The sequence below is a fragment of the Chryseobacterium sp. Y16C genome (genome assembly GCF_022488405.1).
GTDB classification, from domain to species: Bacteria; Bacteroidota; Bacteroidia; order Flavobacteriales; family Weeksellaceae; genus Chryseobacterium; species Chryseobacterium geocarposphaerae.
Genome location: NZ_CP092711.1, coordinates 4,439,620 through 4,554,962, shown reverse-complemented (window position 1 = coordinate 4,554,962; position 115,343 = coordinate 4,439,620). Strand labels below are relative to the sequence as shown.

120 protein-coding genes and 1 tRNA gene (2 of these 121 only partly in view) are annotated in these 115,343 nt (G+C 34.8%); 29 read left to right on the top strand and 92 right to left on the bottom strand.

Annotation, left to right across the window (positions count from 1 at the left end):
- Positions 1–203 carry the final stretch of a Dps family protein gene (locus tag MKS83_RS20780; RefSeq protein ID WP_240581167.1) on the top strand. The gene continues 211 nt to the left of window position 1, outside the view, so the window shows 203 of its 414 coding nt (coding positions 212–414); the start codon falls outside the window, past its left edge; it ends in the stop codon at positions 201–203.
- Positions 204–255: 52 nt separating this feature from the next.
- On the opposite strand, the gene MKS83_RS20775 is transcribed toward MKS83_RS20780, so the two are convergent.
- Positions 256–1,188: a 1-phosphofructokinase family hexose kinase gene (locus MKS83_RS20775; RefSeq protein ID WP_240581166.1), complete on the bottom strand. Its 933-nt coding sequence runs from the start codon at positions 1,186–1,188 to the stop codon at positions 256–258.
- A gap of 165 nt (positions 1,189–1,353) precedes the next feature.
- On the opposite strand from MKS83_RS20775, the gene MKS83_RS20770 reads away from it, so the two are divergent.
- The 4 genes from MKS83_RS20770 to MKS83_RS20755 all read left to right on the top strand — a co-directional run bounded on the left by MKS83_RS20770 (position 1,354) and on the right by MKS83_RS20755 (position 4,748).
- The gene (locus MKS83_RS20770) at positions 1,354–2,016 is read left to right on the top strand and encodes a BON domain-containing protein (RefSeq protein ID WP_240581165.1); all 663 of its coding nucleotides are present in this window, start codon (positions 1,354–1,356) and stop codon (positions 2,014–2,016) included.
- 118 nt (positions 2,017–2,134) lie between these two features.
- Positions 2,135–2,899 (top strand): MlaE family ABC transporter permease, encoded by a 765-nt coding sequence (locus tag MKS83_RS20765; RefSeq protein WP_240581164.1) that lies wholly within the window; start codon positions 2,135–2,137, stop codon positions 2,897–2,899.
- Positions 2,899–3,678, top strand: coding sequence for an ABC transporter ATP-binding protein (locus MKS83_RS20760; protein WP_240583210.1), 780 nt, complete (start codon positions 2,899–2,901; stop codon positions 3,676–3,678). Before MKS83_RS20765 ends, MKS83_RS20760 begins: the two co-directional genes overlap by 1 nt.
- A gap of 11 nt (positions 3,679–3,689) precedes the next feature.
- Positions 3,690–4,748, top strand: coding sequence for an MlaD family protein (locus tag MKS83_RS20755; protein ID WP_240581163.1), 1,059 nt, complete (start codon positions 3,690–3,692; stop codon positions 4,746–4,748).
- A 32-nt stretch (positions 4,749–4,780) separates the two neighbouring features.
- Here MKS83_RS20755 and MKS83_RS20750 read toward each other — a convergent pair whose 3' ends face one another.
- Positions 4,781–5,347 carry an inorganic diphosphatase gene (locus MKS83_RS20750; RefSeq protein ID WP_240581162.1) on the bottom strand — a complete coding sequence of 189 codons (567 nt, stop codon included), beginning with the start codon at positions 5,345–5,347 and terminating at the stop codon, positions 4,781–4,783.
- A 190-nt stretch (positions 5,348–5,537) separates the two neighbouring features.
- The gene (locus MKS83_RS20745) at positions 5,538–5,942 is read right to left on the bottom strand and encodes a VOC family protein (RefSeq protein WP_240581161.1); all 405 of its coding nucleotides are present in this window, start codon (positions 5,940–5,942) and stop codon (positions 5,538–5,540) included.
- A 212-nt stretch (positions 5,943–6,154) separates the two neighbouring features.
- On the opposite strand from MKS83_RS20745, the gene MKS83_RS20740 reads away from it, so the two are divergent.
- The 5 genes from MKS83_RS20740 to MKS83_RS20720 all read left to right on the top strand — a co-directional run bounded on the left by MKS83_RS20740 (position 6,155) and on the right by MKS83_RS20720 (position 10,963).
- Complete coding sequence (locus MKS83_RS20740) at positions 6,155–7,174, top strand: sensor histidine kinase (protein WP_240581160.1); 1,020 nt, start codon at positions 6,155–6,157, stop codon at positions 7,172–7,174.
- On the top strand, positions 7,171–7,950 hold the full coding sequence (locus MKS83_RS20735; RefSeq protein WP_240581159.1) for a LytR/AlgR family response regulator transcription factor: 780 nt from the start codon (positions 7,171–7,173) through the stop codon (positions 7,948–7,950). Before MKS83_RS20740 ends, MKS83_RS20735 begins: the two co-directional genes overlap by 4 nt.
- Positions 7,951–8,100: 150 nt before the next feature.
- On the top strand, positions 8,101–8,433 hold the full coding sequence (locus tag MKS83_RS20730) for a hypothetical protein (protein WP_240581158.1): 333 nt from the start codon (positions 8,101–8,103) through the stop codon (positions 8,431–8,433).
- A complete protein-coding gene (locus MKS83_RS20725) occupies positions 8,430–9,509 on the top strand; it encodes an alpha/beta hydrolase (RefSeq protein WP_240581157.1) in 1,080 nt (359 codons plus the stop codon). The genes MKS83_RS20730 and MKS83_RS20725 overlap by 4 nt, the downstream gene beginning before the upstream one ends.
- A 158-nt stretch (positions 9,510–9,667) precedes the next feature.
- Positions 9,668–10,963, top strand: a complete 1,296-nt coding sequence (locus MKS83_RS20720; protein WP_240581156.1) for an NRAMP family divalent metal transporter — start codon at positions 9,668–9,670, stop codon at positions 10,961–10,963.
- A gap of 222 nt (positions 10,964–11,185) precedes the next feature.
- Here the strand turns inward: MKS83_RS20720 and MKS83_RS20715 are convergent, their stop codons facing one another.
- The 3 genes from MKS83_RS20715 to MKS83_RS20705 form a co-directional block, all read right to left on the bottom strand.
- Positions 11,186–11,461 carry a hypothetical protein gene (locus MKS83_RS20715; protein WP_240581155.1) on the bottom strand — a complete coding sequence of 92 codons (276 nt, stop codon included), beginning with the start codon at positions 11,459–11,461 and terminating at the stop codon, positions 11,186–11,188.
- An 80-nt stretch (positions 11,462–11,541) separates the two neighbouring features.
- Positions 11,542–11,736 carry a hypothetical protein gene (locus MKS83_RS20710; RefSeq protein WP_240581154.1) on the bottom strand — a complete coding sequence of 65 codons (195 nt, stop codon included), beginning with the start codon at positions 11,734–11,736 and terminating at the stop codon, positions 11,542–11,544.
- A gap of 160 nt (positions 11,737–11,896) precedes the next feature.
- Entirely contained in the window at positions 11,897–12,127 is a 231-nt protein-coding gene (locus MKS83_RS20705) for a hypothetical protein (RefSeq protein ID WP_100377963.1), read from the bottom strand.
- 152 nt (positions 12,128–12,279) lie between these two features.
- Between MKS83_RS20705 and MKS83_RS20700 the strand changes: the two genes are divergently transcribed.
- Entirely contained in the window at positions 12,280–12,579 is a 300-nt protein-coding gene (locus MKS83_RS20700; RefSeq protein ID WP_100377964.1) for a helix-turn-helix domain-containing protein, read from the top strand.
- Between the two features lie 58 nt (positions 12,580–12,637).
- On the opposite strand, the gene MKS83_RS20695 is transcribed toward MKS83_RS20700, so the two are convergent.
- Both MKS83_RS20695 and queG read right to left on the bottom strand, forming a co-directional pair.
- A complete protein-coding gene (locus MKS83_RS20695; protein WP_240581153.1) occupies positions 12,638–13,306 on the bottom strand; it encodes a TIGR02117 family protein in 669 nt (222 codons plus the stop codon).
- 361 nt (positions 13,307–13,667) lie between these two features.
- On the bottom strand, positions 13,668–14,612 hold the full coding sequence (queG, locus tag MKS83_RS20690; RefSeq protein ID WP_240581152.1) for a tRNA epoxyqueuosine(34) reductase QueG: 945 nt from the start codon (positions 14,610–14,612) through the stop codon (positions 13,668–13,670).
- A gap of 122 nt (positions 14,613–14,734) precedes the next feature.
- Here queG and MKS83_RS20685 point away from each other — a divergent pair, with 122 nt between their 5' ends.
- Together MKS83_RS20685 and MKS83_RS20680 are read left to right on the top strand one after the other, a co-directional pair.
- On the top strand, positions 14,735–15,034 hold the full coding sequence (locus MKS83_RS20685; protein ID WP_100377967.1) for a rhodanese-like domain-containing protein: 300 nt from the start codon (positions 14,735–14,737) through the stop codon (positions 15,032–15,034).
- 29 nt (positions 15,035–15,063) lie between these two features.
- Positions 15,064–15,681 carry a hypothetical protein gene (locus MKS83_RS20680; RefSeq protein WP_240581151.1) on the top strand — a complete coding sequence of 206 codons (618 nt, stop codon included), beginning with the start codon at positions 15,064–15,066 and terminating at the stop codon, positions 15,679–15,681.
- An 83-nt stretch (positions 15,682–15,764) separates the two neighbouring features.
- On the opposite strand, the gene MKS83_RS20675 is transcribed toward MKS83_RS20680, so the two are convergent.
- The 10 genes from MKS83_RS20675 to MKS83_RS20630 all read right to left on the bottom strand — a co-directional run bounded on the left by MKS83_RS20675 (position 15,765) and on the right by MKS83_RS20630 (position 26,588).
- Entirely contained in the window at positions 15,765–16,544 is a 780-nt protein-coding gene (locus MKS83_RS20675) for an alpha/beta fold hydrolase (RefSeq protein ID WP_240581150.1), read from the bottom strand.
- Between the two features lie 15 nt (positions 16,545–16,559).
- Complete coding sequence (locus MKS83_RS20670) at positions 16,560–17,549, bottom strand: NAD(P)H-dependent flavin oxidoreductase (RefSeq protein WP_240581149.1); 990 nt, start codon at positions 17,547–17,549, stop codon at positions 16,560–16,562.
- Positions 17,550–17,641: 92 nt separating this feature from the next.
- A complete protein-coding gene (locus MKS83_RS20665) occupies positions 17,642–19,006 on the bottom strand; it encodes a peptidylprolyl isomerase (RefSeq protein ID WP_240581148.1) in 1,365 nt (454 codons plus the stop codon).
- Positions 19,007–19,093: 87 nt separating this feature from the next.
- Positions 19,094–20,017, bottom strand: coding sequence for a PfkB family carbohydrate kinase (locus tag MKS83_RS20660; RefSeq protein WP_240581147.1), 924 nt, complete (start codon positions 20,015–20,017; stop codon positions 19,094–19,096).
- Between the two features lie 28 nt (positions 20,018–20,045).
- The gene (gene gldD / locus MKS83_RS20655) at positions 20,046–20,603 is read right to left on the bottom strand and encodes a gliding motility lipoprotein GldD (protein WP_100377971.1); all 558 of its coding nucleotides are present in this window, start codon (positions 20,601–20,603) and stop codon (positions 20,046–20,048) included.
- Positions 20,604–20,777: 174 nt separating this feature from the next.
- Positions 20,778–21,824 (bottom strand): A/G-specific adenine glycosylase, encoded by a 1,047-nt coding sequence (mutY, locus tag MKS83_RS20650; RefSeq protein WP_240581146.1) that lies wholly within the window; start codon positions 21,822–21,824, stop codon positions 20,778–20,780.
- A 34-nt stretch (positions 21,825–21,858) separates the two neighbouring features.
- Positions 21,859–22,374, bottom strand: coding sequence for a hypothetical protein (locus MKS83_RS20645; RefSeq protein ID WP_240581145.1), 516 nt, complete (start codon positions 22,372–22,374; stop codon positions 21,859–21,861).
- 24 nt (positions 22,375–22,398) lie between these two features.
- Complete coding sequence (locus MKS83_RS20640) at positions 22,399–23,760, bottom strand: DUF5458 family protein (RefSeq protein WP_100377974.1); 1,362 nt, start codon at positions 23,758–23,760, stop codon at positions 22,399–22,401.
- Between the two features lie 23 nt (positions 23,761–23,783).
- Positions 23,784–24,230: a type VI secretion system contractile sheath small subunit gene (locus tag MKS83_RS20635; protein WP_169925777.1), complete on the bottom strand. Its 447-nt coding sequence runs from the start codon at positions 24,228–24,230 to the stop codon at positions 23,784–23,786.
- Positions 24,231–24,488: 258 nt separating this feature from the next.
- On the bottom strand, positions 24,489–26,588 hold the full coding sequence (locus MKS83_RS20630) for a M13 family metallopeptidase (RefSeq protein ID WP_240581144.1): 2,100 nt from the start codon (positions 26,586–26,588) through the stop codon (positions 24,489–24,491).
- Positions 26,589–26,740: 152 nt separating this feature from the next.
- On the opposite strand from MKS83_RS20630, the gene MKS83_RS20625 reads away from it, so the two are divergent.
- A complete protein-coding gene (locus tag MKS83_RS20625; protein ID WP_240581143.1) occupies positions 26,741–27,979 on the top strand; it encodes an erythromycin esterase family protein in 1,239 nt (412 codons plus the stop codon).
- A 54-nt stretch (positions 27,980–28,033) separates the two neighbouring features.
- On the opposite strand, the gene MKS83_RS20620 is transcribed toward MKS83_RS20625, so the two are convergent.
- The 3 genes from MKS83_RS20620 to MKS83_RS20610 all read right to left on the bottom strand — a co-directional run bounded on the left by MKS83_RS20620 (position 28,034) and on the right by MKS83_RS20610 (position 34,875).
- A complete protein-coding gene (locus tag MKS83_RS20620) occupies positions 28,034–30,061 on the bottom strand; it encodes a M13 family metallopeptidase (protein WP_240581142.1) in 2,028 nt (675 codons plus the stop codon).
- Between the two features lie 77 nt (positions 30,062–30,138).
- Positions 30,139–33,537 (bottom strand): polysaccharide deacetylase family protein, encoded by a 3,399-nt coding sequence (locus MKS83_RS20615; RefSeq protein ID WP_240581141.1) that lies wholly within the window; start codon positions 33,535–33,537, stop codon positions 30,139–30,141.
- A gap of 87 nt (positions 33,538–33,624) precedes the next feature.
- Positions 33,625–34,875, bottom strand: coding sequence for a CinA family nicotinamide mononucleotide deamidase-related protein (locus MKS83_RS20610; RefSeq protein WP_240583209.1), 1,251 nt, complete (start codon positions 34,873–34,875; stop codon positions 33,625–33,627).
- A gap of 111 nt (positions 34,876–34,986) precedes the next feature.
- Between MKS83_RS20610 and MKS83_RS20605 the strand changes: the two genes are divergently transcribed.
- Entirely contained in the window at positions 34,987–35,463 is a 477-nt protein-coding gene (locus tag MKS83_RS20605) for a hypothetical protein (RefSeq protein WP_240581140.1), read from the top strand.
- Positions 35,464–35,567: 104 nt separating this feature from the next.
- Here the strand turns inward: MKS83_RS20605 and MKS83_RS20600 are convergent, their stop codons facing one another.
- Entirely contained in the window at positions 35,568–36,107 is a 540-nt protein-coding gene (locus MKS83_RS20600; RefSeq protein ID WP_240581139.1) for a lipocalin family protein, read from the bottom strand.
- Between the two features lie 173 nt (positions 36,108–36,280).
- Positions 36,281–37,486 (bottom strand): NAD(P)/FAD-dependent oxidoreductase, encoded by a 1,206-nt coding sequence (locus MKS83_RS20595; protein WP_240581138.1) that lies wholly within the window; start codon positions 37,484–37,486, stop codon positions 36,281–36,283.
- Between the two features lie 118 nt (positions 37,487–37,604).
- Here MKS83_RS20595 and MKS83_RS20590 point away from each other — a divergent pair, with 118 nt between their 5' ends.
- Positions 37,605–37,985 carry an STAS/SEC14 domain-containing protein gene (locus MKS83_RS20590; RefSeq protein ID WP_240581137.1) on the top strand — a complete coding sequence of 127 codons (381 nt, stop codon included), beginning with the start codon at positions 37,605–37,607 and terminating at the stop codon, positions 37,983–37,985.
- Positions 37,986–38,025: 40 nt separating this feature from the next.
- On the opposite strand, the gene MKS83_RS20585 is transcribed toward MKS83_RS20590, so the two are convergent.
- On the bottom strand, positions 38,026–39,228 hold the full coding sequence (locus tag MKS83_RS20585) for an MFS transporter (protein ID WP_240581136.1): 1,203 nt from the start codon (positions 39,226–39,228) through the stop codon (positions 38,026–38,028).
- A 175-nt stretch (positions 39,229–39,403) separates the two neighbouring features.
- On the opposite strand from MKS83_RS20585, the gene MKS83_RS20580 reads away from it, so the two are divergent.
- Complete coding sequence (locus MKS83_RS20580; protein WP_240581135.1) at positions 39,404–40,264, top strand: AraC family transcriptional regulator; 861 nt, start codon at positions 39,404–39,406, stop codon at positions 40,262–40,264.
- A 144-nt stretch (positions 40,265–40,408) separates the two neighbouring features.
- Here the strand turns inward: MKS83_RS20580 and lipA are convergent, their stop codons facing one another.
- A complete protein-coding gene (gene lipA, locus MKS83_RS20575) occupies positions 40,409–41,275 on the bottom strand; it encodes a lipoyl synthase (protein ID WP_100377989.1) in 867 nt (288 codons plus the stop codon).
- A 126-nt stretch (positions 41,276–41,401) separates the two neighbouring features.
- A complete protein-coding gene (locus tag MKS83_RS20570) occupies positions 41,402–41,962 on the bottom strand; it encodes an RNA polymerase sigma factor (protein WP_240581134.1) in 561 nt (186 codons plus the stop codon).
- A gap of 200 nt (positions 41,963–42,162) precedes the next feature.
- Between MKS83_RS20570 and tyrS the strand changes: the two genes are divergently transcribed.
- Complete coding sequence (gene tyrS, locus MKS83_RS20565; protein ID WP_240581133.1) at positions 42,163–43,458, top strand: tyrosine--tRNA ligase; 1,296 nt, start codon at positions 42,163–42,165, stop codon at positions 43,456–43,458.
- Positions 43,459–43,537: 79 nt separating this feature from the next.
- On the opposite strand, the gene MKS83_RS20560 is transcribed toward tyrS, so the two are convergent.
- A complete protein-coding gene (locus tag MKS83_RS20560; protein WP_240581132.1) occupies positions 43,538–43,954 on the bottom strand; it encodes a hypothetical protein in 417 nt (138 codons plus the stop codon).
- A gap of 208 nt (positions 43,955–44,162) precedes the next feature.
- On the opposite strand from MKS83_RS20560, the gene MKS83_RS20555 reads away from it, so the two are divergent.
- Together MKS83_RS20555 and MKS83_RS20550 are read left to right on the top strand one after the other, a co-directional pair.
- The gene (locus MKS83_RS20555; protein ID WP_240581131.1) at positions 44,163–46,157 is read left to right on the top strand and encodes an ATP-binding protein; all 1,995 of its coding nucleotides are present in this window, start codon (positions 44,163–44,165) and stop codon (positions 46,155–46,157) included.
- Positions 46,147–46,785, top strand: a complete 639-nt coding sequence (locus MKS83_RS20550) for a response regulator transcription factor (RefSeq protein WP_240581130.1) — start codon at positions 46,147–46,149, stop codon at positions 46,783–46,785. The genes MKS83_RS20555 and MKS83_RS20550 overlap by 11 nt, the downstream gene beginning before the upstream one ends.
- Positions 46,786–46,833: 48 nt before the next feature.
- Here MKS83_RS20550 and MKS83_RS20545 read toward each other — a convergent pair whose 3' ends face one another.
- Complete coding sequence (locus MKS83_RS20545; protein ID WP_240581129.1) at positions 46,834–47,307, bottom strand: hypothetical protein; 474 nt, start codon at positions 47,305–47,307, stop codon at positions 46,834–46,836.
- 202 nt (positions 47,308–47,509) lie between these two features.
- On the opposite strand from MKS83_RS20545, the gene MKS83_RS20540 reads away from it, so the two are divergent.
- From MKS83_RS20540 to MKS83_RS20530, 3 genes are all read left to right on the top strand, one after another.
- Positions 47,510–48,148: an alpha/beta hydrolase gene (locus MKS83_RS20540; RefSeq protein WP_240581128.1), complete on the top strand. Its 639-nt coding sequence runs from the start codon at positions 47,510–47,512 to the stop codon at positions 48,146–48,148.
- A gap of 130 nt (positions 48,149–48,278) precedes the next feature.
- Positions 48,279–49,583: a PDZ domain-containing protein gene (locus MKS83_RS20535; protein ID WP_240581127.1), complete on the top strand. Its 1,305-nt coding sequence runs from the start codon at positions 48,279–48,281 to the stop codon at positions 49,581–49,583.
- A 1-nt stretch (position 49,584) separates the two neighbouring features.
- Entirely contained in the window at positions 49,585–50,109 is a 525-nt protein-coding gene (locus tag MKS83_RS20530; RefSeq protein ID WP_240581126.1) for a hypothetical protein, read from the top strand.
- Here the strand turns inward: MKS83_RS20530 and MKS83_RS20525 are convergent, their stop codons facing one another.
- Positions 50,110–51,147 carry a L,D-transpeptidase gene (locus tag MKS83_RS20525; RefSeq protein ID WP_240581125.1) on the bottom strand — a complete coding sequence of 346 codons (1,038 nt, stop codon included), beginning with the start codon at positions 51,145–51,147 and terminating at the stop codon, positions 50,110–50,112.
- Between the two features lie 402 nt (positions 51,148–51,549).
- Between MKS83_RS20525 and MKS83_RS20520 the strand changes: the two genes are divergently transcribed.
- The 3 genes from MKS83_RS20520 to MKS83_RS20510 all read left to right on the top strand — a co-directional run bounded on the left by MKS83_RS20520 (position 51,550) and on the right by MKS83_RS20510 (position 53,702).
- Positions 51,550–52,248 (top strand): DUF1826 domain-containing protein, encoded by a 699-nt coding sequence (locus MKS83_RS20520; RefSeq protein ID WP_240581124.1) that lies wholly within the window; start codon positions 51,550–51,552, stop codon positions 52,246–52,248.
- A gap of 120 nt (positions 52,249–52,368) precedes the next feature.
- On the top strand, positions 52,369–52,824 hold the full coding sequence (locus tag MKS83_RS20515; protein WP_240581123.1) for a MarR family winged helix-turn-helix transcriptional regulator: 456 nt from the start codon (positions 52,369–52,371) through the stop codon (positions 52,822–52,824).
- Positions 52,825–52,853: 29 nt separating this feature from the next.
- On the top strand, positions 52,854–53,702 hold the full coding sequence (locus tag MKS83_RS20510) for a universal stress protein (RefSeq protein WP_240581122.1): 849 nt from the start codon (positions 52,854–52,856) through the stop codon (positions 53,700–53,702).
- A gap of 52 nt (positions 53,703–53,754) precedes the next feature.
- Here MKS83_RS20510 and MKS83_RS20505 read toward each other — a convergent pair.
- The 29 genes from MKS83_RS20505 to MKS83_RS20375 all read right to left on the bottom strand — a co-directional run bounded on the left by MKS83_RS20505 (position 53,755) and on the right by MKS83_RS20375 (position 77,263).
- Positions 53,755–53,828 (bottom strand) — tRNA-Asp (locus MKS83_RS20505).
- 201 nt (positions 53,829–54,029) lie between these two features.
- Entirely contained in the window at positions 54,030–54,785 is a 756-nt protein-coding gene (locus tag MKS83_RS20500; RefSeq protein WP_240581121.1) for an SDR family oxidoreductase, read from the bottom strand.
- Between the two features lie 766 nt (positions 54,786–55,551).
- Entirely contained in the window at positions 55,552–55,800 is a 249-nt protein-coding gene (locus tag MKS83_RS22255) for a hypothetical protein (protein WP_312089642.1), read from the bottom strand.
- A gap of 62 nt (positions 55,801–55,862) precedes the next feature.
- The gene (locus MKS83_RS22250; RefSeq protein WP_262916681.1) at positions 55,863–55,967 is read right to left on the bottom strand and encodes a hypothetical protein; all 105 of its coding nucleotides are present in this window, start codon (positions 55,965–55,967) and stop codon (positions 55,863–55,865) included.
- Positions 55,968–56,026: 59 nt separating this feature from the next.
- A complete protein-coding gene (locus MKS83_RS22245; protein ID WP_262916680.1) occupies positions 56,027–56,098 on the bottom strand; it encodes a hypothetical protein in 72 nt (23 codons plus the stop codon).
- Positions 56,099–56,356 (bottom strand): hypothetical protein, encoded by a 258-nt coding sequence (locus MKS83_RS20490; protein WP_240581120.1) that lies wholly within the window; start codon positions 56,354–56,356, stop codon positions 56,099–56,101.
- 346 nt (positions 56,357–56,702) lie between these two features.
- Entirely contained in the window at positions 56,703–57,569 is an 867-nt protein-coding gene (locus tag MKS83_RS20485) for a CPBP family intramembrane glutamic endopeptidase (RefSeq protein ID WP_240581119.1), read from the bottom strand.
- A 314-nt stretch (positions 57,570–57,883) separates the two neighbouring features.
- A complete protein-coding gene (locus MKS83_RS20480) occupies positions 57,884–58,381 on the bottom strand; it encodes a hypothetical protein (protein ID WP_240581118.1) in 498 nt (165 codons plus the stop codon).
- 22 nt (positions 58,382–58,403) lie between these two features.
- Positions 58,404–59,450 carry a hypothetical protein gene (locus MKS83_RS20475; RefSeq protein ID WP_240581117.1) on the bottom strand — a complete coding sequence of 349 codons (1,047 nt, stop codon included), beginning with the start codon at positions 59,448–59,450 and terminating at the stop codon, positions 58,404–58,406.
- A gap of 181 nt (positions 59,451–59,631) precedes the next feature.
- Positions 59,632–59,787, bottom strand: a complete 156-nt coding sequence (locus MKS83_RS20470) for a hypothetical protein (RefSeq protein WP_240581116.1) — start codon at positions 59,785–59,787, stop codon at positions 59,632–59,634.
- A 289-nt stretch (positions 59,788–60,076) separates the two neighbouring features.
- Positions 60,077–60,742 (bottom strand): hypothetical protein, encoded by a 666-nt coding sequence (locus tag MKS83_RS20465; protein ID WP_240581115.1) that lies wholly within the window; start codon positions 60,740–60,742, stop codon positions 60,077–60,079.
- 18 nt (positions 60,743–60,760) lie between these two features.
- On the bottom strand, positions 60,761–61,771 hold the full coding sequence (locus MKS83_RS20460) for an alpha/beta fold hydrolase (protein ID WP_240581114.1): 1,011 nt from the start codon (positions 61,769–61,771) through the stop codon (positions 60,761–60,763).
- A gap of 129 nt (positions 61,772–61,900) precedes the next feature.
- Positions 61,901–62,749 (bottom strand): helix-turn-helix domain-containing protein, encoded by an 849-nt coding sequence (locus tag MKS83_RS20455; RefSeq protein ID WP_240581113.1) that lies wholly within the window; start codon positions 62,747–62,749, stop codon positions 61,901–61,903.
- 351 nt (positions 62,750–63,100) lie between these two features.
- A complete protein-coding gene (locus tag MKS83_RS20450) occupies positions 63,101–63,697 on the bottom strand; it encodes a hypothetical protein (protein WP_240581112.1) in 597 nt (198 codons plus the stop codon).
- Positions 63,694–64,131 (bottom strand): hypothetical protein, encoded by a 438-nt coding sequence (locus tag MKS83_RS20445; RefSeq protein WP_240581111.1) that lies wholly within the window; start codon positions 64,129–64,131, stop codon positions 63,694–63,696. The genes MKS83_RS20450 and MKS83_RS20445 overlap by 4 nt, the downstream gene beginning before the upstream one ends.
- A 21-nt stretch (positions 64,132–64,152) precedes the next feature.
- Positions 64,153–65,400: a hypothetical protein gene (locus MKS83_RS20440; protein WP_240581110.1), complete on the bottom strand. Its 1,248-nt coding sequence runs from the start codon at positions 65,398–65,400 to the stop codon at positions 64,153–64,155.
- Positions 65,401–65,430: 30 nt separating this feature from the next.
- Complete coding sequence (locus MKS83_RS20435) at positions 65,431–65,826, bottom strand: hypothetical protein (protein ID WP_240581109.1); 396 nt, start codon at positions 65,824–65,826, stop codon at positions 65,431–65,433.
- Between the two features lie 134 nt (positions 65,827–65,960).
- On the bottom strand, positions 65,961–66,383 hold the full coding sequence (locus MKS83_RS20430) for a DUF6326 family protein (RefSeq protein WP_240581108.1): 423 nt from the start codon (positions 66,381–66,383) through the stop codon (positions 65,961–65,963).
- On the bottom strand, positions 66,373–67,074 hold the full coding sequence (locus MKS83_RS20425; protein ID WP_240581107.1) for a DUF4386 domain-containing protein: 702 nt from the start codon (positions 67,072–67,074) through the stop codon (positions 66,373–66,375). The genes MKS83_RS20430 and MKS83_RS20425 overlap by 11 nt, the downstream gene beginning before the upstream one ends.
- Positions 67,074–67,712, bottom strand: coding sequence for a DUF4395 domain-containing protein (locus MKS83_RS20420; RefSeq protein ID WP_240581106.1), 639 nt, complete (start codon positions 67,710–67,712; stop codon positions 67,074–67,076). Before MKS83_RS20420 ends, MKS83_RS20425 begins: the two co-directional genes overlap by 1 nt.
- A gap of 13 nt (positions 67,713–67,725) precedes the next feature.
- The gene (locus tag MKS83_RS20415) at positions 67,726–68,577 is read right to left on the bottom strand and encodes an alpha/beta fold hydrolase (RefSeq protein ID WP_240581105.1); all 852 of its coding nucleotides are present in this window, start codon (positions 68,575–68,577) and stop codon (positions 67,726–67,728) included.
- 90 nt (positions 68,578–68,667) lie between these two features.
- Positions 68,668–69,261 carry a Crp/Fnr family transcriptional regulator gene (locus MKS83_RS20410; RefSeq protein ID WP_240581104.1) on the bottom strand — a complete coding sequence of 198 codons (594 nt, stop codon included), beginning with the start codon at positions 69,259–69,261 and terminating at the stop codon, positions 68,668–68,670.
- 170 nt (positions 69,262–69,431) lie between these two features.
- A complete protein-coding gene (locus MKS83_RS20405) occupies positions 69,432–70,868 on the bottom strand; it encodes a SusD/RagB family nutrient-binding outer membrane lipoprotein (protein ID WP_240581103.1) in 1,437 nt (478 codons plus the stop codon).
- 10 nt (positions 70,869–70,878) lie between these two features.
- Positions 70,879–73,092, bottom strand: coding sequence for a TonB-dependent receptor (locus MKS83_RS20400; RefSeq protein ID WP_240581102.1), 2,214 nt, complete (start codon positions 73,090–73,092; stop codon positions 70,879–70,881).
- Between the two features lie 171 nt (positions 73,093–73,263).
- Positions 73,264–73,899, bottom strand: coding sequence for a TonB-dependent receptor plug domain-containing protein (locus MKS83_RS20395; RefSeq protein ID WP_240581101.1), 636 nt, complete (start codon positions 73,897–73,899; stop codon positions 73,264–73,266).
- Positions 73,900–74,028: 129 nt separating this feature from the next.
- Positions 74,029–74,721: a LytR/AlgR family response regulator transcription factor gene (locus tag MKS83_RS20390; RefSeq protein ID WP_240581100.1), complete on the bottom strand. Its 693-nt coding sequence runs from the start codon at positions 74,719–74,721 to the stop codon at positions 74,029–74,031.
- The gene (locus MKS83_RS20385) at positions 74,714–75,766 is read right to left on the bottom strand and encodes a sensor histidine kinase (protein WP_240581099.1); all 1,053 of its coding nucleotides are present in this window, start codon (positions 75,764–75,766) and stop codon (positions 74,714–74,716) included. The genes MKS83_RS20390 and MKS83_RS20385 overlap by 8 nt, the downstream gene beginning before the upstream one ends.
- 208 nt (positions 75,767–75,974) lie before the next feature.
- Positions 75,975–76,352 (bottom strand): DoxX family protein, encoded by a 378-nt coding sequence (locus tag MKS83_RS20380; RefSeq protein WP_240581098.1) that lies wholly within the window; start codon positions 76,350–76,352, stop codon positions 75,975–75,977.
- Positions 76,353–76,549: 197 nt separating this feature from the next.
- Positions 76,550–77,263 (bottom strand): hypothetical protein, encoded by a 714-nt coding sequence (locus tag MKS83_RS20375; RefSeq protein WP_240581097.1) that lies wholly within the window; start codon positions 77,261–77,263, stop codon positions 76,550–76,552.
- Positions 77,264–77,593: 330 nt separating this feature from the next.
- On the opposite strand from MKS83_RS20375, the gene MKS83_RS20370 reads away from it, so the two are divergent.
- Positions 77,594–78,361: a LuxR C-terminal-related transcriptional regulator gene (locus tag MKS83_RS20370; protein ID WP_240581096.1), complete on the top strand. Its 768-nt coding sequence runs from the start codon at positions 77,594–77,596 to the stop codon at positions 78,359–78,361.
- Positions 78,362–78,432: 71 nt separating this feature from the next.
- Positions 78,433–80,751 carry a TonB-dependent receptor gene (locus MKS83_RS20365; protein ID WP_240581095.1) on the top strand — a complete coding sequence of 773 codons (2,319 nt, stop codon included), beginning with the start codon at positions 78,433–78,435 and terminating at the stop codon, positions 80,749–80,751.
- A gap of 139 nt (positions 80,752–80,890) precedes the next feature.
- Here MKS83_RS20365 and MKS83_RS20360 read toward each other — a convergent pair whose 3' ends face one another.
- From MKS83_RS20360 to MKS83_RS20345, 4 genes are all read right to left on the bottom strand, one after another.
- Complete coding sequence (locus MKS83_RS20360) at positions 80,891–81,349, bottom strand: MarR family winged helix-turn-helix transcriptional regulator (RefSeq protein ID WP_240581094.1); 459 nt, start codon at positions 81,347–81,349, stop codon at positions 80,891–80,893.
- On the bottom strand, positions 81,342–81,779 hold the full coding sequence (locus MKS83_RS20355) for an EVE domain-containing protein (protein ID WP_240583208.1): 438 nt from the start codon (positions 81,777–81,779) through the stop codon (positions 81,342–81,344). Before MKS83_RS20355 ends, MKS83_RS20360 begins: the two co-directional genes overlap by 8 nt.
- 131 nt (positions 81,780–81,910) lie before the next feature.
- Positions 81,911–82,801 (bottom strand): SDR family oxidoreductase, encoded by an 891-nt coding sequence (locus MKS83_RS20350; protein WP_240581093.1) that lies wholly within the window; start codon positions 82,799–82,801, stop codon positions 81,911–81,913.
- 29 nt (positions 82,802–82,830) lie between these two features.
- Entirely contained in the window at positions 82,831–83,190 is a 360-nt protein-coding gene (locus tag MKS83_RS20345; RefSeq protein WP_240581092.1) for a VOC family protein, read from the bottom strand.
- A 455-nt stretch (positions 83,191–83,645) separates the two neighbouring features.
- Here MKS83_RS20345 and MKS83_RS20340 point away from each other — a divergent pair, with 455 nt between their 5' ends.
- Entirely contained in the window at positions 83,646–84,686 is a 1,041-nt protein-coding gene (locus MKS83_RS20340) for a zinc-dependent alcohol dehydrogenase family protein (protein ID WP_240581091.1), read from the top strand.
- 53 nt (positions 84,687–84,739) lie between these two features.
- Here MKS83_RS20340 and MKS83_RS20335 read toward each other — a convergent pair whose 3' ends face one another.
- The 30 genes from MKS83_RS20335 to MKS83_RS20190 all read right to left on the bottom strand — a co-directional run.
- Positions 84,740–85,672 (bottom strand): AraC family transcriptional regulator, encoded by a 933-nt coding sequence (locus tag MKS83_RS20335; RefSeq protein ID WP_240581090.1) that lies wholly within the window; start codon positions 85,670–85,672, stop codon positions 84,740–84,742.
- 158 nt (positions 85,673–85,830) lie between these two features.
- On the bottom strand, positions 85,831–86,565 hold the full coding sequence (locus tag MKS83_RS20330) for an SDR family oxidoreductase (protein WP_240581089.1): 735 nt from the start codon (positions 86,563–86,565) through the stop codon (positions 85,831–85,833).
- 5 nt (positions 86,566–86,570) lie between these two features.
- Positions 86,571–87,290: a type 1 glutamine amidotransferase domain-containing protein gene (locus MKS83_RS20325; RefSeq protein ID WP_240581088.1), complete on the bottom strand. Its 720-nt coding sequence runs from the start codon at positions 87,288–87,290 to the stop codon at positions 86,571–86,573.
- A 155-nt stretch (positions 87,291–87,445) separates the two neighbouring features.
- A complete protein-coding gene (locus MKS83_RS20320) occupies positions 87,446–88,021 on the bottom strand; it encodes a Crp/Fnr family transcriptional regulator (RefSeq protein ID WP_240581087.1) in 576 nt (191 codons plus the stop codon).
- A 91-nt stretch (positions 88,022–88,112) separates the two neighbouring features.
- Complete coding sequence (gene trxA / locus MKS83_RS20315) at positions 88,113–88,409, bottom strand: thioredoxin (RefSeq protein ID WP_240581086.1); 297 nt, start codon at positions 88,407–88,409, stop codon at positions 88,113–88,115.
- Positions 88,410–88,421: 12 nt separating this feature from the next.
- On the bottom strand, positions 88,422–88,658 hold the full coding sequence (locus MKS83_RS20310; protein ID WP_240581085.1) for a hypothetical protein: 237 nt from the start codon (positions 88,656–88,658) through the stop codon (positions 88,422–88,424).
- Positions 88,659–88,664: 6 nt separating this feature from the next.
- On the bottom strand, positions 88,665–90,053 hold the full coding sequence (locus MKS83_RS20305) for an MBL fold metallo-hydrolase (protein WP_240581084.1): 1,389 nt from the start codon (positions 90,051–90,053) through the stop codon (positions 88,665–88,667).
- Positions 90,054–90,134: 81 nt separating this feature from the next.
- Positions 90,135–90,752, bottom strand: coding sequence for a class I SAM-dependent methyltransferase (locus tag MKS83_RS20300; protein WP_240581083.1), 618 nt, complete (start codon positions 90,750–90,752; stop codon positions 90,135–90,137).
- Positions 90,753–90,769: 17 nt separating this feature from the next.
- Positions 90,770–91,618, bottom strand: coding sequence for a sulfite exporter TauE/SafE family protein (locus MKS83_RS20295; protein WP_240581082.1), 849 nt, complete (start codon positions 91,616–91,618; stop codon positions 90,770–90,772).
- A 144-nt stretch (positions 91,619–91,762) separates the two neighbouring features.
- Complete coding sequence (locus tag MKS83_RS20290; RefSeq protein ID WP_240581081.1) at positions 91,763–91,915, bottom strand: hypothetical protein; 153 nt, start codon at positions 91,913–91,915, stop codon at positions 91,763–91,765.
- Between the two features lie 26 nt (positions 91,916–91,941).
- Positions 91,942–93,402: an NAD(P)/FAD-dependent oxidoreductase gene (locus MKS83_RS20285; protein ID WP_240581080.1), complete on the bottom strand. Its 1,461-nt coding sequence runs from the start codon at positions 93,400–93,402 to the stop codon at positions 91,942–91,944.
- 69 nt (positions 93,403–93,471) lie between these two features.
- Positions 93,472–93,819 (bottom strand): NifB/NifX family molybdenum-iron cluster-binding protein, encoded by a 348-nt coding sequence (locus tag MKS83_RS20280; protein WP_240581079.1) that lies wholly within the window; start codon positions 93,817–93,819, stop codon positions 93,472–93,474.
- 138 nt (positions 93,820–93,957) lie between these two features.
- Complete coding sequence (cydB, locus tag MKS83_RS20275) at positions 93,958–95,142, bottom strand: cytochrome d ubiquinol oxidase subunit II (protein ID WP_240581078.1); 1,185 nt, start codon at positions 95,140–95,142, stop codon at positions 93,958–93,960.
- An 18-nt stretch (positions 95,143–95,160) separates the two neighbouring features.
- A complete protein-coding gene (locus MKS83_RS20270) occupies positions 95,161–96,696 on the bottom strand; it encodes a cytochrome ubiquinol oxidase subunit I (protein ID WP_240581077.1) in 1,536 nt (511 codons plus the stop codon).
- Between the two features lie 15 nt (positions 96,697–96,711).
- Positions 96,712–96,966: a DUF4492 domain-containing protein gene (locus tag MKS83_RS20265; RefSeq protein WP_240581076.1), complete on the bottom strand. Its 255-nt coding sequence runs from the start codon at positions 96,964–96,966 to the stop codon at positions 96,712–96,714.
- A gap of 79 nt (positions 96,967–97,045) precedes the next feature.
- The gene (locus MKS83_RS20260) at positions 97,046–97,921 is read right to left on the bottom strand and encodes an AraC family transcriptional regulator (protein ID WP_240581075.1); all 876 of its coding nucleotides are present in this window, start codon (positions 97,919–97,921) and stop codon (positions 97,046–97,048) included.
- 66 nt (positions 97,922–97,987) lie between these two features.
- Positions 97,988–98,194: a DUF2892 domain-containing protein gene (locus MKS83_RS20255; RefSeq protein ID WP_240581074.1), complete on the bottom strand. Its 207-nt coding sequence runs from the start codon at positions 98,192–98,194 to the stop codon at positions 97,988–97,990.
- 29 nt (positions 98,195–98,223) lie between these two features.
- Positions 98,224–98,424 carry a DUF6132 family protein gene (locus tag MKS83_RS20250; RefSeq protein WP_240581073.1) on the bottom strand — a complete coding sequence of 67 codons (201 nt, stop codon included), beginning with the start codon at positions 98,422–98,424 and terminating at the stop codon, positions 98,224–98,226.
- Positions 98,408–98,713 (bottom strand): hypothetical protein, encoded by a 306-nt coding sequence (locus MKS83_RS20245; protein WP_240581072.1) that lies wholly within the window; start codon positions 98,711–98,713, stop codon positions 98,408–98,410. The genes MKS83_RS20250 and MKS83_RS20245 overlap by 17 nt, the downstream gene beginning before the upstream one ends.
- 21 nt (positions 98,714–98,734) lie before the next feature.
- Positions 98,735–101,962 (bottom strand): efflux RND transporter permease subunit, encoded by a 3,228-nt coding sequence (locus tag MKS83_RS20240; protein ID WP_240581071.1) that lies wholly within the window; start codon positions 101,960–101,962, stop codon positions 98,735–98,737.
- Between the two features lie 92 nt (positions 101,963–102,054).
- Positions 102,055–103,143, bottom strand: coding sequence for an efflux RND transporter periplasmic adaptor subunit (locus MKS83_RS20235; RefSeq protein ID WP_240581070.1), 1,089 nt, complete (start codon positions 103,141–103,143; stop codon positions 102,055–102,057).
- Between the two features lie 118 nt (positions 103,144–103,261).
- Positions 103,262–104,569, bottom strand: a complete 1,308-nt coding sequence (locus MKS83_RS20230; protein WP_240581069.1) for a TolC family protein — start codon at positions 104,567–104,569, stop codon at positions 103,262–103,264.
- Positions 104,570–104,707: 138 nt separating this feature from the next.
- Positions 104,708–105,142 carry an OsmC family protein gene (locus MKS83_RS20225; RefSeq protein WP_240581068.1) on the bottom strand — a complete coding sequence of 145 codons (435 nt, stop codon included), beginning with the start codon at positions 105,140–105,142 and terminating at the stop codon, positions 104,708–104,710.
- 5 nt (positions 105,143–105,147) lie between these two features.
- On the bottom strand, positions 105,148–105,459 hold the full coding sequence (locus tag MKS83_RS20220) for a rhodanese-like domain-containing protein (RefSeq protein ID WP_240581067.1): 312 nt from the start codon (positions 105,457–105,459) through the stop codon (positions 105,148–105,150).
- A 65-nt stretch (positions 105,460–105,524) separates the two neighbouring features.
- On the bottom strand, positions 105,525–106,133 hold the full coding sequence (locus MKS83_RS20215) for a Crp/Fnr family transcriptional regulator (RefSeq protein ID WP_240581066.1): 609 nt from the start codon (positions 106,131–106,133) through the stop codon (positions 105,525–105,527).
- A gap of 222 nt (positions 106,134–106,355) precedes the next feature.
- Positions 106,356–108,863, bottom strand: coding sequence for a cation-translocating P-type ATPase (locus MKS83_RS20210; RefSeq protein ID WP_240581065.1), 2,508 nt, complete (start codon positions 108,861–108,863; stop codon positions 106,356–106,358).
- A gap of 71 nt (positions 108,864–108,934) precedes the next feature.
- A complete protein-coding gene (locus MKS83_RS20205) occupies positions 108,935–109,399 on the bottom strand; it encodes a heme-binding domain-containing protein (protein ID WP_240581064.1) in 465 nt (154 codons plus the stop codon).
- Between the two features lie 44 nt (positions 109,400–109,443).
- Entirely contained in the window at positions 109,444–110,583 is a 1,140-nt protein-coding gene (locus MKS83_RS20200; RefSeq protein ID WP_240581063.1) for an efflux RND transporter periplasmic adaptor subunit, read from the bottom strand.
- A 3-nt stretch (positions 110,584–110,586) separates the two neighbouring features.
- Entirely contained in the window at positions 110,587–114,930 is a 4,344-nt protein-coding gene (locus MKS83_RS20195) for a CusA/CzcA family heavy metal efflux RND transporter (protein WP_240581062.1), read from the bottom strand.
- 140 nt (positions 114,931–115,070) lie between these two features.
- Positions 115,071–115,343, bottom strand: partial view of a hypothetical protein gene (locus MKS83_RS20190; RefSeq protein WP_240581061.1) — the 3' portion only. 114 nt of this gene lie beyond the right edge of the window; only the last 273 of its 387 coding nucleotides appear in the window; its start codon lies off the right edge, out of view; its stop codon occupies positions 115,071–115,073.

The following is a 115,343-nucleotide window of genomic DNA, read 5'->3' as shown; positions in this document are numbered from 1 at the left end:
AACAAAATGGGGAGAGACATAACAGCCAGGCTTTTACTACAGAATTGTTACAAGATCATGAAAGTCTTATTCTTAGACTTTGTGAATATACCATGAACTGTAAGGATGACTTACACGACATAAGAACAAGTCATTTTATAACTCGCCTCTTAGAAATACATCAGAAAATGGCTTGGCTTTTACGTTCATATATCATAGAATAAATTTGCAGACAAAAATTAAAGCCAACTCTAATATATAGTTCTTAGTTAAGAGTTATTTCCAAATTTGATCAAATAAGTGCTTTGCATTTTCAATTGTAAAAAGTCCTGTTCCTTCGGTCATTGTAGTGGCAGATCCACAAGCGATTCCCATGGAAAGGACTTTTTTGTAATCTCCTCCTTTTACCAAAACCGAAACCATTCCCGCAACCATACTGTCTCCGGCACCAACAGTGCTTTTCACTTCTACAGGTGGTGCCTCAATCCTAATTTTTTCGCTTGCTGAAAATAAAACAGCTCCCAGAGAACCCAATGACACTACTACAACCTCAGCTTTACCCTGCGAAATGATAAGCTGGGCAGCTTGATCTACATCAGTTTCTTCCAACTTTTCTTTTCCCACTAAATAGGCAAGTTCCCCAATATTCGGTTTTAATAAAAACACACCCTCTTCTACAGATGTTTTCAAAGCTTCTCCTGATGTATCGATAATTATCTTACTTCCCTTTGACTTATACATATTAATAAGTTTTCTTATAAAATTCGGATTTGTTTCTGTTGGTAAACTACCGCTGATGACGACAAAATCCGGACAGAGACTTACCATAGGCAAACTGCTTAGAATATCCTTTTCTTCTTCCTTCGTCAGCTCTTCTCCGGGAAACCCAAACCTGTACTGCTTATTGTTGGAGATATCCAAAACAATGAAATTCTCCCGGGTTTCTGAAGTAACATCGAAAGGGAATATATTTAGCTCTTCGGCTTTAAGCAATTTTTCAAGCAATCCACCGGTTCTTCCTCCTGAAGTAAAAAAAATATCTGAGGCTATCCCCAATCTTTTCAGGGCTCTGGATACATTAATTCCTCCTCCTCCCGGTTCATATTTAGGAGAATCACAACGTAATTTTTTTTCAGGAATGATATTTTGAACACTGCTGCTTTTATCTACCGACGGGTTCAACGTTATTGTTAAAATAGTTTTGTCCATTTTACTAATTTTTTAAGCTAAGCACTTACATAGCTATCCAAATTTCAATAATAAAATACACATCACCAAATATTTACCCTGATTAACATCATGATTCACTGTGATGTTGATCATCTTATATTTTACGAAGTTGCTGGAACTTTGAAATATAAAATTGTATGAAAAATGAAGACAAACGCAGAATTACAAAAAGATGTTCAGAATGCCATTCTATGGGAACCTTTGCTTCATTCAGCAGAAATTGGTGTTACTGTAAATAACGGAATTGTTTGCCTTACAGGGAATGTAGACAGTTATGCAAAAAAACTGCAGGCTGAGCATGCCGCAAAAAATGTTTTTGGGGTAAAAGTCTTGGTAGAAGATATCGAAGTAAAAATACCAGATCCCAGGACAAAAACCGATGTCGAAATCGCCAGTGAAATTATAGCTGCATTTAATGCAAATTCATTTATTCCACAAGAAAAAATAACCGTAAAAGTAGAAGACGGTTGGGTAGATCTGGATGGTGAAGTATCTTGGGAGTACTTAAGGGAAATTACAGAAAACGCCGTCAAGTATCTTCCCGGTGTCAAAGGTATTTACAATAATATTACCATTAACCCCGAAATCCGGGATACTGTTGAAAAGAATGATATTGAAAAGGCTCTTGACAGAAGTTCGATCGATAATAGTGAAATCAGTGTATCCGTATCCGGAACAACTGCCACATTAACGGGCACGGTACATACCTGGCATCAAAAAGAGGAAGCTGGTCGTATTGCCTGGAAAACACCTGGTATACAGGATGTAAAAAACAAGTTAGAAGTAGATTATGAGTATGATTTGTAAGTAATAGGCTTGTCACTCATTTCTAAAAATTACAAACCGTCGGTTTTATCAATCGGCTTAAGACTTTTTTCATATAGCTCATCAATACAGTGCACTGGAATATTTTAAATGCAACATCGTGAAAACCTATTTTAAAAATAACCTTAGCATTGCAGGCAATATAGCTTTATTCTCGGGGCGCTTTTTTAAAGAAATTTTCAAACCGGGATTTGAGTTTAAGGAGTTTACACAACAGTGTTTTGTTGTTGGTTACCAGTCATTGCCTCTGGTAACGATAACAGCTTTTATCATGGGATTGGTACTCACTATACAGTCACGGCCGGCTATGGCAAGGTTCGGTGCAGAGTCTATGATACCCGGTATGGTTTCACTGTCATTAATAAGGGAGATTGCTCCGGTTATTACAGCTTTGATTTGTGCAGGAAGAGTTTCATCAGGAATTGGGGCAGAATTAGGTTCTATGAAAGTAACGGAACAAATTGATGCCATGGAGGTTTCAGCAATCAACCCCTATCGGTATCTGGTGGTAACCAGAACCCTTGCTACGACATTAATGCTTCCTGTTTTAGTATTATATGCCGATCTGATTGGGATTATGGGTGGATTTATAGGCATCAATATGCACGGCGAAAGCAATATCGAACATTATTTCTCCCATGTATTTCAATCGTTAGAATATGAAGATATTTTACCGGCTATCATTAAAACCTTCTTTTTCGGATTTTTTATTGGGATTATTGGTTGCTATGAAGGATTTAATGCTTCAGGAGGTACTAAAAGTGTGGGAAAAGCGGCTAACTTAGCCGTAGTTTCAGCATCACTGATCATTTTTATCATTGATCTTATAGCCGTACAGATAACCGACTTATTTTTTAAATTATGATGGAAAATAGGGAAATATTTACAGCCGGGTATAATGGTTTACAAAACTGCGAAACATTGATAGAATTTAAAAATGTTTACAAATCATATGGCAGTAATAAGGTGCTGAATGGCATAAGCTTTACCGTTAAAAGAGGAGAAAATCTGGTCATTTTAGGAAAATCGGGCTCGGGAAAATCTGTTACTGTTAAATGCCTTGTAGGTCTCACAAAAGTTGATAAAGGAGAAATATTCATATCAGGAAAGGATATAACAAAATTGAATGAGGAAGAGCTCAACAGGATTCGAATGAAAATTGGTTTTTTATTCCAAAATGGAGCCCTATATGATTCAATGACGGTTAGAGAGAATTTAGTCTTTACATTGCAGCACAATAATAAAATGCTTACCGAGCAGGAAATAGAAATGGCTGTTAAAGAAGCATTACAAAATGTAGGACTGGAGGAAGCGATTGACCTATTGCCGGCAGAACTCTCCGGAGGAATGAGAAAGAGAATCGGGCTGGCCAGAGCATTAATCATTAAACCTGAAATTATCATTTATGATGAGCCAACCGGAGGTTTAGATACCATCACAGCCCGTGAAATTATAGAGGTCATTCGAAATATCAAATTAAAGTACAATACCTCATCCATTATCATCACACACGATTTAACCTGTGCAAAATATACCGGTGACAGAATCATCGTCCTGAAGGACGGTCTCATTAAAGCTGAAGGCAGCTATAAAGACATAGAGCATAATGCCGATGATTGGGTAAGATCTTTTTTTGAGAAATAAATAAATCAGTTATGAACAAGGAGTCATCAAACAACTGGAAATTGGGAATTTTTGTCACCGCTGGCATCCTTCTTTTCATAATAGCCATCTACTTTATTGGTGTCAACAGGAATTTATTTGGCTCTAATTTCGTTCTTCGCTCAGAATTTAAAAATGTCAGCGGATTAAAACAGGGCAGTAATGTACGCCTTTCCGGTATTAATATAGGAACTGTAAGCAAAATAGATTTTATCTCAGATTCATTGGTTTCGGTAAAATTAGTGATCAGAAAGGATGTGCAAAAATATATTAAAACTGACGCTGTTGCCAGCATAGCATCAGACGGGTTAATGGGTGATAAAATTCTTATTATTTCTCCCGGAACCACTTCTAACACCATTGTAAAGGATAATGACATCATTACTTCTTATAAAACCATTGAGATAGATGATATACTCTCAAGTGTAAAACAAAGTACCGACAATGCCAAAGCAATTACCTACGAGCTCGTTAAGTTCAGCGGTAAAATGAACAACAAGAATAGCTTATTGACAAAAATAATGACCGATAAAGATTTTGCTTCCAGAATTGACAGAACCTTAGAAAATCTACAATTAAGTTCCAAAGAATTGGCAAAATTTACCTACATTCTGAATAATAAAAATGGAACTGCATCAAAAATTTTTACTGATAAGAAATGGGCAGATCATATTGAAAACAGTATTTCTAATCTACGGAACAGCTCCCAAGAAATTAGTATGTTCACAAAAAAGCTAAATGATAAAAACAATGTATTTTCTCAATTATCTTCCAATGATTCTTTAGCTATTTCAATAAAAAATACACTCCGCAATCTTGAAAAAAGCTCTGATGATCTTATTCAGTTTACGTCGAAAATAAATAATGATGAGAATGTCCTATCAAAGCTTACTAACAATCCTAAACTTGGCAAGTCTGTGGATTCTACCATCATTAATATTGGAAAAGGTGTCGGCGAATTAAGAGAGATAGAAGCTGCAGCTAAGAATAATTTTTTGCTGAGAGGTTATTTTAATAAAAAGAAAAAAGAATCCGAAAAGCAAAAAAGATAATTTACTGTTAATCCATTCAAAAGCAGATCCTATTATTCCAATCTATTACTATTCATTGTAGGCCTGATTTCTTTAACATACATCATCAAACTCTCTTCAATACAGTCGAAAGCTTCTTCCTTACTTTTAAAACCAAACACCTGTACGGCTTTTCCTTCCAGTTTTTTATATTCTTCAAAGAAATTCTGAATCCCGTCGATCGTGTAAATTGGCAGATCTTTAATATCACGAACATGTGTCAGAGAAGGATCATTTTCAACCACCGCTATTATTTTATGATCTTTTTTATCCTCATCAGTCATTTCGAGTATTCCTATCACTCTTGCCTTAACCAAGGTTAGGGGAACAAGGCTTTCCCAACATAAAACCAAAATATCCAGTGGATCTCCATCACTGTAATAAGTCTGTGGTATGATCCCATAATTGGCAGGATAATACATAGAAGATAAAAGAATTCTATCCAGTCTTATCAGTCCTGATAATTTGTCGATTTCGTATTTTGTATGGCTGCCACTAGGTATTTCAATAACAGCTGTAACTATTTGTGGCAGATGCTCTCCTGGAGAAACGTCATGCCACGGGTGTTGATTTCCTATCATTGTCTCAGGATATTGATTTTAGCTAAAAGAAGAGCACTCCTGAATGAGTACCCTTCTGTTTATGAGTTTTAAACTTCATGTTGAACTAGTCTTCATGGTTCCTAATTTGCTTCTGTAAAATTCATCAAATTACTAATGTTAAGAAATGACATCAGTCACTAAAAAAAATGATATTACCAGATGAAGCTTTCTAGGCAAACTTCTTTTTCACATCATCACTTACAGGTGTGAAAAAATTAATAAGATTTCCGTCCGGATCACGGAATAACAATGACCTGTTTCCCCAAGGCATCGTAGTCGGTTCCTGGACAATTTCGGTGGTTATATCTTTTATCCTTTGATAATCTTCATCTACATTTTCTACGAGAAATTCTATAATTACACTTTTGTTAGCAGCAGCTTCTGCTGTTCCTTCTCCAAAAAAAGCCAAGGTCCTGGTGCTGCCAATTGCCAGAGTAAAAGACTTTAAAACTATTTCTGCGAAGTCATCAGTTGCCCACTTAGCCTTCGCCTTTGCCACCTGCTCATAAAACTTTACCAATCTTGTAATGTCGGAAGTAATTATTCGTAATGATACTAAATTTGTGTTACTCATCTTGTTCTGTTTATATTAGTTACACAAAAGTAAAATGGAATGATGACAACAGTATGTCAGTTGATTTTTTTTATGTGGACGGATTCTAACTGAACAGAGTAAAAAAGTAGTTTTTTCTAATGAGTCATTAATTGTATTATTTCACCACCAACTTTTACCGCTTCACCCATTTATTATATCATTGGTTTTAATATTTTGCTTTCTTTGTAGTAATGAATAAGAATGAGAGAAAAATATATTTTTACAGTGCCTTCCTGATCACACTAATGGTCAATTCTGCAAAGTTGATGGCCCTAAACAGTGATGGGATTATCGCCCGTTACTGGCAGTTCAATATTGGGGAATATGGCTACCAGTTTTTGTATAATATGGCATTCTGCCTTTTGTTACTATATCTTAACCTGTCCCAGGGTAAGTTTCTGAGTATTTTTAGAGAAAATAAACTATATTGGAGACTCTATACATTCAATATCTTGGTGTTGGTGGCAGCTATTATACTGGGAAGTATGGTCCATTCTTTACTTTTTGGAACTCCCCAACTTACGGGAGGAAGAATCAGAGGATATTTTGCCCGGTTTTTGCTCAGCAGTATCATGATTGCTGTCGTTATCCGACTTATTCTTCTGATGCGTGAAAGCAGAAATAAGGATCTTATCAACGAGCAGCTTAATTCAGCTTATCTGAAAGCACAGCTGCAATTGCTCCAGGAACAGCTTAACCCGCATTTTCTATTTAATACATTGAGCAGCCTTTCTGCTATAGTAAGGGAAAATCCAAATCTGGCTCAAAACTATATTCTCCATCTTTCCAAAATCTTCAGATATACGCTGGCTCGTTCAGGTAACAATATGGTAAGTCTCGAAAAAGAGCTTGAGCACCTGAAATCTTATATCCAACTGGTAAAAATGAGGCTGGAAAATGCTTTTCAGATTCATATCAATATCAGCGAAGATTGTATAAACAAACAAATTCTTCATTTATCACTGCAACCTTTGGTGGAAAATGCTGTTAAACATAACAAAGCTACCCTTTCAAATCCTTTAACTGTAGAGATTTATGAAGAAGACAAATGGCTTATTATCCGAAATAATCTCCAGCCCTCCATCAGTGAGGCAGAAGGCACCGGGCTTGGTCTTACCAACCTGAATGAGAGATACAAACTTCAATTCCGTAAAGAAATAGAGATTTTCCAGACGAAAAAATATTTCATCGTAAAGCTTCCCTTATTATGAAAAAAAATTTACATATCGTCATTATCGAAGATGAAGCGGCTACCGCAAGAAATCTTGAGTATATTCTGAAAGAAATCAACCCGGGAATCCAAATTGTGAAGACTTTACCAAGTATAGCAGAAGCAATGGATTGGTTCAGATTAAACGACAGTGATTATAACCTTATATTTTCGGACATAAAGCTTTCTGATGGATTATCATTTGAAATCTTTAAGCAGATCAATATAGGAAAGCCCGTTATTTTTGTTACGGCATATAATGATTATGCGATCGAGGCATTCCGTAACAACGGTATTGATTATGTTTTAAAACCTTTTGACACAGAAGAAATACAGCGGACTTTACTTAAATATAATACCCTTATTGCTGATGATTCAAAAAATGGACAGGACAAAACAGAATCTCTGCTACATGAGCTACAGTATACAAAAAAGCAATATAAAAAATCCTTCCTTATTCATTACTGCGGCAGGCTTATCCCTGTTGACGCAGCTAAAATCAATTGCTTCCATACCGCAAATGAAATAGTATACGCACATATGGCCGATGGCAGACAATATGTAGTGGAATTCACCCTGGAACAGCTGGAACATGAGCTAGATCCTACTCTCTTTTTCAGGGCTAACCGCCAATTCATTATCAACAAGAATGCTGTAGATGCTGTAGAATATTTCTTTAATGGCAGACTGCTGGTCAAAATACATCCGCTACCTCAGGAACAGATCCTTGTCAGTAAAGCAAAAGCAATGCATTTCAGAAAGTGGCTGGATCAATAATGAATTCACCCCGGAATTTAGCAGCTTCATCCTTTTTTATTTTAAAGGAAATAATCGTTCTTGTTACATTTGTTTCATTAAAAATTAAAATTTTCCAAGATGCTTTTAAAACAAAAACTTTTGCCAATTCTTATAATAGCATTTCTATGTATGACATTTACAAATGTATCGGCACAGACAAAAAAATTAAAGGACAGTACTCCCGAACAGCGTGCAAAGATGATGACGGAGTGGATGACAAGTAAATTAGCATTAAATACAAAGCAGGTTGAGCAGGTCTCTGCGCTTAACCTTCAGTATGCCCAAAAGAATGATCCGATTCTGCAAAGTAACGAAGGTAAACTCGCTAAATTCAAAAAACTGAAAGCTTTACAGAAAGAAAAGTCCAATGCCCTGAGCCAAATTCTGGATGCAGGACAATACAAAAAATATGAGGAAATTAAAGATCAGATGGTTCAACATATTAAAGACAAAAGAAAATGAAAAAGCTATTCTATCCATGGGTAATGATTTTGTTCATTACCACTTCTGCATGCTCTCAAAGCACTAACGACACTGACGAAACTACTCCTATTCAGCCAAAGCTTGGCGCCAACTTTCAGGGACCTATCCAGAAACCGGCATCAGGATATGGCGCAGACGGAAATTATGAAGTGGCTGAAATTGATTTTAATAACCCCCAGTACGCTGGAACACAGGTTTCTATTTTCTATCCTAAAGGAATTACTTCTCCAAGACCTACTATATTCTTTTCACATCCGTTTGGTGGTGAGGATAAAGAATATAACATAGAACTATATAACTTCATTGCCAAGAAAGGTTATGTGGTAGTATTTGTGCCTTATCGCACCATTGATATCAGTGTTGATCACCGTTACCAAACCCTGTGGGAAGGCTTTATAAAAGCTGCCGCAGATTATCCCAATATTATTGATACTCAGAAAGTAGGCTTCATGGGACATTCTTTTGGTGGTGGAGCAAGTATTGATCTTGCCTATAAAGCATTTACAGAAAAAGGTTGGGGACAGAACGGGCGTTTTCTTTTCACTATGGCTCCATGGTATTCTTTTAACTGGAACAGTACATTAACAACCCAACAGCAATTACAGAGCTTCCCTTCTAATACCAAAATGATTACGCAAGTCTATGACGAGGATGATGTCAACGATCACAGAATGGCAATCGATATCTTTAAAAACATCAATATTTCTAATGCTGAAAAAGATTTCGTTTATATTAAATCATCCACTGTTAACGGATACAATTATGTAACAGACCACGCAATGCCAAGTTCCCGAAAAGTATTTGATGCATTGGACTATTATGGTGTGTACCGTCTTTTGGATGCCATGATGGATTACAGTTTCAACGGAAACAGCAATGCCAAAAATGTGGCTTTAGGTAATGGTTCTACGGCTCAGGTTACCATGCCTTCTTATAACGGACAATCGATGACTCCGCTTGAAGTTACAGATAATCCCACACCGAAATATCCACAAGGAAAATATCAGTTTCAATGCGGAGACAGCACTAATCCTCGAATTTCTTACTGCAACTAATATGAAAAACAGTCTTTCTTGAATAAAAACACATTAAAATAATAAATAAAAAGACTTTCCCACTATGTGGAAGGTCTTTTTAATGATGAAAAACTATTTACTTTAGCAGATCAAAAAATGATCAATTAATAGTATATTGTATTCAAAAACAATTAACAATGTCTGTCAAACATCAGGTCGAAAATCAAACAAAAAAATTCAAAAAATTCTTCGGTCTTTTAGGTCCCGGACTGACAACGGGAGCTGCTGATGATGATCCTTCAGGCATTGCTACCTATTCTCAGACAGGAGCTCAGTTTGGCTATGGTCAATTATGGACAGCCCTCTATATGCTTCCGTTTATGACTGCCGTGCAGGAGGCCTGTGCAAGAATAGGAATGGTTACCGGTAAAGGACTTACCGGAGTTATCAAAGAGCATTACAGCAAAAAAATACTCTATAGCTCTGTCGGATTGGTTGTCATTGCCAATACGATCAATATCGGAGCGGATATTGGAGCAATGGCAGCCGCCGCACAATTAATTATTCCTGCCAATATTGTTATACTAATGCTATTTTTTACGGTTAGTATACTTACATTAGAAGTCTTCACCAGTTATCGGGTATATTCAAAAGTTCTTAAATGGTTGGCATTATCACTTCTTGCCTACCCACTTACAGCTTTTATTATTGACCAGCCATGGAAAGAAATACTAAAAGCCTCTATTGTTCCTCATTTTGAATTTTCTTTCAATTTTCTTTTTATAATCACCGGAGTATTTGGGACAACGATTACACCTTATATGTTCTTTTGGCAGGCTTCCCAGGAAGTGGAAGAAGAAAATGAGAGAGGTCTGATTCAAGATGGAAAGCCCAACATCGGATGGCGCCATATTCATGCCATGAGAAAAGATAATAGTATAGGAATGGTCATCTCTGAATTTACAACATGGTGTATTATATTAGTCGGAGGAACGGTTCTGCATAGCGCTCATATAACAGATATTAATACTGCGGCTGATGCAGCAAAAGCTTTAGAACCTCTGGTGCAATCATTTCCAAATTCGGGGTTGATATCAAAAATCATATTTGCTACAGGAATCATTGGGTTGGGATTACTTGCCGTACCCGTTCTTTCAGGATCGGCATCATATGCGGTTTCCGAAGCCCTCAACTGGAATGCAAGTTTAAACCTGAAATTTGCAAGAGCAAAAGGATTTTATATGGTTATTATTATCTCTACACTTATTGGTCTGTGTATGAATTTTATTGGGATTAATCCTGTGAAGGCTCTTGTTTACACAGCTGTTCTCAATGGCGTAGCTGCTGTGCCTCTCTTGTTTCTGATTATCCGGATATCTGCAAGCGAACGCATTATGGGGGAATTCAAAAGCAGGTGGCTTTCAAAAAGCCTGTTATGGGCAACTTTTATGTTTATGGCTGCAGCATCTATTGCAATGTTTTTTACTATTTAAAAACTTCGACTGGTATGGGCCAATTAAGCATCACGAGAATAACTTCGGAGTATATTTAGCGCATTATTATTTTAATATTACTGACTTTTAGATTAGAAAAAGGCTGTTTCAAATTGAAACAGCCTTTGATCATTCAAAAAACCTGTATTTAACGGATTTGGTATTAGTTAAAAAATAAAGATTTTTACCATTTTTTCATTTCACTTAAGTCAGCTTCTTATTTTACTGAATTTTTTCAAAAATTTTATACTGATTACTTGAGTCAGATAAACTGAATATGTAAGGAAGTACAGCTTTATCATTTTCCAAAACATCAATTTTCTCTACTTTTTCCTGTCCGTCAAATTTTACTGATAAGGTTACTCCTTTCGTAAACCATGTCCGATTGAGGGTATAATACAAACCGTTATCCGAGTATACATAACTATCTCCGAATTTTGAAATAATTTCCCTCTTTGTTTTTCCTACCAAATGGTCAAATTTTTTTACAATTTTCATTAACTTTCTATTTTTTTCATATTAAAATTATATTTAAGAACAACTAATTCGTGATTTTATTGTATAAAAGTTAGACTTGTTTACTTGTCATCCTTATTTTTTGCCGGATAAAGCTTGGGAACAATAAACGAACTCAAATAAGTAATTGTTGTACGTTCACCTTTTTCATTTACTTTCATCATGATCGATTTGCAGCATGGTGATATGGTAAAATGATTTTCGTAACGTGTTCCGCATTTGAAACATTCTGTGATGATAACATTATTTTTTTTCATAATTCATATTGTGCCTAAATTAAAACTGAATATATATGTATTGTATGGTTACAATTATAGCCATACAACGAAGGGTCTTAGTTGTTAGGATTTTGACTATCAATAAATAAAGTGGTTTTGTGAAATCAGTATTACTGATAAGACGCAGACTGTATAAATCTTAGGTTTCTATTTGTAGTTTATTGAGCAGTGCCACTTTGTATAGTGCATCAAGAATTTTTTGGTCAGAGATCCTTTCTTTTTTCACCTTCCTTATATATGCAGGTTTTCTTACATCTTCCTTTAAAATAATATTCACTGAAGTTGTATAACGTGCCGGTAACCATCGTTCAATGAAATCATACTTCTCATCAATCATCTTCTGATTAAGATTGGTCTCCAATTTGCTCATGAATGAAATAATTTTGTTTAACCTTTTTTCGTAATTTTGTGTCTCACCGCAAATTAATTTGCAAGACAAATATACAATTATATATCAAAATAAACAATAAATCATTGTTTTTACAACATATAGTTGCTTTGATTAAAAAAAACTTACTTAATATGAAAATATACCAGAAGATACGGGAATACAGCAAAGAAAAGGGAGAAACCATGAAGGAAATCGCCACTGCTTATGGCGTTACCCCACAATCTATTCAACTTTATTTCTCTGGAAAAAATGCAATGCCTCTTAATTTTTTAGCATGGTATATTGAAACCCATCCGGATTTGGACTTGTATGCCCTGTTTGATAAAAAACAACAAAATATTGTTGCAGAACCTAAGCCTACCTATCAAAAAAAAGTAAACAAACAGGACGTTATTGATAAGATCGTAGCCATCCTTGAAAAGGAATTGTAAAAAAGAAAATCAATGTTCTAATATAAAAAATGCTTCCATCTCTGGAAGCATTTTATTTTTACTTATAATGTAAAAATATTCCGTAATCCGAAGGGGTCCAGAAAGCAGCTTTTTGTTCAGCAGCTTTCAGAGCATCATTTGCCCAGGTATTGCAGGTATACAGAAAACTATACGTGCCTTTAGCATCATAAAAGGCATCATTATCGCCATACACAGCATTGGTAGGAATCAAAATAAATTTCCCGTTCTGATCCTGATCAAACTTATTTTCAATAAACTGGACTAACTTCTGATACTGGTTTCTGCTGATCATGATTTTTTTACAATCTTCTCCTTCTCTCATTTCCCTGTAGTATGTACAATGCATCGCGGACTCACTTAACCAGAATGCGGCTTTGAAAGCGGTAGAAAACTTTAGATCAGCCCAGGTAGGAGTATCAAGATAAAAGCCTTTATCTCCCCATCCTATTCCAATATAATTATAATCCGTTTTCTTGGATCTGATATTATTAAATGGAAGCTTCAGACTCCAATCCTGCAGATCGTTCTTTACCGGCATTACAATATCTGTGTGAACTCCATTGGTATAGATATAAACCGGAATCTCTTTCTTTTGCCGGTCATCTTTCCCGGACACTTCAATGAAAGGAAGAAGATAGCCCAAAACAACATAGAGAATAACAACTCCCAGAACAATACCTATGATCTTTAATAGCAGGATTAGCATTTTTTTTACATTCATGTTTTATATTAATGAAATTTAACAATCAAGTTTAATGAAAATATTTGTTTTTAAATCGAATTTTTATTAAATTTAAGTAACAAAATATCACAAATATGCACAAAACTTCCAAATCCCAAAAGAGATTTAAAATCAGAGTAAAAGTTGCCCCTAAAAGAATACAAAAAAGACGTTGATTTTTGGTGAGATATGATCTCCCGGAAGTCAATTTTTTCTTTATTGGAAGCACTTTTTCTTCAATAAACCTCTTCCTCCTTAAAGGCTGAAATTTTAAGGTATGGCCGATTTTCTCTCCTTGCTTTGGAACTCCATAATTCCAGGTGAGGATTTGTCACCAAAAAACAGTCTATTTTTTCTCTTCAGATTGGTCCAAAAACTCAATATTTCTTTTCAAACCCGCAAATTTTGTTCTCTTTACAGGAGATTTTCTGAAGATTTCGGAGAATAGCTCCTGAGTAAGTTCTTTCCATTCTCCTTTTTTAAAGTTTTTTAAAGCTTCATTCGGTTTGAATTTTGTCTGCTGATGAGGTGCCGAAAACCGATTCCATGGGCATATATCCTGACAAACGTCACAACCAAACATCCAATCATCCATCTTATCTTTAAAATAGTCCGGAATTTCATTTTTTAATTCTATGGTTGCATATGAGATGCACTTGCTTCCGTCAATTATTTTTTCAGAAATAATGGCATTGGTAGGACAGGCATCAATACATTTTCTACAACTTCCGCAATGATCGGTCACAGGATGATCCGGAATAAGCTCCAAATCGCAGATGATTTCAGCCAAAAAGTAAAAAGAACCGCTTTGCTTGGTAATCAGATTGGCGTTCTTTCCTACCCATCCTATTCCTGATTTCCTGGCCCAGCTTCTTTCCAGCACCGGAGCAGAGTCTACAAAAACTCGAAATCCGAACTCCCCAATTTCCTCCTGCAGTTCAGTCACCATCTCACGGAGAATTTCTTTAATCACTTCATGATAGTCTTCTGCATAGGCATATTTTGAGATCTTAAAGTTCTCTAATTCCGAAATTTTTTCTTCTGGAAAGTAATTATAAGAAAGTGAAATCACAGATTTTGAACCTTCCACCAATAATCTGGGATCCAGCCTTTTGTCGAAATGATTTTCCATGTATTTCATCTCGCCGTGGAAATTATTTTTCAGCCATTTTTCAAGATTGGGAGCATCTTCCTCCAGGAAATCTGCCTTTGAAATTCCACAGTTTTGAAACCCAAAACTTTTGGCTTTGGTTTTTATGAGCTGTGAATATTTTTCGGCAGTTGAATTCATAATTTCGCATTGCAAAACTAAGATTATTTTATAAATTTGTTTAGGCTTTGGATTCTTATGCAAAGGTAGATATCTTTCAAGGAATCCATTGTAATTTTTTTAACTCTAAAATATTAGTAATTATGTCTTTAGCAGAAGTAATAAAATCAGGAAATTATGAATTGATCGACGTTCGTGAGCCTATGGAACTGGAAATGGACGGGAATATAGACGGCGCAAAAAACATCCCTTTAGGTGAAGTGGAAGACAGACAGGATGAAATTCTTTCTATCGAAAAGCCGGTTATCCTATTCTGCAGAAGCGGAAACAGAAGCGGAAAAGCATTAGAATACTTAAATGCTCAAGGTTTGAGAGACGGCTACAATGGTGGCGGTTGGGCAGACCTGAAAGCAACAATCGAAGCAAATCAAGGAACTTTTTAAAGTTCCTTTTTTTATTAAAAAGCATAAATATGAATTTGAAGGAAAGATTTTCAGCACTTTCTCTAGCTTTTAGTCCAGATCAGGAGCTTATTGAAAAGCTTTGGTCTGAAATCGAAAAAAATTATTCTCAAAAAAGCAGGCATTATCATAATCTCGCCCATTTAGAAAGTATGTTTTCTGAGCTTGACGCAGTAAACGTTAGGATTTCAAATTATCTAAATATTTCGTTCAGCGTCTTTTATCACGACATTATTTATGATTCTTCATCAAAGTCCAATGAGGAGAAAAGTGCTGATTTTGCAAAAGAAAGACTTCAACAGCTCAATCTCAATGAAACTGATATTTCTGAAATCTACCATCAGATTTTAGCTACCAAAGCTCATCAAAATTCTGATAATAAAGACTTAAATTATCTACTGGACGCTGATCTTTCTATTCTTGGAAAGGATTTAGAAATATATATTGATTACACCCGAAAGATCAGAAAGGAATATTCCATTTACCCAGATTTACTTTATAAACCCGGAAGGAAGAGGGTTTTAAAACACTTTCTGGAAATGGAAAACATTTTCAAAACAGATTATTTCAGAGAGAAATACGAGAAACAGGCGAGAAAGAATATTGAGTGGGAAATTGATAATTTATAATTTTAATATTAAACTACCCCGTCAAAAATTCTACAAATTTTCGTCACCCCTTCAAAGAAGGGGAATTTTTATCGTTGAAAAGCTTATTGATGATTGATTATCTTATTAATAAATTCAGCTGCCTTGTTCAAAACATGTTCCGGGCATTCTTTATGCGGAGTATGCCCGATATTTGGAATGATAAATTTTTCCGCACTTCCGCTTACCTGAGAGATTGTTTTTTCCACCTGATTGAGCGTTCCATATTCGTCAGCTTCTCCCTGGATAAACAGTAAAGGACATTGAATATCTTTCAGGAGATATTCTATATTCCAGCTTCTGAATCTTTCGCTCAGCCAGATTTCTGCCCATGCTCTTACCATCACCGGAACTTTTTCGCCATGGTATTTTTGTAAACGTTCTGGAAGGTTGGTTGTCTGATAAGCTTCCAAAGCGTCTTTCACACCTTTTAAAGTTACATCTTCCACAAAAATATGTCCGGCTTCACAAATGGTCGCTCTTATTTTCTCAGGGTATTTTGAGGCTGTAATCAATGCAATTGTAGCTCCGTCACTATGCCCGAAAAGAATGACATCATTGATATTGAACGTATTCAAAATATCATTCAGAATATCCGCTTCGGTTTCCATGTAATTGTTTTCTCTTTCGTGAGTAGGCATCGGAAAAGATTTTCCATATCCCAAACGATCATAGACAAGAAGATTGCATTGAGAGGCTTCAGATAATTTCGAAGGAAAATCCCTCCAAAGTTGTGCAGAACCTAAAGAATCATGCAAAAAGACAATGGTAGGTTTATTTTCAAATGAATTCTGATATTCTATATAAAGTTTTTTACCGTTTACATCACTTATTTTCCCTTGCATCAATTTCAACTTTATTTATAAACTTGGATTATGTGTTTCTTCAAATTCTTTTAATAAATTTCTGAAAACAGCATCTACCGGAAGAATATCATCAATTAAAGCGGAAACCTGCCCAATTTCCAGCTCTCCGTCTTCCATGTCTCCTTCAAACATCCCTTTCTTAGCTCTTGCACGGCCTAAAGAAGCAATTAAAGATTCTTTATTTCTGCCTACATTATAAATCTCTTCCAATTCATTAAAAAACTTATTTTTAACCATTCTTACAGGCGCCAGTTCTTTTAATGTTAAATGGGTATCTCCTTCCTGAAGCTCCGTAATTTTTCGTTTCCAGTTTTCGTGCGCACTTGCTTCTACAGTGGCAGCAAAACGGGAACCGATCTGAACTCCGTCTGCACCAAGAATCATGGCAGCTTTCATCTGAGAACCTAATGCAATTCCTCCTGCAGCAATTAATGGCTTTGAAATATGTTTTCTTACGTTGGGAATTAAACAAAATGTTGTGGTCTCATCTCTTCCGTTGTGACCTCCTGCTTCAAAACCTTCAGCAACTACGGCATCTACTCCTGCATCTTCACACTTCATCGCAAATTTGGTAGACGAAACTACGTGAGCAACTTTTAAACCTTCTTTCTGAAGGGTTTCGGTATAGGTTTTAGGGTTTCCTGCGGAAGTAAAAACAATCTTCACTCCTTCTTCCAAAATAATCTGAATTACTTCATCCAGATTCGGGTACAGCATAGGCACATTCACCCCGAAAGGTTTATCCGTAGCCTGCTTACATTTTTGGATGTTTTCTCTTAAAATGTCCGGATACATACTCCCCGCTCCGATTAATCCTAAACCACCACAATTAGAAACTGCGGAAGCCAATCTCCATCCGGAATGCCAAATCATTCCTGCCTGAATAATAGGATACTGTATATTAAATAGTTGCGTAATTCTATTTTGACTTTGCTGCATTTCTTTAAGCTTTCTTGCTGAATTAAAATCTATAAAATTGCTCATAGTGTAAAAATACTAAAAACAGGCTTTCTGCAAAGTGTTTCAAAATATTTTTGCAGAAAAAAACCTTCAGAAAATTCTGAAGGTTTTTGTATTTATTTTTTAAGAGATTCTTTTTTCCAGTTTCCTTTGAAACTACAAGAATCGTATCGGCCATCGATTGAAATAAAAGTGGTCGGCAATTTTGAATTTACAAACTTTTCGATCATTTCATTTCTCTTTTTATTGAGAGCCAGCTGCTTTATTCTGTCGTAATCTGTTTCCAGGGTAATCTTGTGAGAAGGAATTTCATCTTCAATCTTAATGATTTTCACTACTTTTCTTTTGTTCTCCGCATCTTCAAACGCTGTAGTAATATCTCCTTTTTTAAGACCTGCCAATTCGTAAGTAATTACTCCCGGAATACTTTCTCTTTCTATTTTACTTGAACCGTCCGCTCCCGGAACTAATCCTCCGTTGAATTTAGTTTTCTTGTCATCTGAGAATTTGAATGCGGCATCTTTAAAGCTGATCTTCCCATCCATAATAAGGGTTCTGATACTGTCCAGCTTCTTTTTAGCTGTACTGATTTCCTCATCTGTAGGAGTAGCCATCAACAAGATGTGTCTTGCATCATACATTTTCCCTGTCTTTTTTACCAGTTGGATAATGTGATATCCGAATTCAGATTCTATAGGATCTGAGATCTCTCCTTCCTGTAGGTTTAATGCTGCCGCTTCGAAAGGCTTTACCATCTGTCCTTTGTAGATGTTTTTTATCAAACCTCCGTTTACTGCAGAACCTTCATCTTCAGAGTAAATTCTGGCCTGACTTTCAAAGCTTTCTCCTCCAAGAATATCCTGTTTTACTTTTTTAAGCCTGTTGATTAGTTCTTGCTTATGAGCTTCCGTTAATTTAGGATACATCATGATTTGCCCTAAAGACACTTCGTCTTTAATTTCCGGTAGCTGTGATTTATACAAATTGTAAAAATCAGTCACTTCATTGGGTGTAACGTCAGCTTTTTCCGTAATTCTTTGGTACTTAGCCTGTCCGTAATACTGATCGGTATCAATTTTCTCGATCGTATTCTTCATTTCATAAGCATTTCTAAACTTATAGGCTGCCAACATTGTTTTCTCGTCCGGGAACTGAGAAAGTAACTGCTGATATTTTGCATTTGCACCTTCTTTGATAGCTGCAGAACGGTTATCAATTAATGTATCTCTTTTAGCTTCATATACTAAAAGTTTATTATTAATTAAGTTTTCCAAAAACTCACATTTATCTACACTGGAAATTCCCTGCTGTTTTCCATAATTCATTTGCTCTTCTACATCAGATTCCAGAACGATTTCATCTCCAATTACCGCTGCAATACCGTCTACCAACTGCCCCTTCTTAAGCTGAGCGTTTACGTTGGCAGAGAAAATCAGCATGAAAATCCCAAAAAGAAAAGTGATTTTTAGTTTATTTATCATTTTACTATTTTAAACAAGTTGCAAATTTAGAATTCTTAATGAATTAGACTAAATTTTTTATTATAAATATTTCTTAAAAAGCTTTATTTATTGTAGCTCAACATCAAAAGTTGTCAATTCTTTGAATTGTCTTAATCTGCTGAACATATCCGCTTCTTTTACTTCCTGAATTCTTTCTGTCCCGAATTTTTCAACGGTAAAGGATGCCATTGCAGATCCTACGATTAATGCAGATTTCATGGTTTCGAAATCAATTTTACCTTTTTTAGCAAGATAAGCGGCAAAACCTCCCGCAAAAGTATCCCCAGCTCCTGTCGGATCGAAAACTTCTTCTAACGGTAATGCCGGAATTGCAAAAACATTATTGTCATGGAAAAGCAAAGCTCCGTGCTCTCCTTTTTTGATGATCACATATTTCGGTCCCATGGTATGGATTTTTTTAGCGGCTTTCACCAAAGAATATTCTCCTGAAAGCTGTCTTGCTTCTTCATCATTAATAGTAATGACATCAGTTTTAGCAATCATATCCATCAAAAAATCCCAAGCTGTATCCATCCAGAAATTCATCGTGTCAAGAATAACAAGTTGCGGGCGCTTATTCATTTTTTCGAGAACGGACAACTGAACTCCCGGGTGAAGGTTTCCTAATAATAAAATCTCAGCATCCTGCATAGAATCCGGGATTTTAGGATCGAAGTTTTCTAAAACGTTTACTTCAGTAGCTAATGTATCTCTTGTATTCAGATCATTATGATATTTCCCTGCCCAGAAGAATGTTTTTCCTTCTTTTACGATTTCAATTCCTTCAATATTTACATCTCTGTCTGTAAACATATCAAGATATTCCTGCGGAAAATCTCCTCCTACTACAGAAACGATTCCGGATTTCACTCCCAAAATAGATGATGTGATTCCGATATAAGTGGCTGCACCTCCTAAGATTTTATCTGTTTTACCAAATGGTGTTTCAATTGCATCAAATGCAACACTTCCTACAACTAAAAGTTTCATATATGTTTTAATGTAAATTTTAAGAATTTTAATTTTTCCATTCAAAGGTATCCAGCAAATGCTTCATATCCTGTTTGATATAGTTGACAGCCGGAGCCAATGAATCTGGTTTTGGTCTTGTATTAAAGTAAAGATATCCCGTTACAAAGTGCTTTGTACTATCCGTAACATAAAACTGAAGATTGGAAGCACTCTGTCCTTTCAGCTCATAAAAATTACCAAAGACTTTTTTCTCAGGATATTCAAATGATTTTGTATCGATTGAGCTGGCTTTTACCGTATGTTCATATACCATTTTCTCGGCTTCTTTCAAATGATCTACGAAATCATTCTTGATCGGAAAATAGGTAATAAATACTTTTGCCTTCATTTTAGGATAATTCAGATAATACCAGCAAGGTCTTTTGGCATCTGTAATTTTAGCAAAGTCCGAATATTCGAAAGTGTATGCACAGTTGTTCTCAAATTTCTGATATTTAGGAGCAGGATACTCCAGACGAAGTTCTCCATAAGGTTTGGGAACAGAATCTTTACCGCAAGACACTAAAACTAAGGCTAAAAAAATAAAAATGACGTTTTTAATCATTTTGCAAAAGTACAAATTAGATTTCAGATTTTAAAAGACAAATTTCAGCATTTCAATACGTTTTGAAACTGAGATTGAGCTTTGTTATTCTGAACGGAACGAAGTGGAGTGAAGAATCTCTCCCAATTATATTAATAGATTCTTCCTTCGTCAGAATGACAGACAGACGTTTAATTATGGAATTTTATACGCTGTATCATAACTTTGGATATAATTCTCCAAAGGTTTCGGGAAAGATCTTTCGTGAGCCCCCTCAACATCGGTTACAATGAAATCATTTTCAGCAGTAAAATTTTTCCAGACTTCCTCCGAATCTACCTCAACATTAAAAATTTCTATGCTTAAATTCTTGTGCGTCAGTTTATGATTGACTGTTTTTACACTTTTAATAAATTGCATTAATTCATCGGAAATTACAGGCGAAAACTCAAACAGCTTTTTCCAGATGAAATCATCTTTTCTTTGCTGAATTAAAAACTGACCGTTTCTGTGAACAAAATAATAAGTCAGTTGAAGATCTTCAGCTTTTACTTTTTTGGTTTTAACAGGAAAATAAGACGTTTTCTGCAAAGAAAAAGCTAAACAATTTTCTTGGAGAGGACATTCTCCACAAAGAGGATTTTTAGGTTTGCAGATTTCGGAGCCCAAATCCATCATGGCCTGATTAAAATCTCCAACGTTTTCTGGCATAATGAGAGTTGCCAATTCTGAGAAATAACTAAAGGCTTTTGAATTGGAAATATCGAAATCGTCTGCAAAAAAACGACTCAGAACTCGGTAAAAATTGCCGTCAACAGCGGGCATTTTTCCATCAAAACAGATACTTGAAATTGCCGCTGCAGTATATTTCCCAACACCTTTCAGTTTCAGAATCTCTTCATACTCGGAAGGAAAGCTACCATGATAATCTGTCATGATCTGTTTTGCAGCCTTATGAATATTGAGAGCTCTTGAATAATATCCCAAGCCTTTCCAATGTAACAAAACTTCATCTTCATTAGCTTCTGCCAAGGTCTTTACATCCGGAAATCTTCTGATAAAATTATTATAATGATTAAGCCCCTGATTAATTCTGGTCTGCTGAAAAACGATCTCACAGATCCAGATTTTATAAGGATCTTTTGTTTGTCTGAAAGGCAGGTCTCTCGCATTGTTTTTATACCAGTGAAGAAGTGTGTTGCCTATATGTTTAAAGCCTGAACCGCTGTTATTCTTTTCCAAAAATCCGTCTCATTTTTATGGGAACAAAGATACTTTATTTTTTCACTTCAAAAACGGAAGCTCCTTTCACCCACTGATATTTAATCTGTTTTTCTTCTGCAATAAAGCGAAAACCTTCAAGTTTTTTTAAATAAACGTATATTGAAGAATCCTTTTTTAATGATAATTTCTGATTCGCCAGAAACTGCATAGGAAAGCTAATTAACGAATCTCTGGTTGTTTTTAATACATTTCCGGAATCTACCCTGTAAATAAACACAGGTTTTCCACGACCGGAAAAACTGTCCGTAAGCTTTATTTTTGAACTTGAAATCACTACTTCACTGGCGTCAAAACATTCGTCTGCATTCATTACATAAGCTTTGCCTTCTTGTCTTTCGTCCGCAAAAAGATCAATTTTATGTTCTATTTGAGGTCGTTTTTCTTCACAGCTTATCACAAATATTATGAAAAACAGGGATTGAAAAATCATTGTTTTCACTTTCATATTCATTTCGATTGGTGGTTTGATATAGAAAAACCGATGTTTGAACTGCATCGGTTTTTTCATTAATTATTAAGAAGTGTTGTTGTGTTATTCCTGAGTGTATTCAGCATCCCATTCATTTCCGTCATCTCCCTTGTGTCCGTCTAGTTTAATAACAAAACTTTTTGTAGGGAAATAAGGCGTCAAACGAATATCCAGCCAAACTCTGTCTTTATTTACTTTATCCTGTTCGAAACGAACAATTTTGAATTTCTCAATCAGCTTGTCCGGTCCTTTAATTCCGTCAAGGAAGCTTACAATTTGTCTTCTCAAGTCGTCTTCGTTTCTAGCATTCCAGTTTTCGAAAGCTCTTCTGTTTAAGAAATCTAACAAAACTTTGGTTACATAATCGAATACACGAACTACCGAATAAGTCTGAAGCCCGATATTGTCTCCTGTAAATAATGTTTTTGCTGAAAAAGCCATGATTTTTCCATATTCATTAACCATAGGAACTAATCCCATTTTTTCCAGCTGAGAAATTTCGCTTTTTTTCAATTCGAATTTTACAGCATCTACTTCATTGATGTTACCATGCTTTTTACCTGCTGCAACCTGCGACATGAGTGTTTTATGAATTTTTCCGGCTAATGAGGTGGAAGGTGGAAGTTCTACATTCTCCTCTTCCCCCACTTCTTCTGCTTTACCACGGCCGACAAGCCAGTTACACGTCATAATCACATTACTTCTGTGCAATTCTCCTCCTGTAAGATTCGCGGAATGGAATAAGTCTACTACATCATCCGGTTTATCAAGATTAGCAAAATCCGTAACCATCATTACTTTGTTTTCGTTACAGATTTTCGCCCATTTTTCAATCACTTTATTGGATCCTAAGTAACCCGGGATGGCCAAAATTGAGTAGTTATCTCTTAGATCTAAACGGTCGTAATAGTTTTTGAATTCCTCAGCAATAGCATCGATAAACAAAGGATTATCCAAATCAGAAACCTGGTCTAAGCTTGCATTTACAATACTCACATTATCTACTTTGTCAAGCTCCGTATTTTTGTAGAACTGAGCTACTGTCCTGTAATTGGTTTCTAATAAGCGGACAGCATCCAATGTGTTTTTCAGATTGGTTTTTAAGTTCTGATCTGCCTGTTGTGCTTTGTTTTTGCAAGTTTCTGCCATTTTATCAGCAGATTCATTTCCTTCTAAAAGATTGATCCAAAGGTTGATTTTCTGCAGGAGTTCTTTTCTTTCTTCTCCTTTATTGCTATCGTTAAGGAAGATTTCTTTCCTAGCCTTTCTTGTAGGGTTCATATTGGCGATACCATCCACAACAGATTCAACAAAACCGAAACCTCCTATTTTATTCAGTTCGGCAAGGGGATTTCCTTTCGGTTGTCCTGCGTGTTGCTGTTGCCCTTGTTGTTGGCTTTCAGCTGCCTGTAATTTACTATCCATGATGTAATGTAACTTCTTTAAGATTATTTTTCAAGTTCTTGTGCCACTTCTTTCAACACTTCCACAAAAGCAGCTCTTGTCTGCTCATTTTCTAACATATTACGCAGAATCTTATTCGTCTTTAGCTGACGAACAATTTTATTATATTGCTCCTGCTCCATACTTAGCTGCTGCAAATAATCTGATTTCTGAATAAGATTTTTGGGGGTGAAATCCGCAAGATTTTGAAAACGGAATTCCTCTTCCACCACATTGCCTTCTTCCGTTTCATGTTGTACATTTACAGAAGGTTGGAAATGTTTGAAGACGTCTTCCACTGTTTTTAATCCTGTTACAATTTCAGGTGTATAAGATTCTTCTGTTGTAAGCTGGCTTACTATCAGAGACTTATTTTCTTGTATTTCCTGAATAGCTTCATTAGCGTCTACTTTTACCTCGTTGCCGCCAACACCATAATTAAACATTGCCATATTATTAATATTTTGAGATTTCTTGTTTTGGTGTGAATTGGTTTTGTCTGAATCAAACAAATGTCCAATCCAATGTTTAAATTTAAAAAAAAACTGTAACATACAAAATTTTGTTAAGATTTTTTATTGAAATATTTAATAACGTTTACAAATAAGTACCTTATTATTATCTGTTTACAAGATCACTAAACTATGAAAAATAAACAAAAAAACGCATCATTTCTGATGCGTTTTTCTTTCTAACAATTCTTGGTGATGTTACCAAATTTTTATTCTGTCCTGAGGAGCCTTATACATTTTATCTCCCGGTTTTATATCAAATGCCTTAATAAATGCATCCTGATTTACCAATGGACCAAATGCCCTGAAAACTCCCGGCGAGTGTGGATCTGTTTTTACCTGGTTTATCATGTACTGATCTGTTGCCTTCGTTCTCCAAACCGTTGCCCAGCTCATGAAAAATCTCTGATCCTGCGTGAAACCGCTGATTAATCCTGGGTTTCCTTTGTCTTTAAGATACATTTGTAATGCATCATACGCAACAGCAACACCTCCTAAGTCTCCGATATTTTCTCCACTTGTAAATTTACCGTTTACAAAGCTTCCTTTTACCGGTTCATAACCGCTGTACTGCGCTGCCAACTGACCTACTTTGGCGTCAAAATTCTTACGATCCGCTTCGGTCCACCAGTTATTTAAGTTACCGTCTCCATCGAATCTTGAACCGCTGTCGTCAAATCCGTGAGAAATTTCGTGACCGATAACTGCTCCGATTCCACCGAAATTAACGGCTGCATCTGCTTTAGGATTATAGAAAGGCGGCTGAAGAATGGCAGCAGGGAAAACAATTTCGTTATTTGATCCGCTGTAATATGCATTCACCGTTTGAGGTGTCATTCCCCATTCTGTTTTGTCAACAGGTTTTCCTACTTTATCCAGACTTCTCTGATATTGCCAAGCGGAAACATTCTGAAGATTGGAATATAAAGTTGCTCCTGCTTTTGGAGATTCTACTTTTAACTGGGTATAATCTTTCCATTTGTCCGGATAAGCAATTTTCACGGTGAATTTTGACAGCTTTTCCTGAGCTTTAACTTTAGTTTCCGGAGACATCCAGTCTATATCATTGATATGCTGTTTGAATGACTTCAAAATATAGTCAATATAGGTTTCCATCTGAGCTTTTGCTTCAGGTGTAAAGTATTTTTCAACGTATAATTTCCCGAAAGCTTCACCAAGAACACTGTTTACGAGAGAAAGTCCTCTTTTATTCATCGGGCGCTGCTCTTTCTGTCCCTGAAGATATTTGGAATAAAAATCGAATCTGATCTGTTCCAAATTTTCATCCAGATTACTCGCATTACCATTGATTAAGTGATATTTTAAATAATCTTTCAGCAACGGAAGGTTCTTCTGTGTGAGGAACGAATCCATATTTTGGTAATACTTAAGTTCGCCAATGATTACTCTGTCTGTATTTACACCGGCTTCTTTCAAATATTTCGGAAGGTTTACATTTTTTACCAAAGCAGGTAATTCTGATACATTTTTCGGATTGTATCTTAAATTGGCATCTCTGTTTTGCTCAAGCGTCAGTAAATAATTGGCCAACTGTTTTTCAAAATCAACAACATTTTTCGCAGCCGATTCAGAATTTTTATATCCTAATACTCCGAACAGTTTTCCAACGTAAGACTGATATTCTGCCAAAGTTTTCGTGTTGGCTTCATTAACTTTCTGATAGTAATCTCTCCCCAATCCCAAATCCGGACCGCCAAGATACACCGCATTCAGGTTAGAATTCTTCATATCGGCACCGACTCTCCATCCATAAAAAGAATTATCTCCTAATTTTGTCGCTTCTAAAAGATATTTCTGAAGATCATTAAGGTTTTTGATGGCATCAATTTTTGCCAGATCTCCTTTGATAGGCGCTAATCCTTCTGCATTTCTCTTACTTGTATCCATAAACGAAGCATACAGGTTCTGGATTTTCTGCCCTTCGGAGCCCGCAGGATAAGTTTCTGATAAAATTTTGTTTAAAATATCTAAAGAAGCATCATCCACATTTTCTCTCAATGCATTGAAAGATCCCCAACTTGCCTTGTCTGAAGGAATCTGAGTCGTTTTCACCCAGTTTCCGTTCACATAGCTAAAAAAATCATCTTGCGGACGCACCGTTTTATCCATATAAGATAAATTGAGTCCTTCTTCTTTTACTTCCTCTTTTTTCACCTGTTCTACAACAACGTCTTTCATCGTTTCTGGTTTTTGAGTTTCAGCAGTCTTTGTCGTTCCACACGAATTTAAAAATACCAAACCCGAAAAGGCAAGTATTCCAATATTTAGCTTTTTCATTAAAGATAATTTTTGATTGTACACAAACTTACCAAATATACGAATTAATGATAATAGTAGTTAATCAATCATAAAATCGGTTAAAATAAAAGTCATTTTTATCCTTATAGAAAGAAAAAAATTAATTTTAGCAAAAAGCTATAAATTAACTAATGAAAAAGTATTTCTCCAGACAATCGATTCTGTTTATTTTATTTTTTATCTCAAAACTGATTTATTCTCAAAATACTGAAGAGAAAACTTATCTCCGAAAATTTATTTATCCTTTACAATCGTATGAACCCGAAATTGGTTTCAAAGAAGACTCTTTGATTTTCAATAAATTCTTTTCTGATGCAAAAATTCTTGGATTGGGAGAGGCTTCTCATGGCTCAAGTGAAATTTTTAAGATAAAAGATAAATTAACACGGTATATTTTACAGAAAAATCAAGGCGGAATTTTTTCAATAGAAGCATCTATGCCGGATTCCTTTTTAATCAATGAATACATTATTAAAGGAAACAAAACCGGAAAAGAATATTTAATGAATATCAAATCGTGGATTTATCAGACAGATGAAATACTAAAAATGATAGAATGGATGAAAAAATATAACGATAAGAATACTAATAAAATACAGTTCACCGGATTTGATATGACAACCTACACAGGGTCGATCGTTCAACTAAAGATATTGATGGGTAAATATGACATTCCATTTGAAGATTTATTTGAATTAACAAAAAACCTTCATGAATTCAGTAAATTGGAACGAAAGCAAATATCTGAAAAAAAGCAAAAAAGTGCAGAAATCTTAATCAAATTAAACAACATAAAATTGTTTTCCTCTAAAATATCAAAACAGGAAGACAGAATATGGTTTGCACAGAATATAGCTCTTATTGAGCAATATTTAAACTTAACTTATTGGGAGAGAAACAAATACATGGCTGACAATATTTTCTGGCTCAAAACTCATTATCCGGAATCGGCTTTTGTTTTATGGGCACACAATGAACATATTAAGAAAACCGGAGAAGAAACTGGAAAATTTTTAAAAGAAAAATTCAAAGATAATTACATTAATTGCGGAACGTTTTTTTATGATGGCTATCATTCTATTATTGATATGAATGAAAAGGATGTTAAACCTATTTATCTGAAGAAAAATTCTAAAGATTCATTAGAAGAATTACTCAATTCTTTTGATCTTCCCTTATTCATATTAGATCTTAAAGCAATCAAAAAAGAGAATAATAAATTGGCAAAATCTATTTTAAGCAAAATAAACTACCGAACCGTCGGAGCAGCACCTGTTAAAAGAGATTTCAAATCCGGAAATATATCCGAAGATTTTGATTATCTTATTTTTATAAAGAATTCTACTGCATCAAAATTATTATCCGACTAATTTTAAACAAAAAAACCGCTCATTTCTGAACGGTTTTGCTATAGTTTGGTAAGATTACCAGATTTTAATTCTGTCTGCAGGAGCTTTGTATAGCTTGTCTCCCTGCTTCACGTCGAATGCTTTGTAGAAAGCATCAACATTGATGATAGGCCCGAAGCTTCTGAAATATCCAGGAGAATGCGGATCTGTTTTTACCTGGTTCACCATGTATTTTTCACTTGATAATGTTCTCCATACGGTTGCCCAGCTTAGGAAGAATCTCTGATCCTGTGTATAACCACTGATCATTCCAGGGTTTCCTTTATCTTTCAAGTACATCTGAAGAGCGTCGTAAGCGATATTCACACCTCCTAAATCTGCAATGTTTTCACCGTTTGTGAATGTTCCGTTTACGAAAGTTCCTTTTACAGGCTCATATTTGTCATACTGAGCCGCAAGGGCTTTTGTCGCTTTTTCGAAGTTGGCTTTATCTTCCGGAGTCCACCAGTCTACCAAGTTACCGTCTGCGTCGAACTGCGCCCCTGAATCATCAAATCCGTGGCTCATTTCGTGACCAATAACTGCACCAATTCCTCCGAAATTCACTGCAGCATCTGCCTTAGGATTGAAGAAAGGCGGCTGAAGAATTGCAGCAGGGAACACGATTTCGTTGTTTACCGGGTTGTAGTAAGCATTTACCGTTTGTGGAGTCATTCCCCATTCTGTTTTATCAACCGGTTTTCCGATTTTTGCCAAATCTTTATTGTACTGCCACTCTGTAATGTTCTGAAGGTTTGAATATAAATTTCCACCTTTAGCTTCAGAAGTGATATTTAATTTAGAATAATCTTTCCATTTGTCAGGATAAGCAACTTTTACGGTGAACTTGTTCAACTTTTCCATTGCTTTTTGCTTTGTAGTTGAAGACATCCAAGTTAAGCCATTGATGTGAACGGCAAAGCTTTTCTTTAAGTAATCAATTAGTTCAACCATCTGAGCCTTAGCTTCAGCAGGGAAATACTTATCAACGTATAATTTTCCGAAAGCTTCACCCAGAGTTCCGTTGATCAATTCATACCCTCTCTTGTTTAAGGCTCTCTGCTCTTGCTGGCCTCTCAAATATTTACCATAGAAAGCAAACTTCATATCTCCCAGTTTTTCACTTAGATAAGATGCACTTCCGTGAATCATATGAAATTTCAGGTAATCCTTAATTACAGGAAGATTCTGAGCATTGATAAATTTATCTAAATTCTTATAGTATCCTAATTCCCCGATGATTACTTTATCTGTATTCACTCCAACAGCTTTAAGATAAGCAGGAAGGTTTACATTTTTCACTAAGGCTGTAAGCTCAGTCATTGTTTTAGGGTTGTACTGAAGTGTATTGTCACGACTTTGCTCGTTCGTTAAATAAGTCTGAGCAATGCTTTTTTCATAATCAACAATACTTTTTGCCGCAGCATCAGCATTTTTATATCCTAATTCTTTCAACATAGAAGCTACATATTTTGTATATTCTGCAAGAGCTTCCGTGTTTTTTTCGTTTACTTTCTGGTAATAGTCTCTACCTAATCCTAAAGATGCATTTCCTAAATAAACTGCATTCATTTTAGAGTCCTTAAGGTCTGCATCTACCCCCCATCCGTAAAAATTGTTTTCACCTTCTTTCGTTACAGAAATCAAATAGTTCTGAAGATCGCTAACATTTTTTATCGCATCAATCTTTTTCAGGTTTGCCTGAATAGGTTTGATCCCGTCTGCATTTCTCTTCGTCATGTTCATGTATGTAGCGTACAGATCCTGGATTTTTTTACCCTCTGTTCCGTCAGCAAATTTATCTTTCAGAAGAGAGTTTAAGATCGTCATTGAATTATTGTCTGTATCATCAGCCAATTTGTTGAAACTTCCCCAAGTCGGCTTATCGGAAGGGATTTTCGCAGTCTTCATCCAAGTTCCGCTCACATAGTTATAAAAATCATCTTGTGGACGAACTGATTTATCCATCAAGCTAAGGTCTAAACCTTTGTCTGTAGCCTGAGCGCTCACTGTTTGTGAACCAATCCCCGCTAATAAAGCCAAAGAAAGTGTTAATTTTTTCATTTCTAATTACAATTTAACAATAAGTGTAACTTTTTTTTAATTTGTTACTTTTTTATGAAAACAAATTTAATTAAATATTAAGAAGTTGCAATTTCTTTTACATTTCCGGTACGTTTCAAAAATCCCCAGGTCTGCATTTCCCCTTTCAGAGCCTTTCTTAAGCTTCGGAACAGCACAATATACATCAGCCATCTGTATCCGAAACGTTGTGGAATAATATATAGTAGATTTACCAGCTTTTCTCTCTGCATAATGAAAGCTATGAGAGCCAATGAAGCGTCTACCAAAAGGAAGATTAAATAGTAACTGAATATTTTGCTTCCATTTCCTGATAAAATGCCAAAAAACATGATAAGATCGGCAAGAGGCGAAAAAAACGGAATAATATACTGAAACAATAATATATTCGGCATTGCCCACAATCCTAAGCCTTTGTATTTCGGATTCAGGAAAGTCTGTCTCTGCTTCCAGAACATCTGCATGATTCCATACGTCCATCTGAAACGTTGTTTTAAAAACTGTTGTACAGTTTCAGGGGCTTCTGTCACAGCAACCGCACGGTTTTCATTAGCAACGGTATATCCTTTTCTCAAAATTTTCACAGTAATATCACAGTCTTCCGCCAAAGTATCGGAAGAATATCCTCCCACCTCATCGATCACAGATTTTTTGAAAGCTCCAATTGCTCCCGGAATCACGGTAATGGCATTGATATTTGCATACGCCAATCGGTCAAAATTCTGACTGGTTGTATATTCTATAGACTGCCATTTTGTTAACCAGTTTACCGTATTTCCAACTTTTACGTTTCCTGCAACAGCGGCAATTTTTTCTTCTTGATTTGAATTTAAAAATCTTGCAATTAAATATTTTACAGCATCTTTTTCCAATTTTGTATCTGCATCGATACAAACCACGTATTCTGCATCAGTTTGGGAGATCCCGAAATTTAGAGCGGTTGCTTTTCCGCCATTTGCTTTACTGAAAATCTTCAGTTTCGGGTGATCAGAAAATGCTTCTTTTGCTTTTTCATAAGTAGAATCTTTACTTCCGTCATCAACTAAAATAATGTTAAAATTCGGGTAAGTTTGTCGCAATAAGTTATGCAGGGAAGAAACAATATTGACTTCTTCATTATACGCGGGAACAATAATCGAAACTTTCGGATAAGATTCCAATACCGGAAATTCTCCCAGTTTTTTCTCTTTTCGTCTTTCTTTAAACGCCCAGTACAGCATAATTATCAATCTTATCAATCCTAATCCGATAAAAATGGTAAAAAGAGCTACCAAAAAGTGACTGATTCCATAAATGATGGTCGCCAACACTAAATTAAGCTGCATCACGTAGTATGCTCTCGTTTTTGGAACTTCAGGCATTAATTCCGCCTTATTTTTATGTAAAATACTTGCAAGATTGGTAAAATGATAGCCTTCTTTCTGTAAAGTCGGGATTAAAATTTTCAATGCTTTTACTGTTTCTTCTCTAGTTTCACCACCTGCATCATGCAGAAGGATAATATTTCCCCTTTCTGCTTTCAATCCTGCCATTACACGTTTTACAATTTCATCCGCTTTTATTCCGGGTTGCCAGTCTTCCGGATCTATATTTTCTCCAATATCCAGATAATTTTGCTGTCTTGCCAGAGCAACAGGTACGATTTCTTCAGAAGTTGTTGGCTCAGAATCGGCATTATAAGGTGCTCTGAAAAGAATGGTACTGTGCCCTGTAATACACTCTATGAGTAGTCTTGTCAGTTTTAATTCCAATAAAGCTCTTTCAGGACTTACTTTAGCAACATTCTCATGGGTAAAGGTGTGGTTTCCTATTTCATGACCTTCTCTATAAATTCTTTTAACCAAGGGAAGATTTTTCTCAGCATTTAATCCTACCAAAAAGAACGCAGCCGGAACATGGTATTTAGATAAAACATCTAAGATCTGTGGTGTATAAGTTTCATCAGGACCATCATCGAAAGTGAGAACCAATTCTTTCTGAGGAGCTTCCCCATATTTTTTCACTTCATAAGAGCTTGGATAAGTCACATAATTTTCATCAGTAATGATTTTTTCTTTCGGATCAATCTCCACTGCAATTTTTCCGTCATGAGGTGTATTTAGAACATCCAGAACTTCCCCGTCGCCAATATAATCAACCATCGTCTGACCTTTCACATTTTCCAGTGTTTTTAAATTTAGTTTTGCCAACCCCGCAAAAGTCAGATCCTTATCATAAAAGTTCCAGATCCGGCTGTCTTCACTTCCCAGTCTCCAGAGCGCGGTTCCTGCCAAAGGATATTCTGAAGAGAAACGCATGGTATTGAAAATGGAAGCCGCATCATTGAAAAACACAGTGTGGGTATTATTTTTTGAGTCTGTGTAAGAATAGTTTAAATTAAATGTATCATCATCAAAATTGATAATTGCTTTACTCGCACTCGCTTTTGTGATTGCCTGCATATAAGTTACAGAACTGTTGTCATTCTTATTGGTGCTCCAGTCGTAACCGTAAGCTCCCAATCCTAAAATGATTTTGTTCGGAGATGTTTTCTGTAAAAATTTCCCGGTCTGTGCTTCCACCCATTTCTGTGAAGAAACAGGTCCAGCATCGCTGTCCGCAGAATATTCATCATAAGCCATTAACACGAAATAATCTACATACGGATTTAATTTCTGAATATTATAATCATCATTATCCGTCATCACATCCATTGTAACGAGCAGTTTATTTTGTTTGAAAGTATCGGAAAGTTCTTTCATAAAGGCGATCAGATTTTCATCAGAGTCCAGATTCATTTCTTCAAAGTCAATATTGATTCCTTTAAAATGAAAGGTGAGACATTCCTTAGCCAACTTTTGAATAAGTTTTGTTCTCTGCTGAGGATTATTCAGAACTTTTCCCAAGCCTTCGGAATGGAATTCCTGCTGGAAATTATTACTTAAGATTGGCATTGCTGCGACCCCTGTTCTTTTGATCACTTTATAACCTTCAGGGTCTACATTGGTTTTCAGATTACCTGTTTTCGGATCAAGGAAAAACCATTCGGGGAAAACAAGATTGATATGTTTGATGTTTCTCTTTAAAGACATCAGTGACTGAGGATCCCATGCAACATAGAACGCAGAACGTATTCCCCCCGGAAACTGTGCCCAGTTCCTGTTTTGATTTTTAAGTCTTTCGGCTCTTGCTTTGGCAATTTTAGCAAGATTGGTATGCATTGTTTTTTCAGAAATAAAACTTCTGAAGCCTTTATATTCTTTCGAGATTTTATTTTCCTGTAAATAAGGTTTATTTGCAGTAATTACCGCTTTATAGTCTTCTTTAAAAGGAATTTTAGGGCTTTTGTCCAGTTTCATCATCAAACCTAAAGCAAGGAAAAGCAATACTGCAACGAAAATGAAAATACGGCTTCCCCACTGTACGTTTCTCCAGCGTTTTTTGCTATCGGTCTGAAAAATCTGTTTTGAGTTCTCCACGATTCTGATATTTTTTGAATGAATTTCAAAAACCGTGAAAAACTCCCTTATATTTAATTAAAAAAATATTAAAATTACAGTTAGGGTTTAATTATTAATAAGAATCCCCACTAAATCCTGAATAATTTTCTGCGAAACAAAATTCATAAAATCCAGCCGCTCAAGATGAGGCATATATAATTTCGAAGTCATTTCTTTTTCACCTATTCTGATCGTATAAAAAACCGTTCCTACATCTTTGCCGTCCTCTCCTTTCCCCGGTCCCGCAACACCCGTTGTAGAAAGCGAAATATCAGTTCCGAATAATTGTTGACAACCTTTTGCCATTTCAGAAGCAACCTGCTCACTTACTACTGTAAATTCATCTACCGTTTCTTTTCTGACTTTTAAAATCTCAATTTTCTTTTCGGTTGCATAGGCTACTATTCCTCCGAGATAGTATTTTGAACTCCCTGAAACCGAGGTAATCATTTTTGCCAATTCACCGCCTGTACAGCTTTCTGCCGTAGAAACCGTCAGTTTTCTTTCCGTTAAAATTTCAGCAAGAATTTTCTCTATTTTATCTTCAGAAGTTGCAATTACATTGTCTTTGATTAAAGGCAGTAATTTCTGGATTTCCTCTTCCAGTTCCTGCTGCAAAATAACAGCATCTTTTCCTGTCGCTGTCAGTCGTAATTTCACCCGGGTTCCTACCGGAAGATAAGACAACGTCAAATTTTCAGGTAAAGCCAGTTCCCAATCTTCAATCGTGTCTGCTAGAATACTTTCCGGAATTCCTACAACGGAAACTATTCTTGTGGAAATATAATTTAAGCTGAATTTATCTTTTAAATAAGGAACAATCTGGTCTTTAATCAAAGGCTTTACTTCATAAGGAACTCCAGGTAAACTGAATAACAGTTTTCCATTCTGTTCCATCATCATGCAAGGCGCTGTTCCGAAATGATTTTGAAAAACCGTAGATCTTGTAGGAACAAAAGCCTGTTCGCGGTTTCTTTCTAAAATTTCCAGACGGCCGCGTTTTTCCATATAAACTTTCAGATGATTAAAAGTTGCTTCATCCAAAGCAATTTCATCATTGAAAAACTCGGCAATCGCTTTCTTGGTTTTATCATCCCTTGTAGGGCCTAAACCTCCTGTGGTAATAATTAGATCTCCTATTTCAAAGGCTGATTTAATCGTATGTTTTATGGTTTCTATTTCATCTGAAATCGTGAAAATCTGTGAAACTTTAATTCCTATATTTTTAAGCTCAGTAGCAATGAAGTTAGAATTGGTGTCAACCGTATTTCCGGAAAGGATTTCGTCACCAATAGTAATCAGAACAGCATTTTCCATATTTATTTTCGAAAAAAATTCGTTTACAAATGACGGAAAATTCTCATTGGCAGGCAACATAAATTGATTTTTTCTATTTTTGGCGGAAATTGTTTAAAACTATAGTTGTTTATGCATAAATATGATGATGCTTCGTGGCATTATGGAGGGGATTTTCCGGAAGGTCTTCCTGAAAAAAACGGAGCAACCCATACTGGAATGTTTCTGAATTGGTGTATTACCCATGGTTTAATTTCTGATGAATTAAAAGAAGATCACCAAGAGGAAATTGAAAAATTAAAAAGAAGAGAGATTACAGGTGCAGAGTTTGTGATGGAAGCTCTTGACGGAAAGTTTTCCGAATATGACCTCAATGACTTTGGAAATAGTTTTGCTAAAGATTATTATGTGGATGATACCGATTTCGGAAGCAGATTCAGTTCATTTGCTGATGACTATATCAATCTTTTTGATGCTAAAGCGGAAGAAAATGATTATGAATATGAGACTTTCTATCATATTGAAGATACCTACGAAAACTATGACCTAATGAAACAGATTATAGATCACCGTTTTGAAGAGTGGAAAGAGTATAAAAGCTTGAACTAAAACATAAATTCTGTCATTCTGACGAAATGAAATGCAGTGAAGAATCTATTCCAAATTGAGATTCTTCCTTCGTCAGAATGACAGACTGTATGATTATACTATTATTAGTTATGTCTTACCCAAATCAATTCATCCGTATTATAACCGATTTTTTTTGCTTTTTCTAAAAAGCGTTGTCGGATACTTTCAGGAATATCTTTTGTTCTGGAAAGAATCCAGAGATATTTTAAACTGCTTCCAGCCACTAAAGCATACTGGTAGTTTTCATCAATATCAATGACATTATAGCCTGCCCAAACCGGCTTAAAGAATGACACTTTCAACCGGGCTTCATTTTTATCTTTCACGAATTTCGCTTCTCCAATAGATTCTTTCCATTCTTTTTTAACGTAATTGTAGCCTTTATTGTCAACACGAATGGTACCATTCGGATTTTGAGAATATGTTGCCGTTACATTATCCATGTCTTTTTCAAATTTGTAATCGAAACGGGCTATTTCATACCATTTTCCAAGATATTTATCTGCATTGAAATTTTTCACGGCAGCAGCTCCTTTAGGAATACCAACAGAACATGATTTCAATAACATCAATCCTAAAACGCCTATTGAAACGGGAATAGCAATTTTTTGAAAAGTTTTCATAATACAAGTATTTGATGGTTGCCGTAAAAGTTCAAAAATGATGCCTGAAAATTTTAAGTTTATTTCTAAAAGTATTGCCAACACTAAAAACTTTTTAAAAATCCAGAATTTTAAACCCGAAAAGAGAAGGCGCAGATTCTAAGGTTTCGGCGGCGGCTTTGCCGCCGCCGAAACTATCTTCCAAATTTAAAATATTTTGAAAGCAGGTGTTTTTTACCTTTCATAAACAATGAGACCATATCCATCCCTATTACAGAAAAAGTAATGCCGTTGCCTCCAAAACCAAGAACGAAGTAGGAATTTTTAAATTTTTCATGGGTTCCTATATACGGAAGTCCATCTTTTGTTTCTCCGAAAGTTCCGGCCCAAACAAAATCGGTATAAAACTTATAATCAGGTTTTATTTTTTTTAAGGTTTTAAGAATTTTTTTTTCTTTTTTATTTAAAAGGGCATCCCTTTTTTTCGCATCATAAAAATCCTCATCACCACCACCTATCAGCAATCTGCCATCATCCGTTGTACGCATATACATATAGGGATCGTCCGTGTTCCAGACCAATGTACTGTCCACACGTTTTCCTTGTTTTGGAGCTATTTCCGAAACGACAGCATAGGTACTTTTCAAATTAACGAAATGTTCTTTGATTATACTTGTACTTTCATAGCCAATACAATAAATAATTTTTTTTGCTTTGATCTGAAATCCGGAATCCATAGTGGTAATATTAAACCCTTTATGGTATTCAACTTTTATCATTTCTGTTTTATCAAAGACTCTTAAGCCCTTTCTTATATTGATTTCAAATAATTCATGGGCAAATCTAAATGCATCAATACTTGCCCCTTGTTTGGATAGAATTCCGCCATAGGTATTTTCAAAGCCAAATTTTTTAGATACCTCATCGGCTTCCATCCATTGTACTTTGAAACCTGCTTTTTTTCTGGCTTCAAATTCTTTCTTCAACCAATTTACATCCTTCTTTTTTGAAGCAAGGTACAGAGATTCTTTTCTCCTAAACCCTGCATCCGATCTAATTTCTTTGGATAGCTTTTCAATCCTGTCAATAGCATCAGAACAGGCTTTATAGCTTTCTACCGCTCCCTTTTCTCCTATTTTTCCGATTAGTTCAAAAAGAGGAATATCAATTTCATATTGCAGCATTGAAGTGGTTGCTGAAGTACTTCCATTGCATATTTCACGTTTATCAATAAGGATTGTTTGATAACCATCTTTTATCATTTGATGAGCAATTAAACTTCCGGTAATTCCTCCTCCGATAATTAAAACTTCACATTCCTCATTCGATTTCAAGGAAGGGTATGAATTGACCAATCCATTTTTTAAAAGCCAAAACGGTTCATTTGATTTAAGATCCACAAGAATATTTTTTCTTTACACTATCAACAATTAAGCCTTTTTAATTACCAGAAAATTAAATATTGGTTTAATTTTTGTTGTTACAACCCCACATCAAAACCACCAAAAACATAAAAATATGATCACGATTATCCCCGAAGCTCCGGAGAACGTTGCAGCATTCAATGTAACAGGAGAAGTAACGAAAGAAGATTTTGAAAACCTGGTATTTCCTGTAGTAAAAGCTAAAGTAGAACATTTTCATGAACTGAATTACCTGCTTTATCTGGATACAGATATTGATAACTTTACTGTAGGAGCCTGGTTTGAAGATCTGCTTTTAGGATTGAAAAATTTAGCCAATTGGAACAGGGCCGCCATTGTAACAGACAAAAAAGGAATCCAGAACTTTACGGATATTTTCAGCGTTCTGATGCCGGGAGAATTTAAGTCTTTTCCAAAAGAAAATCTTTACAATGCGCTGTACTGGTGCAAAAATGGCAATGAAGTAGAAGCATAGTCTACTATAGAAAAGAGAAGCAAAATTTGCTTCTCTTTTTTTATTTGTCACACGATACACATTCCACTGCAAGATCATCTTCCCCCTGCTGTTGTGAGCCGTATAAGTATTTATACCTTAAAGCGATCACTAATCCGATAAAAGTCATCCCGACTCCCACCAATGATGGATAATTAAAAGAGAATCCGTGCTCCAAAGGAATACCTCCCAGAAAGGCTCCCATCGCATTTGCAATATTAAAAGCTGCCTGCATAAATGCTGCCGCCATCATTTCACTTTTGGGTGCCGCCTTCATCATCATGATATTAATAGGCGCAGAAACCGACATTGATAACGCTCCACAAACAAAAGTCAATATTAATGCTGCTGTTTGATTGTCTGAAAGAAAAAATACTCCCGCCAGTGCAGACATCATCAAAAATATAAATAGTATACACGTCTTTTCAGGGCTCATTCTATCGGAAATATATCCTCCAACAAGATTTCCAACCACCATTCCGCCTCCTGCAAGTATCATTACATAAGCCATCTGGCTTTCTTTAATTCCTGCTACAATTGTCATTAAAGGCGTAATATAACTGAACCATGTAAATAGTCCTCCAAAACCTATTGCTGTGATCAGCAGAACCAGCCATGACTGTCTGCTTTTAAGAAATTTAAGTTCTTCCAGGAAGTGACTATCTTCTTTTCTTTCCAGGACAGGAAGCCAAAGCTTTAAAGAGATTAATGTTAATAATCCTATTACCGCTACAATTGCGAAATACCATCTCCAGTGGAAAGTATGGCCAATATAAGTAACCAACGGAACCATCGCAAGATTCGCAACCGTAAGTCCGGTAAACATTAAAGAAATATAAAATGCTTCTTTTCCTTTACCTGCCATTCTGGCTGCAACTACGGTTCCCACTCCGAAAAATGCTCCATGTGGCAATCCGGATAGGAATCTGATAATTAACATGGTTGTATAATCGGGTGCAATCGCCGATAAAGCATTGAACAAGGTAAAGATCACCATCAACGCGATCAGTACTTTTTTAGGAGGAAATTTTACAGAATACCCAATTAAAATAGGTGCTCCGATCACAACTCCCATTGCATAAGCAGAAATTAAATGTCCTGCTTCAGGAATAGAGATCTGAAGTGATTTCGCAATATCAGGAAGGAGCCCCATCACCGTAAATTCCGTAGTTCCAATTCCTAAACCTCCTATTGCAAGCGGCAAAATTCTTTTATCCAATCCCATACATCTAAACCTTTTGAATTTTTAGAAAAGAACCGATCACAATAATCGATTCTAATTTGAAAATGCAAAAATCGAAAGAAAATTTGGCTTTGACTTCCACTCAGATGACATCAATTTGCTCCATATTAACCTTTTTGATTAATTTTATACTCTTAAATAATCAAATCAGGACAAAATGAAAATCCAGAAAGAAATCATAGAATTTGAAAAGGATAAATCTTTCAAGCTTTTTTCCCCTTCTCTTAAAAACTGCTTTTTCTGGCATTATCACCCTGAAATTGAGCTTGTTTATGTAGAGGCATCGAAAGGAATACGCCATGTGGGAAAAGATATTTCCAGCTTTGTAGACAGTGATCTTTTGTTAATCGGATCCAATGTTCCGCATCTTAATTTCGATTATGGAATTCAAACCGAATGTAAGCAGCTGGTTTTACAGATGAGAGAAAACTTTCTTCATAATCTCATCCTTAGTATTCCTGAGTTTGAAAATATTAAAAAGCTTTTAGATCGTTCGTATCTCGGGCTGTCTTTTTCCGGAAAAACCAAAGAAACGATTGTTGAAAAACTTCATTCGATTAAAGATCAAAATACTTTCGAATCTTTAATGGGATTAATTGAGATTTTACAAATTCTGGCCCGGTCTACCGAAGTTAAAGAGCTCAATAGTGAAGACACCCGGATAAAATGGTTCCTGAATGATAAAATCAGGATGGGTACCATCTACAGTTATATTCATGAAAACTATGATAAAAAGCCTAACGTAAACGAAATCGCACAAACCATAAGTTTAAGCACTCCTGCTTTTTGCCGTTATTTTAAAAAGCAGACGAATATGACTTTTACCGATTTTGTAAATAATTACAGAATCAATCAGGCGCAAATATTTCTATTAAAAGATTACTCAGTGACGGAAGTTTGTTTTCATGTGGGATTTGAGAGCCTTTCTTATTTCAATAAACTGTTCAAACATCATACGGGAAAGACCCCTTCAGAATTTAAGAAAAAACATTTGAGTAATATTGTTGAATCTATATAACTGTCATTCCGACAAAGGAGGAATCTAAAATATTTACAGATTCTTCATTACGCTTTGCTTCATTCAAAATGACAAGAGGTTTTTCATCTTTGTTTGAGTCTCTGTATCAATAAAAAATCGCTTCATTTCTGAAGCGATTGTATTTTAATGAATATGTTTTTCTGCGTGATAAGAACTTCTTACTAAAGGTGAACTTTCAACATGTCTGAAACCTAAGCTTCTTGCAAAATCTCCAAATTCGTCAAATTCTTCAGGAGTAATGAATTTTTTTACAGGAAGATGCTTTTTTGTCGGTTGCAGGTACTGTCCTAATGTAATCACATCTACGTTTGCATTTCTGATGTCTTCAATGGTCTGGAATACCTCATCTTTTGTCTCACCCAAACCAAGCATCACCCCGGTTTTAGTTCTTCTTTGTCCGGCTTCTTTCAAATATCTAAGAACCTCAAGGCTTCTTTCATATTTTGCTTGAATTCTCACTTCTCTTGTCAAACGCTTTACGGTTTCCATGTTGTGAGAAATCACCTCAGGAGCTACTTCTACCAATCTGTCAAGATGTTTTGTAATTCCCTGGAAATCCGGAATCAATGTTTCCATAGTGGTTCCCGGAGAAATTCTTCTTACGGCATTTACAGTTTCACCCCAAAGAATAGAACCCATATCTTTCAAATCATCACGATCAACAGAAGTTAAAACCGCATGTTTGATTTTCATTAATTTAATAGAACGTGCCACTTTTTCAGGTTCATCCCAATTTACATCCATTGGCTTTCCTGTTTTTACTCCGCAAAATCCGCAGCTCCTTGTACAGATATTTCCTAAGATCATGAAAGTTGCTGTTCCTTCTCCCCAACATTCTCCCATATTCGGGCAGCTTCCACTCTGGCAAATTGTATTTAATTTATATTTATCAACCAAGGTCCTCAATTCTCTGTAATTCTTTCCGGTAGGAAGTTTTACACGAATCCATTTTGGTTTCTGAACGGTAGTATCTTGAACTAAATTCTCCATTTATTTCTCAAATTGAGGTTCAAAGTTAGTGATTTTTTTATCGAAACAATCAAAGACAAGGATTGATGGAAATTATAATTGCTTACCTTTTATAAGATTTGCTGATGAAAGGATATTTTGTTGGTATTAATCGTCCTCAAACTCATTATTTTTCAGTAATTCAGCTAAGACCTTTTTTGCCCGCATCACACGGACTTTAGTATTCGCAACGGAAATCCCCAGTTCTTCAGCAATTTCTTTAATGCTTTTTTCTTCAAAGAATCTTAATCTGATAATATCCTGATAATTGGCATCTAAAGATTCAATGGTTTTAATGATTTTTTTTTGTTCTTCATCGGAGATCATGAGTTCTTCCGGAGATTTTGCGTACTGGTTTTTTACTTCATCCAGATTCTCCGTAGGATCCTGATTTTCTCTTGCCTTCTTTCTCCAAAAATCAATAATGGTGTTTTGAGCAATGGTTAAGATCCAGGTCTTAAACTGAAAATGTGGATCATACATATCCAGTTTCGATAAAACTTTCGAAAAAACATTTACCGTAATTTCATCGGCATCGTTTTCATCCCTTACTTTTTTCATTACAAAAGAAAAAACATCAACCCAAAAGATGTTGATGAGCTTGGTCTGAGCTTTCTGGTCTTTTTCCTTTGCTTTCCCGATAAGCTGGAATAATTGTTCGTCATTCATTATTAACAAATATAATTGATTTTGAACAGAATTGCAATAAAACGTCTCGTAAAGAAGGGAGGAATATGGAGTCATAAAACCGAAATTTTACAAACCTGAAAACTATACGTTTCGGGCTTCATTGGGAGTCGTTCCGCTTATTGGCCTTATTCCCTTGAATTTATTATCTTTGCAGGGTAAAATTTTAAAGCAACAAATCAATGAATTCCTTTATAGAAGAACTAAAATGGCGTGGTCTTTTTGCCGATATGATGCCCGGAACCGATGAGCAACTGAATAAAGAGGTAACTACTGCGTATATTGGATTTGATCCAACAGCTGATTCTTTGCATATCGGAAGTCTTATTCAGATAAAAATTTTAGCTCACTTTCAGCAACATGGTCACAAGCCGATTGCTTTGGTAGGTGGTGCTACAGGGATGATCGGGGATCCCTCAGGAAAATCTGCGGAAAGAAATCTTTTGGATGAGGCCACTCTTCTTCATTATGTAGATTGCCTGAAAAACCAACTCTCAAGATTTTTGGATTTCTCCGGAAATGAACCTAACAAAGCGGAACTGGTAAACAATTACGACTGGATGAAAAATATTTCTTTCCTTGATTTTGCAAAAAATGTAGGAAAAAATATTACCGTAAATTATATGATGGCGAAAGATTCTGTGAAAAAGAGATTTTCAGGAGAATCGGGTGCGGAAGGAATGAGTTTTACGGAATTTACTTACCAATTGATTCAAGGGTATGACTTTTTACATTTATACCAGAATAATAATGTAAAGCTTCAGATGGGGGGGTCTGATCAATGGGGAAATATCACAACCGGTACTGAACTGATCCGTAGAAAAGCCCAGGGAGAAGCATTTGCATTGACTGTTCCTTTGATCACTAAGGCAGATGGTTCAAAATTTGGAAAATCTGAAAGCGGAGAAAACTATTGGTTGGACAAAAAGAAAACATCTCCATATAAATTTTACCAGTTTTGGCTAAATGCAACCGATGATGATGCGGAAAGGTTCATTAAATTCTATACCTTCCTAGGAAAAGAAGAAATTGAAGCTTTAATTGAAGAACATAAAACATCTCCAAACGAAAGAAAATTACAGAAAAAACTAGCTGAGGAAGTAACAGTTTGGGTTCATGGAAGAGAAGAGTTTGAAAAAGCTTTTAAAGCTACTCAAATTCTTTTTGGGCGTTCAACTGCAGAGGATCTTGTAAATCTTGATGAAGAAACTTTCCTTGAAATTTTTGATGGAGTTCCTCAAAAAGAAGTGGCGAAAGATGATGTTTTAGGTGTAAATATCGTAGATCTTCTTTCTGAAAAGTCAGGTTTTCTGAAATCTAAAAGTGAAGCTACGAGAGAATTGAAAGGAAATTCAATTTCTGTGAATAAACAAAAGGTAAATGAAGTATATACTGCCAACGAAAGTGATTTGATTGACGGAAAATTCCTTCTTTTACAAAAAGGAAAGAAAAGTTACTTCATCGTAAAAGTAATTTAATCTTTTCAACAGTATACAAAAAAGCGGCGAGATAAATCTCGCCGCTTTTTTTCATCACAAAATTATGTTTTATATATTTTTAGAAAGCATATCCTGCAGAAGCTGACAAAACCTGACCACTAGAGGTTCCTTCTTTTTTCAATTCTCCGTCTACCCAGACTTGAACTTTTAAGGTGGATGACGCATTTGCTCCTGTAGCACTTACCGCAACATTCGCGCTATAAGCTCCGGCTTCAGCAGTAACTTCCGGGCTTGACCAGGTTGTTCCGCTAAGACTACTTGCTGAGGTAGTATTTCCGTCAATTCCATACACAGCAACATCAATATCACTTCCTGAAGAAGCAATTGCCTTAAAGACAACTTTATGTGATTTTCCTGACCCCGGAATATTGTCGTCGTCATCATTTTTACAAGATGCAACCAATCCGATAAATAGTGTCGCCATTGCGACCATAAAGGTTCCTTTTAAGACATGAACGATTTTCATTTTTTTCATAAGTTTTTTTGTTAAATTTTGCTACTTTAATTCAATATTCTATGATTAATGATTTGGTATTTGCAAAGCTATCAGTAGATGCTTAACCTATCAATCCTAAAAAACAAGTATTTTTTTATACCTAAATCAGGGTATTTTTTATGCTGTTTTTTTTAGTTAAATTGGGCGTTCTATAAATCGTCGACCTAAACAACCGAATCAGTACCTCATGAACAAACTACTTATTTTATTAAGTATATTAATATCTTTTACATTACAAGCCCAGCAAATCATCCCACTTAATGAAAAGCCTTATTTAGACAGTCTAAAAAATGTAGTCAATACAAAAGCAAGTACTCAGTCTGTCGCCGAATCAGCTTTTCTGTTGTCCAATTATTACAGGAATACAGACTCGTCTCTCAGCAGAAAATATCTGGAACAGGGACGAAAGCTTGCTCAAAAGAATTCTTATCTTCTGGCTAAATATTTTTATTTTGAAGGTCAGTACAATCTGGATCATGATAAAGAAAAAGCAGCCCTTTTTTATCAGCGTTCTATTAAAGCATTATCCAAATTTAAAACTGAAGAATCAGCTTTTTTACAAGCTCTTGCATGGTACAGCTACGGAGTGACGCAAAAAAATAAGGAAGGATATCCGTTTTTACTGAAAATCATCCTTGAAAAAAGTATTCCTTTGGTTGAAAAGTATGAAAATAGCAAAAGTTTAGGTTTCTTATATACACAGCTTGCTATTATTCTTACTTATAATGCGGAGTTTGAAAAAGCAGGAAACTATAATAAAAAAGCTTTAGCTATCCTAGAAAAGTCCTATCCTCACTCTTCTGAGCTGTTTTATACCTATTTGAATTCTGCCAGCAATTTCTGTTATCAAGCTAAAGGTGATGAAGCGAAAAAGTTTCTTGATAAAGCTGAAAAAATGATACAGCCCTATCCTGAATCTTCAGCCAACGCTTTTTATTATTACGGAAAAACACTTTATCTGATTACAAAGCAAAGAAATGAAGAAGCGCTGCCGGTTATTGAGAAGGGGATTTTTTATTCTACAAAATTCAGTCAGAATTTACTGGCTCAGATGTTTTATTTCAATAAATATGATATCTTAAAAAAATTAAGAAGATATGATGAGGCCAAGAAAACTCTTGAAGACATCCTTGCGGAGCAATCTTTAGCTTCAGATCTTAATAATAGAAAAGCAATCTATAAACAACTTTCCGCACTTAATGAAGAGATGGGGAATCCTAAAGAAGCATTGTTGTGGGAACAGAAGTATTCTAAGCTTAATGACAGTCTGAATACAGAAAGTGTAAAATTAGAAATCAATAAAATTGAAGCCAAATTTAATGCTGCAGAAAAAGAGAGAAAAATTGCGAACCTGAATGCTGAAAAAAAACAAAGAGAACTGGAAGTAAGTGAGAAAAATTCTTATTTAATAGGACTTAGCCTTGTACTATTATTATTGATTATCTTTTTTATTTTCCTCTTTGTCATTTATAGAAAAAACAAAAAAATATCCGAACAAAAGGAAATCAATCTTCAGCAAAAAATTACTGATATAAAGCAAAAAGAGGAATTAAGCCTTACCAAAGCTATTCTCGAGGGGGAAGAAAGGGAAAGAGAGCGGATTGCCCGAGATCTTCATGATGGGTTGGGCGGAATGCTTGCCGGAGTAAAAATTAATTTTTCAACTTGGTCTTCTCATCATCTCAATCCTGAAAAAGATAAAGAATTTTACAGAATCCTCTCCCAGCTGGACAATTCTGTTGCTGAACTTCGTCATGTTGCCAGAAACCTAATGCCTGAATCCCTGCTTAATTTCGGGCTGGAAACCGCCTTAAATGATCTTTGCGAATTTTACATCAGAAAGGATCTTGACATTGATTTTCAACCGATCAATATCGAAAAAAAATTACCGCTCAATATTCAGCTTAATATTTACAGAATTGTACAGGAGCTCTTGGCTAATGCGGTAAAACATTCAGGAGCCAACAATATTTTACTTCAATGCTCACAATCTGAAGAAAATTTCTTTATTACGATTGAAGACAACGGAAAAGGATTTGCAAAAAACAGTGAAGAGAAAACAAAAAGTCTCGGACTTCGAAACCTAAAAAACAGAGTCGATTACCTGAAAGGAAAAATGGAAATCAGCTCCGATCATGAAGGAACTACTATCAACATTGAACTTAATACGCATGCAGACTGAAAAAATAAATATCGTTATTGTTGACGATCATCCTATTGTGATTGAAGGGCTGAAAATGATGCTTGGCAATCAATCTTATTTTCATGTTTCGGAAAGCTTCACAACAGGTTCCGAGATCATCACTTTTATAAAAACCAATCCCGTAGATATTATTCTTCTGGATATTACTTTGCCTGACTATAGCGGAATTGAAATTTGTAAGGAAATAAAAAAAGTAGCTCCCAATACTTCCGTAATTATGTTCAGTAACCGTTCTGAGAGAAGTATTATCATGCAGTGTATTCAAAACGGAGCAAGTGGATATTTACTAAAAAACACGTCTATAGATGAGCTTATAGAATGTCTGAAAGGAGCTCTTTCCGGAAATATTGTTTTCTGTAATGAGACAAAACAGATCATAAGTAAACTCTCACATACAACAATAGCAACGCCGAGATTAACAAAAAGGGAGAAGGAAATTCTGAAACTGGTCGCTGAGGGAAAAACCAGCGCTTTAATTGCTGATGAACTATTTTTAAGTCCTTTAACCGTAGATACACACAGAAAAAATTTACTGCAAAAATTTCAGGCAAAAAACTCTACAGAACTCATAAGCCTGGCCATTCAACACAATATGATCGATAAATAAAGAACCACCTTTAAAGGTGGTTCTTCAGATATAATAAAAAAATAATTTTTATAATTCTAGGAAGCTGTGCGCTACAGCAACACTTTTAATTCCATTACCTGTTACAGTTGCTGTTTTTGCAACTTCACCATCAATCCAGATAGTAACAGTAAGCTTAGAATCAGCATTCGGAAGGTCTGCATTAGCTGCCAAATTCAATTGTGACTGGCTAGAGTTCACAAAAAACTCTCCAGTTGACCAGGTTAGTCCTTCAGTATCATACATCGTTTGTTGATTAGTTCCTACCTGAGTAACAATTGTTTTAAAAATATGAATAGGAGCGGTCGGAGGAGTTGTTCCACCAGGTGTTATTTTTGCTTCAAATTGAACAACATGATCTACATATTCATCATCGTCGTCATCTTTACAAGAATTAACCACTACAATTACTGAAAATAATACAGCAAATAAAAAAGAAAGTCTAAGTAAATTTTTTGATTTGTAAAATTGCTTCATTTCTCCAAATAAATTTTTATGTTTCAAATATAGGCTTTTTATCAATATAAAAATAACTTTTATGAAAATTTTCCAACAAAGATTTCTAAAAAATATCAAATCATTAAAACCTGTATAGCAAGTTAAAATGGCTTTATAAAAATTGATTAAAACGCTCCAAAATTAATTTTATCTATAGAATCATAATTTCCAATTCAATCCATCTGATTAATTATTTATCTTTGTCTTTATGAATTTAGATTACATCGTAAGAGAACCCGAAAATATAACTTCCAGTACCCCAATCCTTTTTATGCTGCACGGATACGGAAGCAATGAACAAGACCTTTTCAGCTTCAGAGAAACCCTTCCAAAAGACTGGATCATTGTAAGTTTCAGAGCCCCTCGAAATACTCAATTTGAAGGCTTTTCGTGGTATGATATAGATTTTAACAATCCTGAAAATTTCATTGACGTTCCGCAAGCGGAAGAAGCTTTACAATCAGTTTTAGAAAGTATTTTAAAAATTATAAATCATTATGGACTTGTTGATGGCAAGCCCCACCTTTGCGGTTTCAGTCAGGGAGGAATTTTATGCTATTCTTTAGCTTTAAGATATCCTGATCTATTCACTTACATAGCGTGTTTAAGCAGTTACCCTGAAGAAAAACTATTAACCAATATTGTAAAAGATAAAAAGAAACTGGAAAAATTACGTTTCTTTATTTCTCACGGAACAGATGATGCTGTAATCCCTCTGGAATGGGGAAGAAAAGCTGCAGATCTTTTGTATGACCTTGGCTGCTACTTCACATTCAGAGAATACATGAGCGGACATGGCGTCAACCAAAAGAATTATATGGATCTCATGGATTTCTTCTCCAAGTAAATTAAGAAAACTTCAAAAATATCCCGTTTTGAATAAACGATTAGCAAACATTCTCACATTCGAGAATGTTTTTTATTTATGATAAGGATAAATTCACTAAATTCATTATATGAAATATTGGTATTCTATAATGATAATTTTGTTCAGCATTTTCATGAATGCTCAGAACTCATTTGAAATACAGAATGCCGAAAAAACAGTAATTCCTTTTAAGTTAATCAATAATCTGATTTTCATTCCGGTCAATGTGAATGGAGCGGATTTGACCTTTCTCTTAGATACCGGAATTGCAGAAACTTCTATTTTCAGCCTTGAGAACAAAGAATTAAAGCTTGCAAATCTCGAAAAAATAAGACTTTCAGGTTTGGGAGGTAACGCGAGTATTGACGGTTTTCGATCAGACAACAACATTGCCAGAATAGGTAAAGATTACGTAAATTACAGTTCCACACTCTATATCATCACAGATCAGGGTTTTAATATTTCCTCCCACATCGGAATTCCCGTCAACGGGATCATCGGCTATCATTTTTTTAAAAATCACCCAATAGTAATTGACTACTTATCGAAGAAAATTACAATCTACAATGATGAAAAACTGTTTAAGAAAAAGATAAGAAAATTTGATATCCTCAATATTACTGTTGAAAAAAACAAGCCTTATATTGTCGCAGATGTAGAAATGACAAACGAAAAGAAAGATTCTAAACTATTAATAGATCTTGGAAACAGTGATGCTATATGGTTATTCCCCACCCTTATTAAAAATTTCGTGTATAACAGACCTAATATTGATGATTTTTTGGGAAGAGGATTTAATGGCGATATTTATGGGAAGAGAAGCAGAATCCATAATTTATATTTAGGCAATTTTAAGTTTGAAAAACCACTCACCGCTATGCCTGATGAATATTCTATCCAACACGTAAATATGGTCGAAAACAGAAAAGGATCTATTGGGGGTGATATTATGAGACGTTTTACAATCGCTTTCGATTATGCCAATCAGAAACTTTACCTAAGAAAAAACAGAAATTTTAATGATCCGTTTCACTTCAATATGAGCGGCCTTGATTTCAGGCAAGATGGTATGGAATGGTCTAAAGATATCGTAAGTCTCCCTACTAAAAACAGGGATAACTTAAACGGAGGAATTGAGTTAATTAACAACAATTTACAATATAATTTTATTCTAAAACCTATTTTCGCCATTGCCGGTGTCCGGAAAGACTCTCCTGCTTACAAAGCCGGATTAAAAAAGGATGACAGACTGATCAGCATAAACGGAAAAAAAACAGCAGATATGACGATGGAGAAAATCCTGGAACTGATGAAATCTGAAGAAGGAAAAACAATCAATATGCAGATTGAAAGAAATAAAAAAGAAATGACCTTAAGTTTCGATTTAGAAGATCCAATCCCTTATCAAGAATAATATGAATACCGAAGAAACTACTTTAGACAAAATAAGAAGCAGGCCCAGATTCAAAATGTTTACCCATCTCAGTAAGGAAGAATATGCTAAAAGCTTGAAACAATACCTTACCGAACACAAAGAAGAATTCTCCGGGAATATTAATCATGAAGTTGCTACAATTTATGCAGTGACTAAATATGATAATTACTGGAAGCCCAGATTATCTTTAAGGATAGAAATAGAAGATGAAAAAACCGCAATACGAGGTGTTTTCGGACCTAGTTCTGCGGTTTGGACTTTCTTTATGTTTTTATATTTCTCTTTTTCTATTCTCTGGATGACTTTTTTCACCATGCATTATGTCGAGAATCAAATCAACAGTCATGAATTTCCCTGGGCTCTCAATGCTTCCTTTGTAATGCTGTTTTGCATTGGACTTACCTATGCAGCAGCCAGATTTGGTCAGCATAAAGGTAAAGAGGAGATGCAAAAGCTAAGAAGATTTGCAGAGGAATCTACCTTACAATTTGAAAGAAAAGAATAATTAAGGGGCCTCCGTTTTAGGATTTTCAGGCATTTGCTCCAAAACAGCTTTTGCCGCTTTAATAGAATCTACTACAACTTGTCGGTTATCCTGTTCCTTTACTATTTTTTCAATATTGGGTTCAATCATTTTTGTCATTTCTTCTACCGAAATATTATTGGCATTAGGATCGTTCAATAACTTTCTCCAAGGCTTTCTTCCACCCCATTTATAATCTCCGTACACCAAAACTGCTGTACCCTTTGCTTTGGTTGTGGCACCTCCCGGATTTAGAACCCAGGTATCTGCATAAGAATACAACCATTGCGCATCTTTCATCAATAATCTTAAACAGGAATGTGAAGCGGGATAACCGGGAAGATCATACTGATGCCATCCTATTCCCTCACTATTAAAGATATTAAAATTATAAGGTAACTTCCACTCGCTGTCAACAGTGGAAATGGCAAGTTTCTTTTTCCAGTTGGCAAACGTAAGACCCCTTTTTGTCTGAGCAGCTTTTTTACCCATACTGGTGGGTCCCCACTTCACTAAACTTCCGTTCGAATACACTCCATAAGCCTGAATAGGATAAGAAAAAACTACAAATTTTTTCACGGGACTTAGTACATCCAGCTGCATAGGAAACGGTGAATACTCCATTAAAGTGGTATCTATTTTAGCAGGAACAACCAAAGTATCTGCATTCCATTTATTTTTTGCGTCTAATCTGTTCAGTGCAAAGATAGCATAGCGTTCTTTTTCTGTATATTTTTTATTAAAAACAAAAAACAACGAATCTTTCAGCTTCTTATCTTTTGGGAAAATAAAAGCATTATAAAAGCCATCTTCCTGCATTGCGGGTGGCAAAGATTTTTTTTGAACAACAGGTTCTTTTTTAACAGAATCTTGTTCAGACCCCGAAGTCTCGACGATAGAATCGGCAGTCCCTTGAATTATATCACTTACTTTTTCAGTTTCTTTTTTACAAGAAACCAAAAGTACTGCCAATGCAATAGTATATAAAAATGATTTTTTCAATGTTGTGTTTTTTCTCATAAATAAAATTCACCGTTTAGTTGGTCTGTCCACTACAAATATCAGACCTAAAATCTAATAAACAGACTATTCAACATAAAAATATTTAAATAAGTATTCCTCGTAATATTCATTATCATTATTTGAATATTGTTCGTTTTTCTGTTAAAAATACGAAACATTTTGTCAGAATTAATCACTTTGAAATAATTTTTTCACACTTATCAAACCCTTTGGTTTATTAATATAAAACTGTAAAATCCAATAAACATGTCAATACATCTAAATAACAACCACCATTACAAACACTCATTGCCAGATAAAGATCAATTACCAAAATTATTTCACTGTTTTAATAAAAATCTGAACAAAGCTTGTAACTGTTCCTTATTTTTGCTTATCATTAGTCTACTCTTATTTAATATGAACAATACATTTTCCGGTAACGATCAAATCAAAGTAGTTTCTTCTTTTTCCGAACTTGTAAATACCGACTTTCAAGTGCCTGTAAATGCCTTTTGTTGGGAAAGAAACTTGGCTGGAGATTTTAAAGAAATTGTATCTAAGCTTCAATTAAAGGAAGATATTACAGAGGTTTCCATTGAGGATCTTTTAGCCCTACAGCTTTCAGATGACGGAAATACTGCCAGAGAAATCATTCTGAATGATATGCAACTCTTAACAGATTCCGGAGCATCTCCTTCTCTTAATTTACTTAAAAAGTATGAGCGGGATGAGGAAGTCAGCTTCATTTCAACAGACGTGTATTCTTACCATGTTGATCGCTCCCCTATCGGAACAGACACTTTTTTGTGCACCTATCACGGAACTTCCAGTGATATTCTACCCAATGAACAAGCTATACAAAAAATATTGATTCCTGAAATAAGAAAAAAGCTTCAAAAACTGCATAATGGTCCGGAAAAGGAATTCGAAACTTTTTTAAAAGATTATTTTTTTGATCTTCATTATGAACCCAAACCGAATGCACAACCCGTAAATTTAGGTCTGGGACATCTTTGGAGATTAGCTGTGGACCACCCAGAGCAAAAGGTTTTACCTTGTATACATCGTGCACCCAAAGAAAATGTGGGTGAATATCGCCTGCTTTTAATCTGTTGATTACTGATCTTATCAGATTTCCTTTTAATTATAATGTGAATTAAGTCGTAAATTAGTTTAAATTAAAACTAATTTGCCATATATTTGTATATATGAATGATTTAAAGTCTAATAATTAAAATGATACCTTCACAAAATCAAAATATTTCTCAGCTGGCACTCGAGCTAGGGCTAGCAATGAATGAGATGAAAAGCAGATTAAGGCAGAAAATTCAGACAAGAATCAATGAATATGACTCTTCGCTTTCTTTTGAACTTATCGAAATTCTGGGAATTCTGTGGAGAAATGAAGGAATCAATCAACAAGAGATCAGCACCCAGATCAGCAAAGACAAATCAAGCATAACCTATCTGATTAATAATCTGACAAAAAGAGGACTCGTAGAACGGGTTGAAAATAAAAACGACCGAAGGAATAGACAGGTTTTTCTTACACAAAGCGGAAAAAAACTTATGGAAAAATTATATCCATGGGCTTTGGAACTTTACCAAAAGGCAGCGGAAGGAATTTATGAGAATGAACTTAAAAATGCATTGCTTTTAATCAAACAAATGACAGCTAATCTTAACAAATAAAGGCTCTTAAAGGCTAAAATCTTTACGAAATGAGAACAATACTTGTACCTGTTGACACAACACCAACTACCGAAAATGCAGTAAAGCTTTCTGCAGACTGGGCAAAACAATACGGATATGATCATATTATCCTTTTAAAAACAAATAACGAATCTGTATTCGAATATCTGCACGTCGCAGAAGGGCACTCCTTCGTCAACGAAGAAAGTATCAATATGATATTGCAAGACACAGAAGAATTATTAGAGAAATTAAGCCGAATTATTATTGAAAAGTCGCCCGACATAAAAGTTTCAAAAGCAACTACTGAAATGTCTTTGATAAGGAGCATTAATGAAGTTATAAAAGATCAGCAGAATGTTGAATTAATTATTTTAGGCAGTGACGATAAAACTTCTGTAACGGAAAGTTTCATTTCGGCAAATATTATAGATATTGCAAGAACAAGTCCTGTAAAAACCTTAATTGTTCCCAATAGTTACACTTACAATACGATTAAAAACATATTAATACCTTGTGATATCGATAGTATTACAAAATTAGACAGATTGTTTCACTACAAATCGATTATCCACCAAAAAGATATCCATTTGTCGCTTTTAAATATCCATAAAAAAGTAAACAAAGATATTACAGAATCTAAAAAAGAAGAGCTTGAAAAATACATTTACCAAAATCTGAATGATATTCCCAATAGTATCCACTACTTATACGACGAAAACATCATCAATGGCATTTTATCTTTTGCCTCATTAAATAAAACCGATCTTGTGATTGCATTACCGGGAAAACACAGTTTCCTTTATTATATAGCCAACAGAAGCATTTCCGAAGGAATTTATCAAAATGTAAGTCAGCCTGTTTTAATTCTGAAATAATCTAATGATACACAAATAAAAAAGCTATAAACAAATGTTTATAGCTTTTTTGCGATCCGGACGGGACTCGAACCCGCGACCTCCGCCGTGACAGGGCGGCATTCTAACCAGCTGAACTACCGGATCTTTTACAAGTTCAGAAAGACTTCCCTCCGTTATTGTGGTTGCAAATATATAGTTTTTTTCAATATTAACAAACTTTAACCTCCGATTTCATGTACAATAAACGTAAATTACAGATTCCCAAACCTATTATTTTAAAACAAATAAAAATTGAGAATTGAAAAATCAATTCCCAATCAAATAAAACGTTAATATCAATGCATATTATCTGGTAGTATAACCTCCGTTTGCAAAAATCGTTTGTCCGGTAATCCACCATCCATCAGTTACTAAAAACTCAACCAAAGGAGCAATATCTTTAATATCCGTAAGACCTCCCAACGCTGATGCTGATTTATGATAAGCAACAGCATCCTCAGCTTCCTGCCCGTAGAAGAAAGGAGTATCCATTGGTCCAGGAGCCACTGCCGTAACAGAAATTCCTCTTGCACCAAATTCTTTAGAAGCAGCGCGTGTAAAATGTTCAACCGGCGCTTTCATCCCTGCGTATGTAGAATACAACCCTGTATAAGCAGCAAGAAGCGATGTTACAATTGTACATATTTTCCCATGATCATTTACTTTCTTTCCCGCTTCCTGCAAAAAGAAATACGCTACTTTTGAATTGATATCCGACATTGTATCATATTCCTTTTCCGTAGTCTCTGTAAATGGCTTTTTAAGTACCATTCCAACGGTATTGATCGCAATATCAATCCCACCGAATTTGTTTTTTGCTTCATCAAAAAATTTGGTAATATTTTCGACCTTTGTAAGGTCTCCCTGAAATAAAAAAGCTTCAGCTCCTAAAGCGTGAACTTCCGCTAATGTTTTCTCGCTTTCTTCTCTTGAACTTTCACTGTTATAATGAATAGCAAGCTTTGCACCTTTAGCTGCAAAATCTTTGCTTAAAAGTCCTCCTAAGTTTTTGCCTCCTCCGGCAATTAAAACAACTTTTCCTTTCACATCGTGTTTTGACATAATATTTTTTTACTGGTTAATAATACAAATATGAAAATTTGCAGATATCTGACGATAGTAATTTCATTCCAAGTTGGAAGAATTTCGGAATTTATTGTGTTGAAAATACAGAAAAATTAAGATCAAAAAGACTGTAAACCAAATCAATGAAATATAAACCCGATAAATATCTCATGAAATATAGAGAAATAGATAAGACCAAGAAATCATGGCTGTATTCTTAGAAGGGAATTGTTTTAAAAACAGAATATTATATAAAGCTCGTATAATTCAAGCGTTATTTGAATACAGAATACAGACATAAAAAAAACAGTAAAATAAATTTACTGCTTTATGCGATCCGGACGGGACTTGCTCTTATTTGAAAAACTCCCTATCCATAAGCTTTATATCGTTTTCTTATTTTTAGGTCACCGAATAGGTCACTTTTTTAAATAAGATTAAGATTATTTGTTTTTACTGCAGCAAATATAGGCCTTTTTTTAGTTTTCCAAAAAAATACAATTTTTCAACCCCAAATTTCACTAAAGTGCAGACTTTCAAAAACAAAAATTCCTCTCTTTATTTTTTATTCTTTAAAATAATAATCAAGATAACAAAATTGTCAATTATATGTTTGAATAAACGTTATTAAAAAACTACAATATTACTTTTGTGGTGATCTAGTTTATAGTTGATAAATTGTAAAATTCTAATTGAGTAAATTCAAAGTACATTACCTCCTAATGATACTGTAATATGTAATAAAAATCAACAGTTGATGTTTTTATTTACTCCATTTTAAGTTTTGTTCATACTTTGTATGCGGCCCAATTTCATTCGGAAAAGATTTCGAACCGGTCTTATGCCCTAATGTCTGAATAAATTCATCTGTAACCCAAATGTAATTTTCAGATGTTTTACTCTTTAAATCTTTAAGTAATGGCATTTGCTTATCATTAATTACTAAGTCAAAAACTTCGTAAATGAAAAGACATTTACCTCCAATAGCCAAATCAATTATAGGTGATTGAATTTTTTTCTTAAACCTATAGTCGATGTATCTAAAAGACCTACATGTTAAAATTTATGTTGCAATTAATTCCAAGGCGAAATCTCAAGATCCTCCTTTGAGTCAAACCATTTAAGAAATTCAATTAGATTTTTACCTTTTACATGAACACGCAGATCATTTTTTGCAATTCCTTTTTCAGTTTCAAATTTTCTATCAGGTCTAACATCTAATTCTTCGAATTTTTTTCTCAGCCAGGTAACGTTTTATAACACCCACCCACAGGCTGAAAATATTTTCTTGTTCTGCTTTTAACAAGCAATTATTCATTTTCAACTTTTATTCTATACAGATATGAAATAGAAACGCGAACATCAGTATTTTTTAACAAAACCTTTGACTGGAAATAAAACCCAAGTCTATTGTAGTTTTCATATAAAAAGGTTACAATGAAGGTCAGTAATGTAACATATCCTATGGTGGAATATTTAGACTCTTTCCAATTTCCTTTTTCGACATATCCTCCAACGATTAGAATAACAGACAGAATTACTTGTAGAAAGATAAGTCCTTTTTTCATACAATTTTTGGGGCTTGGATTAAGTTTTTTAATTGTGTCAGCGACAGTTTGAAAATTTAAAGCTTTATTTGGGAAACATTTTGCAACAGCTTCCGGGAATATTCTTAATCTTATATCTGAAAAAGAAAAAGTAAGTCCATTGTTCGATTTCTCTCCTACGTTCAGTCGGCAAAAATAAAAAACGATGCATTATAGCACATCGTTTTTTTTTATTATATCTTTGTATAGTACTGATAATCAATGAAGTTAATTAAAAACTCCACACCTGCACCATTAGCACATAAACAACTGAAAATCAGTTTTTTACGATATTAATTTATTCAAAATTAAGTGATACAAATTTTTATCATTTAATTTTTAAACAAGCTCTAATAGTTTTTCTTTTAATTATTTTTCCCTCTTTATTGGTTCGATAATATAAGAATATACCGATTAACAATAAAAAAAATACCGTTACACAAGAACCCTCAATACCAACGGCCCCACCAGTAAATATTATCGGACCTTCAAACCTTGATTTAATAATTGTTCCCATATGATTTAATCCTGTTAGATTTGAACCATAAAATGGTTGTGCAAAATTCCAGCCAAGATGAAAGAAAAAAGGCAGCCAAATTCTTTTCGTATAAATAAAAAGCATCGACATAGTAAACCCCCAACACAAATCAAAAAAAAGGCTAAATAGGTTGGCATTGGGATTAAAAACGTGTGATGTTTCAATTAACATAGAAATTACCAATGCTATGTGAGTCCCAAGCCATTTTTCTAATTCACGTAAAATTAATCCTCTATGAAAAAGGTCCTCAATTAATGCAGCAACTACTAAAGTTGTAAATAATCTTATAGGATAATTGGTGATTGATATTTCAATGAATTTATAATATCCTAATAAATAGAGAATAAAAATAGACAATGAAATGGTTAAAAATCCTATTGCCCCTCCAAACATTTCTTTTGCTAAATATTTTACAGAAAGTTCTTTTATTTCTCTTTTATCATAAAAACGGAATAGCAAATAGTAGCTAAGTAATAAAATAAAAAAAGAAATAATATGAATGAATGGGTTAGCAATATTTTTGTCTTGAAATAAACTAGAGAATATTGGTTTTAATATAAAATTTTGAGCTCCTAAAAAAACTGAAAAGCAAATAGTTATTCCCAAAATAATTTTTGTAATTGGGAAATACAATATTTTTTTGATTAATTGATTCATGATTGATTAAAGACTATACTAACAGAATTGGAAATTGTAACAAAAAAACGATTTTAATTTTTCCTTTTTAGGCTGACCGCTTACAACCCAATATAAGCAATAGATATCACTGCAAAGTAGTATGATAGACGGCAAATAATTATTAACAAGCTTAAAATGCGTTTACAACTAATTGTAAACAATTGGAGAGAAAAGCCCGCCAAAAGGATGCGAGGTTTCTTATCTTTTTCAATATTTTTTAATGCATTTAAAATTTTGCATTCAAAATATATTCAAAAAAGTATTTACACATTTTCATATAAAAAAATCCACGATTATTTATTTCTTACAAGTTTACTGATGCTATATGCTTTTGTGTAAAAGGGGTGCAACACATTGTCTTTGGATAAAACGCTGGTGCATTTTAGAACCAAGGTATCTCCTGAATAGGCAACGTCAAATTTCGCAACACCGTTTACGAATTTCGGATTTAACCCATATTCTGCTTCTGTAAAAAGATGATCATCCTTAAAGTAAAATTTACCTGTATTTATAACAGTGCGGTTCATTCTGTTAAGTTTTTCTTCATCTATCATAACCCATGAAACACCACTTGAATCATCACTTGACCAACAGAAACTATATAGTTTACCAGCAAAAATTACGTGACTCTGTTTGGGAAAAATGCTTGATTTAGTGCCATCATTATTAATATTTTCAACTTTGACAATCTTCCATGAACCATCAATTGAACGTGGTTTCCATAAATTAAAACTTGATACAGAAAGTATTGCAGATAAGCATAAACCAATTGATAACGTTTGTAATTTCATATTTTTAAAGTGCTTTATAATTTTATTTTTTGAAGATACCCGCATTAAGTTCTGCGCCAAATGTGCCTCGTTTCACATGTAGATAATCTTTGTTAGCAGGATTCATTTCCAATTCAATTGAGCCGTTTTGTTTTATATTATTAAAAACCAGAAAATCTGAAGCGTTTTGGGACTTTCCAGCCGGACCCGAACTGTAACCCGTTACAGCAAAATTATCTGAAATAATTGAATTATAAATTTTATACTTAGTGTTAAGACTACTTTCCCGAATCCACGCTGTATTGCTTTTTGTGATAATGTTATTGCGGAAATCAAAATCGTTGTTACTAGTTTCCACAGTCCAAATCCCACTAAAACTTGCACCATACACTAAGCAATTTCTCATTGCATCTCTCTTACTTACACCATCATCAGCAAGCCAAAATACGACTGGATTTTTACAGTTGTAGAACACACAATGTTCCACCACAACGCCATTTCCATTTGCTATGATGCCTACATGCAATGGCATTACATATTTGTCTCCCATGAAAACACATTGAGTTACCACGAGGTCATCCAGATTTTTCCCACCTCTCCAAATCGGATATGACCTTCTCAGTTGATTTTCTTTCATATATTCGAAATCTAAACCTCCCAAGAAACGTAAACCTTGGATTGTAACATGACTTATTTCAATGTCAAACCCAAATGCAGTTTCCCCAAAATCGTCTTTATGCAAGGGAACTGCCGTTACAATTGTAGGCATTAACTGTGGATTCCAATTGACATCATCAGGCAAAACTTCTGCGCGAATTGTAATCCGATTATTGGCAGATAGATTTCTGTTATTCTTCAACAAAGCAGTCTCTGAAATCAAATATCTACCTGCAGAAACAATAATTTCTGCACTACCGTTTTGATTATCACTATTAACTCTTTTAGTTGCTTCGGTAATTGTTTTTAGGGGTTTTTCTTTGGAACCTAAATTGTTGTCACTACCAATATTTACGTTTACAAAGTAGTGCTGTTGTGCAAGTAGATTAAAACTTAAGAATATTAGTATTTGTGTTAAGAGTTTTATTTTCATTGAAATTTGATTGTAAAATAATTGTTAAAAAAAGCTTTAGAGTTTGTTATTATCTTGAATTGTTTTTTCTTCAGATATATATATTGAATGGTCACACTGCCTACTTCACTTAAATAACCAATAGGTGCATTATTAGGATCATAGCCAATTTGATTAGTATAAATGCTTAAAAAGGTCACTTTCAGGTTGCTAAAATTCCATTTTTTGAGGAGCTCTCTGCAATCTGAAATGCACATTCCCTGATATTCATTGGCTCTCCCAATTTCAAGTCAAAAACTTTTAAATCCCGAACATGAACAATGATTTTTCCAATAAAAAATAGAATTATTTTTTTCATAGATTGATTAAAATTATTTGATTCAAGAATTTTATTTCTTTTTTATAAATTTTATTGTATTTTTTGAGTAGTAAAATTATATTGAATGGTAACATTTATATATACTGATTTATCAGTATTTATGAAATTAGAACTTTTTTCATCACATATTAACGAAATAATTACATTTAAGTTTTTAGACAAATTACTTATATAGTGGAAACTTTGATAAATAATTTCTATTTTTTTCCCGAATTAGAAATGATAAACACATCTAAGGTTTTGCTCTGAGTCTGAATTTTTATTAGTTCTAAAATTTTATGTTATAACCAATTTGAGTGAAAATTGGAAATAATGGTTTTGTCTTAAAATCTTGAGAAATAATTTTTCCTACTACAATTGTTATATCATTTTTACCAAAACTATAACCTCCTTTTAGGTTATAGTAATAGTTGCCTCCAACGGAAGGTTCATACCATCCATCTTTTACTTCCGGATAATTTGATTTATATAAATCTGTATGTTTATAGTGAGACACAATAGCTATATCAAAACCAAATTCAGCACCTGTAAACCAATTTTGTCTGTAATAACCAACTGTTGCAGAGAAATCACTCCCGAAATTAGAAATCTTAACAAAATCATTATTGTAAACTCTCAAAATCCCTTGAAGTTTTAAACTTAAATTAAAATTCCTCAATTTTAATACGCTTATTTGACCACCCAATTTTATTTTAAAATCGTCTAATCTCTTCTCACCAAAAGGAATTGATATTTCTGTATTCAACAAATAAGGAAATTTTCCATCAGATATTTGATAACCATAACCAAAACCTGTGACCAATCCGTATTCTGTTCCGAAATTTACGCTGGCAATGTTTTTCTGGGTTAAATTTTCCCAATTAATAACTTGCGCCTTTAAGTAAAATGACAATGATAATAAAATTGCAAGGATTACTTTATTTAAAAATTCCATAAAAATTTTGTTTACTATTTATAAAGATTGTATGTACTGAAGGATTTTTGGCATTGTCTGCTGTTGCCACGCTTGCTTGTCGCTAATAATTCCATTGTGCCCTACTCCATTGATTTTTTGTAACAAAACAGAACTGTATGATGCTGCTATTTTGTTGGCCCAATCTGTTGTATAAGCCTTGTTATTTTCACTATAGAAAAAAAGTGTTTTGGGTGAATTATTTTTTACGTTCAGTGAAAAATCTGGTTTTATTTTGTCTCCTAAATCATACAACGCTGCATTGATTCCTGCGCCAGATCTCCAAAAACTTTGAGGTAATGTATTGTCTTCGCCAGTGATATCATTTTTCGAGGCTAAAATGTTTAATTTATAATCTAGGATTTCGTGTTGATTTTCTTTTCCTGTCATAAACTGATCTATATAAGTTGCATCGTTAGAAATTTCGCTCCAGAGTTTGAAAGACCTTGAAATTTTTACATAATTTTCTAAATCAGCCCATTTTAAACCACCTGGTTCACAAACAATCAATCCATTTATTTCATTAGGAAATTTCCCTACAAAAGCACTCGCTAAAATACCACCCCAAGAATGCCCCAGAAGTATTACCTTTTGAGTAGAGGCTGTTCTGTAATGTTCAATAACACCTTTTAATTCTTTATAAATTTCCTCTAATGCTTCCTCGCCTTTTTCAGAATATTTTTCTTTGTTAAGTCTTTGCGAAAGACCAGAACCACGTTGGTCATAAAACACTACATAATAACCTTTATCCGCCAATTCTTTACAATTCAGCATATACCTGTAGTCCCCACCTGGACCGCCGTGAACAGCAACAATCATTGTATTAGCAGGATTTCCGAACGCTTCCGAATGCAATTTTATATTATTTACAGTAATGGAAGGTAGTGAAGCATCTTCGGTTACGGTTTTAGGAACAAGATTGCCTGGTTCGTCAATGTATTTTTCTTCCCTGCAAGAAAATAATGCAAGCATTACAACGATCAATAGTAGATTGATTAAAATCTTTTTCATAAAAAAATATTTTTAATTATTTCTTGGCAAAAGTCTAGAATAAAACACTACGAATCGTCCCAAAATGTAAGATAGCACACAGTGGTATTATTTTACAAATTATTAAAAATCAAATATTTATGAAGTATATTAAGAAATAGAGCTAAAGGATGCCTGAATATTTGCCTTTGCAATAAATTCAGATGGAGTGATTCCTTTTATCTTTTTGAAATTTCTGTTGAATGCTGATTTAGAATTAAAACCTGAATCGAGAGCAAGTGCCAAAATGGTATATTTATCGTAAGAGTTTTGGTATAGATTAATAAACTCTTCAATCCGATATTCATTAATTAAATCATAAAAATTTTTCCCTAAAGTTGTATTGATAACATAAGAAAGTACGTTAGAATGAACGTCTATATTTTCTGCCAACTGTTGCAAAGTAAGTTCGGGATTTAGATACGGTTTGTGAATTGTTAAATATTCTAATAATTTTTCTTCAATAATTTTTGAGTCTTCTTCACTCAGAAGCCTATTTTTGTGTTTGTCTTCTAAATCGGTTTCATTCCCAAAATTTTCTATTGTTACCTCCTGAGCATTGACAATCATTTGATGGTTTAAATAATTATTTTTTTCAAAAAAAACATCCGTTTGCCTGAATCCAAAAAAACCAATCCAAAAAATAAAAAACGAAATTAAACCGTAGGCAATTGTTTCTTGATTACATAAAATAAATATCCAAATAAGGAAATTCCAAATGATAAAATATAAAAGCCAATTGAAATTTATTTTTTCAATATCAGAGAAATGCTCTTTAATTTTTTTATGATACTTTATTAAAACCAATAGAGAAAGAATATAATAAATGACTCCTGAAAGATAGGTAATTATTACTCTAATTATATTTTGAGTATCGAATTCTTTTCCTTGATGTGTAAAGACCTCAATTTGTTTTTTGGTGTTAAAAGAATAAAAATCGAATGTAAATACAAACCACAAAAATAATGGAGTGAAGTGCAAAAAATCATAAAAAGTAATTCTTTTACCTGAAGTTTTTTTGGAAGTATAGAGAAATAAAAACGGACCGTGAACCAAAGTTAATGGCATTGACAATGATACAAAAGAGGGATATTTTTCACCTCTATATGTTTTGAAAAAATAGATGCATAGCAAATGCATAGCGATAACTACCAACCATAAAAATAAAATAAAATCTGCATCAGATTTATTTTTCTTGGTGACTAAAATGAGTGCAATAAAAATTGCAATAAAAAAACCTGACAGCAGTAGCACGCTCTATATTTTAATCTTTTTCTGCTTATTAAAAAAATCTAATGTTACTTTTCTATCTTATTTGTCTTTTAAGAATAAATTAAAATCAGTAATCAATTGATTATAATACTTTAAGAAAATCTCTAAAATTTCTGGATTTCGTAAAGTGGGTTTACTTGCTTTGTTGTAGGTAAAAATAGATTCTGGATATACTTCATCATATTTGTAGGGAGCAGAAAATTCATAAATAGCAAAAGGTGCATTGTTTTCTGAAGCCACATCATCATTATTATTAATCAATAATTTAGCACCAACAATAGTAGAATAAATTTCGTTTTCGAAATTTATTTTTACAAAACCATCACCATAATCTAAATAGAAAAAGTTCTTGGCAGTAATATCTGCCTTGCATTTTTCTTTTTTGCACACAAACGAAAAATCTCTGAAAACAATTCTACTGTCACCTGACAAAAAGGGTTTATAGACATATTTTTTTTCATCTATAAACTTGAAAATTTTAGCTTCTATCTGCCCCTTTTTAAGATTAGGAAAACTAAGCATAATGCTTTTATTAGGAATATAAACTCCAAAATGTTCTACTTTGAAGTAAGATTCTTGTGCTTTAATCGCCTGTAATGCAAAAATAAATAGCGAAATATAAATTATTTTTCTCATCTTGTCCCAATATTTACTTTTACTATTAAATTATTTTGGCTTACATAAAAATCATAGAAATCTGTAAAGTCATAAGAATACGTATTGTCTTTGACAGATTCTTGGTGTAGAATATTCCCAAATTGATCGGTAACTACATAACCTGGTTCATATTTTCCTCCGTTTCCAGAATATCTTGTTTCATAAGAATAGATGGTGTAACCATTAGGAGTTTCGGTTATTTTTGTATAATTCCCCCATTTATTGATTAATTCTGAAATATTTGCTCCTGCCCAACTTGTAATGTTAAAAATTTTTCTTTGGATTTCCGCAAATATCTTTTCTTTATTAAGTCTTCCATCTAGTTTAGATTTGCTGTTGGCAAGTGATTGCGCTTTTACTAAAAAAAGCAATGAAGAAAAAAAGAAAATAAGTATAACAATTTTTGTTTTCATTTTTTTTAAATAAATTAATAATTACCATCGCTTCAATTTAATTTTTACAATTTCGCCATTTGATTTTATGGTTACAATCTTTTGGAAATTAGCATTTCCTGTTTGTGCATAATCAAAAATATCGGTATTAAGTTGAGTTCCTGCATATTGTCCATTGATATAAACATCCGAAGTTCCTGTAACTTCTCTTCTTGAAAAAGTATCGGTATAATTGAACGAAATGTATACAAAATACTCTCCTTCCATAAGATTAGTAAATTCAAAATTTCCTTTATCGTTATAAATTTCTGTAGTTAAAATACAAGATTTTGCATCTTCTGATAGAAGAATTGGTTGCGCTCCCTTTATTTTCCTTTGTTTTTTGTTAAGCTCCATCCATTCTTTGAAATATTCTGTATAAGGCAATAAAACGACTTTAGTTCCTTTCGGCGCGAATTGCTTTTTATTGACATTTAATATATCTATTCTAAGTTTTCTATTATCTACACCTGAACGATCGTCTTTTGCAAATGCTTCTCCCGAAATTACAGAATTACCTTTGGTAACCATCTTAAGAGTGGCTTCTTTATCAAATTTATTTTTAAGAGGATTAGAATCAGTTTCCTTATCTACCAACATAAAGTTATTGCCTTTCGATGAAACCGTGATTTTATAGATTTTTCGGGAAGTTTTATCAATAAAATAATCATAGAGATTTCCAGTGCTTTCTTCGTTTACAGATACTTTCCAAACCTGGTGTTCTCCTGTAAGTTCAGAATTGTAGATATTGCTTTTTACATCGGTGATATTCACATTCTGTATTTTATCTTTATTGGCAGAATCATAATCTATCACAGGAATTATGGCTTTATAACCCGTATTTAAAGGCAATGCACAAAGAACCAATGGATAAGTAGCAATATCAAAATAGTCTCCTTTATTGATATTAGTATGTTTAATATCAAACGTGCGTGTTTCTCTTTCAGATTTTCTACTGATTGGTTTCAGCGTATTTTTATCCAAAACAATATGTTCTGTCCAAAGTTTATCTGTTTTCAGGAAAATTAATTTGGAACTAAATAGAAGCTGGTCACCATCTGTAGAGACTTCTGTTTGATAATTACAAATTTCCATAGGATTTCCGCCCTTTACAAAATAGTAGCCCATGGTATAATTACTGGTTTTAATCAATTTAGTATTAATCGATCGGGAACCAGGCAGAATTTTATTTTGTCCAAAAAATAAAACTGCACAAATGCAAAAACTGAAACTAAAAAATATTTTTTTCATGTTATGCATAATTAAAATAGTTATTTTATTTTAAGGAAACTGATATACAATAGCGCCTGAAGTGGTTGCAAATTCTTGTGATAAAACCGAAGAATTATTAACTAAAATTTCCAATTTCACAGTTTGATTTGTATTGGTTCCATATGCAAGCGTTAAGATATCTCCCTTATTAACTGTACTGTTTATAGTTTTTGAATAAGGCAATGACGGATTTGCAACATCAGTATCACCTCCAGTTTCATTTTTGTATTTGATAATTGATGCAGATGAAGTTGTTGTGCTGGTTACTTTGTAAGTTATAGAAACCTGTTTAGGATATGAGCTACCGCTTGGATTATCATCATTACTATCATGTCTGCAGGACAAAGAAAAAATAGCGAGAAAAACGGTTAACAAAATTACCGATAGTGATTTAACTGTTTTCATTTTTTGGAATTTTTAATGATTAGAATTTGATACCTTTTATTTGAGATTAAAATTATTTTATATTTTAAAGCAAAAGGTGTTATATCTACCAAAGACATCTTAAACGATACAAACGGAGTATTTGATTAAAAAAATCAACTGATTCTTTTCCACGTCCATGCTTTCCAAACAATGACTGATGTTAGAATACTCTCCAAAAAAGCAAGCATCACATAAAAAATACGCCATTCTGAAATGGATGAAACACCGATAAAGAATGTAAACACGGTGAGAAAACCTGCAATTGAGATGTTTAAAATTCTGTTGATTTTAGGTTCTAAAATCAATGAAAGAAAAATCATCAAGGATGGAACTGTGAGAAGTATGGTTGCATACAGTAAATTGTATGCTGTATTCAACAAGTTTTTACCACTGATTAATCCTTCAACTTTTCCGGGGACATACAATTCAAAATAATCTCCGTAGATGTAGAGAAACATTACCGAAGTCCACAAACCGGACAGTAAAACTTTTAGATTAATTTTAAAGTCTTCAAATTCTGATTTTTTAGTTTTCATTATAATTTTTTTTTGATTTTTTAACACCAATTATTAATAGCCACAAACAAATCCCAATCTCTGCAACTGAAGGAATTTTGCCGATAATTGTTGAAAATCCACAATCCTTATAATTTGCAAATAAAGTATTGCCGAAAAAATTAGTAACATAACCGAAACATCCCAACATTAAAAGAATTCCGAAAATTTTAGGGATGAAACCCGATTTGTAAACCAAATAGCCAAAAGGTAACAGCCATAATCCCCAGAAAAAAGTGGAAATAAAAATGCCATATTCATATTGGTTAAGATGAAACATAACCAAAGCATGAAATTGCGACTCGCTATAATTTTTCAGATATTGTTCCTTATGGATTATATCTAAAATAAGATATTTGTTCTGCAGATTAATAAATGAAACAGGAATGCTGACCAATGCCGATATGACCATTGCATTGGCAACAAATTGATTGACAGATTTAAATAATTCCCTTAAAACCAAAGGCATGAAGATAAATGCCAAATAGCAAATCACACTAGAGAAAATACCGAGTCTGAATAGATTTTCATTTTGAAGAATATTATTGAAAGTTTTTGTTTCATCTCTCCAAAATATAAGTTGTTTCGGGATGTATCCCAAACTGATTATTCCTGTAATAACTACAATTAAGTATAATACACCTGCAAGTCTTGCGGTTTTTTTCTGATCCATTATTTAAAAAGGTTATGAGGTTTTATGACAAAAAAGTCCTGAAATAAAGCGAAAAGCAAAACAATCATTAAAAAAAGTCCCGCAATTATGAACCATTGTTTCGGCGAAACCCTCTGAATATCATGTTTCTTTCGAATATCACAAACTTCTCCGGGACAATATTGCGCTTTGCCTTTTTTGATGAATCCATATAATTTGCACCCAAAACAAACGCCGAATGCCGATTCTGAAAACATCAATATTAAACATACCAAACAAGCGAATCCTGTAATTGGGCTGTAAGCATTCAGAATTACCAAAAGAAAAAACATAATTACCGAAATGGTAAAGCCAATAAACCATGCAAATTTTTTCTGTTCTGCCCCTACATATTCCGGGTTTTGGTTGCTTACCACTACTCTGCCAATAATCAACAGAGGCGCATATTTCGGGTTAATGAATAACCGTGTGGAAAACTCTACCACAAAAATTGACAATACATATTTTACCGGCACAAAGTTTCCATTGTTTAGGATTAAGACTAAAGAAATAAATGCCATGAGAAACATTATTCCTGCTGTTGCCCTTATTTCCCTATTATTGAGAACGGGAATCTCATAACCATTCACTATTTCTCCAAGCTGTGTATTTTTATTCATATTTTTTTTATCTTTAATTCTTAATTTCTTCTAATAAAAATTCCCAAAAACTGTTTTTGAACTTAGATCTAAACATATCAAAATGTCCAATTTTAGAAACTCCAAAATCAATAGGAACTAAGTGTTTTCTGGTCACTTCAGCGTTCTTGTATTTTTTGCTTAGCCACTCCACGGATTGTTCCGGAGCAAAAAAATCATCGGCTACACTTATTGATAAAAGATTACATCTCATTTTGTTGAAAAACAGCTCATCATCAGAAAAATATCCAAATAAATAATCAGGATTTCTGCACCATTTCGACCATTCATTTGCTACATTTTTGGATAAATTTTCCATTTTGCTAAATCTTTTAGAAGGCATATATCCAAAAAAAGAAGTTAGCATAGGAAATAGCAGATGCCAGTTCAGAAACATCTTAACTTCATTAAATCCTTTCCAAAATCCCCAAAACCCTGATTGTGCAGATACGAGAATAATTTTATCTAAATAAACTGATGACGGTGCTAAACCAATTAATTGACCACCCACGCTGTGCCCTAAAACTACTTTTCTATGATTTGGAAATTTTTCTATGGTGTATCTAATTAACATTTCTAAATCCTGGTTCCCCCAATCGTGTAGAAACTCCTTATGCTTTTTAATATTTCCAGTTAATGACTTTCCAATTCCGCTATAATCAAATGTGATTACAGAAACGTTGTATGAATTGGCAAACTCTGCAAAATTTTGATAAAAAGATTGTTTGACACCCATTGCAGAGGCAATAATCAAAACAATATTTGAATTGTTATTTTCAAATAATTGACAACATATTACTTTATTCTCATTAATATTTATATTAAAACTTTGCGCTTTCATATTCATTTTAACAAATTTCATTTAATTTATACCAATTTGCTCTTGACTTTGGTTAGGAAAAATAAAAAATCTCCTAAATTTTAGAAGATTTTGATATTATTTGTTTAACCGTTTCCTAATTCTGCTTAAACTTTCGGGTTTCATACCTAAGAGTGATGCAATGTGCTGAATTGGCACATTCTGAACCAGTTGTGGTGTTTCTTTCAACAGTTTTAAATATCTTTCTTCAGCAGTTAATGTGGCGAGTTCTATAGTTTTTTTGTTCTTTTCTTCAATAATATTCTGAAACAACTGAATCGTATATTGTTTTACGGATATACCTTTCTCAAAAACAATATCCATATCATCTCTTCTAATCCTCAATATCTTACAATCCGTGATCGTTTGTAAACTTTCTGTAGCCGGTTTTCTCTCCATTAGACTCATGTAAGAGGCAACAAAACGAGGTTCGCTGTTAATTTCTAAAGTAATTTCATCTCCATTAATATCCGTAGAAAATTTTCGCATAAACCCGGATAAAATATAATTTTGATATTGAGGGATTTCTCCCTGCCTTTCGTAAAGAGTATTTTTCGGCAATTCAAAATATTCAAAATATTGATAACAAAGCTCCTTATCAACTTCATTCATTGGATACACTTCACTTAATTTATTGCAGAAAAAATTAAAAAAACTCATTTCATCTATCATATACAAATAGTATATTTTAGACTGCAAAAGTTACATTCAGGAAGTATATAAATAGATAAACTTTCTTTATTTTATAATTTAAGATCTTATGATTTTAAAAAAATCCGCTTTACAGAGCGGATTAACCATAGTGGATGAAAAATTTAATTTGATATAAAAAAACTATGATTTTAAAATTTGTCCCAAAAAACCTTGGTCGTTAGTTTATCACCACCAATTGCCGTGGAAGCATTACTGTAATTGGTTCCGTTTGTAGTCGCTTCCAAAGTTGGATATTGCAATCTAACCGGCACTTTACCTTCGGCGTTCGGATTTGCTGTAGATGGCGCCTGCAATTGCGGGTGATCTAATCTTCGGTAAAAATTCCATGAAATCAATGGCTGATTATACATAGCAACCCAAGCCTGTTCACCGATTGATTTTTTCCAATTTGAAGCATCATAAGGATGACTGTTAACATAATTTTGAGCATCTGTTGCTGTAAAGCCCCATTCCATAAATGAAGAAGTAATAGCCGAAGCATATAAATCTGAAGGATTTCCGGCAATTCCAAATCTCGCCGATGCTTCCAGAAGATAGAAGGCAACTTCCGTAGCCGTAATTATGTTACCCGATATCGTTGGCGTGTAAGCAAATTCTCCGGGTGCAGAAAAATCTGCAAATTCTCCAGGCTGACCAATAACCTGCCCAATATAAGAACCATTAACATCCTGAAAATATTTTGAAATTCTTGCATCAGAAGTTGCAGTAAGGTAATCTACAAACGGTTTTCCGGCAAAATAATCGTCTCTGTTTTTTGCATACACATTTTCATAAATAGGGCTGTAGTTTGGAGAGGATGATAAGTAGGAAAACTGAGCATTATCTAATACATTTGTAATAACACCTCCAGAAATCGCATCAGAAATGGTAGCTTGTGCCAAAGCAGGATTTACATCCGCTAAAGCAATCCCTAGTTTAAGAAGTAAAGAGTTTCCAAATTTTTTCCATTGACCGATATTTCCATTGTACACAATATCAGCAGATCCGAAAGCTCCACCGTTTTGCAATTTAGAAAGATCCTCTTTTAACCTCGTTATTAATTTCGGATAAATGTCAGAGTCGTTATCATAAACCGGAAGTGGAAATTCTGCATTATTTAAAGACTGTGTATAAGGAATATCACCATGAATATCCACTAAAGTTTGATAAGTGAAAACCATCATCATATCTGCAATTGCCAATTGGTTTTGTTTCTTAACTGGCCAAGAGGAAAGTTCCGAAGGTGTAGGCTGATAATTGGAGATTAATTCTTTTGCTTTGTTGAGATTATTGAGAACATTTACATAATTATCCGTCCATATATTGTTGGCTACATTTCTGTTTGTGAAATCGTAATTGCTTTCGTTAACATATGTCGTTTCCTGCCAATACTGCATAGTAAGCCTGAAATTATTTTCATTCACGTTCGGTGTATTAAGGAAATCACTCAATTCTTTTTCTGCATACGTTACAAGAGATTCAGAAGTTACATCGTATGTTGCATGCTGATCTTCATTTACATTATCCCTTGTGCAACTTGAGAGTGAAATTCCCAAAAAGATTGATAAAATTATCTTGTTTTTCATTTTTTTACTTTTAAAAATTTACTTTTAGATTAAAAGAATAGTTTCTGGTTGTTGGCATTACACCAGATTGATATCCCTGAATATTTCCCGAGGACAAGCCAGCTTCAGGATCGGCATAAGGAAGATTTTTGTGGATAATCCAAAGATTGCTTCCCGAGACACCCAATGTTAATCCCTGAATAAAAGTATTGCCTAAAACTTTTTTGTCGAAAGTATAGGAAAGGGACGCTTCCCTTAGTTTTATATAACTCGCATCATAAACGAAAGCCGCTGTAGGAGGGTCTGTTCCTAAAACCTGACTAGACATTGACCTGTCTAAACGGATTGTATTCGGAATATAATTGTTGGGATTGTTTGGATCTACCATAACACCTGGAAGAATAACGCCACCACCATTGCTCAGTTCATTTCTTATCGGATTTCCCAAATCATTGAACCCTACAGAATCTGCATAAATACCGGTTCCGTAGCCATAGTATTGGTCTAAAGAAAATATCTTACCACCTTTTTTCCAATCAATAAGGAAACTGAAATTGAAGTTTTTATATTTAAAACTATTATTCAAACCGGCAATAAAATCAGCCTGAAAACTTCCTAAATTATGGTTGGTATCTGATGTGGGAAGATAGGCTCCGTTTTCTCCCACAACTTTGTTACCATTAGGATCATATACGAAGTCTGCTCCCCAAATGCTTCCATAATCTCCATTCAAAGGTGCATTTATTGTAATTCCTCCCTGTAAACTTCCTATCGTGATATTTTCTATACCAGTCCTTAATTGTGTAACTTTAGTTCTTGGGTTTGACCAGTTAAGATTCATATCCCAATTAAAGTTATCGGATTTAAGAGGTATGATATTTAATGATATTTCAAAACCTTTTGTAGTAAGTTCTCCGGTGTTTTGAATTTTACTGATTGAGCCATTTGCAAGCGAAATTGGCAAAGGCAAGATTTGGTCGAAAGCAATATTACGGAACCAAGAAACATCAAAACCAAATCTATTATTAAATAGCTGAACATTCGTTCCGATCTCTAAATTTTTTAATTTTTGTGGCAACAAATCTGCATTTCTTAGGGTAGTATTAAATGAATATACCGGAGATTCTCCAAATGCCGATTGCACAATATATCTGTTTCGTAACTGGTCTGCTCCCGTGTCCGATCCTACTTCCGCATATGCAGCCCTTATTTTTCCGAAACTCAGCCACTTTTCCTTGATTAAGTTAGAAAATACGATACTTGCAGAAACTGACGGATAATAATAAACAGATTTTTCAGAAGGCAAAGCAGTGGATTGATCGCGTCTAAATGTTCCTTCAACATAGTAAGTATTCTTATACCCTAAAGAAGCTTGCGCAAAAGCACCGTAAATATATTTTGATGTATCAGAAATGATGGGTTTCTCTGGTGTCGCTGCAGAGTTGGAAATTGTATAAAGATTAGGAATATATAATCCACCAGAGGTTGTTTGAGCGTTAGAATAATTGGTCTGAACATTAATATTACCTCCTAAAATTGCCTGCAAATTAAAATCGCTTAAGAACGTTTTTTTGTAGGTTGCAATGACGTCATAATTTGTTTCTCTAAACCTTAAGTTTGTAACTGCATAACCAGATGGCTGTTCCAAAGTATTAAAGCTAAAAAACGCAGGGACTGAACCAACCGCTCTTCTTTCTTCAATCATCATATTATATCCATCAATACCCATTCTTCCAAGAATGTTAAAGTCCTTAGAAATATCATAGCTTAAACTGAAGTTTCCGGCAAAACGGTCGCGATTATCCGTCTGATAATTCTCGTATCTTTGAAAGTATGGATTATCCCAGTATTGAGGTGCAAGATTGGAAACGCTTTTAATGTTCCATGTATAATTTTTTCTGAAATTTTCATAAAGATATTGTTGTGTTTTCAGATCCACATTAGTAGCCCACCACTGCCGGAAATTGGTCATAATATTATCACCATAACCTGTAGAATTTCTTCCTTTCGTATTTTGAGTAATATAATTTGCAAAGATGGTTGCAGTAAGCTTTTCAGTCAAATTATAAGATGCGTTTCCACCAAAATTATTTTTCATTAAGGACGAATTTGGTAAAATGTCGGTTGCATTTGTATTTGCATAACTTAATCTAAAAGATGCTTTATCGTTAGCTCCGCCAAAAGCAATATTATTTACTTGGTTAGTTCCTTTTTGGAAAAAAGTAACAGGTCCATTCTTGGCCATTACCCATGGTGTCTTTTTACCATAATTTTGTGAATCGGGAATAAATGCGTCGTATTGCCAAACCAATAAATTCGGATCATAAGGGGCACCATAAGATGCATCGTGCCCAAATAATGCTCTTGGACTTCCCTGATATGTTGCAAAAACATTTCCTAAATAACCTTGTCCATATTATGTTTGATATTCGGGAAAAGTTGCCTTATCTACAGCTGAAACTGTAATTGAGCTTGAAAATTCCAATCCAATACCTGATTTATTCTTTTTCCCTTTTTTTGTTGTAATAATAATTGCACCATTTTGTGCCCTAGAGCCATACAGTGCAGTTGCAGCCGCACCTTTTAAAACATTTACAGATTCAATGTCGCTTGGATTAATATCTGAAACGGGACTACCGTAATCATAACCACCACCACCGTTTTGCTGGAAACTTGAATTGATATTATTATTGATAATTGGAACGCCATCTACTACAAACAGTGCCTGGTTATTTCCCAAAATACTTTTATAACCCCTTGAAACAGCATTAATGGAACCTCCAAAATTAGTGGATTGCTTAATTTCCAAACCGGCAACTTTACCAGATAGGTTGTTTAAAAAATTTGTAGTCGGATTTTTGTTAATTTCATCGCCTTTCACTTCCTGTGTGGAATATCCCAGCGATTTTTTTTCGCGTTTTATTCCTAAAGCAGTAACAACGACCCCTTCAATATTTTGGGTTTTCAAGGTATCTTTTTCTTGGGCAAAAACCAAATGCTGTCCCAAAAAAAAGCTTACACCTATCCCAATAATCTTTAGTTGATGTTTCATGATTTTGAATTTTGGTTAACAATTATTTAACAAAATTCAAAATTTGTTAAGGAGAACAGAAAAAATATCTACGAACCGCTACTATTGGTCTATAAATATTACAAAATAACTTTGATGCGTTGTTATTTTTTATAAGATCAGCGGCTTATATGTTCTGCCAATGGGCAATTTTTTACCATCAACCTGAATTTCGGAGGCAGATTTCATTTCAATTTTAGAAATAGAAACAATGTAGGATTTGTGGATGCGGATAAATTGCTTTTTATCCAAAGCTTCCTCCATTCTGCTTATAGGCATCTTTACAATGAAGATTTCGGCTTTAGTGTGGATATTAATATATTCTCGGAAACTTTCGATATAGAAAATATCATCCAGAAAAATCTTAATATTCTTTTTGCCGATGTTTATATAGATAAAATTACGGTCAGAAACTTCCAACAAAGCGTCTTCAGCTTCTGCGAAATGTTTAAATTTTCCAATAGCCGTAAGGAATCTGCTGTAAGGAATAGGCTTCATTAAATAATCCACGATATCAAGTTCGTAACCTTCAACTGCATATTCATGATATGCAGTAGTAACGATTACAAAAGGAGGATTTTTCATTTTTCTCAAAAAGTCAAATCCTTTTATTACCGGTAAATGCAGATCCAAAAAAATCAAATCTACTTTGTGAATATTTAGAAGACTACTTGCATGCACCACATCAGAACTTTTCCCAACGAGATTCAATTCTTGATCTTGTTTTACAAAATTTTCAATAATCTCAGCTGCGATTGGTTCATCTTCCACAATAATACAGTTGTATTTTTTTTTATCACTCATTAGTTTCAAACGATATTTTTAAAGTGATTCGGAATATTTTATCAGAATTATCTATTGTCAATATATGTTTGGAATATAATAATTCTAGTTGCCTTTTTATATTTTTAAGACCGATTTTTGTACTGTCTTTGGTCAATCCCAATTCTTTAGAATTTTCAACTTTATAGATTAGAGTCCTGTTTTCAAGCTTTAAATTAATTCTAATGTAAGAATCGAACCTGCTTTCGGAAGCTCCATGTTTAAAAGCATTTTCTACAAAATGCAAAAGAATGAGAGGCGAAATCTCCTGCGAGATATCATCTATTGAATGGATAAACTCTACACTCACAGACTTGTGCCTTATTCTCTGTATGTCAATAAAGTCTTGTATGTTTTCAATTTCCTTCTGTACAGAGACTTTATCTTTTGCAGAATCAAAAATATTATATCTCATTATTTTAGCAAGCTTCAGAATAATCTCTGGAGTCTGATCCGACTTTTTGAGTGAAAGTCCGTAGATATTATTAAGCGTATTGAAAAGAAAATGAGGATTTATCTGGGTTTTCAAAAGTTTCAGCTCTGCATCTGTTTTCTCTTTATGTATTTCTGCTAATTTTTTCTGCGTTTCATTCTGCTGGATAAATTTCATAAATCCTAAGGCAATTCCAACCGCAAAAACAATGTTCATCATGGCATTAAAAATACCGGGCAAAGAAAAGCGGATAGTTTCTTCAGAGTGTAAGAAATAATAGGGATAAACCAAATCATGACAAAGAATCCTGTATAAAATCACAAAAAAAACAAGGATAACCAGTATGGATATGACTCTGAAAAATTTGTTATTTATAAATTTTATTTTACCATCAATTGCTGCCAAAACGAGATAAAAAGCGGGAATCTCCGCAATAAGAAAAGTAAATTCTGAAACTACCGACAAAAAAAAGAGCTTCTTCAGGGAAAAATCTTTAAAAATTTCCTGAAGAAAAAGAAATTGCGCATTAACTTCAAAAAGATAATAGGCAATCCAAAAGTAGATCTGATATTTTATACTTCGATGAAGTTTCAAAACTATTAATTTGACTTAATTTAAAAACAGGCAAATTTCTAACCCTTTGACTAGTAATTTTAAATAAATCTACAAATTACAATCTAAAGTCTATAAACGGCAATATACTTTCTAAGGAAAAAGGATATCTTTTCTATTGCTCCATATTGTAAAGCAATTAAATTTAATAAAGTATTTTAAACCATATTTTTTTTACACAAGTACAAAATTAAAATTTATACAATCCTTTTGGAAAAACAAAAGAAAGAAAACAAAATATTAAAAGGAAATTATATTCGATGCCGTTTCTTCCGCCACCGACGACGTACCACCCTTCATCAGCATGAATCATTATGATTCCCGTAACCAAGATTAAAATATTTAGAACGGATATACACTTTAAATTTTTATTCCATATAAGTAAAGGAATGCTTAATAAATGGATGAGTTTAACCAAAATTGCAGCCGGAATGCCAAAACTGCCAAAACCTTGTCCCGACAAATAGTTCCTACCAAAATCTAAAACATCCATCGAAATAAAAGACGGAACTGCATGCATCGCCATAATAACAGCCAACGAAAATCTGATAAAAAATGAATTGATCATATTTTTTTTTCCGAAATTATACTTTACATAATTTAAGTTTAGCAAAAAAAATACAAATAACTCTTTACTGGCTACTAAATTTTTTTGCAGTGTCTCTGTTAAACTATTAGCATAAATCTCTCGTCAATTAAAACTCCCTTTTATTAAAAATTCATATCAAAATCATTTTTTTGGTCTCACACAAATAGCTTATAATTTTACAAAACAAGCTCCATTGTCATTTGCCTGCCATTTGCATTGATTTCCTGTTTCAAAAGCTGTCTTGTATTGTAATCTATATAATAGGTTGAAGTGGAGAATTCTCCAGAAATTTCATCTGAAACAGTAACAATAAAAACCTCTTTATTTAATAATTTTCCGACATTTGTGTTTTTGATATAAGCATTCAAAAGTTGCTTTTTATTTGTAGGTTTGTAATCGAAAATCGGAATTGTGGCCGTATAATTTTCCTTCAACGGTAAAAAACGTATTAGATATGGATAGACATTACTATCAAAAAAATTCCCTTTGTTATCTTGGTAAATTAGGCTTTTAATCTTACTGCTTTTATCCAAATAATATCCTTTAACTTTTTTGCTAAATTTCAAAATCATATCTCTTTGCCTATTAAACGAAGAATGGTAGAGAGGTGAAAAACTCTCTCTTCTCACTTTTGTAGAATCTGTCCATGGATCAGAAGCCATTTTCATTTTTACCGAAGTTACAATCAGGATTTCATTCTTATTTTTAGTAACCTCCGTGCTCACATCTGCAATCTCAATCTTTTGTTCTCCTTGTTTTGCAAACCATTTCATCGTATAAGTTTCATTATGAATAGCCTTTTGGCATAATTTCACATTAGATGGAGTAATCAATGTTTGGGCAGATATTTTGACGCTTGTCAATAAGAGTAAGAGAATTAATTTTTTCATATTAATTTTTGAAAGCAATACTCTAAATGATTTTTTCTTTAGTGTTTTCATATTTTTTAATTTATTAAAGTGTGTGTTTAGAAATGCAAGCAAGCCAATCTTCACAAGAGTTTAAAAAAAAACCAAAAAAAATCTTCTGTGGTAAGTTTATTTTTTAATTAAAATGAGTTGGTTATATAAAAAATTATAACATAAATTACCGAACTATATTTGTTATAGAAAATACTGATAAATAATTATTTTGATGCCATCAGAGGAAATTTGCATCATATCACCTTAATTCTGTGCTAAATAATATTTCATAATTTTACAAAAAACTTTATTCAAAAAATGGCCGAAACAAATAGTATCCATGAAATTTTTTTCAAATATCTCTCTCAATATGATTTCAATGAAGAAATTTTAGATTATTCTATTGTAGATAATCATATCAAAACATTACAATCTATTTCTGATATTGGAAATTCGGGAACAGGAATATTTGATGTTTCAAAGAAAGAAGCCATTTTCTATTCCTCTAATTTTGGAAAATTGCTTGGCTATTCTCCTTCAGATTATCAAACATTAGGGCAAAATTTTTTTGCGAAAAAAATTCATCCAGAAGATGCTTATAAATGCAGTGTAAGCGGAGTTACTATTTTAAAAATTTTAAGCAATTTTAATAGATCTGAAAAACTTACGCACAAAATGATCTCTGAATACCGTATGTTGAATAAACAAAACAAATATATTAAGCTTATTGAGCAATATCAAGTTTTAGAACTCGATGAGAAAGGACAAATTTGGCTATTGATGAATATTGTAGATATTTCGCCTAACCAAGATGAGTCTGAAGGTAGTAAGAGTAAACTATATAACTTTAAAACGGGACAAATTATTCCCTTAGAAGATAACCCAAAGATACAATTTGAATTAACTAAAAGAGAAACAGAAATTCTTAGTCTTGTGAGAGATGGTTTCTTAAGCAAAGAAATTTCTGATAAACTATCAATAAGTGTGCATACAGTAAATACACACCGACAAAGATTTCTAGAAAAATTAGGTGCGAACAATTCTATGGAAGCAGTTATATTTGCTTCTAAACATGGCCTTTTATAGTTGTTTTTACTGATTAATCATTATTTCGAAACTTTCTTTTTTCAAGGAGATTTGCAGAAAAGTAAATTTTCATGAAAACAAAAGCAATCTTCTTATTTCTTTTAGCCATTGCGCTACAAATTTTTGCTCAAACTCCCACACAAACTATTAAAGGTTTAGTTTTAGATGCATCTTCTAACAAGCCTATAGAAAATGCAATATTTTCTATAAACAATACTGAGATTTTCACTAAAACTGATATTTCAGGAAATTTCAATTTAAAGAATATTCCTGTTGGAACTTATACCTTTAAAATTTCTGCTGAAAATTATGAAACTTACTTCATCAGTGAGGCAATAATCAACTCTGCTAAAGAGACTAACCTTAATATTTTTCTATCCGAAAAAATTAAAACAATTGACGAGGTTGTAATAAAACAAAAAATCAACAAACAAACTCCCTTAAATGCAACAGCTTCCGTTGGTGCAAAAATGTTGAGCATGGAAGAAGCAAGTAGATATGCTGGAGGATTTGATGATCCAGCAAGGTTGGTTTCTACTTTTGCAGGAGTAAGCAGTAATGTTGGCAACAATGGCATAAGTGTTCACGGCAATAATCCGAAATATTTGCAATGGAAATTAGAAGGGATTGAAATCCCAAACCCAAATCATTTTGCCGACACCAATACTTTTGGAGCAGGAATACTTTCTGGTTTGAGTAGCCATAACCTAGGAAATTCGGATTTTTTTTCAGGTGCTTTTCCGGCAGAATACAGCAATGTTCTCTCAGGTATTTTTGACATGAACATCAGGAAGGGAAATACAGGAAAAAAAGAGAGAACATTTCAGGCAGGATTTACAGGCTTTGATTACGCAGAAGAAGGTCCTTTTAAAAAGGGAGGAAATTCAAGCTATATTTTCAACTACAGGTATTCTTCATTGTCATTGCTTAAAAGTTTATTTCCGCAGGACGCAGGAAAAGGCATTAAATATCAAGACCTCTCTTTTAAATTGAATTTTCCGACAAAAAAAGCCGGCACATTTTCTCTCTGGGGATTGGGAATGAAAGATTTCACAGGAATTGACGCCAAAACAAATCCCAATGATTGGGAAACTATTGCCAACAAGCAAACCATGAACATCGATTATAAATTAGGAACTCTTGGTTTAAGCCATAAAATACTGGTCAAAGAAAAATCATATATAAAATCGATTATTGCGACGACATCCAACAACATAAATATTGATGTTGACCTAATTGATCAAAATGGAAATCTAAATCCTGATTCCAATGTTAAAAACAGCACGACAAACATTATATTATCATCTTATATCAACACAAAATTCAGTCCTAAAAACATCAATAAAACTGGATTCACCATTACAAATATGAGATACCATATGCTGATTGATAAAAACTCCTTGAATATCGTAAATAATAATGGCAACTCGTTTCTAATGAATGTTTATTCCAATACGACATATAATATTAGCAACAACCTGAATTTTAACATTGGCGTAAGTTCCCAATATTTTGCACTGAATAACAAATTCACTATTGAACCTAGATTTGGATTGAAATACTATTTATCATCTGAACATATATTAAGTTTTGGATATGGTCTTCATAGTCGTTTAGAAAGTTTAAACTACTATTTCTCCAAAAACCCGAGTTACAATAATGAACTTATCAATAAAAATCTTGATTTCACGAAATCACATCATTTTGCGGTGGATTATGATTTTAATATTTCACAAAACGCGCATTTCAAAACGGAAGTTTTTTACCAGAATATTTATAATGTACCCGTTATAAAAGACAGCTCTTTTTCAATACTAAATAATGTAAATGATTGGTTTGTTAATGGCAAGTTAGAAAACACAGGAAAAGGTAGAAACTATGGCATAGATGTTAGTCTGGATAAATACATTACTAGTGGATTTTACTATAATATCAATGCGTCACTTTTCAGCACAGAATATACAGGAGGTGACAATATCTGGAGAAAAACAAGGTTTGACAGGAACTACGCCATTAATATTTTAGGAGGCAAGGAATGGACATTCGGTAAAGAAAAAAATAGAGCATTTGGTACCAACTTTAGACTAATTTATCAAGGTGGTGATAGATATTCACCAATCGATTTAGGAAATTCAATAATTAAACAAGATGTTGTCTTTGATGAAAACAGAGCATTTTCACAACAACTTTCACCATCGTTTGTAACACATTTTACATTTTTATATCGAGTAAATAAGAAAAAATCAACACAAGAAATTGCATTGAAAATATTAAATGCAAATCGATATAAAGAGTTTTACGATTTCAGGTTTAATTACAAAACACAAGGCGTTGATGAACATAGAGACGCTATCATAATTCCAAATTTAAGTTATAAAATTGAGTTTTAATAGTAGTTTTTTACAAAGCAGGACATATTATTTTGGCATCTCTAATTAACAGTAAAATAGATTTAAATGTAATAGCCACGACTTTATCTGACAGTTAGGGGTTAAAAATAATTTTGTACAACAAAGTATATAATCGTTTCTATTTATTGTGTTCTTCAATAAGTACAGACATATATTTATTAAAATATGAAACTTCATCCTCTAATATGGAGAAGAACTCCAAATCAGTATTCTCAACTTCCATCAGAGCTTTTTGCAGTACTTCTGCGCCGCTATCAGTTAGCTGAATAGTTTTTGCTCTGGTATCTGTCTTATGTTCTTGTCTTGTTAAAAAGCCTTTCTCTTCCAGCGTACGCAAAACTTTTGAAACCATCATCCGGTCAGTATTACTTTGATTTGCAATATCAACCTGAGTTACCGAATTATTGGTTTTAGAAAGCCAGCCTAATGCAGCCAATAAAACAAACTGAGTCTGTGTTAAATCTAATGGATCCAGACATTTTTTTATTTTCCGCTGCCAAAGCATCGTTACCTGCCCAAGCAAGTAACCCGGACTATTTTTTGGACTCTTAAAATGAAAATCAATTTCTTTAGACATTATTATTAAGCATTTTTGATGAAATTAGCTCGAAGTCGTGCCTGTTGATTTCAAAAAAACCTAAACGGAACTTATACCCCCAATTCCGCTTATTTTCAATAAAATCCAGATCATTAATTAATGGAAGAACAGGTGTATCCCGTGATGGAATGAATTCTATGTTTCTTCTTGAAGGACAAAAATCATTCGAAACCTGATAATCATACACTTCGTCATCCTTTACTTCACCCAAGGCAGTAAATTCCTGACACTTATCAGTTTTCCCCAATGTTTGCTTTCCCGAATAATAAATGATAAAATCGCCTTTTGTCATTCTCTTTAACGGAGTCGATTTTCCGTGACAAGCTTGGGCAATACCCTGTGCAATTCCATTTTTAACGTGATCCCTGGACGCCACTGCTAACCAATATTTTATTTTCTTGTTTTCCATTTTATGTAAACTTGGTAAAGACCAATATTTAATCATTTGGAAGTTTTACAAATCTATTCCAAATGATTAAATATTCCTAAAAAAGCATTTCTTTTTTAGTTTTTGGCTTTACATTTATCTTAATAATTATTTTAACGGTAAGCATTCTCTAAAAAGTCAGAAAGAGAACTTGTTTTTCTACCTAAAACTCTTTCCAGATCTTTTGATTGCTGGTCGAATTCTCCAATTTCAATTGCTGAGCTAAATGTGCTGAGAATATCAATAATGTGATCAGGCACACCAAATTTGCTCATTTGACTTTCAAATTCTGATATTTCCGGAGAAATATATTTAATAGGCTCTTTTAATACAGAAGTTAATATTTTCGCTATTTGTGGAAAACTCAATTGCTCACTACCATTAAACTCTACAATTATATTTTCATACGCTGTAGGATTCAAAAGAATGTTTACAGCGGCATCCGCTAAATCTTTCTTAGGTATGAAAGACGTCACACCATTTCCTGCCGGTAAATAAATTGTTTTCGTTCTCAATAGCTGATGCTTATCGCCAATTAGCATTCCGATTACTTCGGCATATAGGTTATGACGCAATATCGTATACGGGATTCCTGATATTTTAAGGAATTCTTCAGTTTTTCTGTGAGACTCTACAAGACCTGCTAAAGGAGAATAGCCGTTTTCGCCCTTGCTTATCCCACTTGTATATACAATATGCCCAATACCTGCTTTTACTGAAGCATCAATCACATTTTTATGAAGTCCTGCTCTATCCTCGTCGTCACCTGCTGATACAAAATACAATATATCAATGTCTTCAAAAGCTTTTTTCAAACCCTCTATGTCGCGATAATCTCCAGTTTTAACCTCAATACCTTCGTTGGCATATTGTTTTGCCAACTCATTTTCCTGATCTCTTACTAAAACAGCAAGATTATCAATTCCAGTCCTTTCCTTCAATAGGCCGACAACTTTACTTCCTAATCCCCCTGTAGCTCCGGTGATTAATATCTTATTCTTCATATTTTAAATCTGTCTGCAATTTGTTTTAGTTACTTTGACTCTAGGAAGGTAAGTTTATAACCGTCAAGGTCCAATATATGAAATGCTCTTCCAAAAGGTGTTTCTATAATTGGTCCCGCAGTCTGTACTCCGTTAGATATTAGTTGTTCCTTTAGTTTATCAACGTTTTCTTCTACAGCAAACCAAAGTGCAACCCCGGTACCCAGTTCTCTACCTTCAAGTGCTTCAAGCGGTGTGCGAATTGCAAAACTTGCTTCTCCTTCGTTATACTTAAAAACACATGCCTGTGGATTTACATCTTGTATTTCAAATCCTAATTTCTCAGTATAAAACTCTTTTGAAGCATCTAAATTTTTCACCTGTAATGATGCGAATGTTAATTGTTTCATTGTATAAATATTTTTTGTTGTTGCAAATATAATATTCACGACAACAATATGCAAGTTTTTTAATTTTTTTTGTTCGCCTTGTTGAAAACAATAATTACATAATGGATTACAGCGATATTAATGAGAAAATTCTCAAATACAATTAGAGAATTTTCTCATTAATTCACCTCAATATATAGCTTAAATACCATTTGATACCTTTAAAATGGCATCTATATCCTTTAATAAATGATTTATGCATAGCCCCTGTTAAGATACTCTCAACCAATGTAACAACTCATATCTGAACCTTTATTACTTTATGAAACAGATTCGTTGTAGGATTTTTATTGTTGAAAAATACTATAAACCTGCAACTGGAACTAATGGATTAATGCTACAATCTGCATTATTTGTGCTATCCGCTTTCCATATATTCAAATACATTTCAAGATTAATTAAAAATTAAAAACAATATGAAAGCATTAGTTTATTATGGTGATCACGATATTAAATATGAGGAAAAACCAAAACCTGAAATTTTAAAACCTACCGATGCGATTGTAAAAATTGTAAAAACTACCATCTGTGGAACCGATTTGGGAATTTACAAAGGAAAAAACCCTGAAATAACACCTGGAAGAATTTTAGGACACGAAGGAATCGGAATCGTGGAACAAGTCGGAGAAAGTGTAACTAATTTTAAAGTGGGTGACAAAGTGCTTATCTCTTGCGTGACATCTTGTGGTTCCTGCGAATACTGCAAAAAACAATTGTATGCTCATTGTAAAGATGGTGGTTGGATTTTAGGATATATGATCGACGGAGTTCAGGCAGAATATACAAGAATTCCACATGCGGATAACAGCCTTTACAAATATCCGGATACGATTGATGATGATGTTGCAGTCATGTTGAGCGACATTCTTCCCACAGGACACGAAATTGGTGTACAATACGGAAATGTAAAACCAGGCGATGCGATTGCTATTGTTGGAGCGGGGCCTGTTGGAATGTCTGTTTTATTAACTTCTCAATTCTATTCTCCGTCGACCATTATTATGGTGGATATGGATGAGAACCGATTAGAATTGGCTAAAACTTTAGGGGCAACTCACACGGTAAATTCCGCGGTTGAAAATGCAGAAGAAGCCATCAAAAAAATTACCGGAGAAGAAGGTGTGGATGTTGCTATCGAGGCAGTGGGAATCCCGCCAACCTGGGATATTTGTCAAAAAATTGTAAAACCGGGAGGTCATCTTGCCAATGTTGGTGTTCACGGCGTGAAAGTAGATTTTGAAATTCAGAAATTGTGGATTAAAAACCTTACGATAACAACAGGATTGGTCAATACCAACACAACACCAATGCTGCTGAAAGCAACTGCAACGAACAAACTTCCTCTAAAATCGCTGATTACCCATCATTACAAATTAGACCAGATTGAAGAAGCCTATCAAGTATTCTTGAACGGAGCGAAAGAAAAAGCAATGAAAATAATCATCGAAGTAAATTAATCGCATTAACCAAAATCTACATAAAAACATCTTTTTTAAGATGTTTTTTCTTTTTACGAAACAGAAGTGTTCATCAGCTGATATTGTTTCGGCGTAATACCTTCGTACTTTTTGAACATCCGGATAAAATAATTACTGTCTTCAAAACCCGTTGCAAACGAAACCTCATTGATATGAATATAAGGATTGTTTAAAAGTCTTTTGGCATATTTTATTTTTTCTTTAATGATAAATTCCGCCGGACTCATACCCAATTCTCTTTTAAAATTACGGTAAAATGTACTCGAACTCATACAAGCGTATTTGCTGAGTTCTTTCATCTGAATCGGTTCACCAATGTGTTTTCGGATATAATCGACGGAAGAAGCGATCGGACTATTGGCTTCCATAACCAAAAACTGGTTTTGGTCGAGTCGTTTTGCAGTTTGTGTCTGTACAATCCGAATAATCAATTCCTGCAAACTCAGATATGAAAGCGCATCTTTCGCAACATTTTCGCTCATACATTCTTTCGCTATTTTGTTGATAGCATTCGCTAAATCCTGACTGTTGTAAAAATAATACGTTTCAAAATCAATTCTCCATAAATTGGCTGTTCCTTCTTTCGGAAATTTATCATTCAGAAAATCCAACGTATCATCAATAATTCTTTTATCAATTGCCAAAGCAATGCACTGCGTCGGTCTGTTTTCGGAAGCTTCCGGAAAATCTACTTTAAAACCTGATTTTGGAGGAACAATAAACGTTTCTCCCGGAAGATACTCAAATGGCGTTCTATCCTGATAATGAATTCGTTTTTTGCCTCTCAGCATACTTGTTACAACAAAATCATTAAATTCTAAAGGAACTTTTTCCGAATACTGATGTGTTTCAAAGAGACTCAATTCACAGTTTTCCAGTGAAAAAACGGAACGGTTCTCAATCAAAGTCTGAAGTGATTTTTCGTGAGAAAGCTCTACACTATGAAGTAATGATTTTTGAAACATTTATAGATTGGAATTATTATCAACTAATAAAAGTAAAATTATCAGTATTTTTTATTTAGGTAAATTAAACAAAAAAAATAAAACTACTAAAATAAAAATCAGTTACTTGTTTATCTGCTATTTCTGCAATCGCATTTTTTTATTAGGTGGTTTGATTACTATCCGTTCTTCATTAGGTTATTAGCAAGTTTAGGTAATATTCGCTGTATGAATTTTAAAAGTTTTACTTTACCTATATTACTTTCAAATCTATCTTTTGTGAAATTGATTAAAAATTCATTTACAAGTTGTTTGGGGGTAATTTTACCTTTTCCGCGCCCTTCTGTCATTGCTGTATCAACCAGCGGTGGCAGTATTTCAAATACTTTAACCGTTGTATTCTCTAATTGGTAACGAAGTGCTTTTGTTGCATTGTGAATTGCAGCTTTTGTTGCACAATAAATAGGCGCTGATTTTTTTGGAGCCAATGCAAGTCCCGATGAAATATTAACAATTGCTGCAGTTTGTTTTAATGCTAATATTGGGAGTAATCCATAAACAATCTGCATTGGACTTGTAAAATTTATTTGTATCTCATTTTCAATTTTTCTGTGACCATCTTGTTCATCCAGCCAGTTGTAATTATTTTGGATACCTGCATTGTTAATTACAACATTAATGTCATTATGTTTTTCCAAGCATTGGTTGATTAAGTTGATTACTGAAATGTTATCGCTTAAATTACAAAGCAGTATTTCAATTTTAGGAAATTGAATTTTAAGTTCGTCCAGATTGTGTTGATTGCTGGAAGTAACAATTAATTTATTATCAAGATTATAAAATTGCTGAACTATTTCAAAACCAATTCCTGAAGTTCCGCCTGTTATTAAAATGGTATTATTAGATAATTTCATAGGGTCTATTTCAAAGTGTTTTTTAATTCATATTCTTTCAATGCTTCCGAATATAATTTTATAAATGCCTGGTTAGAATACGGGTTTTGGCCTGTTATAAGTTCTCTGTCTCGAATTGCAAAATTAGCTGCCGGACCTCCTTTTTTGTGTTTCAAACCCATTTTTTTGAGTTGTTGGGATATTTTCCTATTTTCGGGTTTGCCTTTCATCACAAAATTTTCAATAAAAAGCTCCTCCAATCCTGTTACAGAGTTAACCTTATAACCGATAAAGGGGTTTTCTTCTTTAGGAATAGAGAGTATCAATGCCGGAGCGTGGCAAATTAAACCGATTGCTTTTCCATTGTTTGAAAATTCTTTTAAAAGCCTTTTAATTTTCTTATCATATATTAAATCTGCCATTAGACCCTGGCCACCAGGAATTATTATTCCAGAATATTGATTTATATTTTCCAAACTATTTTCGAGTGTTTTCGGAGTATTAAACTTTTCATTATTCTGAACAAAATATTTGTCTTCATCTAAAGGAGAATTTCTTCCTTTCCAATATTTTTTATTTAAACTTTCTTTATCAATAGATGGTTTTATACCGAAAGGGGTTGCAAAATCTACTTCATACCCTAAACCTATAATTTCTCTATATGCTAAATAAAATTCGCTTAAAAAAACACCTGTTTCCGTATATGTTTTGCCATTTTTTAATTGAAGTTCTTTAGCAGCACTCATCACAAAAAGAACTTTCTTTTGAGAGAATACAGACGAGAAACACAATAGGCTGATAATTGCGAGCATTGACTTTTGTACCATAATAATGTTTAATTTGAATTATGGAACAAAGAAAAAAAGAACGGTTGTTCTATCCATTTACATATGTAAAGGAATCATTTTTTTACCAGATTTCTTCTGATTCGGCTAAGCTGTGTTGGTGTAATTCCTAGATAGGAAGCAATATGATACTGAGGAATCATTTGTTCCAGACAGGGGAAATTTTGTTGAAAAATAAGGTAGCGTTTATCTGCATCCAGCATTACAAGATCAACTTCTCTTTCTTCCTTGTGCACAAAGAATAGTTCGGCAAGTTTTCTTCCAAAACGTTCGAAATCTTGATAGCTTTCGTAAAGGCTTACCACATCAGCGTAATTTATTATCAATAACCGACAGTCGGTAAGAGCCTGCTGATTGATTTTATTAGGTTCATTAGTGATTAAAGATGAGTATCCTGCAACAAAGTTATTGGCTAAAAAGAAGTATTTATTATATTCTGTTCCTTCATTATTTCTATAAAAAGCCCTAATAATTCCATTGGTTAGAAATCCTATTTGTTTGGCCATTTCTCCATCTTTAATAAAATAATCGCCTTTTTTTAATGTTTTTTCCGTAAACATCTCTTTTACTTTCTTCCAGGTTTCATCTTTGATTGGAGAAACAGAGTTCAAATAATTATATAGTTCTGTCATTAAAAAGATTGTTTTTGTTATTATTACTCTGAGCTTTTTCGCACCCCCTTCAATACAATGAGAAAAATACAACAATCAGGTTTTTATTATCTTATCTGTTTTGCCTGATTAATTTCTCCAGTTCATCCGCCTGAAAAACACCGGATTGCTTCCATTTGACTTCACCGCTCTTGAAAATCATCAGCGTCGGAACACTTCGGATTCCGAACTGTGCAGCAACTGCCTGATTTTTATCGACGTCAATCTTGATGATACTTGCCGTATCGCCTATATTTTTTTTCAAATCCTGAAGAATGGGAGCCTGCATTTTGCAAGGACCACACCATTCTGCAAAGAAATCCACTAAAACAGGTTTGTCCTGGTTGATAAGTTCCTGAAATTTATTCATTTTGCTATATTTTTATTTAATTTCCTCATATTCCACCTTATCATTTGTTTTTTTTGAATCGCGAGTCGGTACAGAACAATTTCCTGTTGTACAACAGCCGATATTCAACAATGGCATTGCAACAAAAACTGCTCCAACAGCAACCAAAATCCACATCCCGGATTTTACGGCTTCCACAACAAGGAAAATTCCCATTGCCAAACGAAGCAACCGTACAAAATTCCAGTTTTTCAATATATTTTGTATCATTTCTTTTTATTTGGTAATAACATTATCATTTTCTAACCATTCTTTCATTCCGCCAGAAAAGTTTTTAACATTACCGAAACCGTTTTTCTTTAGTAAAGAATACGCAATCGCTGCTCTGTCACCACTTTGGCAATGGATAACTACCTGTTTATCACGAGAGATTTTGTCTAAATTCTCTTCCAATGTTCCCACAAAAACATTTTCTGCATTTTCGATATGTACTGTTTCATATTCGGTTTTGTTCCGTACATCCACCACCTGAACATCTTCTCTGTTCAAATAAGTTTTAAAATCTGCAATATCAATAACATCAGCAGTTTGCAAATCCAATCCCAGATTTTTCACATCATCAATATAGCCCATCTGATCCATACCGATTCTCATCAGCTTTCGGGTAAGGTCTTCCATCTGTTCTTCTTGAGCGACCAAAATGAAAGGCTCGGAATAATTAACCAGCCAGCCCATCCACGTCGAAAAAGAATTGTTTCCTTGAACATTAATACTTTCCGGAATAAAAGCTTCTGCAAAATCAACTTTATTCCTGGTATCAATCACTTTTACTCCGCTGTTGTAAGCCTTCAAAAACTCGTCCTTGGAAAGTTTTTTATGTTTTGGAACTTCTGTTAATAAAGGTCTTTCCTCCTTATTGAGCTTCTTCATCGTGGCAAAATATTTTGGAGGCTCAGGCTGTCCTTCCAGCAGATATTCTATAAAGCCTTCCTCATCTTCTTCATACTGAAAAGCCCAGTTTCTGATTTTCTCATAACCAACCGTTGAGCTTGGAACCGACCCCAAAGACTTACCACAAGCAGAACCGGCACCGTGCCCCGGCCAAACCTGAATAAACTCTGGCAGCTTGCTGAAATCCTGAACAGAATGAAACATTTCTTTCGCTCCTGTTTCCTGGGTTCCTGTAATTCCGGCAGCTTTCTCCAATAAATCCGGTCTTCCGATGTCGCCCACGAACACAAAGTCTCCTGTAAAAATCATTACCGGTTCATCTGTCGCAGAATGGTCTGTTAATAAAAAGCTGATACTTTCGGGAGTATGTCCCGGTGTGTGAATCACTTTTAGCGTGAGATTGCCAACATTGATTACTTCTCCGTTTTTTAAACCTATATGCGGAAATTCATATTGCCAATCTACGCCACCTTCATCTGAAAGATACATTTTTGCTCCGGTTACTTCCGAAAGTTCCCGAGAGCCTGACAAAAAATCGGCGTGAATATGTGTTTCTGTGATGTGGGTAATAGTCAGATTTTTTTCTTTGGCAATCTCAACGTAGGTATCAATATCTCTTTTAGCATCAATGACAATAGCTTCACCTTTTGCCTGACAACCAATCAGGTAACTTGCCTGAGCAAGACTTTTATCATATATATGCTGAAAAAACATACTATTAATTTTTAATGTTTACCAATACAAAGTTATGTCTTACCGTTTTCTTTTTCAGTGATTTCGATTACATAAGAAAAATTACTTTTTAACAGCAAAAATTCTCACCACAGATGCTTCACCTTTATGATGATCTCCTTCGTTGAGCACAATTGTTTTTACAATAGCTTCCTTTATCTCAAAATTTTCAAAATCTTTTTTTAATTCTTCAAGGTCATACAGCATTTCAGAATCTCTCGGTCCTCCCGATTGTGGATTTCTTTGCTGAAATTCTTGCTGAAGCTTAGAAAATCCTTCCAATATGAGATAACCTCCCGGCTTTATAAATCGGGAGAGTTTTTGGTGAAAATCTCTTCTATGACCTCCCGGAAAATGGGCGTAAATCATAGCTAAAGCATCAAAAGAAGAATTTGGATATTCTATATTTTCTACGTTAGATACGGTATAAAAAATCTCTGTATTGTTTTCGCCAGCCCATAGAAGTGCTTTTTTCTTTCCTTCTTCACTTTGGTCAAATGCTTTAGATTCCCATCCTTTTATTGCTGCATAGACTGCATTCCTACCCTCTCCTTCTGCAGGAAAAAGAATTTTACCAGGTTTCAAATTTTTTAATTTTTCTTTTAGATATTCATTAGGAAGCGTTCCATAGATATACTCTTCATTACAATAACGTTCGTTCCAAAAATCATTTTGAGCCATATTCAATCATTCTTTATTTATAAAATTAATTCTTTTGTGATAATATAAAATCCCATTACTAGCACAAACCATCCGAAACCTGTTTTGAGTTTTTCTCCTGAAATCTTCCCAGATAAAAATATCCCGATAAAAATTCCTGCAACAGCCAATAAAGTAAATTTTATAAGCAGACTCCAGTCTATTACCGAATGTTCATGGGTAATAAACCCTATAAAACCAATTGCAGAATTGATTGCAATAATAAAAAGAGAAGTTCCTACTGCCGATTTCATGGGGAGTTTTGCAAAAAAAACAAGAACAGGAATGATGAGAAAACCACCTCCGGCTCCCACCAATCCGGTAACAATTCCTACCAATGCTCCCATCAATACAATCATCAGATAATTAAAATCGGGTTTTGAATCACCTATATGCTCTTCACAGTCTTTACACGGTCGAATCATCGATAAGGAAGCGGAAACCATGATAATAGCAAAAATAATCATCAGAACAACAGGTTTAGTAAGCTGAAAATCTCCTGTTCTCAAAACAATTTCAGGAATCAAAGGCATAAGATATGCTCTGGTCAGATATACGGTAGTAATGGAGGAAATCCCAAAAAACAAAACGGCTTTAAATTCTATCTTCTGATGATTAAAACTTTTGATTCCCCCTAATAAAGAGGTAATTCCTACCACAAATAATGAATATCCCGTTGCTGAAATAGGATAAACACCCAATATATATACCATAATAGGAACGGTAAGAATAGATCCGCCACTTCCTATTAACCCGAGGGAAACTCCTACTAAAATGGCTAAAATATATCCCGTTAACATTTGTGTATTTTTATTGTGGTCATCATTTAATTGCTTACTGAAAAACATGATGTTCGGACTGATAATCCCGATTTTGCAGATTAAAATTTTATTATCTGCCTAATCGGAAAAATATGTGAGACTTACATGAAAGTGAAATTTTTTTTAAATAGGATATTTATTGATATGAAAACGTCTTATGACCTCCATTATTCAATTTTCTTTTACATAATCATTACCTCTAGTTCCGCCATGTCCCTTTCCGACAATGGTCATAATTTTGACATTTAAAAACAAGAATTTAACAAACTGAAGAATGGGATTCTGCATTTTGAATTTTTCCCATTTCGATATTCTTTCTGACATAATTTTGAATTTTTTAAATTGAAATTTTATTCCGGAATCAGCCACCAAAAAGGTTTCATTTTGGCTTTCCATAAGAAGCCGATGTGTAGCGAATATTTCACCCAATGACCCGCTAATCCAATATCTCCAAAAGTTTTCTGAATATCTCTACCACCAGTCTTCTCGTATTTCACGTAATCCGGAACAATCGGATACGTCGTGATACTGACTGCCGAACCTTTTGTTAAGCCAAAACCTGCCGAAGCAATACAGGCTGCTCCCATATTTCCGAGCGAACCTTTGTGAAGGTGCGCTGATTTTCCATGTTTGATTTCTGCAATAATATTATCTGCAACCAATTTTGCAGTAATTCCGGAAGGCATTCCGGTTCTAGGCGGAGAAGGAAAAATTGGATTTCCGTTCTTGCTAAATCTCGGTCTGGAGATGGAATGCGGTGGTGCAAAGGCAATTCCCGGAGCAAAAATATTCGGGTAACTCGGATTCTGATACGTTTCCGGCCAGTCCTGCACTTTCCATTCTTCGTAAGGTTTTTCCGTATAATCGGCATCTACAATCATAAAACCTTTGAAAAGTTTCGAAGTAACATCATTTCCGTTTTGATCATACGCTTTGAAAGGATGTCCTGCAAATGCCGGAATCAACATCCCGAAATCATAATCTTCCGTTTTATATTCTCCGTCAAGCGTTTCATAATGCACCTTTCCGGGTTCTATTTTCTTAACACCAGCTTTCAAAATCCACTTGATGTCCCGGTCTTCAAAAATCATTTCTACCATTTCAGAGGATTTCATCCGCATTCCTTTATAAGCCAAAAGCACACCATCCATCCCGAAATCGCCAAGTTCGTTTTCATTAGAGATCCATGTAATTTCTACTTTATTCCGCAATTTTTTCCGACGAAGCTCATTTTCGACATTCAGTATATATTCGAATGCTGCACCTTGGCACGTTGCCTTTGGATGTCCTGTTCCTATAAGGACTTTCAATTTTTTATCCGATTTTTTCAGCTTTTCTTCCAAAAGTTTCAAACCTTCTGCTGCGTGTTGTGCGTGGCCGTAAGTGCAGACAGAATACATTTCATTTTCGCCGGGATTCAACCCTTCGGTTTGGTCAAATGCTAATCTTGGACCCGTTGCATTGATGAGATAATCATACGAGATTCTCTCCTGCTGCCCTTTTTTATTGCCGACAACATATTCGGCGAGAATATGCGATTTCGGTTCTTCAAGACTTCCTTCAGGGAAAAAACTGATTCCTTTTGCCTGTTTAAATCCGATACCTTTCTTTTTATACAAAGGTTCCAGCGGAAAAATGACATCTTTCGGCTTCATTCTTCCGATTCCTACCCAAATGTTGGACGGAACCCATTGATAATTACTGTTGGGAGAAACCACAAGAACCTCATGCTCCTTCCCTAGTTTTCTTCTCAGATGTGCTGCAGCGGTATGTCCCGCAATTCCCGCTCCGAGTATGACTATTTTTGACATCGTATTTTTTTTTTAATTTTAAATGTAATAAGTGAAACTGAGTTGGAATGTGACCTTTATTACATAAGGTTATTTTTGTTTCAAGACAGCATCAATAATTTCCTGAATATTGACAAATGATGCTTTTTCAAACGGAATTTCGTTATTCTTCAATTCTGTGCGCAAACGTTTTCCCATTGCATAATACATCAACAAATCTCCTTTAGAAAACAACTCCACAAGTTCACTATGGTCGTCGTGACAATGTTCTCCGGAATGCGTTCTACAGCAGTCTTCATCCTGATGTTGATGCGGATTGGGAACAAATGATTCTAAAACCATATTTCCGTTTTCGATTTCATAAAAACCAAATTCTTTGCATCTTCCGGTATGAACAGCGATGGTTTCGCGGTCGTTGGTGGGAATAATAATTTTCATAACTTCTTATTTGAGTTTCCCTTCTTTTTCTAATTTTTTGAACAGCCACAATGTGAGTCGGTAAGACACATAAATCATCACCGGAAGTGAAATAAATTGTAAGATTTCTTTGAAATACATTGTTTTAATTTTTTTGAATTAGTAAATATGATTTTCGGAATCCTTAAGCTCTTCAGAAGATATTTCTTTAGAATCCATTTTTTTCCATACCAAAGCAATATATGCCACAACAAATGGAACCAGCAATGAAACATAGCTCATCGTTTTCAAGGTAAATTCGCTGGAAGAAGCATTATAAATCGTGAGTGAACTCTGCAAATCGTGAGTAGACGGATAAAACGCTGTGTTGTTGAAACCGGCAATCAGAAAAAGCATCCAAACGGTAAGAACTGTTCCCAGGCCGGAAAACCAAATCCCCTTTTTGCTCTTGAAGAACATATTGCCAGCAATTCCCGCCAAAACCATAACCACACCAATGAGAAATACGGCTAAAACCAATGGCATTTCGAGGAAATTATGAAAGTATTTGTTTGGTTCCATAAAAACTTCTCTATTGGAAGGATTCACCGCGAAACCATCCAAAAACAGCAACCGTATTAACCAGAACAGAAAGAAAATTAAAAATAACACCGAATTATAAATCAAGCTTTTTTGCGATTTTTTGTAAATATTTTCGTCTTTAATATTATTCTGGAAATACAAATTTGCTAAAACTCTTGCCAGGAAAAACACCGCCAATCCTAAACTGATATTCTGAACAAATGCCAGATTTTCGGTTGTCCAAAGTGCCTCCAATCCGTGGAAAGGTGTTTCCCAGGCAGAAATAATCGGCATTTTTGATGAAGATATATCCAGAATATTGGTTTTATTAACCGAAAATTCTGCTCCCGTAAAAAAGGTAGAAACCGCAACCCCGAGAAGCAAGCTTCCTAAAACACCGTTCAGAAAAAGGAAAGCCTCAAAGGTCTTATGTCCGAGAAAATTATTGGCTTTGCTTCTGAATTCATAGGAAACTGCCTGAAGAATAAAAGCAAACAAAATCGCCATCCAAACCCAATATGCACCCCCAAAACTAGTAGAATAAAACAACGGAAACGAAGCGAAAAATGCACCACCAAATGTAACCAAAGTGGTAAAGGTGATTTCCCATTTCCTTCCGGTAGAATTCAGAAGCATCGTTTTTTCTTTTTCGTTGGAAGCCAAAGTATAAATCAAGGATTGACCACCTTGTACGAAAAGTAAAAATACCAACAGCGCTCCCAAAAGCGAAACCAAAATCCACCAATAATGTTGCAGCCCGCTATAATCTAAAAATGAAAACATAATCTTAGTTTTTTTGAATTAATGTTCAGTTCCTTTTTTGATGGCGGAAAGCATAATTTTAATTTCGGCAATCAGCAAAGTGGTAAAAATGATAAGGAAAAGGAAAAATGTAATCTGTACGCTATAGGCATCAATTTGCGAAACGGCGGCGATATTTGGCAACAGATTCTGAATGGTCCACGGTTGTCTCCCGACTTCGGCAACAATCCATCCCGACTGCGAAGCAACATAACCCAAAGGAATACTCCACAAAGTCAGTCTCAGTAAGCTACGGCTTTGGTCTAACTTTCCTCTAAGAGTTTTAACAAATAGAATGATGAAAAGCACCAGAAAATAAGTTCCGAGAATGACCATAATGTGGAATGAATAGAAACTCATTTTCACATTCGGAATCAGCATGTGCGGATTTTTACCAAAGTAATAACCATAGCCAAAATCTTTTTCATGCGAACGGAAAGTTTTGAGTTCATTCCCTGCTGTAGCTAAATCTCCGTTTTTTTTAGCTTTCACATAATTTCCTAATGCATCAATGGCTATTTTTCCGCTGGCAATTCTTTCATCATAGGAAGGGATTCCTTCTTTCTCATTTCCATGAACCAAATCACTGATTCCCGGAACAAATTTATCCGAATCCAGAAATGCCAGATAAGATAATGCTTTAGGAATTTTGAATTCTACCAGAAACTGTTCTTTTTTGTGAACGGTTTTGTCCTGTTCCCCGAAAATCCCCATAGCAATGAGCGGTGCAGAACGGTCGCCTTCATACAGGCCTTCCATTGCAGCAAGTTTCATTGGTTGGGTCGCAGCCACCTGTCTTGCCGATTCGTCACCACTCCAGAATGTTCCGATAGTGGCTAAAAACCCGAAAACAGAAGCAACCAGCATACTTCTTTTTGCTAAAACAATATCTCTCCGTTTCAATAAATACCAGGCGCTGATTCCCACCACAAACAGAGCCGAAACAATATAAGAGGAAATGACGGTGTGAAGAAATTTATTTACTGCAACCGGATTGAAGAGCACAGCCCAGAAATCTATCATTTCGTTCCGCATCGTATCCGGGTTAAAACTCGTTCCCGTAGGATTCTGCATCCAACCATTGGCTACCAAAATCCACAATGCAGAAAGATTAGAGCCAATCGCAACCAGCCAGCTTGAAAGCAAATGAAATTTCGGACTTACTCTGTCCCAACCGAAAAACATGACGGCAATAAATGTACTTTCCATAAAGAACGCCATAATGCCTTCAATAGCTAATGGAGCTCCGAAAATATCACCCACAAACCACGAATAATTGCTCCAGTTGGTTCCGAACTCGAATTCCATAATGAGTCCGGTGGCTACACCGATGGCAAAATTAATTCCGAAAACCTTCATCCAGAATTTAGTAATCGACTTCCACTTTTCATCCTGGGTTTTCAGATAAATGGTTTCCATTATGGCAATCATAAAAGTGATACCCAAAGTAAGCGGCACAAAAATCCAATGGTACATCGCAGTCAGTGCAAACTGTGCTCTCGACCAATTGACCAGTTCCCAGTCTATATGATTCATAATATTGTAATTTTTCTATTTTTTGATTTCTGTAAAATTCTTCTGGAGATATTCTATTCTTTGCTCGTCATTCTTAAATTCTGTTTTTAAAAAGTCCTTAAAAAAGAATATTTTCAGGATTCCGAACATAATAATGAGCTTGATTACTGCAATCACCCAAAGTGTCCGGCTTTCTTTTGACATCATGCTGAAACCATATTGGTAAAGCTTAATGAGCTCCTGAAACGGATAAAGGATAAAACTGAGCATATTGCGTAACACCACTATCATATGATTGTTTTTTACACAACAAATTTACTCACAGACCCTTATGATATTATGGAAGTAAAAAAGGAAAAAATGGTAATTTTTACTTATTTATCGATTTACGGAATTCCGCCGGGGTGAGTCCTGTATTGGCTTTAAAGAATTTGGTAAAATAGGAATTGTCTTCAAAATACAATTCATAAGCAATCTGAGAAATTGTATATTCTGAATTTACTAAAAGACGTTTTGCCTCAAGAACAATCCTGCTTCTGATTATTTCGCCCAAAGTTTTCCCCGTTAACTTTTTGCACAGGGTATTAAGATAATTGGGTGTAACAGAAAGATGTGCGGCATAAAATTTCGGGTGATGAGCTTCCATAAAATATTTCTCCAGCAATTTCTCAAATTTTACGAGAAGATAGTTATTGCTGATGATTTCATTTTCCGGATTTTCATCTTTAGTCTTAATGGCAATCATCAGAACTATTTCAAGAACAAGCGTCTGAATAAATTGTTTTTTATATAAGGAATCATATTTAATTACTTTTAAAATCTTTGCAATAGTAGATTCCAGTTCACTTTTACAACTGTCGACCTTGCGGAAGCCATATTTACCACTTTTACTGAATACCGGCAGAGAATTGATAAAATCTTTCTGAGACAAAAAATCGTTAAAAAAATCTTCATTGAAATTTATCATAATCCCTTCCGGATTTTTGGAAGTAAATCTAAGGTCATGCACCTGACCAGGGCTAAGAAAAAAAATTGTCCCATCCTCTATTTCCCATTCCTGGAAATCCACATAATGAATTCCTGCACCCCTGCTTACATAAAGAATCTGAAAAAAAGAATGTTTGTGAGGCGTTTTTGGGATATACAAATCTTCTTTCACAAGCTCACTGAGATTGTGTATCGCAAAATTATTCTTCTGATTATCCCTTTTCTGGATATCACAGGACTTAAGTAATGGTATATTCATAGAAGTTGAAACAATAAAATAAACCCTTCCACTAAGATAATGAAAGGGTTTATATTTTAAAGCAGTTTACAGGGAACAACTTCCGCCGTCTTTTTTAACGCCGAGCCTATTGAGAATCATATACATCAGACACCAGTTGGTTAGCGCATGAATATACATATTGACTCCTACAAATCCTGTAAGCCAGAACCAATTCTGATTGACATAAATTCCTAATAATAAACTTACTAAAATAATGGTTCCTGCTATTGCGTGTACTATTCTTGTTTGCATACTATTATGTTGTTTTTTTAATTAATCAATTAATACTTTTTATCATTTCCAAAAGCCGATACAAGCAGATAACCCATTATTGCTCCATAAATGATACTATTGAAAGGACGGGAAGTGATTGCACAGTTTCCTGTACTGCAGCCGATAAAGTAATAATACAGATATCCTGCAACTCCTCCTGTAAAAGCTCCGATAAGCGATACGAATCTCTTTTTATTTAAAATTTTCATTTTCTAAATTTATCGTTACAATATGAATCCGGGAAACGGTTTTCTGTTTTTGATTAAATTCGTTGACACTTTTGTAAATATCATCAACACAATTACAATCGGAAAAAACTGTGAAAAGCAGAGAATTTACTGCAATATCATCTTTTCCGAACCAATTGCTCATTTCGTTTTTATTATTTTTAAAACCTTTTACAGATTGATAGGAAAAAGCTTTTACTCCCGAATGTTTAAGAATGTTGATGACATCTGTTTCAAATTCCTCTATAGCGGTGATTAATAATAGTTTCATAAGATGAATGTTTAATTGGTTTTATGCTTCAAAAAACTTGTCGTCAGATTCTGACTTTTTCTCCCATTTTTTCTTTTCGGTAGCATAGTAAACCAACGGAACGACAATCAAAGTCAAAAGCGTGGAAACAATTGCTCCGAACACAAGTGAAATTGCCAGTCCCTGGAAAATAGGGTCAAAAAGAATGATAACCGCACCAATCACAACTGCACCTGTCGTTAATAAAATCGGTGTTGTTCTTACCGCTCCAGCTTCAATAATTGCCTGTTTCATAGGAATCCCTTCTTTCAGACGAATTTCTATAAAGTCAATTAAAAGCACTGAATTTCTTACCATTACACCTGCTAAAGCAATCATTCCGATAAAAGAAGTTGCTGTAAAGAACGCTCCTAAAAGCCAGTGTCCTAAAACAATTCCAATGAGTGAAAGCGGAATGGCAACCATCATCACAATTGGTGTTTTAAAGTTTTGAAACCAGCCGACAATCAGCATATAAATGATGATAATCACAACCGCAAAAGCAGTCCCCAAATCACGGAAAACCTCTAGCGTAATCTGCCATTCTCCGTCCCATTTTACAGTGTAATTACTTTCATCTTCCGGTTGGTTCATATACAATTCATTCATTGAATATCCATTCGGAAGCTGGATTTTTTTTAGCTTTTCTTCCATTCCGAGAATGGCGTACGCAGGACTTTCAAGTTTTCCTGCCATATCAGCAAGAACATACACTACCCTTTTCTGGTCTTTTCTGTAAATGGTTTTATCCAGTTCTTTTTCTTCTACCTTTACAAGGTCACTAGCCGGAACCATTCCCATTTGTCCTTTGATTTTCAAACCTGTGATATCCTGAATCGTAGATTTATCAGCATTTTTCAGCTTCATTACAATATCCACAGGGTCATTGGATTTTTCATCGTAAAGGTTTCCAATCGGATATTCTCCCATCAGATACGTCATATTCCCGACAATCTGTTGCGGAGCAACACCGTTCAGCATCGCCTTTTCTTTATCCGGAACAAGCTTAAATTCTTTTTGAGGCGCTTCCACCATCCAGTCAATATCCACGACATCATCGGTTTTCTTCAGAATGTCTTCCACCTGTTTCGCTACTTTTATTTGTCCTTCGTAATCAGGACCGTAGATTTCTGCAACAATCGTAGATAAAACCGGTGGTCCTGGCGGAACTTCCACCACTTTTACATTTGCTCCGTATTTGGCAGCAATTTTCTGAATTTCCGGACGAATATTTTTAGCAACATCGTGGCTTTGCTTATCACGGTCTTCTTTATGTAAAAGATTCACCTGAATATCTGCCGTATTACTGCTTCCGCGCATATCATAATGACGAACCAAACCATTGAAAGTTATCGGCGCTGAAGAACCAATATAATTTTGATAATTCACCACTTCCGGTACTGTTTTTAGATATTGTGCAATGTCTTTAGTAACGGCAGAAGTTCTTTCTAATGTTGTTCCTTCAGGCATATCAATGACAACCTGAATTTCATTTTTATTATCAAAAGGAAGCATTTTTACCGCCACCCATTTCGTGAAAAATGCCATCACGGAAATCAATAATAAAACTACTGTAACCGCCATCATTGTCCATCTTTTTGATTTCGAATCTAAAAGTGGTTGCTCAATTTTTTTATAGATTTTATAAATTCTGTTGGTTTCCAGACCTTGTTCTTCTTTATGTTCCTGACTATCTTTCACTTTTAATAAATGATATCCGAGATACGGTGTTACCGTTAAGGCAACAAAAAGCGAAAGTAGCATTGCAATAGAAGCTCCAATCGGCATTGGCGACATATATGGTCCCATCATTCCGCTTACGAAAGCCATCGGAAGAATCGCAGCAATTACTGTAAATGTTGCTAAAATGGTAGGATTTCCGACCTCATTAATGGCATAAATTGCGGCCTGCTTGAACGGCAGTTTCTTCATATGAAAATGCCTGTGCATATTTTCAGCGATAATAATACTGTCATCCACCACAATTCCGACCACAAAAACCAAAGCAAAAAGCGTGATTCTATTTAATGTATATCCTAAAATATAGTAGCTGAACAACGTTAAAGCAAACGTCAGCGGAACCGAAAAGAATACTACCAAACCTCCTCGCCAACCCATTGCCAGCATAACCAGAACAGTTACTGCCAAAATCGCGACACCAAGGTGCATCAACAACTCAGAAACTTTGTGTGAGGCGGTTTCCCCATAATTTCTGGTGACCTCTACATGCACATCATTCGGAATGAGATTTTTCTTTAACTCATCAACTTTGGTAAGAATCTGCTCAGAGATTTTCATTGCATCAGCGCCTTTTACTTTCGAAACTGAAACGGTAACTGCCGGATATTCCGATTTAAACTTTTTACCGTTTTCTACAGCATTTCCATATCCGAAGCTTACATAATTGGCAGGGTCAGAAGCACCATCTTTTATAGTTGCCACCTGTTTCAGATACACCGGCATATTCTGAGAAGTTCCGATAACCAGATTTTCCACATCTTCCGCAGAGTTCAGGAATTGTCCCGTTGTCAGAAGATATTCCGTATCCCCCGAATCAAATTTCCCGGATTGTGAACTTCCGTTATTCGCCTGAATCATCTGCATAACCGATAGAGCGTCTACATTCAGTTCAGCCATTTTGTCCTTATCTAAAATGACTTGCAGCTGGCGGTTTCTACCTCCAATAGTTTTGGTGAGGGAAACATCTTTTATTTTTTTGATTTCCGAAGATAATTCTTCTCCAATCTGGCGGAGTTGAAAGTCGTTATAATTACTATTATCACTCCATAAAGTCAGTCCAAGCATCGGAACATCGTCAATGGAGCGGGTTTTCACCATCGGCTCCATCACGCCTTTTGGGAAGATGTTTTTGTTCTTCATCAGCTCATCGTAAAGCTTTACATAAGAGCGTTCCGTATCTTCGCCTACATAAAACTGAACAATAATCATAGCCTGTCCGTTCATTGCCATCGAATGGATGTGTTCTACACCTTTAATATTAGAAATAATCTTTTCTAAAGGCTTTACAACACGGCTTTCTACTTCTTTTGGGTTTGCTCCGGGATAACCAACCATTACATCCGCCATTGGGATAATAATTTGTGGCTCTTCTTCTCTTGGTATTAATGTGGAACTGTACACACCGATAATCATCAATGCGACCATCAGTAAAATGGTTAATTTTGAATTGATGAAAAACTCGGCAATACGTCCTGCGAATCCTTTTTCCATAAAAAATATTTTTTTTAATGTAACAAATGAGTCAATCTAACAGTGTAACAATGACTTTCATTGGTAAATTGTTACATTGATATATCGTTACACTATTTTACCTGAATTTTTACTCCGTTATACAATTTTCCGTTGGAGGTCAGTATATACGTTTCCTTAGGGTTCAAACCTGATAAAACCTCAACCTGGTCACCAAATGTTTTTCCTGTTTTTATCCATCTGAGAACGGCTGTATTTTGTGAACTCACAACATAAACTCCTGTCAACTGACCATTTTCAACCAAAACAGATTTCGGAACCATCACACTTTCCTGAAAATCCTGATTGACTTCTCCTGAAGATTGGGTAGGAAATTGCACATTCACAAACATTCCCGGAAGTAAATCCGCAGAATTATGAATGTTGATTTTCACCATATATTGTCCACCAGTATTGGCTGCCGATTTGCTGATTTCGGAAACTGTTCCGGAAACCGTTTTGTTCAAGGATTTCAAAGTAATCTGAACGGACATTCCTTCGTTGATTTGTGTGATGTTTTGCTCGGAAACCAGAACCTGCGCCTGCAAAGATGACTGCGATTCTATCGTCAACAAAGGCATTCCAGGACTTGCCATATCACCTTGCTCTGAAAATTTTGCCGTAATAGTTCCGGAAATAGGAGCCGTTACATTAGTATAACGGTATTGCGCATTGACTTCGTTTTTCATCTGTTGTGCAGCCTGCAATCCTGCCTGTGCCATCTCGTAACGGGCTCTCATATCGTCAAGCTCTTTTTGGGAAGCACTTTGTGATTTATATAAATTCTGAAATCTCTCGTAATCTTTTTTGGCAATATTATAATTGGCCTGAGCCTGCGAAATCTGTGCATTGGCTTGTCCACCTTTTGCCTGAATATCAGTAGCATTGATGCTTACCAGAAGCTGTCCCGCTCTTACGTTTTGTCCGACTTCTGCTTTCATTGCAGTGATATAGCCCATCATTCTTGTGGAAATATTGACAGAGTTTTTTGCAACCAGTTTTCCGCTGGCTGTGAGAAAAGCACCGTTCGAAGCCGTTGCGGACTTATGAACGGTTACAGAAACAGGAGCATCGGTGTTAACCGCAGATTTTTCCTGGTCCGAGGAACAGCTTTGCAAAGTGATTGCTCCTAAAATTAATGTTGAATAAATGTATCTTTTCATTGTAATTATTTTATTTAATTTTCGTTTGTTATTCTGAGAAATGAAGAATCACAAATACATCGTAAAGATTCTTCATTCCGTTTCACTTCATTCAGAATGACATTGTTTTTTTGTTGATTTATTTCTTCAAAAATTCCAGATAAGCAATTGCCGTGTTATGCTCGAAAATAGCTTGCTGATATTCCAGTTCTTTTTGGGACATCAACGTTTCGGCAGAAAGCAAATCCGCTGATTTTTCCAAGCCTTGGTCATATCGGTTTTTTCTGATTCTATAGGCTTCCCGGCTCTGTTCCCAAGCTTGTTTTGTGAACGTAACTTTGGAGTCTGCATCCTGAACCGACCTCACCGCTTTGTTGAGTTCCAACTGACTTTGCTTGGTGTATTGCTCGATTTCGGTTTGGGCTTTATGGAGTTCGGATTTGTATTTTTCCCGTTCGGATTTTGACTTCAAACCATCAAAAACATTCCACGACAACTGAAGTCCGACCAAATATCCATTGGCATCGAATTGCGCAATTTTGTTGTCGTACATTTCCCAGCTTCCAAAAGCGTTCAGTTTCGGAAGAAATTTTGCTTTGGACGATTTTATCATTAAATCATAGGCTTCCAACGATTTATTGTACGCTTCCAAATCCTTTCGGGAAGTATTTAATGAAAAGTCGTTTTCAACTAAATTTCCATTATATTCCAAAGGTTCGGTGGGTTTTAAAATTTTGTCTTTTGAATCTTCATGCAACAGAAAACAGAGATAATCGGAAGCATTTTTGATATTGGAATCTGCCAACTGAATCTGGCTGTCGATTTCACTAATACGAACATCCATATACAAAACTTCCGATTTCTGAATCATTCCATTTTTGAAATAATTATCGATGACCTTTTTGTTGGCAAGTGTCGTTTCTTTTGCATTTTCCAGCGTTTCTTTCATTTTATACGCCAACTGAAGCATCATATAGGCTTTCTTCAACTCAAACTGCACATATTCTTTGGTGCGTTCGGTTTTGATGTTCAGAACATCGGCTTTTATTTGTCCTGCTTTCTTCTGATACACCGCATCCATATTGATAATCGGCTGCTGAACTTCAACTTTTGTCCCAAAATTGGAGATGCTTTTTGGACTGTTCAGATTATCCGGATTGAAATCCATCATTGTGATACGTTCCTGATTCAGCTTCGAGCCAAACGCCATTAAAGGGTTATTGGTATTGGTAAAGGTGTAAGATGCCGTCACATTCGGAAGATACATTGCACGTGTTCCGAGAAGTTCGGTTTGAGCAAGGCTGGCTTCGCTTTTTGCCATTTTGACCTGAAGGTTTTCGTCGAGCGATTTGGCTTCAATTTCGGCTCTGGAAATCATTACGGTTTGCTGTGAAAATGCCGAAGCAAAAAAGCTTGTTGAAATGATGAAGGTGAACACTTTTTTCATTCTTTCTAATTTTAAGACAAAATTAGATTGGCGGAATCACGTGTACAGTGATGAAAGTTACATAAGGGATTTTTTTCGAAGCATCAATAAAAAAACCGCCTGCAAAGGCGGTCACATTATAAACTATGGAAATAAACACTACATCAAACTTATTTGCGGAATCATTGTAATTTTAGACTTCACCGAATTAGATATCAAACAGTTCGCTTCGGATTTCTGGAGAACACGTTCTGCCTTTTCTCTGTCCGATTCATTTTTTATAGTAACAACAGGTTCCAGAATAACTTCTGTCATCAGGAATTTTCCTTCAACCTGTTCTAATTTTCCCTTAGAACTGCATTCAAAATTTACAAACTCCAATTTAGAATTTTCTGCAATTGCCAGAAAAGTCGTCATCAGACAACTGCTTACTGCTGCGGTGAAAAGATGTTCGGGCGACCAGATATCTTCTAATCCTTTCGGAAACTGCGGAGGTGTTGCGATTTCTACAGATTGAGAAAGCTCCGGTGAAGACATTTCGCCTTTCCTGTCCTGTTTCCAGGAAATATTTACGTTATAAAAATGTGCTTCCATCAGTATTAGATTTTATTGTTTAAACTTGACCATCCACCGCCATTGTGTACATTTTTATAGCCATTATTCTGAAGAATGCTTTTAGCCGAAGCGCTTCTCATTCCCGACGCACAACAGGTAATAATAGGTTTGTTTTTATCCTTCAGTTTCGAAAGATTCTTCTGAAGCTGGTCAACAGGAATATTGACAGAATTTTTGATATGTCCTCCGTCATATTCGCTTTTGCTTCTTACATCAAGGATTACAGCACCTTCTTTTAAAAGTGCCGCATAGTCGGTTTTCTCCATTCCGAAAAGGTTTTTTATTGCATCTAACATTTTATTGATTTTTAAATTGATAATGCAAATGTAGGGTGCAGATAAAAGCCTGTCAGTGATGAAGGTTACAATAGGGTAATTTTATTTCGGGAAAGTTTTATTTTACCGTCCGTTTCAATCTGTTTGAGAACACGGCTAACGGCTTCTCTTGTAATTCCGAGTTCGTCAGCCAGTTGCTGATGGGTTACATTAAGTTCTTTAGACTTGTATAGTTGGGATTTCTGATCTAATAAATAGAGAATCCTTGCATCTACTTTTTGGAAAGCAATTGAGTTGACCATCGTAACCAGATCTTCAAATCTTTTGTGGTAAAGTTCAAAGACAAAAGTTGACCATTCCGGATATTTTGTAAGCCACTCCTTAGCTTTTACTAAAGAAAGCATTAAAATTTCGGCATCTTCCTCTACTACAGCCTTAACTTTTGAGGTATCCTGTGTAAGCCCGGAAAGTATCGATGAGATACAACTTTCTCCCGGAGTAAGATAATACAACAAAATTTCCCGTCCGTCTTCTTCTGTCCGTACGACCTTAACACTACCTGACATCACCAGCGGAATATAATTTACATAGGAATCAATATCTAAAATTACAGTACCAGCAGGGAACAGTTTTAAATCACGACTCTCCTCAATTTCTTTCTTGAATTCAGGATCTACTATTTCATAAATATTCATTCTCAAATATAAAAATAATTAATCATTTTACTTTTGCATTTAGTCATTCTTTTATTAATAAAAAATCATATATTTAAAGGTATTATATGTTTATCCTACAACTTTTAAACATTTCAGTACTATAATGAACTTTTCGATAGTAAACCAATAAAAAAGACCATGGTTTCTCTCTAAAATCATCTCCAATTATTCCGTTTCCTTATGGTTAAGAATCATTATTTTTTATTTCCTTTCCAAAAGCCTTTTTAGAAGCTTATAAATCTCAAACCAAAGCACAGAAACTGCAGCAGTAAGGAATGTCAATCCTAATTCTTTTACTGTAAGAGGCGCTACACTAAAGAATCCTGATACCGGCTTTACATATAGAATAACAAACAATAGTACAAGAACCAACGCGGAAATCCCTACTAATAAATAATTGCGATTTTTAAAACTTTCAAAAATACTGTAATGGAAAGATCGATTTACCAAACTCAGTAAAATATTCGCAAATATCAAAGTACTGAACACCCAAGCTCTTGTTGTAGGCTCATCATTCCCCAGGTGAACAGAATATTGATATATCCATAGTATTCCTGCTGTGATAACCAGTCCCTGAATAATACTTACCATAAGCTCCCTCCAGTTCAGAAATGTATCTGTAAGCACTCTTGGAGGCCTTTGCATTGCATCTTTTTCAATAGGCTCATTTTCATACACAATGGAACAGGTAGGTCCCATTACCAGTTCAAGAAAAATAACATGAACCGGGGTAAATATGTGAGGGAATACCCATCCCAGGAATAAAGGCAAAGAAACTGTAAGGATAATGGGAATATGAATAGAAATAATATACTGAACAGCTTTTTTGATATTGGCATAAATTCTCCGACCCGCAGCAATTCCCACTACCAGCTTTTCAAGATCATCATTCGTAATGACGAGTGCTGCTGCTGATTTGGCAATTTCGGTTCCTTTATTTCCCATTGCCACTCCTATATGAGCTGCTTTTAATGCAGGTCCGTCATTCACTCCATCTCCCAACATAGCCACTACATTGCCTTGTGCTTTCAGAGCATTCACCACTTCAAGCTTAGCTTCAGGAAACATTCTTGTGAATAAGGTTGTTTTTTCAGAAAGCTTCATTAAATCATCTTCTGAACTTGAGGTCACTTCATTACCATTAATGGCTGGAGCATCATTTATAATACCTGCCTGCATTGCAATAGCCTGTGTCGTATCCGCATTGTCTCCTGTAATTACTTTTACCTTAATTCCTGCATCATAAATATGCTGAAACACTTCTTTTATTCCTTTTTTAGGAGGATCATAAAATACAGTCAGTCCTAAAAACTCAAATCTGAAATCCTGTTGCTTTTCAGGAAAATTATTTCCTTCAAAATGAGATTTGGCTACTCCAAGCACCCGATATCCCTGCTCTCCAAATTCTTTTATTATATTTCTGATTTTATTCTTTTCCTCTTCTGAAAGTTCAGAAACAGTAAGAATTGCTTCAGGAGCACCTTTTGCCGCAATAATTCTCTCTTTGTGTTCATTTTCAAAAAGATGGGTCATCATAGGAGGTTTTCCTTCCAACGGATATTCATGAAATAACTGATAATTTTTTCTGTCGTCAGAATCCTGAGTCTGCTCATACACCTTATGTAAGGTTATTTCCATCGGATCAAACGGAACAGGCTCACTGCTCCACATCGCATAATCAATAAGCTCATCCAGCGCTTTTGTTTTGAAATTCTCCTGTTCATAAATCGTATCAGACTTATAGTCATAAAGATGCTTTAGTTGCATTGAATTTTCAGTAATTGTTCCTGTTTTATCTGTACATATTACGGTAACACTCCCCAACGTTTCGACAATACTGCTTCGTTTGATAATAATTCCTTCCCGCATCAGCTTCCAGGCTCCCAAAGCCATAAAGGTGGTAAAAGCCACAGGAATTTCCTCAGGAAGTACAGACATCGCCAAAGTCAAACCGCTTAATAAGCTGGTCACAAAGTCTTCTGTTTTAATATAGCTGAAAATACATACCGCCAAAAAAATTATTAACCCAATAATAGCCATGCCTTTTACAAAATTCCGGATCTGGAGCTGTAAAGGAGATATTTCTTCTTTTATTCCTAGTATAGACTGCCCTATTTTTCCTACTTTGGTTTCTTTTCCTATTTGTTCTACCTCAAAAACTGCAAGTCCGGAAACGGTAATTGTTCCGCTATATACTTTATTATCTTCTGATTTGCTGTCTTTAAAAACAGAGAAGCTCTCCCCTGTAAGTGAAGACTGATTAACTGAAAAATCATTGCTATGTACAATGGTACCATCTGCATTGATCAGATTTCCTTCTTCGGTAATACAGAGATCTCCCACAGCAATTTCAAAAGTGGGTATTTTAATAATCTTTGAATTTCTTATGACCGTACTTAAAGGCTCGTTCAATTTTTCAAGTTCTTCCAGGGCCTTTTTACTTCGGTTATCCTGATAGAAAGAGATAGCCGTAACTCCTATTATCGCAACCAACATAAATAAAGCCTCACCATAGTCACCTATGATTACATAGATAAGTGAAACACATATCAATAAAATAAGCATGGGTTCTTTCAGAATATCAATAAGCATATCTGCCCATGTTTCTTTTTTAACCGCTTCCAGCCGGTTATATCCGTATTTTTTTCGGGAAGCTTCCACTTCCGCTTCTGTAAGACCTTTGAGATTTTCAGGGATATTGTAATTCATGTGAAATGGATGTAGTATTAAAATTACTGAATGTTTTTGTCATAACAGAATAATATTGATGATTTTAATTATTAATTGATCTCCTTTTTAACCTGAACCACCCATTTTTCTATTTCCGATTTATCCGTAGAAGATAATTTTGCATTGCTGTGGATTAACGTGTACGAAGTGAGCGGCATTTCGCCATTGTTAATGGTCTCCGTTATTTCGTCCAGCTTATGCAGTTTTTTCTTAGTTGTGTAGGTATTGAATTCATCAAAATTAAGATGTCTCTTCCCCGAATTTACGTGGTCTGCAAGCCACCATTTTACCGGTTGGATGTTACTGTACCAAGGATAAGCTGTGTTATTGGAATGGCAGTCGTAGCAGCTTGTTTTCAAAAGATTTTGTACATTATCCGGTACTTTATAATGCTTTCCGATCGCATTCTCTGATGCAGCAACCGATATATTTTTATCGGTATCGAAAAACTGGATTATTACAAAGATTAATATAATGGCAAAGATTATTTTTTTTATTAACGATGACTTTTTCATAATGGTAAATGTTTAATTAAAATTTATTTTTATAGTATATATCTTTATTCTTCCTCTTCTGTATTTTTCAGTTTCATCAGAAGCGTGTAAGCGTTTTTGGTAACTATTTTTTTATTGCTGAAGTCTGCGAAGTTGAGAATCTGCACAAAGCCGTTTTCAGTTTCGCCTAAAGTGACAGGGGTCAGCCTGTATGTCTGTTTTTTAGTTTCCACAAAGACAAAATCTTTTCCTTCAAAATTTACGATACTTTCTTCCGGAATAGCGTTGGAAAAAGAGGTACTTGTTTCTATTTCGGCATTCATATACATCCCGGGAACCAGGCTGTGATCATATTTGTCAAAATGACAATGAACTTCTGCCAAACCTCCCTGGTTAATGTCTTTACTTATCAAAATTATCTCCCCGTAATATTTTTTAGCAGGATCTGCATTGGTATATGCCACGAAGCGTTGTCCTTTTTTCAGGTTTTCCAGATCTTTCTCGTAAACTTTAAGATTTAGATGAATATCATCCGGATTAATTAATTCAAAAAGAACATCTGAAGGATTCACATACTTCCCGATATTGACATTTACTTTGCTTACAAAACCTGTAATGGTGCTATAAACAGGTACACTTTTCGTAATGCTCCCGGATTTTAAAGCTTCCGGATTAATATTGATAAGGCGGAGCTGCTGCGCAAGAGAGTTCATCAAAATACGCTGGTTATTAAGCTCGGATTGTGCCTGTTGCATTGCCTTGTCACTACTAGCCTGGCTTTGGTTCAGGGTTTTCTGGCGGTTGTAGTCCAATTCTGCAAAATGTGACTTGGATTTTGCCATCAGATAATCCTGCTGAAGCTGGATGAACTGTGGATTTTCTATGACAGCAATAACTTGTCCTTTGGAGATTGGCATCCCAGGAAGAAGGCCGCTAGACTTGAGGTAACCACCGAGTGGAATGCTTACCGAAACCAGATTCTGTGGCGGAACATCTATCATCCCGTTAAGCTTCAGTACCGACGATATGTTTTGTAAAGACAGCATTGTAGTCTCTATTGGTGCATTTTTCAGTTGTGCATCGGTAAGCATTACGACATTTTCATCTTTCGGCAAATTGGCTTTCGGATCTTTCGGATCTTCTTTTTTGCATTGGATAAAGACGAAAAAGCTTATTAATAATGTATATATTGAGATTGATTTCATTTTTTATGGATTTAATGTAAGGTATTCCAGTTCAATGGCACTTTGGTTAAGCTTCCAAACGGCATCGGTATAATTATTTTTCAGCGTTACTGCCTGATTTACTAATATCACAAATTCCAGATAGTTGATTTCTCCTGCCAAGAACTGTTTTTTTGCCGTTTCGGTAATGATGTCTGCGTTTTTCAGGTCAGACGTTTCGTACCGGGAAACTATTTCCAGATTGGTCTGATAGATTTGGTTGGCTTTTTTAAGCTGGTTTTGCAGGTTAAATTCTGCATTTTTCATTTCACTTTCAGCCACGGACTGCGAAACTTTTGCGGCTTCTATTCTGGCTTTTTGGCCACCGGAGAAAATGGGAACAGAAACCCCCACCTGCACCGAATGAAACTGTGGCGAAGCATTGTAGACTTTATCATCCGCTCCCATTCCTTTGAAACTGTTCAGGTTATACGCCAGCTGCAGACCGGGAAGCATTTTTGCTTTTTCCAGTGCTATTTGTTCGGCAGAAATATTTTTCTGTTGCTCCCATATTTTCAGCAAAGGATGCTCTGTCAATGTATTATTTAATGATGTTGCAAAAGATTTTGAATCATTTGGGGTAAAATCCGTTTCGGTATTCAGAAGCCACTGAAACTGGTATTGAAGCACGGAAAGCTCCTGCTGTAACTGCTTAAGCTGTATTTCTATGGCAGATTTCTGGTTAGAGGCCGTGGTTTTTTCCAGAATGTTACTTTCCCCTGCTTTCAGACGCAGATTTGCTTTATCTGAAAAATCCGTGTATAACTTCAAAGTTTCGTTCAGCAGTTTTTCTTTTTCTTTCCAGTAAAGAATATCATAAAAAGTGAGGCTTACCGCTTTTTTGAGTTCAAATTCTTTCAAAGAAACATTCAGAAGGGATTTTTTCCATTCCTCCGTATAGACGTTTCTTTGTTTTTTATAAACTGTGGGAAAAGCAATATTCTGAGAAACCCCGAACTTCATATCATTGTAGGCGCTGTTGATCTGTCCATAATCCATTGTAACAGCAGTCTGCGGAATGTCGGAAGCCGATTTTATCAGTGCTTTTGTGTACTCCGACTTCAGCTTCTCATTTTTCAGATTCCTGTTATTTTCCAATGCTGTATTAATGGCATTTTGAAGGCTTATTGGTGTTTGGGATTTGGCTTGAAATCCTATTAAACTGCAAACTAAAACCAATACAGACACAATATTTTTGTTATTTCTTTTTTTCATTTTAAATCCTTTTTCAATAGTTACATAGAGCAGAGGCAAAACAAAGAGTGTGAGAAAAGTTGCCACCATCAGTCCCCCGATAACGACTGTTGCCAACGGACGCTGAACTTCTGCTCCCGCCCCGTTGCTCACTGCCATCGGGATGAATCCTAAAGAAGCTACGAAAGCCGTCATCAGAACCGGACGGAGCCTGGATTCTCCACCATCGATAATGATTCTCACAATATTTCGGATCCCGCTTTTATAAAGGCGGTTAAATTCCGAAATCAAAACAATACCATTCAGAACCGCCACTCCGAAAAGGGCAATAAAACCAACACCTGCACTGATGCTGAAAGGCATTCCACGCAACGCTAAAAGAAATACACCTCCGATGATAGAAAGCGGAATGGCTGTATAAATCAACAAGCTTTCTTTAATGGACTTGAATGCAAAAAACAGCATTACGAAAATAAGAACCAATGCTACAGGAACTGCTATCATCAGACGTTGTTTGGCATTATTCAGGTTTTCAAAAGAACCTCCATAGGTCATATAATAACCTGTCGGAAGTTTCATTTCTTTATCCACTTTATTTTGAAGCTCTTCCACGATGCTTTGCACATCTCTCCCTTTGATGTTGAATCCTACCACTATTCTTCGCTGTGCATTTTCTCTTTGGATCTGGTTCGGGCCGTTTTTCACTTCTACATTTGCCAGCTGCGAAAGCGGGATCTGGTTTCCAAAAGGAGTCGGAACAAGAAGATTTTTAATATCATCTACATTTTTACGGTCTTTAGAATCCAGGCGGACAACCATATCAAAACGTTTCTCACCTTCAAAAACCAGACCTGTGCTCTGTCCTGCGAACGCAGCATTCACAATCCTGTTGATGTCCGAAATAGACAGGTGATACTGTGCGATCAGAGGACGGTTATATTCTATAATAACTTGCGGCATCCCGGAAATAGGTTCTATGTAAAGATTTTGAGTTCCTTTGACTGTTTCTATGATCTTGCCCAGCTTTTGAGCATTTTGGGAAAGAACATCCAGATCATCTCCGAAAATCTTCACCACCACATCCTGCCTTGCACCGGTCATCAGCTCATTAAAACGCATCTGCACCGGAAACTGGAAACTGGCGGTAATCCCCGGCACCTCCTGTAGTTGCTTGCTCATTTTGTCTGCCAGCTCAGGGAAAGTAGCTGCCGAAGTCCATTCCTTTTTATCTTTCAGGATAACCATCATATCCGAAGCGTCCATCGGCATCGGGTCAGTTGGTACTTCTCCACTTCCGATTTTGGTTACCACTTTTTCTACCTCAGGAAATCTGGATTTGAGGATATGAGCAGCTTTTTGGGTACTTTCGATCGTGGTAGTAAGGTTACTTCCTGTTAAAACCCTGGTATCAACGGCAAAATCACCTTCTTCAAGCGAAGGAATAAACTCGCCTCCCATTTTGCTAAGAATAAAGATTGCCAACACAAACAGGGCTATCACCACAGAGAAAACCGTTTTCGGGATTCTGAGGATTTTTAGTAACGTTTTAAGATAAATCTGCTCTACTTTCTTCATCATTCTATCTGAGAAACTTGGCTTTGAGCTTCTTTTTTTCAGCAATACAGCGCTCATCATCGGAATATAAGTCAGTGAAAGCAGAAATGCGCCCAACAATGCAAAAGCAACCGTTTCTGCCATCGGTTTAAACATTTTTCCTTCTATTCCCTGTAGAGTAAGGATCGGCAGATACACGATTAGGATAATAATTTGCCCGAAAACAGCACTGTTCATCATTTTTCCTGCAGAATCTATAACAATGGTATCCATTTCCAGCTTCCCGATAGAGAAGATTTTCTTAAATTTTGAATTGTGACTGAACTGATGCAGAACGGATTCTACAATAATGACTGCCCCATCAATAATCAGCCCGAAATCCAAAGCTCCGAGACTCATCAGGTTTCCGCTAACACCGAAAAGATTCATCATACAAATAGCAAAAAGCATCGCCAGAGGAATTACAGATGCTACCAATAATCCGGCCCGGAAATTCCCCAAGAACAAAACCAAAACAAAAACAACAATGAGAGCCCCTTCTGTTAGATTTTTTTCGACCGTGCCAATGGCATTGTTCACCATTTTGGTACGATCCAGGAAAGGCTCTATCACCACGCCTTTTGGTAATGTTTTCTGTATCTGGGCTATTTTTTCTTTTACATTTTTAATAACCAAATTACTGTTTTCTCCTTTCAGCATCATCACCACGGCTCCCGAAACTTCACCTTGGTCATTGTAAGCCATAGCTCCGTATCGTGTTGCATGACCGGTTTTCACTTCTGCCACATCCCGGATAAAGAGTGGTATGTCGTTCTTTTTGGCCGCAATAGCAATATTTTGGATATCTTCTATATTGCCTATAAGTCCTTCACTTCTGATATACAAAACTGTGGGTCCTTTTTCGATATAAGCACCGCCTGTGTTTTGGTTATTTGTATTTAGTGCATCGAAAACATCATTAATGGTAATTCCATAAGCGTTTAATCTGTCAGGGTTTACCGCTATTTCATATTGTTTCAGTTTCCCGCCAAAGCTACTGACTTCAGCCACACCTTTTACGCCCAGAAGCTGTCTTCTCACAATCCAGTCCTGAATAGTGCGTAGTTCTGTGGTTGTGTATTTTTTTTCGTAACCTTTTTCGGGTCTTACAACATATTGATAGATTTCTCCCAATCCGGTAGAGATAGGTCCCAACTGTGGCGTTCCTATTCCCTGCGGAATGACAGCCTGTACCTGCTGCAGTCTTTCCGCAACCTGCTGTCTAGCCCAATAAATATCAACATCATCTTCAAAGACAATGGTAACAAGAGATAGCCCAAATCTGGAAAAACTTCGGATCTCTTTTAGTCCTGAAATATTATTATTGGCCTGTTCTATAGGAAAGGTAACAAGTCGTTCTATATCCGTTGCTCCAAAAGACGGAGCAATGGTAATAACCTGTACCTGATTATTGGTAATGTCGGGTACTGCATCTATCGGTAATTTAGTGACCTGATAGGAACCAATTCCAATAAGCCCTAATACCAACAATGCAATAATGAGTTTATTCTTTACAGAAAACTCAATGATTTTTGTAAGCATAAATGATTAATTATTAGTCTTAATTATTGAGATAAGTTTTAGGTAGTCTGAAACACGGAATGGATGCATCTACATTTTTTGCAGATACGTTACCGGAAAAACAGAATACCCTCAATCAAAGAATGATTGAGAAAAATAGATTAAGATTGATGAAATCTTGGAGGTTCCCAAATAGAATTTAAAATTTCCTTATTATAAAGGACATTTTTATAAAGAATTTGTTTTATGCCAATAGGATTATATACCTTTTCTATACAATGAAGGTCTAAAATTGGATTAACGGTAAATACAACAGAAAGAGGACTTGCGTGTGAAACAAAAGGTAGCTTCTGATCCTGATCATAATCACTATCTTTAACCGGATGATCATAATGCATTTTCAGAAATGCAGTAAACGACATTTCAGAATTCAG

Excerpts from the sequence above, each read along its gene's own strand:
- MKS83_RS20660 (WP_240581147.1), bottom strand. The coding sequence starts at position 20,017 with ATGAAACTTTTAGTTGTAGGAAGTGTTGCATTTGATGCAATTGAAACA.
- MKS83_RS20755 (WP_240581163.1), top strand. The coding sequence starts at position 3,690 with ATGAACAAGGAGTCATCAAACAACTGGAAATTGGGAATTTTTGTCACC.
- MKS83_RS20550 (WP_240581130.1), top strand. The coding sequence starts at position 46,147 with ATGCAGACTGAAAAAATAAATATCGTTATTGTTGACGATCATCCTATT.
- MKS83_RS20760 (WP_240583210.1), top strand. The coding sequence starts at position 2,899 with ATGGAAAATAGGGAAATATTTACAGCCGGGTATAATGGTTTACAAAAC.
- MKS83_RS20695 (WP_240581153.1), bottom strand. The coding sequence starts at position 13,306 with ATGCTAATCCTGCTATTAAAGATCATAGGTATTGTTCTGGGAGTTGTT.
- MKS83_RS20600 (WP_240581139.1), bottom strand. The coding sequence starts at position 36,107 with ATGAAAACTTTTCAAAAAATTGCTATTCCCGTTTCAATAGGCGTTTTA.
- MKS83_RS20675 (WP_240581150.1), bottom strand. The coding sequence starts at position 16,544 with ATGCAAGGGAAAATAAGTGATGTAAACGGTAAAAAACTTTATATAGAA.
- trxA (WP_240581086.1), bottom strand. The coding sequence starts at position 88,409 with ATGAATAAATTTCAGGAACTTATCAACCAGGACAAACCTGTTTTAGTG.
- MKS83_RS20355 (WP_240583208.1), bottom strand. The coding sequence starts at position 81,779 with ATGGAAAACAAGAAAATAAAATATTGGTTAGCAGTGGCGTCCAGGGAT.
- MKS83_RS20255 (WP_240581074.1), bottom strand. The coding sequence starts at position 98,194 with ATGCAAACAAGAATAGTACACGCAATAGCAGGAACCATTATTTTAGTA.
- MKS83_RS20665 (WP_240581148.1), bottom strand. The coding sequence starts at position 19,006 with ATGATAAATAAACTAAAAATCACTTTTCTTTTTGGGATTTTCATGCTG.
- MKS83_RS20225 (WP_240581068.1), bottom strand. The coding sequence starts at position 105,142 with ATGGAAGCACATTTTTATAACGTAAATATTTCCTGGAAACAGGACAGG.
- MKS83_RS20415 (WP_240581105.1), bottom strand. The coding sequence starts at position 68,577 with ATGAATATGAAAGCGCAAAGTTTTAATATAAATATTAATGAGAATAAA.
- MKS83_RS20350 (WP_240581093.1), bottom strand. The coding sequence starts at position 82,801 with ATGAAGAATAAGATATTAATCACCGGAGCTACAGGGGGATTAGGAAGT.
- MKS83_RS20730 (WP_240581158.1), top strand. The coding sequence starts at position 8,101 with ATGACATTTACAAATGTATCGGCACAGACAAAAAAATTAAAGGACAGT.
- MKS83_RS20735 (WP_240581159.1), top strand. The coding sequence starts at position 7,171 with ATGAAAAAAAATTTACATATCGTCATTATCGAAGATGAAGCGGCTACC.
- MKS83_RS20570 (WP_240581134.1), bottom strand. The coding sequence starts at position 41,962 with ATGAATGACGAACAATTATTCCAGCTTATCGGGAAAGCAAAGGAAAAA.
- MKS83_RS20320 (WP_240581087.1), bottom strand. The coding sequence starts at position 88,021 with ATGACAGAACTATATAATTATTTGAACTCTGTTTCTCCAATCAAAGAT.
- MKS83_RS20405 (WP_240581103.1), bottom strand. The coding sequence starts at position 70,868 with ATGAAAAACAAGATAATTTTATCAATCTTTTTGGGAATTTCACTCTCA.
- MKS83_RS20540 (WP_240581128.1), top strand. The coding sequence starts at position 47,510 with ATGAATTTAGATTACATCGTAAGAGAACCCGAAAATATAACTTCCAGT.
- MKS83_RS20400 (WP_240581102.1), bottom strand. The coding sequence starts at position 73,092 with ATGGCCAAGAATGGACCTGTTACTTTTTTCCAAAAAGGAACTAACCAA.
- MKS83_RS20390 (WP_240581100.1), bottom strand. The coding sequence starts at position 74,721 with ATGAGTGATAAAAAAAAATACAACTGTATTATTGTGGAAGATGAACCA.
- gldD (WP_100377971.1), bottom strand. The coding sequence starts at position 20,603 with ATGATTAAAAACGTCATTTTTATTTTTTTAGCCTTAGTTTTAGTGTCT.
- MKS83_RS20620 (WP_240581142.1), bottom strand. The coding sequence starts at position 30,061 with ATGAAAAAATTAACACTTTCTTTGGCTTTATTAGCGGGGATTGGTTCA.
- MKS83_RS20640 (WP_100377974.1), bottom strand. The coding sequence starts at position 23,760 with ATGGATAGTAAATTACAGGCAGCTGAAAGCCAACAACAAGGGCAACAG.
- MKS83_RS20230 (WP_240581069.1), bottom strand. The coding sequence starts at position 104,569 with ATGAAAAAAGTGTTCACCTTCATCATTTCAACAAGCTTTTTTGCTTCG.
- MKS83_RS20260 (WP_240581075.1), bottom strand. The coding sequence starts at position 97,921 with ATGAATATACCATTACTTAAGTCCTGTGATATCCAGAAAAGGGATAAT.
- MKS83_RS20440 (WP_240581110.1), bottom strand. The coding sequence starts at position 65,400 with ATGAAAAAAATATTTTTTAGTTTCAGTTTTTGCATTTGTGCAGTTTTA.
- MKS83_RS20395 (WP_240581101.1), bottom strand. The coding sequence starts at position 73,899 with ATGAAACATCAACTAAAGATTATTGGGATAGGTGTAAGCTTTTTTTTG.
- cydB (WP_240581078.1), bottom strand. The coding sequence starts at position 95,142 with ATGTTTTCATTTTTAGATTATAGCGGGCTGCAACATTATTGGTGGATT.
- MKS83_RS20335 (WP_240581090.1), bottom strand. The coding sequence starts at position 85,672 with ATGTTTCAAAAATCATTACTTCATAGTGTAGAGCTTTCTCACGAAAAA.
- MKS83_RS20280 (WP_240581079.1), bottom strand. The coding sequence starts at position 93,819 with ATGAAAATTATTATTCCCACCAACGACCGCGAAACCATCGCTGTTCAT.
- MKS83_RS20460 (WP_240581114.1), bottom strand. The coding sequence starts at position 61,771 with ATGAAAAAGATTTTAATCAATCTACTATTGATCGTTGTAATGCTTGCA.
- MKS83_RS20480 (WP_240581118.1), bottom strand. The coding sequence starts at position 58,381 with ATGAAATTACAAACGTTATCAATTGGTTTATGCTTATCTGCAATACTT.
- MKS83_RS20375 (WP_240581097.1), bottom strand. The coding sequence starts at position 77,263 with ATGAAAAAATTAATTCTCTTACTCTTATTGACAAGCGTCAAAATATCT.
- MKS83_RS20465 (WP_240581115.1), bottom strand. The coding sequence starts at position 60,742 with ATGGAATTTTTAAATAAAGTAATCCTTGCAATTTTATTATCATTGTCA.
- MKS83_RS20215 (WP_240581066.1), bottom strand. The coding sequence starts at position 106,133 with ATGAATATTTATGAAATAGTAGATCCTGAATTCAAGAAAGAAATTGAG.
- MKS83_RS20345 (WP_240581092.1), bottom strand. The coding sequence starts at position 83,190 with ATGAAACAATTAACATTCGCATCATTACAGGTGAAAAATTTAGATGCT.
- MKS83_RS20435 (WP_240581109.1), bottom strand. The coding sequence starts at position 65,826 with ATGAAAACAGTTAAATCACTATCGGTAATTTTGTTAACCGTTTTTCTC.
- MKS83_RS20240 (WP_240581071.1), bottom strand. The coding sequence starts at position 101,962 with ATGGAAAAAGGATTCGCAGGACGTATTGCCGAGTTTTTCATCAATTCA.
- MKS83_RS20420 (WP_240581106.1), bottom strand. The coding sequence starts at position 67,712 with ATGAATAAAAATACACAGCTTGGAGAAATAGTGAATGGTTATGAGATT.
- MKS83_RS20485 (WP_240581119.1), bottom strand. The coding sequence starts at position 57,569 with ATGAATCAATTAATCAAAAAAATATTGTATTTCCCAATTACAAAAATT.
- MKS83_RS20200 (WP_240581063.1), bottom strand. The coding sequence starts at position 110,583 with ATGAAATCAATCTCAATATATACATTATTAATAAGCTTTTTCGTCTTT.
- MKS83_RS20745 (WP_240581161.1), bottom strand. The coding sequence starts at position 5,942 with ATGAGTAACACAAATTTAGTATCATTACGAATAATTACTTCCGACATT.
- MKS83_RS20250 (WP_240581073.1), bottom strand. The coding sequence starts at position 98,424 with ATGAAAATTTTAAATAAAAAGAGATTCGTATCGCTTATCGGAGCTTTT.
- MKS83_RS20630 (WP_240581144.1), bottom strand. The coding sequence starts at position 26,588 with ATGAAAAAGCTAAATATTGGAATACTTGCCTTTTCGGGTTTGGTATTT.
- MKS83_RS20265 (WP_240581076.1), bottom strand. The coding sequence starts at position 96,966 with ATGATAGTGGTGTTACGCAATATGCTCAGTTTTATCCTTTATCCGTTT.
- MKS83_RS20725 (WP_240581157.1), top strand. The coding sequence starts at position 8,430 with ATGAAAAAGCTATTCTATCCATGGGTAATGATTTTGTTCATTACCACT.
- MKS83_RS20305 (WP_240581084.1), bottom strand. The coding sequence starts at position 90,053 with ATGTTTTTTCAGCATATATATGATAAAAGTCTTGCTCAGGCAAGTTAC.
- MKS83_RS20590 (WP_240581137.1), top strand. The coding sequence starts at position 37,605 with ATGATCACGATTATCCCCGAAGCTCCGGAGAACGTTGCAGCATTCAAT.
- MKS83_RS20635 (WP_169925777.1), bottom strand. The coding sequence starts at position 24,230 with ATGGCAATGTTTAATTATGGTGTTGGCGGCAACGAGGTAAAAGTAGAC.
- MKS83_RS20475 (WP_240581117.1), bottom strand. The coding sequence starts at position 59,450 with ATGAAAATAAAACTCTTAACACAAATACTAATATTCTTAAGTTTTAAT.
- MKS83_RS20700 (WP_100377964.1), top strand. The coding sequence starts at position 12,280 with ATGAAAATATACCAGAAGATACGGGAATACAGCAAAGAAAAGGGAGAA.
- MKS83_RS20450 (WP_240581112.1), bottom strand. The coding sequence starts at position 63,697 with ATGAGAAAAATAATTTATATTTCGCTATTTATTTTTGCATTACAGGCG.
- MKS83_RS20530 (WP_240581126.1), top strand. The coding sequence starts at position 49,585 with ATGAATACCGAAGAAACTACTTTAGACAAAATAAGAAGCAGGCCCAGA.
- MKS83_RS20425 (WP_240581107.1), bottom strand. The coding sequence starts at position 67,074 with ATGGATCAGAAAAAAACCGCAAGACTTGCAGGTGTATTATACTTAATT.
- MKS83_RS20330 (WP_240581089.1), bottom strand. The coding sequence starts at position 86,565 with ATGAAATTATCTAATAATACCATTTTAATAACAGGCGGAACTTCAGGA.
- MKS83_RS20295 (WP_240581082.1), bottom strand. The coding sequence starts at position 91,618 with ATGTTTTTCAGTAAGCAATTAAATGATGACCACAATAAAAATACACAA.
- MKS83_RS20370 (WP_240581096.1), top strand. The coding sequence starts at position 77,594 with ATGGCCGAAACAAATAGTATCCATGAAATTTTTTTCAAATATCTCTCT.
- lipA (WP_100377989.1), bottom strand. The coding sequence starts at position 41,275 with ATGGAGAATTTAGTTCAAGATACTACCGTTCAGAAACCAAAATGGATT.
- MKS83_RS20515 (WP_240581123.1), top strand. The coding sequence starts at position 52,369 with ATGATACCTTCACAAAATCAAAATATTTCTCAGCTGGCACTCGAGCTA.
- MKS83_RS20705 (WP_100377963.1), bottom strand. The coding sequence starts at position 12,127 with ATGAGCAAATTGGAGACCAATCTTAATCAGAAGATGATTGATGAGAAG.
- queG (WP_240581152.1), bottom strand. The coding sequence starts at position 14,612 with ATGAATTCAACTGCCGAAAAATATTCACAGCTCATAAAAACCAAAGCC.
- MKS83_RS20520 (WP_240581124.1), top strand. The coding sequence starts at position 51,550 with ATGAACAATACATTTTCCGGTAACGATCAAATCAAAGTAGTTTCTTCT.
- MKS83_RS20775 (WP_240581166.1), bottom strand. The coding sequence starts at position 1,188 with ATGGACAAAACTATTTTAACAATAACGTTGAACCCGTCGGTAGATAAA.
- MKS83_RS20210 (WP_240581065.1), bottom strand. The coding sequence starts at position 108,863 with ATGAATTACAATATCCCTGAAAATCTCAAAGGTCTTACAGAAGCGGAA.
- MKS83_RS20510 (WP_240581122.1), top strand. The coding sequence starts at position 52,854 with ATGAGAACAATACTTGTACCTGTTGACACAACACCAACTACCGAAAAT.
- MKS83_RS20525 (WP_240581125.1), bottom strand. The coding sequence starts at position 51,147 with ATGAGAAAAAACACAACATTGAAAAAATCATTTTTATATACTATTGCA.
- MKS83_RS20285 (WP_240581080.1), bottom strand. The coding sequence starts at position 93,402 with ATGTCAAAAATAGTCATACTCGGAGCGGGAATTGCGGGACATACCGCT.
- MKS83_RS20410 (WP_240581104.1), bottom strand. The coding sequence starts at position 69,261 with ATGATAGATGAAATGAGTTTTTTTAATTTTTTCTGCAATAAATTAAGT.
- MKS83_RS20220 (WP_240581067.1), bottom strand. The coding sequence starts at position 105,459 with ATGTTAGATGCAATAAAAAACCTTTTCGGAATGGAGAAAACCGACTAT.
- MKS83_RS20245 (WP_240581072.1), bottom strand. The coding sequence starts at position 98,713 with ATGAAACTATTATTAATCACCGCTATAGAGGAATTTGAAACAGATGTC.
- MKS83_RS20770 (WP_240581165.1), top strand. The coding sequence starts at position 1,354 with ATGAAGACAAACGCAGAATTACAAAAAGATGTTCAGAATGCCATTCTA.
- MKS83_RS20580 (WP_240581135.1), top strand. The coding sequence starts at position 39,404 with ATGAAAATCCAGAAAGAAATCATAGAATTTGAAAAGGATAAATCTTTC.
- MKS83_RS20490 (WP_240581120.1), bottom strand. The coding sequence starts at position 56,356 with ATGAAAAAAGGACTTATCTTTCTACAAGTAATTCTGTCTGTTATTCTA.
- MKS83_RS20310 (WP_240581085.1), bottom strand. The coding sequence starts at position 88,658 with ATGATACAAAATATATTGAAAAACTGGAATTTTGTACGGTTGCTTCGT.
- MKS83_RS20360 (WP_240581094.1), bottom strand. The coding sequence starts at position 81,349 with ATGTCTAAAGAAATTGATTTTCATTTTAAGAGTCCAAAAAATAGTCCG.
- MKS83_RS20610 (WP_240583209.1), bottom strand. The coding sequence starts at position 34,875 with ATGGAAAATGCTGTTCTGATTACTATTGGTGACGAAATCCTTTCCGGA.
- MKS83_RS20535 (WP_240581127.1), top strand. The coding sequence starts at position 48,279 with ATGATAATTTTGTTCAGCATTTTCATGAATGCTCAGAACTCATTTGAA.
- MKS83_RS20555 (WP_240581131.1), top strand. The coding sequence starts at position 44,163 with ATGAACAAACTACTTATTTTATTAAGTATATTAATATCTTTTACATTA.
- MKS83_RS20290 (WP_240581081.1), bottom strand. The coding sequence starts at position 91,915 with ATGTCAGAAAGAATATCGAAATGGGAAAAATTCAAAATGCAGAATCCC.
- MKS83_RS20340 (WP_240581091.1), top strand. The coding sequence starts at position 83,646 with ATGAAAGCATTAGTTTATTATGGTGATCACGATATTAAATATGAGGAA.
- MKS83_RS20670 (WP_240581149.1), bottom strand. The coding sequence starts at position 17,549 with ATGAGCAATTTTATAGATTTTAATTCAGCAAGAAAGCTTAAAGAAATG.
- MKS83_RS20300 (WP_240581083.1), bottom strand. The coding sequence starts at position 90,752 with ATGGCTCAAAATGATTTTTGGAACGAACGTTATTGTAATGAAGAGTAT.
- MKS83_RS20585 (WP_240581136.1), bottom strand. The coding sequence starts at position 39,228 with ATGGGATTGGATAAAAGAATTTTGCCGCTTGCAATAGGAGGTTTAGGA.
- MKS83_RS20205 (WP_240581064.1), bottom strand. The coding sequence starts at position 109,399 with ATGAAAAAGTCATCGTTAATAAAAAAAATAATCTTTGCCATTATATTA.
- MKS83_RS20685 (WP_100377967.1), top strand. The coding sequence starts at position 14,735 with ATGTCTTTAGCAGAAGTAATAAAATCAGGAAATTATGAATTGATCGAC.
- MKS83_RS20380 (WP_240581098.1), bottom strand. The coding sequence starts at position 76,352 with ATGATCAATTCATTTTTTATCAGATTTTCGTTGGCTGTTATTATGGCG.
- MKS83_RS20605 (WP_240581140.1), top strand. The coding sequence starts at position 34,987 with ATGCATAAATATGATGATGCTTCGTGGCATTATGGAGGGGATTTTCCG.
- MKS83_RS20740 (WP_240581160.1), top strand. The coding sequence starts at position 6,155 with ATGAATAAGAATGAGAGAAAAATATATTTTTACAGTGCCTTCCTGATC.
- MKS83_RS20325 (WP_240581088.1), bottom strand. The coding sequence starts at position 87,290 with ATGAGTGCTGCTAAAGAACTTCAATTAAAAAATGGCAAAACATATACG.
- MKS83_RS20235 (WP_240581070.1), bottom strand. The coding sequence starts at position 103,143 with ATGAAAAGATACATTTATTCAACATTAATTTTAGGAGCAATCACTTTG.
- tyrS (WP_240581133.1), top strand. The coding sequence starts at position 42,163 with ATGAATTCCTTTATAGAAGAACTAAAATGGCGTGGTCTTTTTGCCGAT.
- MKS83_RS20270 (WP_240581077.1), bottom strand. The coding sequence starts at position 96,696 with ATGAATCATATAGACTGGGAACTGGTCAATTGGTCGAGAGCACAGTTT.
- MKS83_RS20430 (WP_240581108.1), bottom strand. The coding sequence starts at position 66,383 with ATGAAAACTAAAAAATCAGAATTTGAAGACTTTAAAATTAATCTAAAA.
- MKS83_RS20195 (WP_240581062.1), bottom strand. The coding sequence starts at position 114,930 with ATGCTTACAAAAATCATTGAGTTTTCTGTAAAGAATAAACTCATTATT.
- MKS83_RS20645 (WP_240581145.1), bottom strand. The coding sequence starts at position 22,374 with ATGAAAAAACCGATGCAGTTCAAACATCGGTTTTTCTATATCAAACCA.
- MKS83_RS20470 (WP_240581116.1), bottom strand. The coding sequence starts at position 59,787 with ATGAAAAAAATAATTCTATTTTTTATTGGAAAAATCATTGTTCATGTT.
- MKS83_RS20680 (WP_240581151.1), top strand. The coding sequence starts at position 15,064 with ATGAATTTGAAGGAAAGATTTTCAGCACTTTCTCTAGCTTTTAGTCCA.
- MKS83_RS20625 (WP_240581143.1), top strand. The coding sequence starts at position 26,741 with ATGAAAAAGTATTTCTCCAGACAATCGATTCTGTTTATTTTATTTTTT.
- MKS83_RS20560 (WP_240581132.1), bottom strand. The coding sequence starts at position 43,954 with ATGAAAAAAATGAAAATCGTTCATGTCTTAAAAGGAACCTTTATGGTC.
- MKS83_RS20750 (WP_240581162.1), bottom strand. The coding sequence starts at position 5,347 with ATGATAGGAAATCAACACCCGTGGCATGACGTTTCTCCAGGAGAGCAT.
- MKS83_RS20365 (WP_240581095.1), top strand. The coding sequence starts at position 78,433 with ATGAAAACAAAAGCAATCTTCTTATTTCTTTTAGCCATTGCGCTACAA.
- MKS83_RS20500 (WP_240581121.1), bottom strand. The coding sequence starts at position 54,785 with ATGTCAAAACACGATGTGAAAGGAAAAGTTGTTTTAATTGCCGGAGGA.
- MKS83_RS20445 (WP_240581111.1), bottom strand. The coding sequence starts at position 64,131 with ATGAAAACAAAAATTGTTATACTTATTTTCTTTTTTTCTTCATTGCTT.
- MKS83_RS20715 (WP_240581155.1), bottom strand. The coding sequence starts at position 11,461 with ATGAAAATTGTAAAAAAATTTGACCATTTGGTAGGAAAAACAAAGAGG.
- MKS83_RS20720 (WP_240581156.1), top strand. The coding sequence starts at position 9,668 with ATGTCTGTCAAACATCAGGTCGAAAATCAAACAAAAAAATTCAAAAAA.
- MKS83_RS20710 (WP_240581154.1), bottom strand. The coding sequence starts at position 11,736 with ATGAAAAAAAATAATGTTATCATCACAGAATGTTTCAAATGCGGAACA.